Origin of the sequence: Paracoccus denitrificans, assembly GCF_900100045.1 — a bacterium.
Lineage (GTDB): Bacteria > Pseudomonadota > Alphaproteobacteria > Rhodobacterales > Rhodobacteraceae > Paracoccus > Paracoccus denitrificans.
This window is the reverse complement of record NZ_FNEA01000017.1, coordinates 1-112259: the sequence shown is the minus strand read 5'-3', so window position 1 is coordinate 112259 and position 112259 is coordinate 1. Positions and strand designations below refer to the sequence as shown.

109 protein-coding genes (1 of these 109 running past the window's edge) are annotated in these 112259 nt (G+C 67.8%); 70 read left to right on the top strand and 39 right to left on the bottom strand.

All coding sequences use genetic code 11. The features are described 5' to 3' along the window. Window positions 1-844, top strand: partial view of a UDP-galactopyranose/dTDP-fucopyranose mutase family protein gene (locus BLT64_RS16015; protein ID WP_011751261.1) — the 3' portion only. The gene continues 302 nt to the left of window position 1, outside the view; 844 of the gene's 1146 nt are visible here — the last part of the coding sequence; the start codon falls outside the window, past its left edge; the stop codon is at window positions 842-844. A gap of 48 nt (window positions 845-892) precedes the next feature. Here BLT64_RS16015 and BLT64_RS16010 read toward each other — a convergent pair whose 3' ends face one another. The 3 genes from BLT64_RS16010 to BLT64_RS16000 are packed head-to-tail and all read right to left on the bottom strand — an operon-like array spanning window position 893 to window position 3549. Beyond that, the gene (locus BLT64_RS16010; RefSeq protein WP_011751262.1) at window positions 893-1843 is read right to left on the bottom strand and encodes an aldo/keto reductase; all 951 of its coding nucleotides are present in this window, start codon (window positions 1841-1843) and stop codon (window positions 893-895) included. Beyond that, on the bottom strand, window positions 1843-3027 hold the full coding sequence (locus tag BLT64_RS16005; protein ID WP_011751263.1) for an alpha-hydroxy acid oxidase: 1185 nt from the start codon (window positions 3025-3027) through the stop codon (window positions 1843-1845). The genes BLT64_RS16010 and BLT64_RS16005 overlap by 1 nt, the downstream gene beginning before the upstream one ends. Window positions 3028-3030: 3 nt before the next feature. Beyond that, entirely contained in the window at window positions 3031-3549 is a 519-nt protein-coding gene (locus tag BLT64_RS16000; RefSeq protein WP_011751264.1) for a MarR family winged helix-turn-helix transcriptional regulator, read from the bottom strand. A gap of 207 nt (window positions 3550-3756) precedes the next feature. Here BLT64_RS16000 and BLT64_RS15995 point away from each other — a divergent pair, with 207 nt between their 5' ends. The 8 genes from BLT64_RS15995 (at window position 3757) to BLT64_RS15960 (ending at window position 11244) form a co-directional block, all read left to right on the top strand. Further along, complete coding sequence (locus BLT64_RS15995) at window positions 3757-4755, top strand: ABC transporter substrate-binding protein (protein WP_199766693.1); 999 nt, start codon at window positions 3757-3759, stop codon at window positions 4753-4755. Window positions 4756-4836: 81 nt separating this feature from the next. Further along, window positions 4837-5898, top strand: coding sequence for an ABC transporter ATP-binding protein (locus tag BLT64_RS15990; protein ID WP_011751266.1), 1062 nt, complete (start codon window positions 4837-4839; stop codon window positions 5896-5898). After that, the gene (locus BLT64_RS15985; protein ID WP_011751267.1) at window positions 5895-6746 is read left to right on the top strand and encodes an ABC transporter permease; all 852 of its coding nucleotides are present in this window, start codon (window positions 5895-5897) and stop codon (window positions 6744-6746) included. Before BLT64_RS15990 ends, BLT64_RS15985 begins: the two co-directional genes overlap by 4 nt. Continuing rightward, entirely contained in the window at window positions 6743-7531 is a 789-nt protein-coding gene (locus tag BLT64_RS15980; RefSeq protein WP_011751268.1) for an ABC transporter permease, read from the top strand. The genes BLT64_RS15985 and BLT64_RS15980 overlap by 4 nt, the downstream gene beginning before the upstream one ends. A gap of 11 nt (window positions 7532-7542) precedes the next feature. Then, on the top strand, window positions 7543-8364 hold the full coding sequence (locus BLT64_RS15975; protein WP_011751269.1) for a polysaccharide deacetylase family protein: 822 nt from the start codon (window positions 7543-7545) through the stop codon (window positions 8362-8364). Further along, complete coding sequence (locus tag BLT64_RS15970) at window positions 8361-9101, top strand: SDR family NAD(P)-dependent oxidoreductase (RefSeq protein ID WP_011751270.1); 741 nt, start codon at window positions 8361-8363, stop codon at window positions 9099-9101. The genes BLT64_RS15975 and BLT64_RS15970 overlap by 4 nt, the downstream gene beginning before the upstream one ends. Before the next feature lie 7 nt (window positions 9102-9108). Next, a complete protein-coding gene (locus BLT64_RS15965) occupies window positions 9109-9855 on the top strand; it encodes an SDR family NAD(P)-dependent oxidoreductase (RefSeq protein ID WP_083373455.1) in 747 nt (248 codons plus the stop codon). 12 nt (window positions 9856-9867) lie between these two features. After that, entirely contained in the window at window positions 9868-11244 is a 1377-nt protein-coding gene (locus BLT64_RS15960; RefSeq protein ID WP_011751272.1) for an amidase, read from the top strand. A gap of 9 nt (window positions 11245-11253) precedes the next feature. Here the strand turns inward: BLT64_RS15960 and BLT64_RS15955 are convergent, their stop codons facing one another. The 14 genes from BLT64_RS15955 to BLT64_RS15890 form a co-directional block, all read right to left on the bottom strand. Further along, window positions 11254-12369 carry an ABC transporter permease gene (locus BLT64_RS15955; protein WP_011751273.1) on the bottom strand — a complete coding sequence of 372 codons (1116 nt, stop codon included), beginning with the start codon at window positions 12367-12369 and terminating at the stop codon, window positions 11254-11256. Further along, complete coding sequence (locus BLT64_RS15950) at window positions 12366-13274, bottom strand: ABC transporter ATP-binding protein (RefSeq protein WP_011751274.1); 909 nt, start codon at window positions 13272-13274, stop codon at window positions 12366-12368. The genes BLT64_RS15955 and BLT64_RS15950 overlap by 4 nt, the downstream gene beginning before the upstream one ends. Next, a complete protein-coding gene (locus BLT64_RS15945; protein WP_011751275.1) occupies window positions 13271-14212 on the bottom strand; it encodes an HlyD family secretion protein in 942 nt (313 codons plus the stop codon). Before BLT64_RS15945 ends, BLT64_RS15950 begins: the two co-directional genes overlap by 4 nt. Beyond that, a complete protein-coding gene (locus BLT64_RS15940; RefSeq protein WP_011751276.1) occupies window positions 14205-14846 on the bottom strand; it encodes a CerR family C-terminal domain-containing protein in 642 nt (213 codons plus the stop codon). Before BLT64_RS15940 ends, BLT64_RS15945 begins: the two co-directional genes overlap by 8 nt. Before the next feature lie 113 nt (window positions 14847-14959). Then, window positions 14960-15877 (bottom strand): sugar kinase, encoded by a 918-nt coding sequence (locus BLT64_RS15935; protein ID WP_011751277.1) that lies wholly within the window; start codon window positions 15875-15877, stop codon window positions 14960-14962. Next, window positions 15874-17322, bottom strand: coding sequence for a mannitol dehydrogenase family protein (locus tag BLT64_RS15930; protein WP_041530744.1), 1449 nt, complete (start codon window positions 17320-17322; stop codon window positions 15874-15876). Before BLT64_RS15930 ends, BLT64_RS15935 begins: the two co-directional genes overlap by 4 nt. Continuing rightward, window positions 17322-18530 (bottom strand): mannonate dehydratase, encoded by a 1209-nt coding sequence (uxuA, locus tag BLT64_RS15925; RefSeq protein WP_011751279.1) that lies wholly within the window; start codon window positions 18528-18530, stop codon window positions 17322-17324. Before uxuA ends, BLT64_RS15930 begins: the two co-directional genes overlap by 1 nt. 18 nt (window positions 18531-18548) lie before the next feature. Further along, complete coding sequence (locus tag BLT64_RS15920; protein ID WP_011751280.1) at window positions 18549-19706, bottom strand: alpha-hydroxy acid oxidase; 1158 nt, start codon at window positions 19704-19706, stop codon at window positions 18549-18551. Between the two features lie 4 nt (window positions 19707-19710). Further along, window positions 19711-20754 (bottom strand): L-idonate 5-dehydrogenase, encoded by a 1044-nt coding sequence (locus tag BLT64_RS15915; protein ID WP_011751281.1) that lies wholly within the window; start codon window positions 20752-20754, stop codon window positions 19711-19713. Between the two features lies 1 nt (window position 20755). After that, window positions 20756-22036: a TRAP transporter large permease gene (locus BLT64_RS15910; RefSeq protein WP_011751282.1), complete on the bottom strand. Its 1281-nt coding sequence runs from the start codon at window positions 22034-22036 to the stop codon at window positions 20756-20758. Between the two features lie 4 nt (window positions 22037-22040). Continuing rightward, window positions 22041-22547 (bottom strand): TRAP transporter small permease, encoded by a 507-nt coding sequence (locus tag BLT64_RS15905; RefSeq protein ID WP_011751283.1) that lies wholly within the window; start codon window positions 22545-22547, stop codon window positions 22041-22043. Between the two features lie 67 nt (window positions 22548-22614). After that, on the bottom strand, window positions 22615-23595 hold the full coding sequence (locus BLT64_RS15900) for a TRAP transporter substrate-binding protein (RefSeq protein WP_011751284.1): 981 nt from the start codon (window positions 23593-23595) through the stop codon (window positions 22615-22617). A 24-nt stretch (window positions 23596-23619) separates the two neighbouring features. Further along, window positions 23620-24300 carry a GntR family transcriptional regulator gene (locus BLT64_RS15895; RefSeq protein WP_011751285.1) on the bottom strand — a complete coding sequence of 227 codons (681 nt, stop codon included), beginning with the start codon at window positions 24298-24300 and terminating at the stop codon, window positions 23620-23622. A 168-nt stretch (window positions 24301-24468) separates the two neighbouring features. After that, complete coding sequence (locus tag BLT64_RS15890) at window positions 24469-25347, bottom strand: LysR family transcriptional regulator (protein WP_041530745.1); 879 nt, start codon at window positions 25345-25347, stop codon at window positions 24469-24471. 252 nt (window positions 25348-25599) lie between these two features. Here BLT64_RS15890 and metB point away from each other — a divergent pair, with 252 nt between their 5' ends. Then, window positions 25600-26757, top strand: coding sequence for a cystathionine gamma-synthase (metB, locus tag BLT64_RS15885; RefSeq protein WP_011751287.1), 1158 nt, complete (start codon window positions 25600-25602; stop codon window positions 26755-26757). A gap of 3 nt (window positions 26758-26760) precedes the next feature. On the opposite strand, the gene BLT64_RS15880 is transcribed toward metB, so the two are convergent. Further along, window positions 26761-27714, bottom strand: a complete 954-nt coding sequence (locus BLT64_RS15880) for a GlxA family transcriptional regulator (protein ID WP_011751288.1) — start codon at window positions 27712-27714, stop codon at window positions 26761-26763. An 86-nt stretch (window positions 27715-27800) separates the two neighbouring features. Between BLT64_RS15880 and BLT64_RS15875 the strand changes: the two genes are divergently transcribed. From BLT64_RS15875 to BLT64_RS15805, 15 genes are all read left to right on the top strand, one after another. After that, window positions 27801-28688, top strand: a complete 888-nt coding sequence (locus tag BLT64_RS15875; RefSeq protein WP_011751289.1) for a beta-keto acid cleavage family enzyme — start codon at window positions 27801-27803, stop codon at window positions 28686-28688. A 59-nt stretch (window positions 28689-28747) separates the two neighbouring features. Further along, window positions 28748-30307, top strand: coding sequence for an ABC transporter substrate-binding protein (locus tag BLT64_RS15870; RefSeq protein ID WP_011751290.1), 1560 nt, complete (start codon window positions 28748-28750; stop codon window positions 30305-30307). Then, the gene (locus tag BLT64_RS15865; RefSeq protein WP_011751291.1) at window positions 30304-31758 is read left to right on the top strand and encodes a carnitine 3-dehydrogenase; all 1455 of its coding nucleotides are present in this window, start codon (window positions 30304-30306) and stop codon (window positions 31756-31758) included. Before BLT64_RS15870 ends, BLT64_RS15865 begins: the two co-directional genes overlap by 4 nt. Further along, window positions 31755-32732: an ABC transporter permease gene (locus tag BLT64_RS15860; protein ID WP_011751292.1), complete on the top strand. Its 978-nt coding sequence runs from the start codon at window positions 31755-31757 to the stop codon at window positions 32730-32732. The genes BLT64_RS15865 and BLT64_RS15860 overlap by 4 nt, the downstream gene beginning before the upstream one ends. A 4-nt stretch (window positions 32733-32736) precedes the next feature. Continuing rightward, complete coding sequence (locus tag BLT64_RS15855; protein ID WP_011751293.1) at window positions 32737-33555, top strand: ABC transporter permease; 819 nt, start codon at window positions 32737-32739, stop codon at window positions 33553-33555. A gap of 3 nt (window positions 33556-33558) precedes the next feature. Then, window positions 33559-35175: an ABC transporter ATP-binding protein gene (locus BLT64_RS15850; protein WP_011751294.1), complete on the top strand. Its 1617-nt coding sequence runs from the start codon at window positions 33559-33561 to the stop codon at window positions 35173-35175. Beyond that, window positions 35172-36050: an alpha/beta hydrolase gene (locus tag BLT64_RS15845; protein WP_011751295.1), complete on the top strand. Its 879-nt coding sequence runs from the start codon at window positions 35172-35174 to the stop codon at window positions 36048-36050. The genes BLT64_RS15850 and BLT64_RS15845 overlap by 4 nt, the downstream gene beginning before the upstream one ends. Before the next feature lie 75 nt (window positions 36051-36125). Continuing rightward, window positions 36126-37139 (top strand): LacI family DNA-binding transcriptional regulator, encoded by a 1014-nt coding sequence (locus BLT64_RS15840; RefSeq protein WP_011751296.1) that lies wholly within the window; start codon window positions 36126-36128, stop codon window positions 37137-37139. 67 nt (window positions 37140-37206) lie between these two features. Continuing rightward, window positions 37207-37875 carry an amino acid ABC transporter permease gene (locus BLT64_RS15835; protein ID WP_011751297.1) on the top strand — a complete coding sequence of 223 codons (669 nt, stop codon included), beginning with the start codon at window positions 37207-37209 and terminating at the stop codon, window positions 37873-37875. Between the two features lies 1 nt (window position 37876). Beyond that, complete coding sequence (locus tag BLT64_RS15830) at window positions 37877-38533, top strand: amino acid ABC transporter permease (RefSeq protein WP_011751298.1); 657 nt, start codon at window positions 37877-37879, stop codon at window positions 38531-38533. A 36-nt stretch (window positions 38534-38569) separates the two neighbouring features. Then, window positions 38570-39367 carry a transporter substrate-binding domain-containing protein gene (locus BLT64_RS15825; RefSeq protein ID WP_011751299.1) on the top strand — a complete coding sequence of 266 codons (798 nt, stop codon included), beginning with the start codon at window positions 38570-38572 and terminating at the stop codon, window positions 39365-39367. Window positions 39368-39419: 52 nt separating this feature from the next. Then, window positions 39420-40154 (top strand): amino acid ABC transporter ATP-binding protein, encoded by a 735-nt coding sequence (locus BLT64_RS15820; RefSeq protein ID WP_011751300.1) that lies wholly within the window; start codon window positions 39420-39422, stop codon window positions 40152-40154. Further along, entirely contained in the window at window positions 40151-41095 is a 945-nt protein-coding gene (locus BLT64_RS15815) for an NAD(P)-dependent oxidoreductase (RefSeq protein WP_011751301.1), read from the top strand. Before BLT64_RS15820 ends, BLT64_RS15815 begins: the two co-directional genes overlap by 4 nt. Beyond that, window positions 41073-42008: a sugar kinase gene (locus BLT64_RS15810; RefSeq protein ID WP_011751302.1), complete on the top strand. Its 936-nt coding sequence runs from the start codon at window positions 41073-41075 to the stop codon at window positions 42006-42008. Before BLT64_RS15815 ends, BLT64_RS15810 begins: the two co-directional genes overlap by 23 nt. After that, window positions 42005-42745, top strand: coding sequence for a fumarylacetoacetate hydrolase family protein (locus BLT64_RS15805; RefSeq protein ID WP_011751303.1), 741 nt, complete (start codon window positions 42005-42007; stop codon window positions 42743-42745). Before BLT64_RS15810 ends, BLT64_RS15805 begins: the two co-directional genes overlap by 4 nt. Before the next feature lies 1 nt (window position 42746). Here the strand turns inward: BLT64_RS15805 and BLT64_RS15800 are convergent, their stop codons facing one another. Beyond that, a complete protein-coding gene (locus tag BLT64_RS15800; protein WP_011751304.1) occupies window positions 42747-43862 on the bottom strand; it encodes a 3-hydroxyacyl-CoA dehydrogenase in 1116 nt (371 codons plus the stop codon). Between the two features lie 139 nt (window positions 43863-44001). Between BLT64_RS15800 and BLT64_RS15795 the strand changes: the two genes are divergently transcribed. The 14 genes from BLT64_RS15795 to BLT64_RS15730 all read left to right on the top strand — a co-directional run bounded on the left by BLT64_RS15795 (window position 44002) and on the right by BLT64_RS15730 (window position 57390). Next, a complete protein-coding gene (locus tag BLT64_RS15795) occupies window positions 44002-46287 on the top strand; it encodes a bifunctional salicylyl-CoA 5-hydroxylase/oxidoreductase (protein ID WP_011751305.1) in 2286 nt (761 codons plus the stop codon). Next, the gene (locus tag BLT64_RS15790) at window positions 46284-47021 is read left to right on the top strand and encodes an SDR family NAD(P)-dependent oxidoreductase (RefSeq protein WP_011751306.1); all 738 of its coding nucleotides are present in this window, start codon (window positions 46284-46286) and stop codon (window positions 47019-47021) included. Before BLT64_RS15795 ends, BLT64_RS15790 begins: the two co-directional genes overlap by 4 nt. Next, window positions 47018-47455, top strand: coding sequence for a MarR family winged helix-turn-helix transcriptional regulator (locus BLT64_RS15785; protein WP_011751307.1), 438 nt, complete (start codon window positions 47018-47020; stop codon window positions 47453-47455). Before BLT64_RS15790 ends, BLT64_RS15785 begins: the two co-directional genes overlap by 4 nt. Beyond that, the gene (locus BLT64_RS15780; protein WP_011751308.1) at window positions 47452-48264 is read left to right on the top strand and encodes an enoyl-CoA hydratase family protein; all 813 of its coding nucleotides are present in this window, start codon (window positions 47452-47454) and stop codon (window positions 48262-48264) included. The genes BLT64_RS15785 and BLT64_RS15780 overlap by 4 nt, the downstream gene beginning before the upstream one ends. 3 nt (window positions 48265-48267) lie before the next feature. After that, entirely contained in the window at window positions 48268-49404 is a 1137-nt protein-coding gene (locus BLT64_RS15775) for an acyl-CoA dehydrogenase family protein (protein ID WP_011751309.1), read from the top strand. Continuing rightward, the gene (locus BLT64_RS15770) at window positions 49401-49820 is read left to right on the top strand and encodes an acyl-CoA thioesterase (RefSeq protein WP_011751310.1); all 420 of its coding nucleotides are present in this window, start codon (window positions 49401-49403) and stop codon (window positions 49818-49820) included. The genes BLT64_RS15775 and BLT64_RS15770 overlap by 4 nt, the downstream gene beginning before the upstream one ends. Beyond that, window positions 49810-50208 (top strand): RidA family protein, encoded by a 399-nt coding sequence (locus BLT64_RS15765; protein WP_011751311.1) that lies wholly within the window; start codon window positions 49810-49812, stop codon window positions 50206-50208. Before BLT64_RS15770 ends, BLT64_RS15765 begins: the two co-directional genes overlap by 11 nt. Window positions 50209-50274: 66 nt before the next feature. Next, window positions 50275-51915, top strand: a complete 1641-nt coding sequence (locus BLT64_RS15760; RefSeq protein ID WP_011751312.1) for an AMP-binding protein — start codon at window positions 50275-50277, stop codon at window positions 51913-51915. 96 nt (window positions 51916-52011) lie between these two features. Further along, entirely contained in the window at window positions 52012-53157 is a 1146-nt protein-coding gene (locus tag BLT64_RS15755) for an ABC transporter substrate-binding protein (protein ID WP_011751313.1), read from the top strand. Window positions 53158-53220: 63 nt separating this feature from the next. Then, window positions 53221-54132, top strand: a complete 912-nt coding sequence (locus tag BLT64_RS15750; protein ID WP_011751314.1) for a branched-chain amino acid ABC transporter permease — start codon at window positions 53221-53223, stop codon at window positions 54130-54132. Window positions 54133-54135: 3 nt separating this feature from the next. After that, window positions 54136-55128 carry a branched-chain amino acid ABC transporter permease gene (locus BLT64_RS15745; RefSeq protein WP_011751315.1) on the top strand — a complete coding sequence of 331 codons (993 nt, stop codon included), beginning with the start codon at window positions 54136-54138 and terminating at the stop codon, window positions 55126-55128. Beyond that, window positions 55121-55885 (top strand): ABC transporter ATP-binding protein, encoded by a 765-nt coding sequence (locus tag BLT64_RS15740; protein ID WP_011751316.1) that lies wholly within the window; start codon window positions 55121-55123, stop codon window positions 55883-55885. Before BLT64_RS15745 ends, BLT64_RS15740 begins: the two co-directional genes overlap by 8 nt. Continuing rightward, entirely contained in the window at window positions 55882-56571 is a 690-nt protein-coding gene (locus tag BLT64_RS15735; protein ID WP_011751317.1) for an ABC transporter ATP-binding protein, read from the top strand. The genes BLT64_RS15740 and BLT64_RS15735 overlap by 4 nt, the downstream gene beginning before the upstream one ends. Continuing rightward, the gene (locus BLT64_RS15730; protein ID WP_011751318.1) at window positions 56572-57390 is read left to right on the top strand and encodes an alpha/beta hydrolase; all 819 of its coding nucleotides are present in this window, start codon (window positions 56572-56574) and stop codon (window positions 57388-57390) included. A 21-nt stretch (window positions 57391-57411) separates the two neighbouring features. On the opposite strand, the gene BLT64_RS15725 is transcribed toward BLT64_RS15730, so the two are convergent. From BLT64_RS15725 to cyoA, 8 genes are all read right to left on the bottom strand, one after another. Further along, window positions 57412-57699: a hypothetical protein gene (locus tag BLT64_RS15725; protein WP_011751319.1), complete on the bottom strand. Its 288-nt coding sequence runs from the start codon at window positions 57697-57699 to the stop codon at window positions 57412-57414. Window positions 57700-57779: 80 nt separating this feature from the next. Continuing rightward, window positions 57780-60479 carry a cation-transporting P-type ATPase gene (locus BLT64_RS15720; RefSeq protein ID WP_011751320.1) on the bottom strand — a complete coding sequence of 900 codons (2700 nt, stop codon included), beginning with the start codon at window positions 60477-60479 and terminating at the stop codon, window positions 57780-57782. A gap of 79 nt (window positions 60480-60558) precedes the next feature. Continuing rightward, complete coding sequence (locus BLT64_RS15715; RefSeq protein ID WP_011751321.1) at window positions 60559-62361, bottom strand: PHA/PHB synthase family protein; 1803 nt, start codon at window positions 62359-62361, stop codon at window positions 60559-60561. 194 nt (window positions 62362-62555) lie between these two features. After that, window positions 62556-63248, bottom strand: a complete 693-nt coding sequence (locus BLT64_RS15710; RefSeq protein ID WP_011751322.1) for an SURF1 family protein — start codon at window positions 63246-63248, stop codon at window positions 62556-62558. After that, entirely contained in the window at window positions 63245-63628 is a 384-nt protein-coding gene (cyoD, locus tag BLT64_RS15705; RefSeq protein WP_011751323.1) for a cytochrome o ubiquinol oxidase subunit IV, read from the bottom strand. Before cyoD ends, BLT64_RS15710 begins: the two co-directional genes overlap by 4 nt. Further along, window positions 63628-64245, bottom strand: coding sequence for a cytochrome o ubiquinol oxidase subunit III (gene cyoC / locus BLT64_RS15700; protein ID WP_011751324.1), 618 nt, complete (start codon window positions 64243-64245; stop codon window positions 63628-63630). The genes cyoD and cyoC overlap by 1 nt, the downstream gene beginning before the upstream one ends. A 3-nt stretch (window positions 64246-64248) precedes the next feature. Then, window positions 64249-66255 carry a cytochrome o ubiquinol oxidase subunit I gene (gene cyoB, locus BLT64_RS15695; RefSeq protein ID WP_011751325.1) on the bottom strand — a complete coding sequence of 669 codons (2007 nt, stop codon included), beginning with the start codon at window positions 66253-66255 and terminating at the stop codon, window positions 64249-64251. A 12-nt stretch (window positions 66256-66267) separates the two neighbouring features. Next, the gene (cyoA, locus tag BLT64_RS15690) at window positions 66268-67470 is read right to left on the bottom strand and encodes a ubiquinol oxidase subunit II (RefSeq protein WP_011751326.1); all 1203 of its coding nucleotides are present in this window, start codon (window positions 67468-67470) and stop codon (window positions 66268-66270) included. 221 nt (window positions 67471-67691) lie between these two features. On the opposite strand from cyoA, the gene BLT64_RS15685 reads away from it, so the two are divergent. The 6 genes from BLT64_RS15685 (at window position 67692) to BLT64_RS15660 (ending at window position 76127) form a co-directional block, all read left to right on the top strand. Continuing rightward, on the top strand, window positions 67692-69017 hold the full coding sequence (locus tag BLT64_RS15685) for an MFS transporter (protein WP_011751327.1): 1326 nt from the start codon (window positions 67692-67694) through the stop codon (window positions 69015-69017). 209 nt (window positions 69018-69226) lie between these two features. After that, entirely contained in the window at window positions 69227-70711 is a 1485-nt protein-coding gene (locus BLT64_RS15680; protein WP_232290643.1) for a putative nucleotidyltransferase substrate binding domain-containing protein, read from the top strand. After that, window positions 70708-70953, top strand: coding sequence for a hypothetical protein (locus tag BLT64_RS15675; RefSeq protein ID WP_011751329.1), 246 nt, complete (start codon window positions 70708-70710; stop codon window positions 70951-70953). The genes BLT64_RS15680 and BLT64_RS15675 overlap by 4 nt, the downstream gene beginning before the upstream one ends. Continuing rightward, window positions 70950-73655, top strand: a complete 2706-nt coding sequence (locus BLT64_RS15670; RefSeq protein ID WP_011751330.1) for an ATP-binding protein — start codon at window positions 70950-70952, stop codon at window positions 73653-73655. The genes BLT64_RS15675 and BLT64_RS15670 overlap by 4 nt, the downstream gene beginning before the upstream one ends. Then, window positions 73645-74010 (top strand): response regulator transcription factor, encoded by a 366-nt coding sequence (locus BLT64_RS15665; RefSeq protein WP_011751331.1) that lies wholly within the window; start codon window positions 73645-73647, stop codon window positions 74008-74010. Before BLT64_RS15670 ends, BLT64_RS15665 begins: the two co-directional genes overlap by 11 nt. Further along, window positions 74007-76127, top strand: a complete 2121-nt coding sequence (locus BLT64_RS15660) for a 3'-5' exonuclease (protein WP_011751332.1) — start codon at window positions 74007-74009, stop codon at window positions 76125-76127. The genes BLT64_RS15665 and BLT64_RS15660 overlap by 4 nt, the downstream gene beginning before the upstream one ends. A 33-nt stretch (window positions 76128-76160) precedes the next feature. Here BLT64_RS15660 and BLT64_RS15655 read toward each other — a convergent pair whose 3' ends face one another. Continuing rightward, the gene (locus BLT64_RS15655; RefSeq protein WP_011751333.1) at window positions 76161-78323 is read right to left on the bottom strand and encodes an esterase-like activity of phytase family protein; all 2163 of its coding nucleotides are present in this window, start codon (window positions 78321-78323) and stop codon (window positions 76161-76163) included. A 277-nt stretch (window positions 78324-78600) separates the two neighbouring features. Continuing rightward, window positions 78601-79569, bottom strand: a complete 969-nt coding sequence (gene speB, locus BLT64_RS15650; RefSeq protein ID WP_011751334.1) for an agmatinase — start codon at window positions 79567-79569, stop codon at window positions 78601-78603. 337 nt (window positions 79570-79906) lie between these two features. Here speB and BLT64_RS15645 point away from each other — a divergent pair, with 337 nt between their 5' ends. From BLT64_RS15645 to BLT64_RS15635, 4 genes are all read left to right on the top strand, one after another. After that, window positions 79907-80521: an RBBP9/YdeN family alpha/beta hydrolase gene (locus BLT64_RS15645; protein WP_011751335.1), complete on the top strand. Its 615-nt coding sequence runs from the start codon at window positions 79907-79909 to the stop codon at window positions 80519-80521. Window positions 80522-80581: 60 nt separating this feature from the next. Then, the gene (locus BLT64_RS26895; RefSeq protein WP_157137466.1) at window positions 80582-80728 is read left to right on the top strand and encodes a hypothetical protein; all 147 of its coding nucleotides are present in this window, start codon (window positions 80582-80584) and stop codon (window positions 80726-80728) included. Then, complete coding sequence (locus BLT64_RS15640; protein ID WP_011751336.1) at window positions 80728-82062, top strand: FAD/NAD(P)-binding protein; 1335 nt, start codon at window positions 80728-80730, stop codon at window positions 82060-82062. Before BLT64_RS26895 ends, BLT64_RS15640 begins: the two co-directional genes overlap by 1 nt. 253 nt (window positions 82063-82315) lie before the next feature. Continuing rightward, the gene (locus BLT64_RS15635; protein ID WP_011751337.1) at window positions 82316-82873 is read left to right on the top strand and encodes an NAD(P)H-dependent oxidoreductase; all 558 of its coding nucleotides are present in this window, start codon (window positions 82316-82318) and stop codon (window positions 82871-82873) included. Between the two features lie 95 nt (window positions 82874-82968). Here BLT64_RS15635 and BLT64_RS15630 read toward each other — a convergent pair whose 3' ends face one another. Both BLT64_RS15630 and BLT64_RS15625 read right to left on the bottom strand, forming a co-directional pair. After that, window positions 82969-83322, bottom strand: a complete 354-nt coding sequence (locus tag BLT64_RS15630; RefSeq protein ID WP_011751338.1) for a hypothetical protein — start codon at window positions 83320-83322, stop codon at window positions 82969-82971. Continuing rightward, window positions 83306-83557 (bottom strand): hypothetical protein, encoded by a 252-nt coding sequence (locus BLT64_RS15625; RefSeq protein ID WP_011751339.1) that lies wholly within the window; start codon window positions 83555-83557, stop codon window positions 83306-83308. Before BLT64_RS15625 ends, BLT64_RS15630 begins: the two co-directional genes overlap by 17 nt. A 132-nt stretch (window positions 83558-83689) precedes the next feature. On the opposite strand from BLT64_RS15625, the gene BLT64_RS15620 reads away from it, so the two are divergent. The 12 genes from BLT64_RS15620 to BLT64_RS15560 all read left to right on the top strand — a co-directional run bounded on the left by BLT64_RS15620 (window position 83690) and on the right by BLT64_RS15560 (window position 98132). Next, window positions 83690-84163, top strand: coding sequence for an Lrp/AsnC family transcriptional regulator (locus BLT64_RS15620; RefSeq protein ID WP_011751340.1), 474 nt, complete (start codon window positions 83690-83692; stop codon window positions 84161-84163). A 199-nt stretch (window positions 84164-84362) separates the two neighbouring features. Beyond that, window positions 84363-84539, top strand: coding sequence for a hypothetical protein (locus BLT64_RS26890; RefSeq protein WP_157137467.1), 177 nt, complete (start codon window positions 84363-84365; stop codon window positions 84537-84539). A 604-nt stretch (window positions 84540-85143) separates the two neighbouring features. Then, a complete protein-coding gene (locus tag BLT64_RS15605) occupies window positions 85144-86496 on the top strand; it encodes an LLM class flavin-dependent oxidoreductase (RefSeq protein WP_011751343.1) in 1353 nt (450 codons plus the stop codon). A gap of 4 nt (window positions 86497-86500) precedes the next feature. Continuing rightward, the gene (locus BLT64_RS15600) at window positions 86501-87343 is read left to right on the top strand and encodes an ABC transporter permease (RefSeq protein ID WP_011751344.1); all 843 of its coding nucleotides are present in this window, start codon (window positions 86501-86503) and stop codon (window positions 87341-87343) included. Window positions 87344-87367: 24 nt separating this feature from the next. Further along, window positions 87368-88345, top strand: coding sequence for an ABC transporter substrate-binding protein (locus BLT64_RS15595; RefSeq protein ID WP_011751345.1), 978 nt, complete (start codon window positions 87368-87370; stop codon window positions 88343-88345). Further along, window positions 88345-89115, top strand: coding sequence for an ABC transporter ATP-binding protein (locus tag BLT64_RS15590; RefSeq protein ID WP_011751346.1), 771 nt, complete (start codon window positions 88345-88347; stop codon window positions 89113-89115). The genes BLT64_RS15595 and BLT64_RS15590 overlap by 1 nt, the downstream gene beginning before the upstream one ends. 241 nt (window positions 89116-89356) lie before the next feature. Beyond that, the gene (locus BLT64_RS15585; RefSeq protein WP_011751347.1) at window positions 89357-89857 is read left to right on the top strand and encodes a sigma-70 family RNA polymerase sigma factor; all 501 of its coding nucleotides are present in this window, start codon (window positions 89357-89359) and stop codon (window positions 89855-89857) included. Between the two features lies 1 nt (window position 89858). Next, entirely contained in the window at window positions 89859-90815 is a 957-nt protein-coding gene (locus tag BLT64_RS15580; RefSeq protein ID WP_011751348.1) for a FecR domain-containing protein, read from the top strand. A 130-nt stretch (window positions 90816-90945) separates the two neighbouring features. Next, window positions 90946-93471: a TonB-dependent siderophore receptor gene (locus BLT64_RS15575; RefSeq protein WP_011751349.1), complete on the top strand. Its 2526-nt coding sequence runs from the start codon at window positions 90946-90948 to the stop codon at window positions 93469-93471. Between the two features lie 307 nt (window positions 93472-93778). Continuing rightward, window positions 93779-94972 (top strand): efflux RND transporter periplasmic adaptor subunit, encoded by a 1194-nt coding sequence (locus tag BLT64_RS15570; protein ID WP_128493108.1) that lies wholly within the window; start codon window positions 93779-93781, stop codon window positions 94970-94972. After that, entirely contained in the window at window positions 94969-96915 is a 1947-nt protein-coding gene (locus BLT64_RS15565) for an ABC transporter permease (RefSeq protein ID WP_232290646.1), read from the top strand. The genes BLT64_RS15570 and BLT64_RS15565 overlap by 4 nt, the downstream gene beginning before the upstream one ends. A 62-nt stretch (window positions 96916-96977) precedes the next feature. Further along, window positions 96978-98132: a YncE family protein gene (locus BLT64_RS15560; RefSeq protein WP_011751352.1), complete on the top strand. Its 1155-nt coding sequence runs from the start codon at window positions 96978-96980 to the stop codon at window positions 98130-98132. 90 nt (window positions 98133-98222) lie between these two features. Here the strand turns inward: BLT64_RS15560 and BLT64_RS15555 are convergent, their stop codons facing one another. After that, entirely contained in the window at window positions 98223-98669 is a 447-nt protein-coding gene (locus tag BLT64_RS15555; RefSeq protein WP_011750740.1) for a VOC family protein, read from the bottom strand. 24 nt (window positions 98670-98693) lie between these two features. Then, on the bottom strand, window positions 98694-99089 hold the full coding sequence (locus tag BLT64_RS15550; protein WP_011750741.1) for a VOC family protein: 396 nt from the start codon (window positions 99087-99089) through the stop codon (window positions 98694-98696). 104 nt (window positions 99090-99193) lie between these two features. Here BLT64_RS15550 and BLT64_RS15545 point away from each other — a divergent pair, with 104 nt between their 5' ends. Continuing rightward, a complete protein-coding gene (locus tag BLT64_RS15545; protein ID WP_041530749.1) occupies window positions 99194-99664 on the top strand; it encodes a MarR family winged helix-turn-helix transcriptional regulator in 471 nt (156 codons plus the stop codon). Between the two features lie 21 nt (window positions 99665-99685). Here the strand turns inward: BLT64_RS15545 and BLT64_RS15540 are convergent, their stop codons facing one another. Further along, window positions 99686-100045 (bottom strand): ArsR/SmtB family transcription factor, encoded by a 360-nt coding sequence (locus tag BLT64_RS15540; protein ID WP_011750743.1) that lies wholly within the window; start codon window positions 100043-100045, stop codon window positions 99686-99688. Window positions 100046-100093: 48 nt separating this feature from the next. Between BLT64_RS15540 and BLT64_RS15535 the strand changes: the two genes are divergently transcribed. From BLT64_RS15535 to BLT64_RS15525, 3 genes are all read left to right on the top strand, one after another. Continuing rightward, entirely contained in the window at window positions 100094-100540 is a 447-nt protein-coding gene (locus tag BLT64_RS15535; protein WP_011750744.1) for an SRPBCC family protein, read from the top strand. 141 nt (window positions 100541-100681) lie between these two features. Next, entirely contained in the window at window positions 100682-101095 is a 414-nt protein-coding gene (locus BLT64_RS15530) for a VOC family protein (protein ID WP_011750745.1), read from the top strand. 138 nt (window positions 101096-101233) lie between these two features. Beyond that, window positions 101234-102736: a hypothetical protein gene (locus BLT64_RS15525; RefSeq protein WP_011750746.1), complete on the top strand. Its 1503-nt coding sequence runs from the start codon at window positions 101234-101236 to the stop codon at window positions 102734-102736. A gap of 114 nt (window positions 102737-102850) precedes the next feature. On the opposite strand, the gene BLT64_RS15520 is transcribed toward BLT64_RS15525, so the two are convergent. Together BLT64_RS15520 and BLT64_RS15515 are read right to left on the bottom strand one after the other, a co-directional pair. Beyond that, window positions 102851-103276 carry a VOC family protein gene (locus BLT64_RS15520; RefSeq protein ID WP_011750747.1) on the bottom strand — a complete coding sequence of 142 codons (426 nt, stop codon included), beginning with the start codon at window positions 103274-103276 and terminating at the stop codon, window positions 102851-102853. Window positions 103277-103569: 293 nt separating this feature from the next. Then, the gene (locus BLT64_RS15515; RefSeq protein WP_217633916.1) at window positions 103570-104004 is read right to left on the bottom strand and encodes a MerR family transcriptional regulator; all 435 of its coding nucleotides are present in this window, start codon (window positions 104002-104004) and stop codon (window positions 103570-103572) included. 89 nt (window positions 104005-104093) lie between these two features. On the opposite strand from BLT64_RS15515, the gene BLT64_RS26885 reads away from it, so the two are divergent. Next, window positions 104094-104711: a hypothetical protein gene (locus BLT64_RS26885; protein ID WP_011750749.1), complete on the top strand. Its 618-nt coding sequence runs from the start codon at window positions 104094-104096 to the stop codon at window positions 104709-104711. 67 nt (window positions 104712-104778) lie between these two features. Then, on the top strand, window positions 104779-105726 hold the full coding sequence (locus BLT64_RS15505; RefSeq protein ID WP_011750750.1) for a bifunctional helix-turn-helix transcriptional regulator/GNAT family N-acetyltransferase: 948 nt from the start codon (window positions 104779-104781) through the stop codon (window positions 105724-105726). A 149-nt stretch (window positions 105727-105875) separates the two neighbouring features. On the opposite strand, the gene BLT64_RS15500 is transcribed toward BLT64_RS15505, so the two are convergent. The 3 genes from BLT64_RS15500 to BLT64_RS15490 all read right to left on the bottom strand — a co-directional run bounded on the left by BLT64_RS15500 (window position 105876) and on the right by BLT64_RS15490 (window position 108300). Then, window positions 105876-106637: a class I SAM-dependent methyltransferase gene (locus BLT64_RS15500; RefSeq protein ID WP_011750751.1), complete on the bottom strand. Its 762-nt coding sequence runs from the start codon at window positions 106635-106637 to the stop codon at window positions 105876-105878. Further along, on the bottom strand, window positions 106627-107118 hold the full coding sequence (locus BLT64_RS15495; protein ID WP_041530754.1) for a MarR family winged helix-turn-helix transcriptional regulator: 492 nt from the start codon (window positions 107116-107118) through the stop codon (window positions 106627-106629). The genes BLT64_RS15500 and BLT64_RS15495 overlap by 11 nt, the downstream gene beginning before the upstream one ends. Window positions 107119-107262: 144 nt before the next feature. Beyond that, the gene (locus BLT64_RS15490) at window positions 107263-108300 is read right to left on the bottom strand and encodes an AraC family transcriptional regulator (RefSeq protein ID WP_011750753.1); all 1038 of its coding nucleotides are present in this window, start codon (window positions 108298-108300) and stop codon (window positions 107263-107265) included. 391 nt (window positions 108301-108691) lie between these two features. Here BLT64_RS15490 and BLT64_RS15485 point away from each other — a divergent pair, with 391 nt between their 5' ends. From BLT64_RS15485 to kce, 3 genes are read left to right on the top strand one after another with little or no spacing between them, the layout of a single operon-like run. Next, the gene (locus tag BLT64_RS15485; protein WP_011750754.1) at window positions 108692-110269 is read left to right on the top strand and encodes a sodium:solute symporter family protein; all 1578 of its coding nucleotides are present in this window, start codon (window positions 108692-108694) and stop codon (window positions 110267-110269) included. Next, window positions 110266-111333 (top strand): ketopantoate reductase family protein, encoded by a 1068-nt coding sequence (locus tag BLT64_RS15480; protein WP_011750755.1) that lies wholly within the window; start codon window positions 110266-110268, stop codon window positions 111331-111333. The genes BLT64_RS15485 and BLT64_RS15480 overlap by 4 nt, the downstream gene beginning before the upstream one ends. After that, on the top strand, window positions 111326-112255 hold the full coding sequence (gene kce / locus BLT64_RS15475; RefSeq protein WP_011750756.1) for a 3,5-dioxohexanoate:acetyl-CoA acetone transferase: 930 nt from the start codon (window positions 111326-111328) through the stop codon (window positions 112253-112255). Before BLT64_RS15480 ends, kce begins: the two co-directional genes overlap by 8 nt. Window positions 112256-112259 lie beyond the last annotated feature (4 nt).

The following is a 112259-nucleotide window of genomic DNA, read 5'->3' as shown; positions in this document are numbered from 1 at the left end:
CAACCAGTTCTTCGGCAAGACCCTGCGCCCGGACGAGGCGCGCGCCTTCATCGAAGGCAAGGCCGACCGCTCGATCACCGACCCGCAGACCTTCGAGGAACAGGCGCTGCGCTTCGTCGGCCCCGAACTCTACGAGGCGTTCTTCAAGGGCTATACCGAAAAGCAATGGGGTTGCTCGCCGCGCGACCTGCCCGCCTCGATCCTCAAGCGGCTGCCATTGCGCTTCAACTATGACGACAATTACTTTTTCCACCGTTTCCAGGGCATGCCGCGCGCGGGTTATACGGCGATGGTTGCCGCGATCCTCGACCATCCGCGGATCTCGGTCGAGCTGGAGACCCCCTATCGGCCCGAGATGGCCGACCGGGCCGATCACCTGTTCTGGTCGGGGCCGCTGGACGGGTTCTTCGACTACAGACTGGGCCGGCTGGGCTATCGCACGCTGGATTTCGAGCGTTTCACCTATCGGGGCGATTACCAGGGCTGTGCGGTGATGAACTATGCCGACCGCGAGGTGCCCTGGACGCGCATCACCGAGCACAAGCACTTCTCGCCCTGGGAAAGCCATGAGGGCAGCACCTGCTATCGCGAATATTCCCGCGCCGCCGGGCCGGGGGACATTCCCTATTATCCGATCCGGCTGGTCCGGGAGAAATCCCTGCTGGCGCAATATGTCGAACTGGCTCGGGCGCAGGAAAAGGTGACCTTCATCGGCCGGCTGGGCACCTATCGCTATCTGGACATGGACGCGACCATCCGCGAGGCGCTGGATACGGCGGAGGCGTTCACGGCGACCGGGCAAAACGGGGCGCGAAGGCCGCAATTCTCCGTCCCGCCCCTGTGATCGGGCCTGATGACCGCGGGGCCGTCAAACCCGCGAGCCTGTCAGCCATCAGCCGTGAAGCGAGGCGGCATTCAGCCGGCCAAGCGATTCCGGCGACAGCCGGTGTCGCGCTGCAAGGATCAGCGCGTCCAGCTGCGCCAGGCTGGTGGCGCTGGCGATCGGGGCGGTGATGCCCGGCTGGGCGCGGACCCATGCGATCGCCGCCGCGGCGGGCGGGACGCCCTCGGCTTCGGCGACCTCCAGCAGGGTTTGCAGGATCCGCATGTTCCGCGGTGTCATGCAGGCGGCCACGCGCCCGGCCCGTGCGCCGGAAACATCCGCCTCGCTGCGGTATTTGCCGCTCAGGAAGCCCGCGGCCAGCGCGAAATAGCTGATGGCGCCGATCTCTTCGCGCCGGCACAGATCGGCAAGCGGGCCCTCGAAGCCCTCCCGTGCGATCAGGTTGAATTCGGGTTGCGTGCTTTCGAACCGGGGCAGGCCCAGATCGCGGCTGACGGCCAGGGCCGCCTCGGTCTGCGCGGCCGAGAAATTCGAGTTGCCCAGCACGCGGACCTTGCCGGCCTGAACCAGCCGGGCAAGGGCGGTCATGGTTTCCTCCAGCGGCACCTCGGGGTCGGGTTCATGCGCTTGGTAGAGGTCGATGTAATCGGTCCCCAGGCGCCGCAGTGAATGTTCGACCGCCTGCTCGATCCAGCGTGCCGACAGGCCGCGATTGCCGTCGCCCATGCGCATCCCGCATTTCGTGGCCAGGATCACCCGGTCGCGCCCGCCGCGGCTGGTCAGCCATGCGCCGATCAGCACCTCGGATTCGCCGCCCTTGTGACCCTCGACCCAGGCGGAATAGACATCGGCGGTGTCGATCATCGTCAGCCCCTGTTCGACCATGCGGTCGAGCAGGTCGAAGCCCGTCGCCCGATCCACGGTCCAGCCGAAGACGTTGCCGCCGAACACCACCGGCGGCACCAGCAGGTCAGAGCGTCCCAGTCGTCGTTTTTCCATCACGCGTCCCCCATTGTCAGATAATCAGGCCCCAGCTCCGCCGGCGAGGTGCAGCCGATTCCGGCCATGACCAGATCGGTTTCCTGCCGCAGGATGGACAGGGCCTTGCGGGCCCCCGCCTCGGCTCCGGCGGCGGTGCCGTAAAGCGTCGGCCGGCCGGCAAAGACGAAATCCGCGCCAAGGCACAGCGCGATGACGATATCCGACCCGCGCCGCACGCCGCTGTCAAGGAACAGTGGATAATCCGGTCCCACCGCGTGCCGGATCGCCGGCAGCATGTCCAGCGCTGCGGGTGCCGCATCCAGCGCCTTGCCGCCGTGGTTCGAGACCATGATCGCATCCGCGCCAAGCGAGGCCGCGCGTCGGGCATCCTCGGGGTGCAGGATGCCCTTGACGATCAGCGGCCCGGGCCAGAGGGCGCGGCAGGCTTCAAGGTCTTGCCAGCACAACGTGCCGCTTTCGCCCGGCGCGAAGGCCTGGTCAAAGAAAAAGGCCGCGATTTCCGAGGCGCCGGCCCCCTTGGGCGCATAGGGCGCCCAGTTGCCCATCGCCTCCATGCCGCCGCCCAGCAGAAAGCGCAGGAACCATTCCGGGTGCAGCAGCACCTCTTTCGCAAGGCGCGGCCACAGCGCCGGGCCGGGCCGGAACGGGACCGAGATCCGGTTGCGCAGGTGTCGTTCGCGCTTGGGTGTCACCGGCGTATCGACGGTCAGCACCAGGGCCGGGGTGCCGGCATCGGCGGCGCGGCGGATCTGGTCGCGGGTGATGGCCCGGTCGCGGGCGGGATAAAGCTGGAACCAGCCGTGTTCCGGCGCGATCCGGGTGATTTCCTCGAGCGAGGCACCGGCGGCGCCGGACAGGACGAAGGGAATGTCGGCCTCGCGTGCGGCGCGAGCCAGCATCCGGTCGGCATCGCGGCGGAACAGTTGCGCCGGGCCGGTCGGCGAGATGCCCAGGGGCATCGCGTAGTCACGGCCCAGAATGCGGGTACTCAGCGAGCGGCGCGAGACGTCGCGCAGATAGCGCGGCACCAGCCGGTGGCGGGCGAATGCCTGCCTGTTGCGCATGAGCCCCGCCTCGCCATCGACGCCGCCGGCGATGAAATCGAACAGGAAACCCGGCAGATAGCGCCGCGCCGCCCGTTCGATCTCGTCGATGTTGACGGCGTGGCGGGTGTGGTCCATCCGCTATCCCGCGCTGTTGGTGGCGATCAGCACGCTCAGCATCCGCGCCATGCTTTCGCAATCCTGCGGCGACAGCGCCGCGATCAGTTCGCGCTCCAGCGCCGCATGGGCGGCCATGCTCTCATCGGTCAGGGCGATGCCCTTTTCGGTCAGCTCGACGATGACGCCGCGGCCGTCGCGCTTGTCGGCGCTGCGCTGCACCAGCCCGTCCCTTTCCAGCTTGCGCAGCAGGTTGGACAGCCCGCCCGAGGAGATGACGATGGCGGACAGCAACTCGCTGGGCGTCATGCGATAGGGCGGGCCGCTGACGCGGATCGTGGCCAGGATGGCATAGGTCGGGAACTTCAGCCCGAATCGTGCAAGGTTGCGGTTCACCTTGTCGATGATGACCTCTTGCAGATGCAGGACGCGGCCGACGACTGCCTTGCCGCTGCTGTCGATCTGCGGCACCTCGCGCCGCCATTGCCGCATGCCGCGTCCGATCCGGTCGTTTTCCCAGTATCTTATCGGTTCCTCGTCCAAGCTTGGCCCTTGTCGCTGAATGATCCGCCCGCCCTTCGTCATTACCGCAATCGTGCGGGTATTGCGAATTATATCTTTCATATGGCTTTCTGGTATCTTTATCAAAAGACATATGCCAGACTGCCAGAGTCGGATACTGTCGAGCGCCTGCGGCGACCGACCAGAACAACCAGGCGGGGAGGTTTGCTTGTGTTCAGAAAATTCGCATTGACGACGACGGTCGCCCTTGGCGCGATCACGGCCGCATCCGCGCAGGAACTGGTCGTCGGCGCCTTCGGCGGCTCTTTCGCCGACAACGTCAAGACCTGCTATGTCCAGCCTTTTTCCGAGGCGACCGGGGCTTCGGTGCTGCTCAAGCCGGCAAGCTCGGCGCAGCACGCGGCTTCGGTCAGGGCGACCGCCGGGCAGTCGGACATGGACGTGGTCTTTGCCGACGACGCATTCGCGGTGCAGATGGCCAATGAGGGGCTGCTGGTTCCGCTTGACCGCGCGGCGCTGACGAATGCGCCCGACATCATCGAGGGCGCCTGGGGCAAGGGCGACGCCTATGTCGCCGCCATGCTGGGCGCCACCACCATCGTCTATAACAAGGAGACGGTGACAACGCCGCCGACCTCGTGGAACGACCTGTTCGATCCGAAATACGAAGGCCGGATCACCATCGGCGACGTTTCGGCCACGGCGGGCTGGCAATTCCTCGCCGCGCTGAACCAGATGGAGGGCGGGACGCAGCAAGACCCGGGCCCCGGCATCGCCAAGATCAAGCCGCTGGCGCAATCGGCGGTGCTCTTGCACACCCAGGCCGACCAGGTGGTCTCGCTGTTCGAGCGGGGCGAGATCGACATCGCGGTATGGTATCCCGACAGGGCCGGCGTGGCGATCAAGGGCGGGCTGCCGCTGGCCGTCGCCTATCCGCAGGAAGGCGCGGTGGGCATTCGCCCGACCATCTCGATCCCCAAGGGCACACAACAGCAGGACCTGGCGATGAAGTTCATCGACACCGTGCTGTCGGTCGAGGCGCAGAAATGCTTCTCGGAAGCGCAGGTGATCGGCCCGGTCAACAGCAAGGTGGTGCTGTCGGACGATCTGGCCACGATCCTGCCCACCGCCGAGCAGGCGGGCCAGATGCTGTTCCTGGACCCGGCCGAGATGGCGGTGGTCATGCCCGACTGGACCCGCCGCTGGCAGCGCGAAGTGCTGCGCTGAGCCGGCCCTTTCCGGTCCCGGCCGGTTTGCCGCCGGGACTGAACGCAACCCACGCCCCAGGCAAAGCCCAGACGAGGTGAAATGAGCAACCTTTCCCTGCGCAACATCGTCAAGCGCTACGGCAAGACCGAGGTGGTCAGGAACGCCTCGTTCCAGATCGCCGAGGGCGAGTTCGTCTCGCTGCTCGGCCCTTCGGGCTGCGGCAAGACCACGATCCTGCGCATGGTCGCCGGGCTTCTGGAGCCGACCGAGGGGCAGATCATGATCGGCGAGCGCGAGGTGACGCGCCTGCCGCCGAACAAGCGCAACATCGGGCTGGTGTTCCAGTCCTATGCGCTGTTTCCCCACATGACCGTGTTCGAGAACGTCGCCTTCGGCCTGCGCCGCAAGGGCGAATCCGGCAAGCCGCTGGAAGAGCGGGTGAATGCCGCGCTGGAAATGGTGCGGCTGGGCGGCTATGGCGCGCGATTCCCGCGCCAGCTTTCCGGCGGCCAGCAGCAGCGCGTCTCGATGGCCCGTGCCATCGCGCCGCGGCCCAGCATCCTGCTGTTCGACGAGCCGCTGTCGAACCTGGACGCCAAGCTGCGCGACGAGATGCAGATCGAGTTGAAGCGGCTGCAACAGGAACTGCGCATCACCACGCTGTTCGTCACGCATGACCAGGCCGAGGCGCTGAGCCTGTCGGATCGCGTCGGCGTCATGCATGGCGGCGTGATCCAGCAGCTGGACAGGCCCGAGGAGATCTATCACCGCCCCGCGAACGCCTTTGTCGCCAGCTTCATCGGCAAGCCGAACCGCCTGCAAGGCCGCATCGAGGCCGGAACCGTCGCGCTTGGCGCCGGGCTGGCGCTGCGCCCCGAGCGGCTGGACCTGCCCGAGGGCAGCGCCGCCGAGGTGTTTCTGCGGCAAGAGGCGATCCGCGTCCTGCGGGCGCCCGAGCCCGGCGCGCTGGCGGGGACCGTGGCGCTGCGCGCCTTTTCGGGGCCGCAGGTGCAACTGGTGGTGCGGCTGGCCCATGGCGCCGAGATCGTGGTCGAGGTGCCCTCGGCCGAGGACACCGCCAGCCTCGCGCCGGGCGAAGCGGTGTATCTGGCGATCCGGCCGCGCGACATCATCGTGCTGCCGCAGGGGGCCGCGTCATGATCGGGCAGCGCAGCGCATGGCTGCTGATCGCGCCGCTTCTGCTGGTGCTGCTTTTGTCCTTCGTGGTGCCGCTGGTCCTGCTGCTGCCGACCAGTTTCCAGGAATACCAGCCGGGGCAGGGCATGGTCGCGGGCAGCTTCACCTGGGAAAACTACCTGCGCATCGCGACGGACGGTTATTACCGCGAGGTGGTGCTGCGCACGCTGGGCCTGGGGCTGGGCGTCACGGTTCTGTGCCTGCTGACCGGCTATCCCGTCGCCTATCTGATCGTGCGCGGCCATCCGCGATGGCGGCTGCCGCTGACGCTTCTGGTGATCTTTCCGCTGATGCTGAACCTGGTGGTGCGCTCCTTCGGCTGGATCGTGCTGCTGACCAATCGCGGCGTGGTCAACAACCTGCTGCTCGACCTGGGCCTGATCGAACGGCCGCTGAAGCTGATGTTCAACATGACCGGCCTGCTGATCGGCCTGACCCATATCTATCTGCCCTTCATGGTGCTGATGCTGGTCGCGGCGCTGCAGAACGTGCCCCGCGATGTCGAGGCGGCGGCCGCGACGCTGGGTTCCAGCCGGACGCATGTGTTCTGGTCGGTCACCCTGCCGCTGACGGCGCCGGGCATCATCGGCGGTTCGATCCTGGTCTTCGTGCTGACCATCTCGGCCCTGGTCACGCCGCGCATGCTGGGCGGGCCGACCTATCAGGTGATGGCGACGCTGATCTATGACGAATACATGCAGCTTCTGGACTGGCCCAGCGGCTCGGCGCTGTCCTTTGCGCTGGCGGCCTCGACGCTGGTCATCATCTGGATCTCCAGCCGCATGACCAGAAGATGGGCGGGCATGGCATGAGCGACATGAAGCCCACCCTGCCCATTTCTATCGTCGCGCTGCTGGTCGTGGCCTTCCTGCAGGTGCCTGTGCTGGTGGTCGTGCTGACCTCGTTCAGCGAGACCTCGTATCTGACCATCCCGCCGCAGGGCTGGACGCTGAAATGGTTCGCCGAGGTGCTGAGCGATCCGGTCTATCTCCGGGCGATCTGGAACAGCGTGATCCTCGCGGTCAGTTCCACGCTCTTGTCGCTGGTCCTGGGCGTCGCCGCGGCCTATGCGCTGTTTCGCAAGGCCATCCCCGGCTCCGAGGCGATCACCGCGCTGCTGATGGCGCCGCTGATCGTGCCCTCGGTGGTGATCGGGGTCGCCATGCTGCAATACGTCACGCTGGTCGGCCTGCGCGGCAGCTTCCTGGTGCTGATCGTGGCGCATGTCGTCATCACCGTGCCCTATATCCTGCGCTCGGCGCTGGCGAGCCTATCGGGCCTCGACGTCTCGGTCGAAGAGGCGGCGCGGGTGCTGGGGGCGGACGGCTTCACCGCCTTCCGGCTGGTCACGCTGCCGCTGATCAAGCCCGGCCTGGTCGCCGGTGCGCTGTTTGCCTTCGTCACCTCGATGGAGAACGTGCCGGTCACCATCTTCCTGGCCAGTGCCAGGCAGACCACGCTGCCCATCCTGATCTTCAGCTCGGTCGAGATGGGGGTCAATCCGGGCGTCGCCGCCATCTCGACCCTGCTGATCATCGCCACCGTGATCGTGCTGCTGTTGGCCGAACGCTGGGCCGGCTTTCACAAATTCGTCTGAAAGGACCAGCCATGCATCTGACCAGCAAGGGCTTTCCGCTGTTTCTGACCTTCGACCTCGATGCCGAGACGATGTGGACGGCGCGCGACCCGGCCTATGCCAAGCGCCCGATCCTGATGTCGCAAGGCGCCTATGGCTGGAAGGTCGGCACCGACCGGGTGCTGGAACTGCTGCGCCGCTACGGCCTGCGCACCACGTTCTTCATTCCCGGCCTGATCGTGGAGCAGCGCCCGGCGCTGATCGAGCGCATCCTGCAAGGCGGGCACGAGATCGCGCATCACAGCTATTCGCATCGCTGGATCCTGAACCTCAGCCACGACGAGGAGCGCGAGGAGATGGAGCGCGGGTTTGAGGCGATCAAGCGCGCCACCGGCCAGGCGCCGCGCGGCTGGCGCTCGCCCGCCGCCGAACTCAGCGACATCTCCATGCAGCTGATGCTGGAATACGGCTTCGACTATTCCTCGAACTTCTTCGACGACGACTCGCCCTATCTGCACGAGGTCGAGGGGCGGCGGACGCGGCTGATCGAACTGCCGTTCCGCTGGGTTCTGGATGACGCGCCCTTCTTCCAATATTCCATCGTGCTGCCGGGCCGGACCATGCAGGCGCCTTCGGCGCTGCTGGAGGCCTGGACGCTGGAGCTGGACATGCTTCATGCCGAGCGGCGGATGATGATGGTCGGCATGCATCCGCAGATCATCGGCCAGCCCTCGCGCCTGTGGGTGCTGGAGCAGCTGATCCAGCGCGCGCTGGACAAGGGCGATGTCTGGATGGGCCGCTGCGACGAGATGGTCGCCGACATGCGCCCGCGTCTGGAGGGGGGCGGGGCATGAGCGGGGCGCTGACAGGCCGCCGCATCCTGATTGCCGGCGGTGCGCAGGGCATCGGCCGTGCCACCGTCGCGCGCTTTCTGGCCGAGGGCGCCCGCGTCGCCGTCATCGACCGCGATGCCGCGGCGCTGGATGGGCTGGTGGCGCCGGCTACGGTGGCCGACATTACCGACAGCGCTGCGCTTGGGGCGGCGGTGGCCGAGCTGGCCGGAACGCTGGGCGGGCTGGACGGTCTGGTCAATTGCGCCGGCCTCGACCTGGTCGCGGCGCTGGATGATATCACCGACGAGGACTGGGACCGGCTGATCGCGGTGAACCTGACCGGAGCGATGAAGCTGTGCCGGGCGGCGGTGCCGCATCTGCGGCAGGCGGGCGGCGGGACCATCGTCAACCTGTCCTCGGGTGCGGGTCTGGTGCCCTTGCGGCTGCGCAGCGGCTATGCGGCCTCCAAGGCGGGGTTGCAGATGTTCTCGAAATCGCTGGCGCTGGAACTGGCGGACAGCGGCATCCGCGTGAACGTGGTCTGCCCCGGTGCCGTCGATACGCCGCTGCTGCGCAGCTCGATCGACCCGGCGGGCGATGTCGAGGCGCAGTTGCAGGCGGTGCGCGACCGCTATGCCCTGCGCCGCATCGCCGATCCGGCCGAGATCGCGGCGGCGATCCTGTGGCTGACAAGCGGCGAGTCCTCCTATGTGACCGGCGTCGCCCTGGCGGTCGATGGCGGCCGCACCTTCCATTGAGGTCGTGATGACGGGATGCATGCGATTCAGCGGCAAGAACGTGCTGGTCACCGGCGGCGCCTCGGGCATCGGCGGCGGCATCACCCGCCGGATGCTGGCCGAGGGCGCGCGGGTGGGGGTCATGGACCTCGACATCGCGCCCTTGCGCGCCGAAGCGGGCGAGCGGCTGCTGCTAGCCCGGGGCGACTGCACGGATGCCGCCGCGCTTGGCGATTTCCACGACCGTTTCCTGTCCGAACTCGGTCCGGTCGACGTGCTGGTGAACAACCTGGGCCAAAGCGGACGCGAGCGCAGCGCGCCCTTTTGCGACTCGCGCGAGGAGGTCTGGCGCTTCGTGCTGGAAATCTCGCTCATCAGTGCCATGCGCATGGCGCGGCTGGTGGCGCCGGCGATGCGCGAACGCGGCACGGGGCGCATCGTCAACATGTCCAGCCTTGCCGCCTTTACCGGCGAGCCGGGGCTGGCCGATTACGCCGCCGCCAAGATGGGGGTGATCGGGCTGACGCGCGGACTGGCGCGCGAACTGGCATCCCATGGCGTGACGGTGAACGCGGTGGCGCCCGGCGCCATCCGCACCGCCGCGCATGACCGGGTGCCGGCGCAGGTGATCCAGACGATCATCGACAAGACCCCGGTCGGCTTCGTCGGCGCGGTCGAGGACGTGGCCGCCGCCGTCGCCTTCCTGGCCAGCGACGAGGCGCGTTTCGTCACCGGCCAGACGCTGCTGGTCGATGGCGGCCACTGGATGATCTGAAAGGAGCCCGCGATGACCGCAATCGCCGACCTGAGCGCCGTTGAGCTGGCCGATGCCATCCGCCGCCGCGCCGTTTCCCCCGTCGAGGCGACCGAGGCGGCGCTGGAGCGGATCGAGGCGCGCAGCGACCTCAACGCCTTCGTCACCGTCGCCGCCGGTGCGGCCCGGGCCGAGGCGCAGGCGGCCGAGGCCGCGGTGATGCGCGGCGATGCGCTGGGGCCGCTGCACGGCGTGCCCTATTCGGTCAAGGATCTGCTGGCCACCGCCGGGGTGCGCACCACCATGGGCTCGCGCCTGTTCGCGGACAACGTGCCGGCCGAGGATGCGGTCTCGGTTGCCCGCGCCCGCGTTGCCGGCGGCATCATGATCGGCAAGACCACGACGCCGGAATTCGGCCATGCCCAGACCGCCAGTTCGCCGCTGACCGGGCTGACGCTCAATCCCATCGACCCCGGCGTGACGGCGGGGGCGTCCAGTTCCGGTTCGGCCGTGGCGGTGGCGGCGGGCATGGGGCCGCTTTCCATCGGCACCGATGGCGGCGGCTCGATCCGCATCCCCGCGGCCTGCTGCGGCATCGTCGGCATGAAGCCGACGCTGGGCGTCATCCCGCATCTGGCGCTGCCCGACCTGTTCGCCGCCAATTCCTTTGCCGGGCCGATGGCGCGGACCGTGGCGGATGCGGCGCTGTTTTTCGAGGCCATGGCCAGCCCGGATCCCCGCGACCCCTATGGCCAGGCGGCCGTGCAATTGCATCCCGACGACGGGTGCGGCCTCAGGGGACTGCGCATCGGCTGGATCCCGACCGCTGGCGCCCGGGTCGAGCGCGAGACCGCCGAGATCACCCAGGCCGCCCTGCGCCGCATCGAGGCCGAGGGCGCCATCGTCGAAGAAGCCGACCTGGATTTCAAATCCTTCGAGCCGGTGTTCCTGACCCTGCTGCGCGTGGGCCTGGCCGCCCGCGCCGCCCCCGCCTTTGCCGGCCGCGAGGATCTGGTCGCGCCTTCGCTGGTCCAGACGGCGCGGTTGGGGCAGGGCTATTCGGCGGTGGACCTGGCCGAGGCCTCGGCGGCGCGGACGCGGCTTTTCCAGATGATGCAGGCGCATTTCACGCGGTTCGACCTCTTGGTCTCGCCGGTGCTGACCGCGCCGCCGCTGGCCCTGGGCTATGACCCGATGGGCGAGATCGAGATCGACGGCCAGCCCGCCGGCACCATCCGCGGCGCGTGGTATCCGTTCACCTATCCGCAGAACCTGACCGGCCATCCCGCGATCTCGCTGCCCTGGGGGCGGACCCGGGTCGGCTTGCCGGTCGCCTTGCAGCTTTGCGCGCCCTGGTATCGCGACCGGATGCTGCTGCGGCTGGCGGATGCGGTGATGCGGCTTGCCTGACAGGCGCGCTCAGTCCAGCGTCCGGCGGAATCGCAGCAGGGCCAGTGCGCCCAGCACCGCCACCATGACCGACAGTGCCGCGAATTGCGGGACGACATCTGCAAAGCCCGCGCCCTTCAGCATGACGGCGCGCACCAGTCGCAGCAGATGCGTTACCGGCAGCACCTCGCCGATGGCCTGCGCCCAGCCCGGCATGCCCCGGAACGGGAACATGAAGCCCGACAGCAGCACCGAGGGCAGAAAGACGAAGATCGCAATCTGCATCGCCTGCATCTGCGTGCGCGCCGCGGTCGAGATCAGATAGCCCAGCAGCACCAGCGCCAGCACGAAGACCATCACCCCCGCCAGCAGCAGCCCCAGCGAGCCGACGAAAGGCACGTCGAAGATCGCCCATGCCGCGCCCAGGATCACGAGGACCTGCACCGCCCCTACGGTCAGGAACGGGGTGATCTTGCCGATCATGATCTCGGCCGGGGTGGCGGGCATGGCCAGCAGGTTCTCCATGGTGCCGCGTTCGATCTCGCGGGTCAGGGCCATGGCGGTCATCATCACCATGGTCATTTGCAGGATCACCCCCAAAAGGCCGGGGACGATGTTGTATTGCGTGATGCCCTCGGGGTTGTAGCGGCGATGGGTGACGATCTCGGGCGTGCCGGATGCAGGCTCGGCCGGCAGGTCGCGGCGAAAGGCGCCCTCGGCGAGCCGGGCCAGCGCGGCGATGGCGCCGCTGGTCGCCGAGGGGTCCGAGCCGTCCGCCTCGACCAGGATCTGCGGCCGGTCGCCCTGCTGCATGCGCCGGCCGAAATCGGCGGGCACCGTCACGACAAAGGAGACCTCGCCCCGGGTGATCAGCCGCTCGGCCTCCGCGATGCCCGCCGCGGGATGGGTAATGCGATAATAGCCGCTGTTTTCCAGCGCTGCGGCAATGCTGCGGCTGAAACGGTCCTGCACCGGCGCGACCAGCGCCGTGGGCATGTCCCGAGGGTCGCTGTTGATCGCATAGCCGAACAGCAAAAGCTGCATGATCGGCACGCCCAGCATCATGGCGAAGGTCACGCGGTCGCGGCGCATCTGGATGAACTCCTTGCGCAACAGCGCCCGCAGCCGTGTCGGGGAAAAGCTCATCGCATGTTGTCCTCGGAAAGCTCCATCAACCGGATGAACACGTCCTCCAGGCTGGTCTCGACCGGGTGGCCGGTCACGCCCTCGGCCTCCAGCGCGGCCTCCAGCCGGGTGCGGTCGGTCCCGGTCACATGCAGCGCAGTGCCGAAGGGCTCGACCTGCCCGACGCCCGGCGCCTTGCGCAGGCGCTCGGCCAGCTCGCCCGGCCGCGCCGACTGCACGGTCAGCGTGACGAGCCGCGCGCCCGCGATCACCTCGGCCACGGTGCCCGAGACGACCAGCCGGCCATAGGCGATGTAGTTGATGCGGTGGCAGCGCTCGGCCTCGTCCATGTAATGGGTCGAGACCAGAACGGTCATGCCGCCCAATGCGCGGGCGTGGATCTCGTCCCAGAACTGGCGCCGGGCCATGGGATCTACGCCGGCCGTCGGCTCGTCCAGCAGCAGAAGGCGCGGCTGGTGCATGATGCAGGCCGCCAGCGCCAGCCGCTGCTTCCAGCCGCCCGACAGGCTGCCGGCAAGCTGGGTCTTGCGCGAGGTCAGGCCCAGATCCTCCAGCGTATCGCGCACGGCCTGCCGCGGCAGGCCATAGAGTCCGGCGACGAAGGCCAGGTTCTCCTCGATGGACAGATCCTCGTAGAACGAGAATTTCTGCGTCATGTAGCCGACCTGCCGCCGGATCTGGCGCTGCTGGCGGCGCACGTCGAGGCCCAGCACGGTGCCGCTGCCCGCATCGGGCGTCAGCAAGCCGCAGATCATGCGGATGCAGGTGGTCTTGCCCGATCCGTTCGGGCCAAGGAACCCGGCGATCTCGCCCCCGGCCACCCGCAGCGCGACGTCATCGACGACCGTCCTGCCGCCGAAGGATTTCGTCAGCCCGGACACGTCGATGGCCGTCGCCCCGGTCATGGTGCCTTCCAGACATCGACGATCTGGCCGGGCTTCAGCGTGCTGCCGGGTTCGGGGCGGGCCTCGACCAGATAGACCAGCTTTTGCCGCGCGTCGCGGGCATAGAGGACCGGCGGGGTGAACTCGGCCTCGTCAGCGATGAAGGAGACCGTGGCGCTGGTCGGTGCACAGCCGTCGCAGTCGACCGTCAGCCTGGTTCCCAGGGCAAGCGCGGCCAGATCGGCCTCGGCTATGAAGAAGCGCAGCTTGACCGCACCGTCCGGCAGATAGGTCAGGACCGGGGCCGAGGGGCCGGCAAGCTCGCCCCGATGCCGCAGGATGTCGGTGACGATGCCGGGCGCGGGGGCGGTCAGCCGGCGCTGCTGGAGCTGCCATTCCATCGCCTGCCGGTCGGCCTGGGCTTGCGCCAATGCAGCGCGGGCAGCGGCGATGGCATCGGGGCGGGCGGGCAGGCGGGCGACGGCCAGCCGCGCCTCGGCCTCGCGCACCGCCGCCTCGGCCATGTCGGCGGCGGCGCGGGCGTCGTCCAGTTGCGCGGGCGAGCTGACGCGCTGGGCCAGCAGCCGCTCCTGCCGCGCTGCCTCGCGCGCCGTGCGCTCGGCATTGGCGCGGGCCGAGGCAAGGGTCGCCTCGATGGCCGCGATCTCGGGCGCCCGCCCGCCTTTTTCCAGGTCGGCCAAGGTGCTGGCGGCGCGGGCATGGGCGGCCTCGGCCGCGGCCAGCGCCAGCTCGGCATCGCGGGTCTCCAGAATTGCCACCGCTTGGCCGGCCTCGACGCGGTCGCCTTGCCGCACGGCCAGCGCCTCGATCCGCGCCGTCGCCAGCGGGGCGATCTGGACATAATCGCCCTCGGCATAGCCGGTGCCCAGCGGCGCGGGCGGACCGCATTGCGGAAACAGCGCCGCAAGAAAGGCCAGCGAGCACAGGAAATCAGCCATCCCCGCCCCCGATCATCCGGTCCAGGTTGGTCAGCATCCGCCGCGTGATCGCCCGCGCCTCGGCCCGCGCATAATGCCGCCAGCCCATCCGGCGCCGGACGATGGGCGCGGCGACGCGAAAATAGACCGCCTGGCCGACCAGCGAAAAGACGGCCAGCTTCACATCCTCGGATTCCGCGGGCTCGCCGGTCGCAGCGGACCACAGCGCGCAAAGGGCGCGGTGTCGCGGCTCGACCAGCGTCGTGTAAAGCCGGTCCAGCACCGGGCTGTCCGGCTGGGCCAGCTCGCGCAGGACAAAGGCCACGGCATCGCTGGCTCCGGGGCTGACGATCATGAAGGTGACGATACGGCGCACCAGCCGCCGCAGGACCAGCCGGGCGTGGAGGAGGTCCGGTCGGTCCTGCAAGCCCGGCAGGGGCCGGGCGACCTGTGCGATCCGCTCGGCCACGGCATCGGCGCAGGCGATGCGCAGCCCGTCCTTGCCGCCGAAGTGATAGGCGATCGAAGAGATATTGGTCCCGGCCTGCGCGGCGATGGCCCGCGTCGAGGCAGCCTCGAACCCGCCGCGCCCGAACTGCTGCATGGCGGCCTGGATCAGGGAAATACGGGTCGGGTGTGGGTCCATGCCGATCATGCCAAGCAATCAATCAATCGATTGATATACAATTTTCGGCATGGAGTCGAGCCCGCAGGGGCGCGCGGCGGCGGCTTTGCCCGCCATAGCCCGGCCGGTAATGTGCGCGCGGGTCAGCCCCGCGCGACGGCCTCGCGCACCAATGCGCCGCGATGGCGGATCACCACGCGGCTGAGGTCATGCGCCCGGCGGATGGCGGCCGGGATGTCTGCCCCCGCCAGCCGCGCCGCCAGATAGCCTGCATTGAAGCTGTCGCCGGCCGATGTGGTGTCCACCGGCACCTCGCGCGTCAGCCCCTCGACCAGCCCCTCGCCTTCGCGCCCGCCATAACGGATCGCGTCGCCGCCCGCCTTGACCACGACCTGCCCGGCCCCGCGCGCCAGATAGCGCGCCACCGTCGCCTGCGGATCGGCATCGCCGAAAAAGCCGCGCTCGTCGTCGAAGCTGGGCAGGACCAGATCGGCGATGGCTGCCGCTGCCTCGATCTCGCGGCGCATGGTGGGGATGTCCGGCCACAGCTTGGGCCGCAGGTTGGGGTCGAAGACCACTTGCGTGCCCGCCGCACGGGCGGCTTTCAGCGCCCCGATCAGTGCGGCGCGGCCGGCCTGGGGCAGGATGCCCAGGGTGATGCCCGAGAAATAGGCGATGCCCACGCCCGCCAGCGCCGCGGCCAGCGCGGTCGGATCGTCGGCCAGCCCCTTGGCCGCCGAGGTGTCGCGCCAATAGCTGAAGCTGCGCTCGCCATCCTTCAGCGAGATGGCATAGATCGCGATCTCGCGGCTTGGGTCGCGGCCGACATGGGTGGCGTCGATCCCCTCGACGGTCAGGAAATCGACCATCTGCTGCGAGAACTCGCCGGTGCCCACGCGGCTGCAATAGGCGATGCGCCAATCGGCCGGCAGCAGGCGGCGCAGATACCAGGCGGTGTTCAGCGTGTCGCCGGCGATGCCCAGCCGCCACAGCCCGTCCTGGCCCGAGGGCGACAGCTCGACCATCGCCTCGCCGATAGAAAGGATCGCCTTGCCGGTCACGATGCAAGCTCCGTCGCCATGGCCGCGCGCAGCCCGTCGCGGCGGATATGGGTGAGGGTTCGGCGCACCGCCTGGGTGAAACCGGCATTGCCCGCCAGTTCCGGCGGCGCCAGTCCCGGCAGCGCCAGGACCGAGCGGGTCAGGGTATCGTCGTCCTCGCCTGCCTTGCGGGCCAGTTCCAGCAGGGCCGGGCCGCGCGGATCGTCCGGCGCCTGTTCCTGCGTCGTCAGCCAAGCCAGCCAGATCGCGGTGGCGAAGGCAAAAGGCCGGGCGTCGCCGTCGGCTTGCAGCGCTTCGGCTGCGGGGGCGAACCAGCGCTGCGGCAGCTTTTCGGTGCCGTCCATGGCGATCTGGCGGGTCTGGTGGGCGATGGCCGGGTTGGCAAAGCGCGCCAGCAGCGCCGCGGCATAGGCTTCGGGATCGAGCCCGGCGCCTCGCGGCAGGGTCGCGCCCGCCGCTTGCATGTGGCGGCGGACCAGCGCGGTCAGCGCCGGGTCGGCCATGGCGTCGCGGACATGGGGCAGGTCCAGCATCTGCCCGGCATAGGCGATCAGCGAATGGCTGCCGTTCAGCATGCGCAGCTTCATCGCCTCATGGGGGCGCACGTCCTGGACGAACAGCGCGCCGCCGGCCTCCCATGTCGGGCGGCCCTGCGGGAAATGATCCTCGATCACCCATTGGCTGAAGGGCTCGGTCTCGACGGCGGCCAGGTCGCGATGGCCGGTCAGTGCCTCGACATCGGTCAGGGTGCGCTCGGTCGTGGCCGGGGTGATGCGGTCCACCATGGTCGCCGGAAAGGCGACATGATCGGCGATCCAGCCGGCCAGACCGGGGTCGCGGCGGCGGGCAAAGCCCAGCACGCCCGCACGCAGCAACGCGCCGTTGTCGGGCAGGTTGTCGCAACTGAGCACGGCAAAGGGCGCGGTTCCGGCCTCGCGCCGCGCCGCCAGGGCGGCGACGATGATGCTCAGCACGCCCTGCGGCGCCTGCGGCTGCGCCAGATCGGCGGCCACCGCCGGATGGGCCGGATCGGCATCCATGGCGGTGCGGTCGATCCCGTAAGCCTTTTCCGAGACGGTCAGCGACAGGATGCGGATTGCCGGATCGCAGGCGGCGCGCAGGATCGCCGCCGCGTCGCCGCCGATGGCCGGGCCATGCGCGCCGATCACCCGCGCCCGGTCGCTGACCGAGCGTTCCAGCACGGTGAACAGCCCGTTTTGCGCGTTCAGCGCCTTGGGGATGTCGCGGCTGCGCAGGTTGGCGCCGAGGATGCGCCAGTCACCGCCCTCGGCCGCCAGCGCGTCGTCGGTATGGACTGCCTGATGCGCGCGGTGGAAGGCGCCCAGACCCAAGTGCAGGATGCCGATGCCAAGCGCCGCGTGGTCATAGCGCGGCCGCTCGACACCGGGCGGCAGGTCGGCCAGCCCGGTCAGGCGCGGGCTCATCATGGCCGCGCCCCGTGGCTCAGCGCCAGCTCTACCCCGCGCAGCTCGGCCAGACCCTTGAGCCGGCCGATGGCGGGATAGCCGGGCTGGCCGCCGCGGCCGATGTCGTCCAGAATGTCCTGCCCGTGGTCGGGGCGCATCGGAATCACCGCATCGGCGCGGCCGGCTTCGCGGCGGCGGGCCTCTTCGCGCAGGACGGCGGCGATCAGCGTCACCATGTCGGTCTGGCCGCCCAGATGCTCATCCTCGAAGAACGAGCCCCGGATGGCATCGGTGTCGCGGCGCACGTTGCGCAGGTGCAGGAAATGCACCCGGTCGCCCAGCCGCTCCATCATGCCCGGCAGGTCGTTGTCCGGCCGCGCCCCCAGCGAGCCCGAGCAAAGCGTGATGCCGTTCGCCGGCAGGTCCACGGCGGCCATGCGCTCGGCGTAATCCGCCTCGGTGGACATGACGCGCGGCAGGCCCAGCAGGCCGAAGGGCGGGTCGTCGGGATGGCAGCACAGCCGCACCCCGATCTCCTGCGCGACGGGGACGACCTGTTCCAGGAAGTCGTGGAAATGCCGGCGCAGCACCGCGTCCGTCACCGGAGCATAGCTTTCCAGCAGCGCCCGCACGTCCTCCAGGGTGAAGTGCTCGGCCGCGCCGGGCAGGCCGAAGACCACGTTGCCGGCCAGCTGCTCGCGCCGGGCCTCGTCCATCTGGGCAAAGCGGCGGGCGGCTTCCTCGCGGATCTCGTCTGGGAAATCCTCGGCCGCGCCCTTGCGCTGCAGGATATGGATGTCGAAGGCGGCGAAATCGGTGAAGTCGAAGCGCATGCAGCGCGCGCCGGTCGGCCTCCGCCAGGCCAGGTCGGTGCGGGTCCAGTCCAGCACCGGCATGAAGTTGTAGCAGATCACCTCGATCCCCGCGTCCTTCAGGTGCCGCATCGAGGTGATCCAGTTCGCGACATGCGTCCGCCAGTCGCCGGTCTGGGTCTTGATCGCCTCGCTGACCGGCAGGCTTTCGACCACTTCCCATTTCAGGCCCGAGGGCGCGCCGTCGGTCATCGCCGCCAGATCGGCCTGCCGGCGGGCGATCTCCGCGGGGGACCAGACGGTCCCGGTCGGGACGTGGTGCAGGGCGGTCACCACACCCTGGACCCCCGCTTGCAGCATGTCGTCGATCGAGACCCGATCCTTGGGGCCGAACCAGCGCCAGGTATGTCGCATTCACGTTTTCCTTGTTCTTCAGGCGGCATTGCCGCGGTCGTCCGGCCACAGGCAGCCGGGACCGAAATCCTTGATGTCGTTGACGCCGCACAGCGCCATGGTGATGTCCATTTCGCGGCGCAGGATGGCCAGCGCCGCCTCGACGCCTCTTTGCCCCATGGCGCCCAGCCCATAGGTGAAGGCGCGGCCGACAAAGACGCCGTTCGCGCCGCTGGCGATGGCCTTCAGCGCCTCCTGTCCCGACTGGATGCCGCTGTCGAGATAAAGCGGAAAGTCCGGCCCGACCGCCCGGCGGATCGCCGGCAGCGCGCGGATGGTCGAGGGCGCGCCGTCCAGCTGCCGCCCGCCATGGTTCGAGACCAGGATCGCGTCGCAGCCGGTATCCAGCGCGCGCTGCGCGTCCTCGGGGTCGTTGATGCCCTTCAGGATCACCGGCCCGCCCCATTTGCGGATGATCTGCTCGACCCGGCCCCAGTCCAGCTGCTGGTCGAACTGGCGCGCGGTCCAGTCCATCAGGTCACCCAGGCTTTCGACGCCGCGGGCATGGCCGACGATATTGCCGAAGCTGCGCCGGCGCGTGCCCAGCATTCCCAGCGCCCAGCGGGGATGCAGCGCGATGTCGATCAGGTTGGGCAGCGTCAGGCGCGGCGGCGCGGTCATGCGGTTCTTCAGATCCTTGTGGCGCTGGCCCTGGATGGTCAGGTCCAGCGTCAGCACCAGCGCCGTCACCCCGGCGCGGCGGGCGCGGTCCAGGATATCCTCCAGGAACTCCTCGTCCCGCAGGGTGTAGAGCTGGAACCAGAACGGTGCCCCCGTCGCCTGCGCGATATCCTCGAGCGAGCACATCGACATGGTCGACAGCGTGAAGGGAACGCCGGCGGCCTGCGCGGCGCGGGCGGCATAGATCTCGCCGTCCGGGTGCTGCATTCCCAAAAGGCCCACCGGAGCCAAGGCCAGGGGCATCGAGACCGGCTGGCCCAGCATGGTGGTGGCAAGGGTGCGGGCCTCGATGTTCCGGGCGACGCGCTGGCGGAACAGGATGCGCTCGAAATCGGCGCGGTTGGCGCGATAGGTGCCGCCGGTCCAGGCGCCGACATCGACGTAGTCATAGAACATGCGCGGGACACGCCGCCGGTGCAGGCGGCGCAGATCCTCGATCTCGGTGATCACCGGCATGGATTCAGGCTCCGAAGTCCAGCTGCACCTTGACCGCCTGCGCCCGGTCGCCGGCAAGGTCGAAGGCGCGCTGCGCCTCGGCCGCGGGCAGGACTTGCGTGACCATGGGCGACAGGTCGATCTCGCCCGCGCCGATCATGCGCACGGCCTGCGCGAACTCGCTGTCGAAGCGGTGGGTGCCGACAAGGCGCAGCTCCTTGGCGACGATCAGGTTCAGCGGCAGGGGCAGGGTGCCGCCGACGCCGATCTGCACCACGGTGCCTTGCGGTCGCGTCACGCCGATGGCCTGCGCGATGGCATGGGGATTGGCCGAGCATTCCAGGACCACGTCGATGCGGCCCTTGCCCTGGGCCAGATCGGCCAGGGCGTCGGGTTGCCCGGCCACGTTCACCGCCCGGTCGGCGCCCATGCGGCGGGCGATCTCCAGCGTGAAATCCTGCACATCCGTCACCACGACCTCGGCCGCGCCGCGCAGGCGGGCCAGCGCGGTGCAGATCGCGCCGATGGGACCGGCGCCGGTGATCAGCACCCGCTGGCCGGCAAGGTCGGGCGCCATGCTCAGCGCGTGCAGGCAGACCGCCAGCGGCTCGGCCCCGGCGGCGGCCTGGGCGCTTGCCCCCTCGGGCAGCGGCAGGCATTGCTCGACGGGGTGATACAGCCGATTGCGGAAGAAGCCGTTCTCATGCGGGAAGCGCATGGCCGAGCCGTTGAAGCGCATGGCCAGGCAATGCCGCTCCTGCCCCGCGCGGCAATATTCGCATTCGCCGCAGGGGCGCGAGGGCGACAGGGCGACCAGTTGGCCCGGAACCAGGCCGGACCCCTCCGGCGCAGCCTCGACCACGCCGGCGGCTTCGTGGCCCAGCACGATGGGCTCGCGTACCCGGACGGGACCGAAGCCGCCGTCGTGGTAGTAATGCAGGTCCGAGCCGCAGATGCCGCCCCGCAACACGCGGACCAGGGCGGCGCCCTCGGTGGGTTGCGGATCGAGCAGGGGCTCGATCCGCAGGTCGTGGGCCGCGTGCAGGCGGCAGGCGATGTCCTGTGTCATGTCAGTTCCCCATCAGCGTCGTCGGCAGCCAGGTGGCAAAGGGCGGGTAGTAGGATACCAGCAGCAGCACGACGATGTTCGAGATCAGGAAGGGGATGACCGCGCTGATCACCTTGGCCAGCGGTTCGCGTGCGATGTTGCAGGCGACGAACAGGCAGACCCCGACCGGCGGCGTGGTCAGGCCGATCATCAGGTTCAGGACCGCGAAGGTGGCGAAATGCAGCGGCTCGATGCCGACGCTGGTCGCCAGCCCCAGCAGCGGCACGAACAGGATGATCAGCGCGGCGATGGTTTCCATGAACATGCCGACGCACAACAGCAGCACGTTGATCAGCAGGATCACCAGGATCGGGTTGTCGGTGATCGCCAGCACGGTGCTGACCAGCATCTGCGGGATGCGCTCGGATGCCAGGATCGAGCCGAAGACGTTGGCGAAACCGACCAGCGCCAGGATGCCGGCCGAGGAGATCGCGCTGTTGACGACGATGCGCGGCACCGCGCGGATCGGCAGCTCGCGATAGACGAAGGCGCCGACGACAAAGGCGTAAAGGCAGGCGACGATGGCGGTCTCGGTCGGGGTGGCGATGCCGGTCAGCAGGCCGCCGATGATCAGCCCGGTCATGGCCAGCGCCCAGAAGGCGGCGAGGAAGGCCGCGATCAGCTCGCCGAAGCCCTGCCATTGCTGGCGCGGATAGTTGCGGCGCACGGCCAGGATATAGCAGGTGATCGCCATGCCGATGCCCATCAGCACGCCCGGCACCGCACCGGCCAGGAACAGCTGGCCGACCGAGATCCCCGACAGCGCGCCCACGATGATCATCGGCACGCTGGGCGGCAGCATCGGCCCCACGGTGGCCGAGGCGGCGGTGATCGCGGCGGCGAAATCGCCGGGATAGCCGGATTTCTTCATGCCGGGGATCATCACGCCGCCGGTCGCCGCGACATCGGCGACCGCCGTGCCCGAGACGCCGCCGAACATCATCGAATCCGCGACGTTCGCCATGGCCAGCCCGCCGCGCATCCAGCCCACCATGGCGTTGGCCAGGCGGATGATACGCTCGGTGATGCCGCCGAAATTCATCAGGTTGCCGGCCAGGATGAAGCCGGGGATGCACAGCAGGACAAAGACGTCCATGCCCGCATACATGCGCTGCGGGATGATGACGACCGGCAGCCCCGCCGACAGGATATAGGCCAGCGACGAAAGCCCAAGGCAGACCGCGACCGGCACGCCAAGCGCCAGGGTCACGAAAAAGGTGGTCAGAAGCAGGAAAAGATCCAAGGGCTCATTCCTCCTCGGCAAGATGGGGGCGCCCGTCGTCGGAGCCGGCGATCATGCCGATCACCCGCAGCAGGGCGAACAGGAAAAGCAGGACGGACAGCACCAGCACCGAGGCGTGGATGATGTCCATCGGCCAGCGCAGGCTGGGCGAACGCTGGAAGGCGCCGATCTGGGTGAATTTCCAGGCCGGCCAGATCATCACCGCGCCAAGCGCCGCCGTGCAGATCGCCGCGATCAGCCGCATCCACCAGGCGCGGGCTTCCGAGACGGTTTCCTGCACCAGGTCGACGTTCACCAACTCGCCCGTCATCAGCGACAGGCCGATGCCGAAGGCGGTCATGTAGAGCAGCAGATAGCGCGACAGTTCCTCGGTCCAGACCGGCGAGGGCAGGCCGAAGGTCCGGGTGGCGATCTGAAGCGTGACCACCGCGATCAGCGCGAAGAAGGCGACGCCCACCGCCAACCGGCTGGCTGCCGCGATGCCGCGTTGCAAGAGTGCCAGGTTTCTCATCCGTTTCAAACCCTTGGGGGCGAGCGCCGTGCGCGGAAAGGGCGCAGCGGCGATCGCCCGGTTCCGATCAATGGTTGAACAATTCCTCGACGACGGGCCGGATGCTGTCATCGACGCTTTTGATCACCGCATCGCGCGAGCCGTCGGCAAAGGCTTTCTGGTCGACCTCGACGAATGTCATGCCCTTGGCCTCCAGATCGGCGCGGATGGCGTCCTCGTCTTGCAGGAACTGCTCGCGCTCGAACTCCTGCGCGATGCGGGCGGCTTCCAGCACATGGGCCTGATCCTCCGGGGGCAGACGCTGCCAGACCTGCTCGGCGATGGTCAGGTAGATCCAGGAGCGCACATGCTCGGTCTGGTTCACATGGCTTTGCACCTCGTTCAGCGAGGCGGCCTGGATCAGCGCCAGCGGGTTTTCCTGCCCGCCGATGGTGCCGTTCTGCAGCGAGGTGAAGACTTCCGAGAAAGCCATCGGCGTCGGCTGGGCGCCAAGCGCGGTCCAGGTGTCGACGAACAGCGGCACGTTCGGCACCCGCAGCCGCATCCGGTTCAGTTCCGCCGGCGTGGTGATGGGGTGGTTCGCGGTCAGGTTGCGCGGGCCGCGGGCGAAATAGGCGATGGGGCGAACCTGCGCGCGTTCGACGATCTGCGCTTCGATTTCCTTGCCGATCTCGCCGCCGGCAACCTCGTCCATGTGCTCAAGCGACTGATAGGCATAGGGAATGGCCAGCAAAGCCGCCATCGGCGCCCAGTTCTGCAGGCTTTCGCCGGTGATGGTCATTTCGACCGTGCCCAGCTGCATGCCGTTGATCAGGTCCATCTCGCGGCCCAGCGAGTCGTTGGGAAAGACCTCGACGGCGATGCGGCCTTCGGTCAGGCGGTCAAGCTCTTCGGCGAATTTCAGCGACGCCTTGTGCCAGGAGTTCTGCTCGTTCGCGAGATGGCCCAGCTTCAGCGTCAGTTCGGCGGCCGAGGCGCCCATGGCGGAAGCGGCGGTCAGGCATGCCACGGCCAGCGCCGCAAAGCGGCGACGGTTCAGGGTGATCATCGTTCTCCTCCGGGATGATGCGGGTCAGGGTATGAAAAGTTCGGGACGGCTGCGCGAGATCTCGGGCAGGTCGTTGAGCAATTCGCGCAGGTGGCGGCGCATGGCCTGTTCGGCCAGGGCCGGGTCGTGGTTGCGCAGGCCCTCGACGATCTCGGCGTGCTGGCCGATCAGCTTCTGGATGTCGAAGGTGCGCGCGGTGATATAGCGCAGGCGGTTCATCTGCGACTTCAGCCCCTCCAGCACCTCCCAGACCGCCTCCTGCCCGGCGGCCACGGCCAGCAGGCGGTGGAAGCGGTCGTCCAGCCGCACGAAGGTTTCGGCATCGTTGCGTGCCACGGCGACGCTTTGTTCCTCGATCTCCTGGTCGAGGCGGGCAAGCAGCCTGTCGTCGGCCTGCTCGGCCAGCATACGGATCAGGTCGCTTTCGACCGCCTCGCGGATCAGCCGTGCCGACAGCACCGCCGAGACCGAGATGCGTCGGATATAGGTGCCGCGCTGGGGCCTGACCTCTGCCAGCCCGTCCGATGTCAGGCGGATGAATGCCTCGCGCACCGGCTGGCGGCTGACGCCGACCTGGTTGGCGATCTCGGTCTCGCTCAGGCGCGAGCCGGGCGGCAGTTCGCCGCGCAGGATCGCGTCCCGCAACCACTCATAGACCTGCGGCGCGGTCGAAAGCGTGAAGTCGATATTCGGTTGCATGGACATGATTCTTCTCCCTGCCTGTCCTGTATTGCATACTTGCATACTAGTAAATAAAAAAGATGCACCATGCGCGCAGCGAAGTCCTGATCGCTTCGAGACACCTCGATCATTGAATATGCCAAGGCCGCGGTTCGATCGACGGAAATCCCGGCTTCGCGGCCTGCCGCGCGCCTATCGCGGCGCGATTTCTGTGGCTTGCTGCAGGTTCAACGGCGCGGCTGCGACGCTTTTCAACCCGGTTCGCACTCGCTCCAGCACGTCGCCATCGCCATGATGGGCATAGACCATATGCGTGGAATGCGAGAATTCCGGCGCACCGGGCACCAGTGCCAGCCGCCCGTCGGCCAGGAAGGGCCGGACGATGCCCAGCCGGAAATAGCCGCAGCCGCCCACCGTCAGCAGATAGGTCAGCGCCAGAGGCCCCAGCGAGATCGAGACCGGCGGGCTGCCGAGTTCGGGAAAAGAAGCCTCGAAACTGGCGGCGAAATTCGGACCCCAATCGACAAGGACGAAATCCTCGGCCCGAAAACGCCGGTCGGGGGCGTTGGTCACCAGCACCAGCTTTTCCTCGGCCAGCAATTCGCTGACCAGATGGGGCGTGGGGGGCGGATTGTAGAGCACCGCCACGTCCATCGAGCCCTCCTGCACCCGCGCCATCAGGTTGGTGGGACCGTCCACCTCGGCCCGCAGCGCGATGTCGGGGCATTCGCGGCGCATCCAGACCAGCCAGTCGGCCAGCAAAGGATGCCACAGGCTCAGTTCCCCGCCCAGATGCACGCCCGCGCTGCGACCCGGCGGCAGGGCGACCTGCTGGCGCGCCCGCTCCCACACTTGCAGCATGGCGGTGGCGTGGCGCACCAGGCGCTCACCCGCTGGTGTCAGCCGCGCGCCGGCCTTGTTGCGGATGAACAGGCGCCGGCCCAGGCTTTCCTCAAGCGTGCGGATGCGTGCGCTGACCGCGGTCTGGGTGATGTTCAGTCGCTCGGCGGCAGCAACGAAGCTGCCGGAATGCACGATCTCAAGAAAGGTGCGGGCCTGATTGATGTCCATGAATGAATGCAGGATTATTGCTGGTAAGTGAAATATAATGAATTTGCCTGCCCTGTTCCAGAATGCCATCCTCATGCCGGAACAGGACCGATCCCCATCGCGCCCATCCGTGGTACGGCGGGGGTCGACGGGAAGCGCAGGACAACCCGATGAGCGAATGGCAGTTTCGGGATTTCGGCCTATCGGGCCACCGGCGACGGTGGGCCATTGCAGCTTTGGCCGGGTGGGGCCGGCCCGGAAAAAGAGGCTGCGATGGCAGGGGATGAACCGCGCGACCGCACCATCGCGGCGGCCAACGGCGTGGGCGGCCGCGATCCCTTTGGCGCCATCGTGCCACCGATCTATCTCAGCACCAGCTATGCCTTTGCCGGCTTCGACCGGACGCGCGGCTATGACTATACCCGCGCCGGCAATCCCAGCCGCGACCTGCTGGCCGAGACGCTGGCCGGGCTGGAGCATGGCGCGGGCGCCGTCGTCACCTCGTCGGGCATGGCGGCGCTGGACCTGCTGCTTGCGCAGGTGCTGCCGGGCGGGCTGATCGTCGCGCCGCATGACTGCTATGGCGGCACGCAAAGGCTGCTGACGGCGCGGCGCGACCGCGGCGCCTTTCGGCTGGCGCTGGTCGATCCTGGCGATCCGGCCGCCATGACCGCGGCGCTGGCCGAGCGCCCGGCGCTTCTGCTGATCGAGACGCCCAGCAACCCGCTGATGCGGGTGACGGACATCGCTGCGCTGGCAGTGCGGGCGCACGAGGCCGGGGCAAGGGTGGCGGTGGACAACACCTTCCTGTCGCCCGCCTTGCAGCAACCCTTGCTGCTTGGCGCGGATTTCGTGATCCATTCCACGACCAAATACCTCAACGGCCATTCCGACGTGCTGGGTGGCGCCGTGATTGCCGCGCGAGCCGAGGATGCCGAGGCGCTGGCGGAATGGGCCAACATCACCGGCAGCGTCGGCTCGCCCTTCGATGCCTTCCTGACCCTGCGCGGCATCCGCACGCTTTTCGCCCGTATCGAGCAACAGCAGGCCAGCGCCATGGTGGTGGCCGAGTTCCTGCGCGACCGGCCCGAGGTGACGGCGGTGCATTATCCCGGCCTGTCCGGGCATCCCGGCCATGCCCTTGCCGCGCGCCAGCAGCACGGCTTCGGCGCCATGCTGAGTTTCGAATTGCAAGGCGGCCTGCCCGCCGTGCGCCGCCTCGTCGAGGCGGTGCGGGTCTTCACCCTGGCGGATTCGCTGGGCGGGGTGGAAAGCCTGATCGCCCATCCAGCGACCATGACCCATGTCAGCATGGGCGCCGAGGCGCGGCACCGCGCCGGGATCGGCGATGGGCTGCTGCGCCTTTCGGTCGGGCTCGAGGATCGGCGCGACCTGCTTGATGGGCTCGGCGCCGGTCTGGCCGCCCTCTGACCGTTATCGCGCCGCGGTTTTCCGCACCGTCTCGCCAAAGGCACGGCGATAGGCGCGCGCCAGCGTCGCGGGCGAGGAAAAGCCGGTGCGCGAGGCGATCTCGCCCAGCGTCAGCTTGGTTTCCAGCGCCAGCGCCCGCGCATGGGACAGCCGGATCTGCCGATAATATCCGCCGGCCGACAGCCCCAGGTGGGCACGGAACAGCCGGTCCATGCTGCGCAGCGACAGTGCCGCACGCTCGGCGATGCGGGGCAGGGGCAAGGGCTGCTCGGCCGTTTCGCGCATGGCGACGATGGCGCGTTGCAGCGACGATGGCAGGGCGCTGTCGGTCATGCGGCTGGGCAATTGCCATTCCACCGGATCGGTGCTGCGCCCCATCACCCGGCCGAACATGTTCGCCACGTCGAAGCGCAGCGCCTCGCCCGCCTGCGCGCCGATCAGGTCCAGCGACCAGCTGAGCACGCTTTGCGCGCCGCCGCAGGTGACGATGTTGCCGTCGGTGACATAGGGGTCGGGCACCACGGTGATCTCGGGGAAAGCTTCGGCCAGCGCCTCGCGCTCCATCCAGTGGATCGCGGCGCGGCGCCCGGCCAGCAGGCCCATCTGCGCCAGCAGCCATGCCCCGGTATCAAGGCCGCCGACCACCGGCAGGCCGCGCGCTTTGCGCAGCACCGCCTGCACCGAAGCGCGCTGCAGATGGTCGCGCATGCCGTAGCCCGAGACGAGGATCAGCGCATCCGTCGCCCCCACCCGCTCCAGCGGCAGATCGACCGAGATCGCCAGCCGCGAGGAACTGGTCACCGCCCCGCCGTCAAGCGAGCCGACCTGCCAGGAAAATAGCCGCCGCCCCGACAGGTCGCGCGCCGCCCGCAGCGGCTCGATGGCGCTGGCCAGCACCATGTTCGAGAAACCGTCGAACAGCACGAAGGTCAGATGCAGTGGCGATTTTGGCGACATAGGAAAAGATTATGGCTGAAAATGCACATCATGCCAGCGGAATTGCTGTCAGGCTGCGATGAAATCACACATTGCCGGAGCCATGAATGAACCGTGACGTCTTCATCACCTGCGCGGTGACCGGATCGGGACAAAGCCACAAGAAATCCGACCTGGTGCCGGTCACGCCCAAGCAGATCGCCGAGGCCTGCATCGAGGCGGCGAATGCGGGCGCGGCCATCGCCCATGTGCATGTGCGCGACCCCCAGACCGGCGCGCCTTCACGCGATCCGGCGCTGTATCGCGAGGTGGTCGAGCGGGTGCGCTCGTCCGGCACCGACGTGGTGCTGAACCTGACGGCGGGCATGGGCGGCGACATCGTGCTGGGCTCGGCCGAGGCGCCGTTGCCGCTGTCGCCGCAATCCGACCTGATCGGCGCCAGCGAGCGGTTGGTCCATGTCGAGGAATTGCTGCCCGAGATCTGCACCCTTGATTGCGGGACGATGAATTTCGCCGAGGCCGATTACGTCATGACCAACACGCCCGGCACCCTGCGCGCCATGGCCGCGCGCATCCAGGCGGCGGGGGTCAGGCCCGAGATCGAGGTCTTCGACACCGGCCATCTGTGGCTGGCCAAGACGCTGGTGGACGAGGGGTTGATCGACGACCCGGTGATGATCCAGCTGTGCATGGGCATCCCCTATGGCGCGCCGGCCGATCCGAACAGCCTGATGGCGATGGTGAACAACATCCCGCCGGGCTGGGTCTATTCCATGTTCTCGATCGGGCGGATGCAGCTTCCCTATGTGGCGCAGGCGGCGCTGGCGGGCGGCAATGTGCGCGTCGGGCTGGAGGACAACATCTGGCTGGACAAGGGCGTGCTGGCCCGCAACGGCGATCTGGTCGAACGGGCGGCGACGATCCTGAATGCCATGGGCTGCCGCATCCTCGGCCCGCAGGAGGTGCGCGACAAGCTGAAGCTGACCCGGCGCTGAGCCGCAGGCCGAACCGATCCATAAACAGAACCAATCCAAAAACAGACAGGGGGTCCATCATGAGTTTCAATCCGACGGGGCAGGGGCTGACCAGGCGGGGCTTGCTGGCCGGCGCGGCAGGCATGGCGGCGGCGGGGCTGATCCTGCCGCGCGGCGCGCGCGCGCAGGAGGCGCGGCGCGGCGGCAGGCTGCGCATCGGCCATCTGGGCGGCGCGACCTCGGACACGCTGGACCCGGCGACCTATGCCGCGGGGCCGGTGGTGACGGCGATGCTGGCGGTCTGCAACAACCTGGTCGAGATCGACGCCAAGGGCCAGGCCGTGCCCGAACTGGCCGAGTTCGAGCCCGATGCCGAGGCCCGCGTCTGGACCTTCCGCCTGAAGGACGGCGTCACCTTCTCGGACGGGCGCAAGCTCACGGCCAGGGACGTGATCGCGTCCTTCGACCATCATCGCGGCGCCGATACCAAGTCCGGCGCCAAGGGCTCGCTTGAGCAGGTCAAGGAAATCCGCGCCGATGGCGACAATGTCGTGGTCTTCGAACTGACCTCGGGCAATGCCGATTTCGCCTATCTGACCTCGGACTATCACTTCGTCATCATGCCGGCGAACGAGGACGGCACGCTGGACTGGCAGTCGGGTCTGGGCACCGGCGGCTATGTGCTGGAGAACTTCGAGCCGGGCGTGCGCATCACGCTCAAGCGCCGCGACGACTACTGGAAGCCCGACCGCGCCTGGTTCGACGAGGCGGTGCTGCTGACCATCAACGATGCCACCGCCCGGCAGAATGCGCTGATGACCGGCGAGGTCGATGTCATCAACTCGCCCGACCTGGCTACCCTGCACCTGTTGCAGCGCCGGCCGGGCCTGCAACTGGTCGAGGTGACGGGGACCGCGCATTACACCATGCCGATGTTCTGCGACCAGGCGCCCTTTACCGATCCGAACCTGCGGTTGGCGCTGAAATACGCCATCGACCGGCAGGAGGTGCTGGACAAGGTGCTGCGCGGCCATGGCCAGATCGCCAATGACAGTCCCATCGCGCCGGCGAACCGCTTCTTTGCCGCCGACCTGCCGCAGCGGGCCTATGACCCGGACAAGGCGAAGCATTACCTGAAACAGGCCGGCATGGAGGGGCTGAAGGTCGAGATTTCCGCCTCGGACGCGGCGTCGGTCGGGGCGCTGGACATGGTGCAGCTGTTCCAGCAATCGGCCAAGGCCGCTGGAATCGACCTGACCGTCAAGCGCGAGCCGGACGACGGCTATTGGTCGAATGTCTGGCTGAAGAAGCCCTTTTGCGTCAGCTACTGGAACGGCCGCCCGACCGAGGACGACATGTTCAGCCTGGTCTATGCCCGGGGCGCCGAGTGGAACGAAAGCCACTGGGACAACGAGCGATTCAACGAACTGCTGCTGAAGGCGCGGGCCGAGCTGGACGAAGGCCTGCGCGCCGAGATGTATCGCGAGATGCAGGGGCTGGTTTCCGAGGACGGCGGCACCATCATCCCGATTTTCGTGAACTATATCGACGTGGCCAATGACAAGGTGGCGCATGGCGAGGTGGCGTCGAACCGCTTCCTCGACGGCTGGAAGATCGTGGAACGGTGGTGGCAGGCATGAAGATCGCGGCAATCGGCGGCGGGGTCATCGGCGGCGGCTGGATCGCCCGCTTCATCCTCTCGGGGCATGACGTGGCGGTCCACGATCCCCACCCCGAGGCGCAGCGCATCGTCGGCGAGGTGCTGGCGAACGCGACCCGCGCCTGGGAAAAGCTGTTCCAGGCGCCGCTGCCCCGGCCGGGGCGCATCCTCTGGGCCGGATCGGTGGCCGAGGCGGTCGCGGGTGCCGATTATATCCAGGAAAGCGTGCCCGAGCGGCTGGACCTGAAGCACCGCATCATCGCCGAGATCGAGGCCGCCGCGCCCGAGACGGCGCTGATCGGTTCCTCGACCTCGGGCTTCAAGCCGTCCGAATTGCGGCAGGGGGCGCGGCATCCCGGCCGCATCCTCGTCGCCCATCCGTTCAACCCGGTCTATCTCTTGCCGGTGGTCGAGGTCGTGGGCGGCGGCGAAGCGGCCGGGCGCGCCTGCGAGATCCTGACCGAAATCGGCATGAAGCCGGTGCGGATCGCACGCGAGATCGACGCCCATATCGGCGACCGCCTGCTGGAAGCCGTCTGGCGCGAGGCGCTGTGGCTGGTGCATGACGGCATCGCCACCACCGAAGAGATCGACGACATCATCCGCTTCGGCTTCGGCCTGCGCTGGGCGCAGATGGGCCTGTTCGAGACCTATCGCATCGCCGGCGGCGAGGCCGGGATGCGGCATTTCCTGGGCCAGTTCGGCCCGGCGCTGAAATGGCCCTGGACCAAGCTGATGGATGTGCCCGACCTTGACGATGCGCTGATCGACCGCATCGCCGGCCAGTCCGACGCGCAGTCGGGCCAGCACTCGATCCGCGAGCTGGAGCGGATCCGTGACGACAACCTGGTCGGCATCTTCCAGGCGCTCAAGGCGAACGATTGGGGCGTCGGCCAGACCGTGCGCGCGCAGGAGGACGGTTTCTATGCCCGCCAGCCCGCGCCGGCCAGCGGCTACCCGCTGCGCATCCATCAGGCCCGCGTCACCGGCGGCTGGGTCGATTACAACGGCCACATGACCGAATTCCGCTATCTCCAGGTGCTGGGGGATGCGACCGACGCCTTCCTGATCCATATCGGGCTGGATGCCGATTACCGGGCGCAGGGCCGCTCGGCCTATACGGTCGAGACCCATATCCGCCATCTGGCCGAGGTGAAGGCGGGCGAATTGCTGACGGTCGAGACCCGGCTGCTGGGCCATGATGCCAAACGCTTCCGCCTGCATCACGCCATCCTGCGCCAGGACGGGACCGAGGTCGCGACCGGCGAGCATATGCTTTTGCATGTCGATACCGGCGAGGGCCGCGCCATCCCGATGCCGCCGGCGCTGCTGGAGGCGCTGGACCGGGTGGCGGCGCAGGACCGCGCGCCGCATCCCGACCATGCCGGCGCCGGCATCCGCCCGATCCGCCAGAAGGAGGCCACCGCATGAGCGCCGCCGAGGCCCGGCGGCGGCCCATCCTGCGGATGATCGCGGGCCGGCTGGGCATCGGGGTATTCACGCTGTTCGTCATCTCGGTGCTGATCTTCCTGGCCGTCAGCCTGTTGCCCGGCGACATCGCCCAGCAGGTGCTGGGCCAGTCCGCCACGCCCGAGACCGTCGCGGCCTTCCGGCGCGAGCTTGGCCTCGACCAACCCCTGGCCTGGCGCTATCTCGACTGGGTCGGTGGCGTGCTTAGCGGCGATTTCGGCCGCTCGCTGGCCAACGGCCGGCCGGTGGCGGACCTGCTGGCCGCGCGGCTGGGCAACACCCTGTTCCTGGCCGCCTATGCCGCGGTGATCGCGGTGCCGCTGGCGGTGGGGCTGGGCCTGCTCGCCGCCCTGTGGCGCGGCAGCTGGTTCGACCGCATCGCCAATGTGGCGACGCTGTCGGCGATCTCGTTTCCCGAATTCTTCATCGCCTACATCCTGATGTTCTGGCTGTCGGTCAGGATGGGCTGGTTCCCCTCGATCGCCGATCCCGGCGCCTCGCCGCGTCTGGCCGAGATGCTGGGCCGCGCCTTCCTGCCCGCGATCACGCTGGTCCTGGTGGTGACCGCCCACATGATGCGGATGACGCGGGCGGCGGTCGTCAACGTGCTGGGCGCGCCCTATGTCACCATGGCGCGATTGAAGGGCGTGTCGCGCTGGCGCGTGGTCACCCGCCACGCCTTGCCGAATGCCCTGGCGCCCATCGTCAACGTGGTGGCGCTGAACGTGGCCTGGCTGATCACCGGCGTCGTCATCGTCGAGGTGGTCTTCGTCTATCCCGGCCTTGGCCAGTTGATGGTGGACAGCGTGACCAATCGCGACATTCCCGTGGTGCAGGCCTGCGCGCTGATCTTTGCCGCGGTCTATATCCTGCTGAACCTGCTGGCCGACGTTCTGGCGATCGCCACGAACCCGCGCCTGCTGCATCCGAGGTAAGGCCATGATACGGATGCTGAAAACCATGCCGCCGACCGCGATCCTGGGGGTGCTGGTCATCGCCGCCTATGCCGTGATCGCGCTGTTCGCGCCGCTGCTGGCCCCCCATGCCGAGGCGCAGATCGTCGGCGCCCAGTTCGAGCCGTGGAGCGCCGCCTATCCCCTTGGCACCGACACGCTGGGCCGGGACATGCTGTCGCGGCTGATCTGGGGTGCGCGCAACACCGTGGGCGTGGCGCTGGTGACCACGGCGCTGGCCTTCGGCATCGGCAGCGTGGCCGGCCTTCTGGCAGCCGCCCTGGGCGGCTGGGTCGATCTGGCGCTGTCGCGGCTGGTCGACGTGCTGATGGCGGTGCCGGCGCTGATCCTGACGCTGCTGGCCTTGTCGGCGCTGGGGCCGGGGGTGGCGAACCTGATCGTCGTGGTGGCGATCCTCGATTCCACGCGGGTCTTTCGCCTGGCCCGCGCCACGGCGATGAACGTCATGGTGATGGACTATGTCGAGGCGGCGCAGCTCCGCGGCGAGGGGACATGGTGGATCATCAGCCGCGAGGTGCTGCCGAACATCTCGGCGCCGCTGATCGCCGAGTTCGGGCTGCGTTTCTGCTTTGTGTTCCTGACCATCTCGGCGCTCAGCTTCCTGGGCCTCGGCCTGCCGCCGCCGATGGCGGACTGGGGCGCGATGGTGCGCGACAATGCGGCGCTGATCACCTTTGGCGACGTCACGCCGCTTCTGCCCGCCGCCTGCATCGCGGTGCTGACGGTCTCGGTCAATTTCGTGGTGGACTGGATGCTGCACCGCGCCTCGGGTCTGAAGGACTGAACCATGCTGCTGAACATCGAAAAGCTGAAGGTCGAGGCGCGGGGCGAGGAAGGCTGGACCCCGATCCTGCACGGCGCGGACCTGCAGGTGGCCAAGGGAGAGGTCGTCGGGCTGATCGGCGAATCCGGGGCCGGGAAGTCCACGCTGGGCCTTGCGGCGCTGGGTTTCGCGCAGGGCGGGCTGCGCTTTGCCGGTGGGCGGGTGATCTTCGACGGCACCGACCTGCTGCAATTGCCCGAGCGCCAGCGCCGCGCCTTTCGCGGCCGTCGCGTCGCCTATGTCGCGCAATCGGCGGCGGCAAGCTTCAACCCGGCATGGCGGCTTCTGGACCAGTTCTGCGAGGGGCCGGCGATCCACCACACGGCGGGCCGCGCCGAATCCGAGGATTTCGCGCGCCGGCTTTACGCCGCCATGCACCTGCCCGATCCGCAGAATTTCGGCCTGCGCTTTCCGCACCAGGTCTCGGGCGGGCAATTGCAGCGGGCGATGGTCGCGATGGCCATGGCCTGCAAGCCCGACCTGATCGTATTCGACGAGCCGACGACGGCGCTGGACGTGACCACGCAGATCGGCGTGCTGGCGGCGATCCGGCAGGCGGTCGAAACCACCGGCACGGCGGCGATCTACATCACCCACGACCTGGCCGTGGTCGCGCAGATGGCCGACCGCATCAAGGTCATGCGCCACGGCCGCGAGGTCGAGGATGCGCCGACCCGCCGGATGATCGAGGCGCCGGCGCAGGACTACACCCGCTCGCTCTGGGCGGTGCGCGAGTTCCGCCGGCCGCCGCGCACCCTGCCGCAGGCCAGCGCGCCGACGATCGGCATCCGCGAGGTGACGGCGGGCTATTCCTCGCTGGACGTGCTCAGCGAGGTCAGCTTCGACATCCCGCGCGGCGCGACCGTGGCGGTGGTGGGCGAATCCGGTTCGGGCAAATCCACCGCGGCGCGGGCGATCACCGGGCTTCTGCCGCCGCGCGCGGGCAGCATCGCGCTGAACGGCACGCCCCTGCCGCCGCGCCTGGCGCAGCGCACGCTGGAACAGAAGCGGGCGGTGCAGATGATCTACCAGATGGCCGACACGGCGCTGAACCCGCGCCAGACCATCCGGCAGATCCTGTCGCGGCCGCTGCAATTCTACCTGGGCCTGACCGGCCGCGCACGCGAGACGCGGCTGCATGAACTGATGGAACAGATCGAGCTGGAACCGGCGCGCTTTCTCGACCGCCTGCCGGCCGAGCTTTCGGGCGGGCAGAAGCAGCGCATCGGCATTGCCCGCGCGCTGGCCGCCGACCCCGAATTCATCATCTGCGACGAGGTGACCAGCGCGCTGGACCAGCTGGTGGCCGAGGGTATCCTGCGGCTGCTCAGCAAGGTGCAGGACGAAACCGGCGTCAGCTACATGTTCATCACCCATGACATCGCCACCGTCCGCGCCATCGCCGACGAGGTGGTGGTGATGAAGGGCGGGCGGGTCATGGACAAGGGCCTGAGGTCCGAGGTGCTGGACCCGCCGCGCCATGCCTATACGCGTGAATTGCTGGCCTCGGTGCCGCAGATGGACCCGGACTGGCTGACGCGCCGGATTGCCGAGGGTCGCATCGCCGAGGGCGCGGCATGATCACGGACCCGCAGGTGCTGGACTTCATCGCCCGGACCGAGGCCGCCTATCCGCCCGAGGCGAACGGCGCCAGCGCCGCCGACAACCGGCGCTTCTACGATGCGATGTGCGCCGTCTTTCGCGCCCCGCGCCCGCCCGGCCTGCCGGTCCAGGATCGCCGGATCGGCGGCGTGCCCTGCCGCATCTACGGTGCGGATATCCCGGTGGCGGTCGTCTATGTGCATGGCGGCGGTTTCGTGGTCGGCGGGCTCGACAGCCATGACGATGTCTGCGCCGAGATCGCCGACGCCACCGGCTTGCAGGTCGTCGCGGTCGATTATCGGCTGGCGCCCGAGCATCGCTGGCCGGCGCAGATTGCGGATGTGCAGGCGGTCTGGGATGCGCTGGACCGCCCCGCCGTGATCGCGGGCGACAGCGCGGGCGGGCTGCTGGCCGCCGCGCTTTGCCTGTCGCGGCGCGGCGCGCGGCAGCCGCTGGGGCAGGTGCTGGTCTATCCCGGCCTTGGCGGCGACGGCAGCGCGCCCTCGTATCGCGAGAATGCCGAGGCGCCCTTGCTGCGGACCGAGGATCTGGCCGGCTATCACGCCGCGCTGCATGGCGAAGGCCCCGTCGATCCGCTGGCGCATCCCTTGCAGGCTGACAGCCTTGCCGGGCTGGCGCCGGCATTCGTCGTCACCGCCGATGTCGATCCGCTGCGCGACGACGGGCGCGACTATGTGCGGCGGCTGCGGGCCGAGGGCGTCGCGGCGCATTGGCGCAACGAACCGGAGCTGCCTCACGGCTATCTGCGCGCCCGCCGCCACAGCGACCGCGCACGGCGCAGTTTCCAGGCGATCCTGGCAGCGATCCAGCGGTTCGCCGGCCCGCCGCGTTGAAGGGCGATCCGCTGCGGGCTTGACATCCCGCCTCCCGGCACGAATCCCATGAGAGAGCCATGAAGGGGGATCGCCATGCAGCGCAAACGGGTCACGCTGGACGAGGTCGCACGGATCGCCGGCGTGTCGCGCGCCACCGTGTCGCTGGTCGTGCGCAAATCGCCCCTGGTCGCCGATCACACCCGCGAAAAGGTCGAGCAGGTGATGGCCGACCTGGACTATGTCCGCGACATCGGCGCCGCGCGGCTGCGCAACAACAGCAGCCGCACCGTGGGGGTGATCGTGCCGAATCTGGTGAACTCGTTCTTCACCGAGTTCCTGGCCGGCGTCGAGCGGGTGATGGGCGAGGACGACCGGGTCGTGCTGCTGGCCAACAGCCAGGACGACCCACGGCGGCAGGAGGAGATCCTGCAACGCTTTCGCGGCCATGGCGTCGATGGCGTGATCCTGTGCCCGGCGGCGGGAACAGACCCGGACCTGCCCGCGCGCATGCGCCGCTGGGGCCTGCCGGTCGTGCAATCGCTGCGCGAGATCGGCCGCGACGCCACCGATTATGCCGGCGCGGATTATATCGAGGGCGTGCGGCTGGCCGTGCAGCATCTGGTCGGCCTCGGTCGCCGCCGCATCGCCTTCCTGTCGGTCAGCGCCCGCACCTCGGCGCGCGAAGAGCGGCTGGCCGGCTTTGCCCGCGCCCTGGCCGAGACCGGCGCCACGGATGCCGGCATCGTCGAGGCCGACCTGACCTGGGAAGGCGCGGCGCATTCGGCGGCCGAGGTGCTGGCGCTGCGAAGCCGGCCCGAGGCGGTGCTGTGCTTCAACGACGTGCTTGCCGCCGGGTTGATGCTGGGCTTGCGCCGCGCGGGGCTGGAACCGGGGCGCGACATGGGGGTGGTCGGCCTGGACGACCTGCCGCTGGCCGAGCTGACCTATCCGCCGCTGACCAGCGTCGCCATGGACCCGGCGGGGATCGGCGTTGCCGCCGCGCGCCTGCTGGCCCGGCGGCTGGCCGATGCCGGGGCGCCGGTCGAGCGCTCGATCCTGGCGCCGCGCCTGGTGGTCCGGGAGAGCAGCGGCTCGGATGCGGGTTGACTTTTGCATTTGCTGGATTTAGATCGTTCTAAATCACAGGAATCGACACATCCGCAGGGGAGGGCAGATGTATCAGTTCAACTTCCAGCCAGTTTTCGGCAACCTCGACCTGCTGCTTTACGGCGCCTGGCTGACGGTGCGGCTGTCGCTGATGGCCATGGTGCTGGGGCTGATCGTCTCGGTCCTGGGCGCGGTCGCCAAGACCTCGGGCATCCGGCCGCTGCGCTGGCTGACCGATGTCTATGTCGAGGTGATCCGCAACACGCCGTTCCTGGTGCAGATCTTCTTCATCTTCTTCGGCCTGCCCGCCGCCGGCATCAGCATGTCGCCGAACACCGCCGCGCTGGTCGCGCTGGTGGTCAATGTCGGCGCCTATGGCACCGAAATCATCCGCACCGGCATCGAATCGATCCCCCGCGGCCAGATCGAGGCGGGACGGGCGCTTGGCCTCAGCCCCGTGCAGATCTTTCGCCATGTCGTGATGATCCCGGCGCTGCGCAACATCTATCCCTCGCTGACCAGCCAGTTCATCTATCTGATGCTGACCTCCAGCGTGGTCTCGATCATCTCGGCCAACGACCTTGCCTCGGCGGGGGCGGACCTGAACGCCCGCACCTTTGCCAGCTTCGAGATCTATCTGGTGCTGACCATCCTGTATTTCCTGCTGGCGCTGGGCTTCTCGACCATGTTCGGCGCCATCCGCCGCGTCTTCTTCACCTATCCCGCGAGCCGCTGAGATGATCCGCGAATTTTCCTCTGCCGACCTGATGTTCATCGTCTCGGCCGTCCGCTGGACGCTGATCCTGTCCGCCATCGCCTTTCTGGGCGGCGCCCTGGGCGGGCTGGCGGTCGCCCTGGCGCGGACCGCGCAGGGCAGGCTGCGTCGCCGCATCGCCGCCGGTTTCATCCAGGTCTTTCAGGGTACGCCGCTGCTGATGCAGCTGTTCCTGGTCTATTTCGGCCTGGCCGTCGTCGGCCTGCCCATCGACCCGCTGCTGGCCGCGGCCGTGGCGCTGACGCTGCATGCCAGCGCCTATCTGGGCGAGATCTGGCGCGGCGCGATCGAGGCGGTGCCGCCGGGCCAGACCGAGGCGGCCACGGCGCTGTCGCTGTCCTACAAGGACCGGATGCGCCATGTCGTCCTGCCGCAGGCGATGCGGCTGGCGACCGCGCCGACCGTGGGCTTCCTGGTGCAGCTGATCAAGGGCACCTCGCTGGCCTCGATCATCGGCTTCACCGAACTGACCCGTGCCGGTCAGATCATCAACAACGCGACCTTCAAGCCGTTCCTGGTCTTCGGCACGGTGGCCGCGCTCTATTTCGTCCTGTGCTGGCCCCTGTCGCTTCTGGCCCGGCGCATGGAGGCGCGCATGCGGCTGGCGGTCACCCGCTAAAGCCCCGCAGGCAATGAGTTCACGGAGGAGGAAACCATGAAACTGAACCGTCGCATCTTTACCGCCCTGGCCGCCGGCGTGCTGGCCATGGGGCTTGTCCCGCCCGCAAGCGCCGCCGATCTGGACGCGATCAAGAATGCCGGCACCCTCAGGGTGGGCATGCTGGTCGATTTCCCGCCCTTCGGCATCCAGGACGCCTCGGGCAAGGCCGACGGCTATGATGCCGACGTGGCCAATGCGCTTGGCGAGTTCCTGGGCGTGCAGGCGCAGATCGTGCCGGTCACCGGGCCGAACCGCATCCCCTATCTGCTTTCGGGCCAGGTCGATGTGCTGGTCGCTTCGCTGGGCATCACCGAGGAGCGGGCGGAGAAGGTCGATTTCTCCAAGCCCTATGCCGGGATCAGCATCGCCGTCTATGGCGACGGCGGGCTGGAGGTGACGGATGCCGAGGGGCTGGCGGGCCAGTCCCTTGCCGTCGCCCGCGCCTCGACCCAGGACACCGGCGTCACCGCCGTCGCGCCGCAGGGCACCGACATCCGCCGTTTCGACGACGACGCCAGCGCGGTGCAGGCGTTGATGTCGGGGCAGGTCAGGCTGATCGGGCTGTCGAACGTGGTGTTCTCGCAGGTCTCGACCGTGGCGGGCGACCGTTTCGACAAGAAGTTCGACCTGTCGAGCCAGGTGCAGGGCATCGCCGTCGCGCCGGGGTCGGATGCGCTGCTGGAACAGGTCAACGCCTTCGTCGACCAGGCGAAATCCGACGGCACGCTGGACCAGATCCATCAGAAATGGCTGGGCGAGCCACTGCCCGATTTCGTCAAGAACGCCCAGTGACGCGCGCCGCGCGGCCGTGTCCCGGCCGCGTGCCATCCCAGGGGAAACCGACATGACCGAACATGCCATCATCATGCGTGCCGTGAACAAGTATTACGGCGCCTATCATGCGCTGGTCGATATCGACCTGACCGTGACGCGGGGCGAGCGCATCGTCATCTGCGGGCCCTCGGGCTCGGGCAAGTCGACGCTGATCCGCACCATCAACCAGCTGGAGCCCATCGAATCCGGCACCATCATCGTCGATGGGGTGGAACTGACCGCCGGCGGCGACAATGTCGCCAAGGTGCGGCAGGATGTCGGCATGGTCTTCCAGTCCTTCAACCTGTTCCCGCACATGACCGTGCTGGAGAACTGCATCCTCGCGCCGATGAAGACCCGCAAGACCCCGCGCGCCGAGGCCGAGGCGACGGCCCGCAAATACCTGGAGCGGGTGCGCATTCCCGAACAGGCCGACAAATATCCGGCCCAGCTTTCCGGCGGCCAGCAGCAGCGCGTCGCCATCGCCCGCGCGCTGTGCATGAAGCCGCGCATCATGCTGTTCGACGAGCCGACCTCGGCGCTGGACCCGGAAATGGTCAAGGAGGTGCTGGACACCATGATCGACCTCGCGCGCGAGGGGATGACCATGCTTTGCGTCACGCATGAGATGGATTTCGCCCGTGCCGTCGCCGACCGGGTGATCTTCATGGACAAGGGCGTGATCGTCGAGGAGAACGCGCCGGACGAGTTCTTCGGCAATCCCAGGAACGAGCGGCTGCAGAACTTCCTGGGCCAGATCGCATGACCCGCCCGCGTATCCTGGCCCTGGCCGAGCTGAAGCCGCAGGACATGGCCGACCGGCTTGCCGCCGACTATCGGGTGATCCGCGACATCGGCGATGCGGCGGATGTCGAGGCGGTGCTGACCGCCGGCAATATCGGGCTGTCGGGTGCGCAGATGGCGCGGCTGCCGGCGCTGCGGCTGATCGCGGTGAACGGCGTCGGCGTCGATGCCGTCGATCTGGCCGAGGCGCGGCGTCGCGGCATCGCCGTCACCACCACCCCCGACGTGCTGTCCCTGGCGGTGGCCGAGATGGCGCTTGGCCTGGCCCTGGCGGCGGGGCGCCGCATCGCCGAGGGCGACCGTTTCGTGCGCGCGGGACAGTGGTCCTCGGGCGGCAAGCTGGGCCTTGGCCTCTCGCTGCTGGAGCGGCGGGCCGGCATCCTGGGCTATGGCCGTATCGGGCGCCGGCTGGCCGACCTGCTGCGCGGCATGGGGATGGAAGTGCTCTACACCGCCCGGCATGAAAAGCCGGACACCCCGGACGGTTTCCGACCCGACGCGCTGGCCCTGGCGCGGGATTGCGCGCTGCTTTTCGTCACCGCGGCGGGGGGCGAGGATACGCGCGGTCTGGTCGATGCCGATGTGCTGGCGGCGCTCGGCTCCGCTGGCATTCTGGTCAATGTCGCGCGCGGCCCGGTGGTCGATGCCGGGGCGCTGGCCGCGGCGCTCGATGCGGGCGCCATCGCCGGGGCCGGGCTCGACGTGTTCGACGACGAGCCGAACGTGCCGCAGGCGCTGCTGGATGCCCCGAATTGCGTGCTGACCCCGCATATCGGCTCGGCCACGGCCGAGGCGCGGCGCGCGATGGCGCAGCTGGTGCTGGACAATATCGCCGCCTATTTCGCCGGCCGGCCGCTGCCCACCCCTTACGAGGCCTGGCATGCGCTACCTTTGCATCGGTGAGCCGCTGGTCGAGTTCACCGCGCGCCGCGATGCGCCTTCGACCTTCGACCGGCGCGCGGGCGGCGACACGCTGAACAGTGCCATCTATCTGGCGCGGCTCATGCCGGCCGGCTCGGTCGGCTATCTGTCGCAACTCGGCGACGACGCGATGAGCCGCTGGTTGCGCGGCGTCATGGCCGAGGAGGGCGTGGCCGATCTTTGCGCCACCGAACCGGGCGGCCGCCCCGGGCTCAGCTTCATCTCGACCGACATGCGGGGCGAGCGCAGCTTTCTTTACTGGCGCGAACAGGCGCCGGCGCGGCGCATGTTCCAGAATGGCGACGAGGCGCTGCATGCCGTGGCCGAGGCCGGGACGGTGCTGTTGTCCGGCGTCACGCTGGCGATCCTGCTGCCAGAAAGCCGCGAACGGCTGTTCGCGGCGCTGGAACGGCGGTTGGCGGCGGGGGGCCGGATCGTGCTGGACACGAATTACCGCCCCGCCCTTTGGCCCGATGCCGCTGTTGCGCGCCAGGTGATCGCCCGCGCGGCGGCGCTGGCGACACTGATCCTGCCCTCGCTGGACGATCTGGCCGGCTGCTTTGGGGTCGCGGACCCGGCCGGGGCGATGGCGCTGCTGGCCGGGCTGGGCGGAGCCGAGATCGTGCTGACCACCGGAGGGGACGAGGTGCTGCACCGCGCGCCCGGCCGCACCCGGATCGAGACCCATCCGCTGCCGCCGAAGATCGCCGCGCTCGATACCACCGGCGCCGGCGACAGCTTCAATGCCGGCTGGCTGGTCGCGTCCGAGGCAGGGTTGTCGCCGGTCGAGGCCGTGGCCCTTGCTGCCCGCCTGGCCTCGGTCGTCGTGGCCCATCCCGGCGCGGTCATCCCGCGCAGCGCCATGCCCGACCTGGGCCTGAAGGTGGCGACGTGAGCGCCGCATTCGATCCCGAGGCCGCCGCCCGCGCCCTGCTGGCGGTCCATCGGGGCGCGCCGCGCCTGCCCGGCCTGACCCCGCCGCCGCCCGATCCCGACGCGGCCTATGCGGTGCAAGGGGCGGTGATCCGGGCGCTTGGCGGCGGTGCCTGGAAAATGGCGCTGCTGGCCGGCCGGGACCGCCATGCCGGCGCTCTGCCGGGGCAGGGGGTCGTCCGCTCGGGCGCCCTTTTGCGGCCCTTGCCGGCCGATGCCTGTATCGAGGTCGAGACCGCCCTGATCCTTGGCGCGGACCTGCCCGCCGGTGCGACAGCCGCCGCTGCGACGGATGCCATTGCCGAGGTGCGGCTGGCTTTTGAATTGGTCGCCCCGCGCCTTGCCGACCGCAGGATGGCGAGCCCGCTGGAACTGATGGCCGACGGCTTCGGCTCGGCCGGGATCGTGCTGGGCGATGTGTTGCCCGGCTGGCGCGACGGCATGACCGGCCGGCTGGGGATCGAACTTCGGCTGAACGACCAACCCGTCGCCGCCCCCGAGGCCGCGGCGAGTCTGGCCGAGGCGGTGGGTTTCCTGTCCTGGCTGGCCGGTCACGCGGCGGCGCAGGGCCTGCCGCTGCGCCGGGGCAATGTCGTCATCACCGGCGCCCGGATCGGCCCCTTGCCGCTGGATGGCGCCCGCAGCGCCCATGCCCGGGTCGGTCCTGCCGAGGTCTCGGCCCGTTTCGCGCAGCCGTGAATCAGCGCGTCAGCACCGGAGCGGGCTGGTAGCGTCCGTCCAAATGGGCCGGCGCGGCGGCGGCAAGGTGGTCCAGCCGGGCCAACACCCGCTCATGCCCCTGCGCGGCCAGCACCTCGAACGGGCCGCGCGGGAAGTTCAGGCCCAGTTTCAGCGCCGTGTCGATGCCTTGCTGCGTCGTGCCGCCTTCGGCCAGCAGCCAGCCGGCCTCGTTGACCAGCGCCGCCTCGATGCGCCGGGCGATGGCCTTGGCATCCTTGGGGGCGGGGCCGGGCTCGTCCGGGTAAAGGAAGCCCCGGCCGGTCTTGCGCCCCAGATCGCCCGAGGCGACCTGCCGCCGCAGCGCGTCGAAGACGTGATAGCGCGGATGGCCCTCCATGGCGGCGGCAAGGCTTTCTGTGGCCGCCAGGTTGATGTCGGCCCCCACCAGGTCGATCAGGCCAAAGGGGCCCAGGGGGTAGCCCGCCGCCTGCATCGCCGCGTCGATCTCGGCCGCGCTGCGGCCTTCCTCCAGCATCGCCAGCGCCTCGCCGTAAAACGGCCGGGCGCAGCGGTTGACGATGAAGCCGGGCCGGTCGGGGCATGGGATCACGGTCTTGCCGGCGGCCTCGGTCAGTCGGCGGGCGCGGTCCAGCGCTGCTGCGCCGGTCCCGGGATGGGCCACCAGCTCGACCAGTTTCATCACCGGCGCCGGGTTGAAGAAATGCAGGCCCAGCAGGCGCTCGGGGCGGGCCAGCCCCTCGGCCATGGCAGCCATCGACAGCGAGGACGTATTGCTCGCCAGCACCGCATCGGGCGCCACCACCGCCTCCAATGCGGCGAAAAGGCTCTGCTTGACCGGCATCCGCTCGACCACCGCCTCGATGGCCAGATCGGTGGCGCCCATGGCCTTGGGGCCGTCGACGACGGTGATGCGGGCCAGGATCGCGTCCAGATCGGCTTGCGCCAGCTTGCCGGCCCGGACCCGAGGCGCAAGGCCGGCGCGCAGCCGGCCCAGCGCAGTCTCGCGCGCCTCTGGCACGGCATCGGTCGCCAGAACGGCAAAACCCGCGGCGGCATAGGTCTGGGCGATGCCCAAGCCCATGGTGCCCAGGCCGATGACGGCAATGGTTGTCATGTCGCAAACTCCGCACTGCATCCCATGCGCATCATGCCACCGGCAAAAATCATTTCAAGCTTGAAATTTTAAACTTGAAACGAATCCGATTCGCTGGCAGGTTTTCCTCAGGGGGCGGAAAGGCGCAGGGAGGTGAGCGATGAAGATTTTGTGCATGGGCGGTGGACCGGCTGGGCTGTATTTCGCCATTTCGATGAAGCTGCGCGACCCGTCGCACCAGATCACCGTGCTGGAACGCAACAAGGCCAACGACACTTTCGGCTGGGGCGTGGTTCTGTCGGACGACGCGCTGGGGCGGATGCAGCAGAACGACCCCGCCAGCACCGAGGCGATCCGCAGCCATTTCGCCTATTGGGACGACATCGCCGTGGTGCATGACGGCGTGCGCACCGTCTCGGGCGGGCATGGCTTCGCGGGCATCGGCCGCAAGCAGATGCTGGTCCTGCTGCAAGCCCGTGCGCGCGAACTGGGCATCGACCTGCGCTTCGAGACCGAGTTCCGCTCGGCCGAGGAATACCGCAAGGATTACGACCTGGTGGTGGGCTGCGACGGCATCAACAGCCTGGTGCGCGCCGAATATGCCGAGGTGTTCAAGCCCGACATCGACACGAGGCGCTGCAAGTTCGTCTGGCTGGGCACGCATCAGAAATTCGACGACGCCTTCACCTTCATCTTCGAGCGCACCGAGCATGGCTGGATCTGGGCGCATGTCTACCAGTTCGACGACAACACCGCGACCTTCATCGTCGAGACCCTGCCCGAGACCTGGGAGAAGCTGGGCTTTCCCGACATGTCCAAGGAGGAAACGGTCGAAACCTGCCGCAAGATCTTCGAGCGCCACCTTGGTGGCCACGAGTTGATGTCCAATGCGGCGCATCTGCGCGGCTCGGCGGTCTGGATCCAGTTCCCGCGGGTGATCTGCGAGCGTTGGTATCACGAGAATGTCGTGCTGATGGGCGATGCGGCGGCGACCGGGCATTTCTCGATCGGCTCGGGTTCGCGGCTGGCCTTCGACAGCGCCATCGCGCTGGCCGAATACCTGCACTCGGAACCGACGATGCCGGCCGCCTTCGAACGCTATCAGGAAGAGCGCCGCATCGAGGTGCTGCGCCTGCAATCGGCCGCGCGCAACAGCCTGGAATGGTTCGAGCAGGTCGAGCGTTACCTGGACATGGAACCCCTGCAATTCGCCTATTCGCTGCTGACCCGTTCGCAGCGCATCAGCCACGAGAACCTGCGCCTGCGCGATCCCGAATGGCTGGGGCAGGCCGAGGACTGGTTCCAGGAACGCGCAGGCGGGCGCAAGGGCCGGCGCCCGATGTTCGCGCCCTTCCGGCTGCGCGACATGGAGCTGGAAAACCGCATCGTCGTCTCGCCCATGGCGCAATACAAGGCCGTGGACGGCTGCCCGACCGACTGGCATTTCGCCCATTACGCCGAACGCGCCAAGGGCGGTGCCGGGCTGGTCTATACCGAGATGACCTGCGTCTCGCCCGAGGGGCGGATCAGCCTTGGCTGTCCGGGTCTTTACGCACCCGAACACGAGGCGGCCTGGAAGCGGATCGTCGATTTCACCCATGCCGAGACGCGGGCGAAGATCTGCATGCAGATCGGCCATTCCGGCCGCAAGGGCTCGACCCAGCTGGGCTGGCAGGATGCCGACCGGCCGCTGGCCCAGGGCAACTGGCCGCTGATCTCGGCCAGCGCGATCCCGTGGCAGGACGGCAATGCCGTGCCCAAGGCGATGGACCGCGCCGACATGGACATGGTGCGCGACCAGTTCGTCGCCGCGACCGGCATGGCGGCGCGGGCGGGCTTCGACATGGTCGAGCTGCATGCGGCGCATGGCTATCTGATCTCCAGCTTCATCTCGCCGTTGTCGAACCGGCGCGAGGACGAATACGGCGGCAGCCTGGAAAACCGCATGCGCTATCCGCTGGAGGTGTTCGCGGCGATGCGGGACGCATGGCCGGCGGAAAAGCCGATGTCGGTGCGCATCTCGGCCAATGACTGGGTGGGGGACGAGGGCGTGACGCCCGAGGAGGCGGTCGAGATCGCCCGGATGTTCGCCGATGCCGGCGCCGACATCGTCGACGTCTCGGCCGGCCAGACCAGCACCGGGGCGCGGCCGATCTATGGCCGGATGTTCCAGACCCCGTTCAGCGACCGCATCCGCAACGAGGCGGGGCTGGCGACGATGGCGGTGGGCAATATCACCGAGGCCGATCAGGTGAACGGCATCCTGCTGGCCGGCCGGGCCGATCTGGTCTGCCTGGCGCGGCCGCATCTGGCCGATCCCTATTGGACCTTGCACGCCGCCGTCGAGGCCGGGGACGAGGCCGCGGCCTGGCCCTTGCCCTATCTGGCCGGCCGCGACCAGGCGCTGCGGTTGCGCAGCCGCGCGCAGGAGGCGATCCGGGCATGACCATCGCGGGCAAGCGGGTGCTGATCACCGGGGGCGGCACGGGCGTCGGCGCCGATCTGGCGCGCGCCTTTGCCCGGGCCGGGGCCGAGGTGGTGATCTGCGGCCGCCGCAAGGCGCCGCTGGAGGCCGTGGCCGAACAGACCGGCGCCCGCGCCCTGACCGCCGACGTGACCAGTGAGCCCAGCGTCAAGGCGATGTTCGCCGATGCCGGCCCCTGCGATATCGTCATCGCCAACGCCGGCGCTGCGGAAAGTGCGCCCTTGGGCCGCACCACGCTGGAGCAGTGGAACGCCATGCTGGCGGTGAACCTGACCGGCACCTTCCTGACCTTTCGCGAGGGGCTGGCGCAATTGCCCGGCTGGGGCCGGCTGATCGCCGTGGCCTCGACCGCCGGCCTTCGCGGCTATGCCTACGTCGCGCCCTATGCGGCGGCCAAGCATGGCGTGGTCGGGCTGGTCCGCAGCCTGGCGCTGGAGGTGGCGCGGCGGCCGGTGACGGTCAACGCGCTGTGCCCCGGCTTCCTGGACACCGAGATGACGGCGCGTTCCATCGCCACCATCATGGACAAGACCGGCAAGAGCCGGGAGCAGGCGCTGGCCGCGCTGACCGCGACCAATCCGCAGGGCCGGCTGATCCAGCCCGCCGAGGTCAGTGCCGCGGCGCTGTGGCTGTGCGGTCCGGGCTCCGAGGGGATCAACGGCCAGGCCATCGCCATCGCGGGGGGCGAGGCATGAGCGATCCCCTGTCCAAGCGCCGGCTGAAGCTGTGGATCCGCCTGCTGGGCGTCACCCGCGCGGCCGAGGGGCAGTTGCGCGAATTCCTGCGGGTCCGGCACGACACCACGCTGCCGCGCTTCGACGTGATGGCGGCGCTGTATCGCCGGCGCGAGGGCGTCACCATGAGCGAGCTGTCGCGGATGCTGCTGGTCTCGAACGGCAATGCCACGGCGGTCGTGGACCGGCTGGAAAAGGACGGGCTGGCGCGGCGCACGCCCTCGGAAACCGACCGGCGCACGGTCTTCGTCAGCCTGACGCCCGAGGGGCTGGCGGCCTTCGAGAGCTTTGCCGCCGATCACGAGGCCGAGGTGAACCGCATTTTCGCCGGGCTGACCGAGCAGGACATCGACCTGCTGACCGAAATCCTGAAACGCATGGGGGGGCCGAAATGACCGAGCTGGCCGGGCTGAAGCCGCAGCATTTCATCTGGGAGATGCGGGGCCGCGTCGCCACCATCCGCCTGAACCGCCCCGAGCGGAAGAACCCGCTGACCTTCGACAGCTATGCCGAATTGCGCGACACCTTCCGCGCGCTGGTTTATGCCAGCGACGTGGATGTGGTGGTGCTGGCCCCGAACGGCGGCAATTTCTGCTCGGGCGGGGATGTGCATGACATCATCGGCCCGCTGGTCGGCATGGACATGAAGGGGCTTCTGGCCTTTACCCGCATGACCGGGGATCTGGTCAAGGCGATGATCGGCTGCGGCAAGCCGGTGATCGCGGCGGTGGACGGGATCTGCGTCGGCGCCGGCGCGATCCTGGCCATGGCCTCGGACCTGCGGCTGGCGACGGCGCAGGCGAAATGCGCCTTCCTGTTCACCCGCGTCGGACTGGCCGGTTGCGACATGGGCGCCTGCGCCATGCTGCCGCGCATCATCGGCCAGGGGCGTGCGGCGGAACTGCTTTACACCGGCCGGGTGATGGGCGCCGAAGAGGGCCATGCCTGGGGTTTCTGGAACGCGCTGCATGACGCGGACGCGCTGGAGGATGAGGCGCAGGCGCTGGCGCAGCGGCTGGCGGCCGGGCCGGTCTTTGCCCATGGCATCACCAAGACCCAGCTGAACCAGGAATGGAACATGGGGCTGGAACAGGCGATCGAGGCCGAGGCGCAGGCCCAGGCCATCTGCATGCAGACCCGCGATTTCGAGCGCGCCTATCGCGCCTTTGTCGCCAGGGAGAAACCCGTCTTTCAGGGGGATTGAGACATGGCGGATCGCAGCTTTCTGGACTGGCCCTTTTTCGAGACCCGCCACCGCGAACTTTCGGCGGCGCTCGAGGACTGGTGCGCGGCGCATCTGCCGGTGGATCACGGTGACGTGGATGCGGCTTGCCGCGGGCTGGTCGCGGCGCTGGGGCAGGCGGGCTTTCTGCGCCATAGCGGCGCGGCCGAGGGCGAGGCGCTGGACGTGCGCAGCCTGTGCCTGATCCGCGAGACGCTGGCGCGGCACGACCCGCTGGCCGATTTCGCCTTTGCCATGCAGGGGCTGGGCATGGGGGCGGTGTCGCTGTTCGGCACTCCCGGCCAGCGCGAATGGCTGGATCGGACGCGCACGGGCCGGGCGATTTCGGCCTTTGCGCTGACCGAGCCGGGCGCCGGCTCGGACGTGGCCAGCACGGCGACACTGGCCGAGCGCACGCCGGGCGGCTGGCGGCTGACGGGCGAAAAGACCTATATCTCGAACGGCGGCATCGCGGATATTTACGTGATCTTCGCCCGCACGGGCGAGGCGCCCGGCGCGCGCGGCCTTTCGGCCTTCCTGATGCCGGCCGACTGCGCCGGGCTGTCCGTCGCCGAGCGGATCGAGGTCATCGCGCCGCATCCGCTGGCGCGGCTGAAGCTGGACGGGGTGGTGCTGCCGGATGCGGCGCTGATCGGCCGGCCGGGCGAGGGCTTCAAGATCGCCATGTCGGTGCTGGACGTGTTCCGCCCCACCGTCGGCGCGGCGGCGCTTGGCATGGCGCGGCGCGCGCTGGACGAAGCCCTGGCGCGGGTGCACAGGCCGCGGGCCGGCGGCGGCGCGCTGGCCGATCATCAGATCGTGCAGGGCCACCTGGCCGACATGGCCGTCAGGGTCGATGCGGCGGCGCTGCTGGTCTATCGCGCCGCCTGGACCAAGGACATGGGCGCCCCCCGTGTCACCCGCGAGGCGGCGATGGCCAAGCTTTACGCCACCGAGGCCGCGCAGGAGGTGATCGACGCCGCGCTGCAGCTGCATGGCGGCGACGGCGTGCGCCACGGCACCGCGGTCGAGGCGCTTTACCGCGACATCCGCGCCCTGCGCATCTATGAGGGCGCCAGCGACGTGCAGCGCGTGGTGATCGCCCGGAGCGTGTTGGGATGAGCTATCTGCGTCGCATCCAGGTCGAGTTCAACCATTGCGACCCGGCGGGGATCGTCTTTTACCCCCGCTATTTCGAGATGCTGAACTCGGTGATCGAGAACTTCTTCGCCGAGGTGCTGGCCTATCCCTTCACCCGCATCCACATCGAGGAGGATTGCGCCGTCCCGACCGTGCAGATCGAGGCCGGCTTCCAGGCCCCCTCGCGTCTGGGCGAGGTGCTGGAATTCACGCTGGAGCTCCAGCATGTCGGCCGCTCCAGCGCGCGGCTGGTGCAGCGGGCCAGTGCCGGCGGGCAGGTCAGGCTGCAATGCGTCTCGACCCTGGTCTGGGTCACGCCGGACGGGCGCGCCGCACCCTGGCCCGAGGTGATCCGCCGCAAGATGATCGCATTCATGGAGGCAAGCGATGGTGCATGAGGTTCTGCATCCCAGGAACTGGAAGGCGACGCCGGGCTATTCGAACGGCATCGCCGCGACCGGGCGGATGGTGTTCACCGGCGGCATGATCGGCTGGAACGACCAGCAGGAGTTCGAAACCGACGATTTCGTCGAACAGGTGCGCGTGACGCTGAAATCCATCGTCGCCGTGCTGGCCGAGGCCGGCGCGCGGCCCGAACATCTGGTGCGCCTGACCTGGTATGTCACCGACAAGCGCGAATATCTGGGTGCGCTCAAGGGGATCGGACAGGCCTACAAGGACATCATCGGCCGGCACTATCCGGCCATGGCGCTGGTGCAGGTCGTCGCATTGGTCGAGGACCGCGCCAAGGTCGAGATCGAGGCAACCGCCGTGATCCCCGCCTGACGGGGGCGGGGCGCCCGCGGGCCACGGCACGACAAGATGCCGGCCCGCCCAACAGGGAGACTGAAGATGACAGGCAATCCGCCGCTTGGACCCTCGGCGCATGTCGATACCTTCTCGCGCGACAACCTTCCGCCGGCCGAGCTTTGGCCCGTGCTGAAGCTGGACGGCTTCGACTACCCCGAATATCTGAACGCCGCGGTCGAGCTGACCGACCGCATGGTCGAGCGGGGCTTCGGCGACCATATCGCGCTGATCGGCAACGGCCGCATCCGCAGCTACAAGGAACTGACCGACTGGACCAACCGCATCGCCCATGCGCTGGTCGAGGATTACGGCGTGCGGCCCGGCAACCGGGTGCTGATCCGCTCGGCCAACAACCCGGCGATGGTGGCCTGCTGGCTGGCCGCGACCAAGGCTGGCGCGGTGGTGGTCAACACCATGCCGATGCTGCGGGCGGGCGAGCTGGCCAAGATCATCGACAAGGCCCAGGTCAGCCACGCGCTTTGCGACACGCGGCTGATGGACGAACTGGCGCTGGCCGCCAAGGACAGCCGCTATCTGAAGACCGTGGTGGGTTTCGACGGCACGGCGAACCACGATGCCGAACTGGACCGCGCCGCCCTGTCCCAGCCGGTGCGGTTTCAGGCGGTGCAAACCGGCCGCGACGACGTGGCGCTCTTGGGTTTTACCTCGGGCACCACGGGCGAGCCCAAGGCGACCATGCATTTCCACCGCGACATCCTGATCATCGCCGACGGCTATGCGCGCGAGGTGCTGGAGGTGCGGCCCGAGGATGTCTTCGTCGGCTCGCCGCCCCTGGCCTTTACCTTCGGGCTGGGCGGGCTGGCGGTGTTTCCGCTGCGCTTCGGCGCCTCGGCCGCGCTGCTGGAAAACGCCTCGCCGCCGAACATGATCGAGATCATCCAGAAATACCGCGCCACCATCTGCTTTACCGCGCCGACCGCCTATCGGGTGATGATGCGCGCCATGGACGAGGGGGCGGACCTGTCCAGCCTGCGCGCCGCCGTCTCGGCCGGTGAGACGCTGCCCGGCCCGGTCTATGAGGAATGGATGGCCAAGACCGGCAAGCCGATGCTGGACGGCATCGGTTCGACCGAGATGCTGCACATCTTCCTGACCAATCGCTTCGGCGACAGCCGCCCGGCCTGCACCGGCCGCCCGGTCGCGGGCTACGAGGCCCGGATCATCGGCCCCGACGGCTGCGAACTGCCGCCGGGCGAGACGGGCCGGCTGGCGGTGCGCGGGCCGGTGGGCTGCCGCTATCTGGCCGACCCGGACAAGCAGCGCGCCTATGTGCAGGACGGCTGGAACCTGACCGGCGACAGCTTCTGGCAGGACGAGCAGGGCTATTTCCACTTTGCCGCCCGCACCGACGGCATCATCGTCTCGGCCGGCTACAACATCGCCGGCCCCGAGGTCGAGGCCGCGCTTCTGTCCCATCCCGACGTGCTGGAATGCGCGGTCGTGGGCGCCCCTTCGGCCGAGCGCGGGCAGATCGTCGAGGCGCATGTGGTGCTGCGCCCCGGTGCCCGGGCTGGCGAGGTGATGGCCAAGTGTTTGCAGGATCACGTCAAATCCGTCATCGCGCCCTTCAAATACCCGCGCCGCGTGGTCTTTGCCGAGGCGCTGCCCAAGACCGAAAGCGGCAAGATCCAGCGTTTCCGCCTGCTGGAAGGGCGGGCGTGACCAGGGCCGCGGGCTGATGCGCGAAATCCGTTGCAGCCCGCGACCGCATCATAAAAACATGCGACGAACAATCGCGCTTCACACAGGGAGTTTGTCATGGAACTGAAAAGGCTGCTGATCTGCGGCACCGCCGCTCTGGCCCTGGCCGGAATGGCACAGGCCGAACCCGTCAAGGTCGGCATGATCACCACGCTGTCGGGCGGCGGCGCCGGCCTGGGCGTCGATACGCGCGACGGTTTCCTGCTGGCGCTGAAGAACGCGGGCGACGCGGGCAAGGAGGTCGAGCTGGTGATCGAGGACGACCAGCAGAAACCCGATGTCGCCGTGCAGATCGCCGACAAGATGATCCAGTCCGAACAGGTGGACGTGCTGACCGGCATCGTCTGGTCGAACCTCGCCATGGCGGTGGTGCCGGCGGCGGTGGCGCAGGACAAGTTCTATCTTTCGACCAATGCCGCGCCCTCGCAACTGGCCGGGGCGGGTTGCAATCCGAAATATTTCTCGGTCTCCTACCAGAACGACAACCTGCACGAGGCGGCGGGCGCCCATGCCACGGATGCGGGCATCGGCAAGGTCTTCATCATGGCGCCGAACTATCCCGCCGGGCAGGATTCGCTGGCGGGCTTCAAGCGCTATTACAAGGGCGAGGTGGTCAGCGAGGTCTATACCCAGGTCGGCCAGACCGACTATGCCGGCGAGATCGCACAGATCCGCAACAGCGACGCGGATGCGGTGTTCTTCTTCCTGCCGGGCGGCATGGGCATCGCCTTCATGAAGCAATATGCCGAATCCGGCGTCGGCAAGCCGGTGATCGGCCCGGCCTTCAGCTTCAGCCAGGACATCCTGCCCGCCGTGGGCGATGCCGCGCTGGGGGTCAAGAACACCGCGCAATGGGCCAAGGACCTGGACAACCCGGCCAACAAGGCCTTCGTTGAAACCTTCCAGGCCGAATACGGTCGCCTGCCCTCGCTTTACGCCGCGCAGGCCTATGACACGGCGAACCTGCTGCTTTCCGCCATCGCCAAGGCCGATGTGGGCGATGCCGACGCCTTCCGCGCCGCGCTGGCCGAGGCGGATTTCCCCAGCGTGCGCGGCAAGTTCAGCTTTGGCCCGAACCAGCACCCGATCCAGGACTATTACGTCCGCGAGGTGGTCAAGGAAGGCGACGTGCTGACCAACAAGATCATCGGCCCGGCCATGACCGACCACGGCGACGCCTATGCCGAGCAGTGCAGCATGTAACCCATGCCGGACCGGGCCCGACGGGTCCGGTCCCACCCTGGCAATTCGGGAGATAACGCGGTGATGCTTCTGGCCGAGCAGGCGCTGAACGGCCTGCAATACGGGATGATGCTGTTTCTGATGGCGGCCGGGCTGACGCTGGTCTTTGGCGTCATGGGGCTGATCAACCTTGCGCATGGCTCGCTTTACATGACCGGGGCATTCGCCTGCGCGGCGGTGGCGGCGGCCACCGGCTCGTTCTGGCTGGGGCTGGTCGCCAGCCTGGCGGCGGCCGCCGCGGCGGGCGCGCTGGTCGAGATCGCGGTGATCCGGCGGCTTTACGCCCGCGACCACCTGGACCAGGTGCTGGCGACATTCGCGCTGATCCTGGTGTTCTCCGAGGGCACGCGCTGGCTGTTCGGCTCGTTCCCGCTTTACCTCAAGCTGCCGGCCGCGCTTTCCGGCGCGGTGGTGCTGCCGGGCGGGCTGCATTACCCGCTGTTCCGGCTGGTCATCATCGGCTTTGGCGCGGCGGTGGCCGTGGGGCTGTGGTGGCTCATCACCCGCACGCGGCTGGGCATCCGCATCCGCGCCGGCGAGGCGGATCGCGAGATGATCGGCGCGCTGGGCGTCGACATCGCGCGGCTCTACACCATCGTCTTCGCGCTTGGCGCGGCGCTGGCGGGGCTTGCCGGGGCGCTGGTCGGCACCATCCAGTCGGTGCAGGTCGGCATGGGCGAGCCGGTGCTGATCCTGGCCTTCGTGGTGGTGGTGATCGGCGGCATCGGCTCGATCAAGGGCGCGCTTGTCGGTGCGCTGCTGGTCGGCATGACCGATACGCTGGGCAAGGCGCTGCTGCCGGGGCTGCTGTCGCGGGTGTGGGATGCGTCCAGCGCCAACACCATCGGCGCCTCGCTGGCCTCGGTGCTGATCTATGTGCTGATGGCCGTGGTGCTGATCCTGCGGCCGCAGGGGTTGTTCGGGGCAAGGGGCTGAGCGATGCGAGAGACATTGAACCGCGATACGGCGATCAACCTGGCGATCCTTGCCCTGCTGGTCGCCACCGCCATCGGTGCGCATCTGGCCGGCAACGGCTTTACGGTGACGCTGGCGACCAAGGCCGCGATCTTCGGCCTTGCCGGGGTGGGGCTGAACCTGGCGCTGGGCTATGGCGGGCTGATCTCGTTCGGCCATGCCGCCTTTTTCGGCATCGGCGGCTACGTCACCGGGATCCTTGCCAGCCATGCCAGCACCGGCATGCCGGTCACCAGCCTGCCCTTTACCATCATGGGCAGCAACGAGATGCTGGGCATCTGGCCGATGGCGATGCTGGCGGCGGGGCTGGCCGCGCTGGTCATCGGGGCGCTCAGCCTGCGCACCTCGGGCGTCTATTTCATCATGGTGACGCTGGCCTTCGCGCAGATGCTTTACTATTTCGCCATGAGCTGGCCGCGCTATGGCGGCGAGGACGGGCTGAGCTTCTATGTCCGCAACACCTTTCCCGGCCTGAACACCTTTGCCCCGATCCAGTATTTCGCCATCTGCGCCACGCTGCTGGCCGTCGCGCTGGTCTTTACCGCCGTGGTCACGCAGTCGCGTTTCGGCCTGGCCTTGCAGGCGGCGCGGCAAAACAGCCAGCGCACGGTCGCCGTCGGCATCCGGCCCTATGCGATCCGGCTGACGGCCTTTGTCCTGTCGGGCATGATCGTCGGGCTGGCGGGGTCGCTTTACGCCGACCTCAACCGTTTCGTCAGCCCGGCCATGATGTCCTGGCACATGTCGGGCGAAATCATGGTCTTCGTCATCCTGGGGGGTGTGGGGCGGCTTTGCGGCCCGGTCGCCGGCGCCGCGCTTTTCATCCTGCTGGAGCATGTCCTGGGCGGCATCAGCGAATACTGGCAGGCGCTGCTGGGCCTTCTGCTGCTGGCCATCGTGCTGTTCGCGCCGGGCGGGCTGATCGGCATCGTCACGCGGAGGGGCCGCCATGCCTGAGCCGAAACTCAACGAACCCATCCTGGAGATCCGGGGCCTGCGCAAGTCCTTTGGCGCGCTGGTGGCGACCGACGATGTCAGCCTGGACCTGCGCCCGGGCGAGATCCACGCCCTGATCGGCCCGAACGGCGCCGGCAAGTCCACGCTGATCAAGCAGATCGTCGGCGAGATCCGGCCCGACGCCGGCACCATCCGCTTCGAGGGGCAGGTGATCGATACGCTGGACGCGGCGGCGCGGGCGCGGCTGGGGCTGGCGCGCAGCTTCCAGGTGTCCTCGGTGATCCCGGATTTCACCGTGCTGCAAAACGTCATGCTGGCGGTGGCCGGGGCCAGCGGCGCGGTGTTCCGCTTTCACCTGCCGGCGCTGGCCGACCGCAAGCTGACCGAACCCGCCCTGTTCCATATCGAGCAGGCGGGCCTTGCCGGGCGGCATCTGGTCCCCGCCGCGACGCTTTCGCATGGCGAGCGCCGCAAGCTGGAGATCGCCATGGCGCTGGCCCTGCGCCCGCGCGCCTTCCTGCTGGACGAGCCCATGGCCGGCATGGGGCTGGAGGGCGGGCGGCAGCTGACCGGCATCCTGGCCGAACTGCGCAACGAGGCGCCGATCCTGCTGGTCGAGCACGACATGGACGCGGTCTTTGCGCTGGCCGACCGCATCTCGGTGCTGGTCTATGGCCGCATCATCGCCACCGGCAGCGTGGCCGAGATCCGCGCCAATCCCGAGGTGCGGCGTTCCTATCTGGGAGAGGACGCATGACCCATCTTCTGGAATTGCGCGACGTGACCGCATCCTACGGCCCGGTGCAGGCGCTGTTCGGCATCACGCTGGACCTGGGCGAAGGCGAGGTCGTGGCGCTGATGGGCCGCAACGGCATGGGCAAGACCACGACGATCCGCTGCATCAGCCGCCTGATGCCGCATTCCGCCGGCAGCCTGCGCTTTGCGGGCCGGGATGTCGCCGGCCTCTCGGCGCCCAAGGTGGCGCGGCTGGGCGTCGGGTTGGTGCCCGAGGGGCGGCGCTGCTTCGCGCCGCTGACCGTGGCCGAGAACCTGACCGTTGCCGCCCGTCCCGGCCCCTGGGACATGGCGCGCGTCTGCGCTCTGTTTCCCCGCCTGCAGGAACGCATGGGCCAGATCGCGCGCACGCTGTCGGGGGGCGAGCAGCAGATGCTGGCCATCGGCCGGGCGCTGATGACCAATCCGCGCCTGCTGGTGCTGGACGAGGCGACCGAGGGCCTTGCCCCGGTCGTCCGGCAGGAGATCTGGGCCGGCGTGCGGCGGCTCAAGGCCGAGGGGCTGTCGATCCTGCTGGTGGACAAATCGCTCACCGAGATCGCCTCGGTCGCCGACCGCGCGGTGATCGTCGAGCGCGGTGCGACGGTCTGGCAGGGCGGCATCGCCGATCTGACCTCGGACCTGACCGACCGCTATCTGGGGGTGTGAATGGCGACGGCGATCTATCGGGGGATGACCCGGCAGGAACTGGACACGGCCTACAGCAATACCGGCAGGATCGCGGATTTCCCGGCCTTGATGCGGGATTTCCGCGCCCGCAGCGATGCGTTCCATGCCGCGCATGACTGCCGGCGGGATCTGCGCTATGGCCCCGGCGCGCGCCAGACCTTCGACTGGTTAGCCAGCGGCCGGCCGGATGCGCCGGTCTTCGTCTTCATCCACGGCGGCTATTGGCAGAGCTGCGTCAAGGAGGATTTCGCCTTCTGCGCCGCCGGTCCCCTGGCGCGCGGCCATGACGTGATCCTGGCCGAATACACGCTGGCGCCCGAGGCTTCGATGACGCAGATCGTGGCCGAGATCGGGCATCTGCTCGACCATCTCGCGCCCCGGCTTGCCGGGCGGCGGCTTTGCCTTGCCGGGCATTCCGCCGGCGGGCATCTGGCGGCCATGCATCGGGGCCACCCCGCCGTAGGCTCGGTGCTGGCGATCAGCGGGCTTTTCGACCTGGAGCCGATCGGCCTTGGCCAGCTGAACGACAAGCTGCAACTGACCGAGGCCGAGATCGCCGCTTGCAGCCCGCAGCGGATCATCGCCCCCGGTGCGCCCATGCTGGTGGCTGTCGGTGCCGGGGAACTGCCGGAACTGATCCGGCAATCCGACGACTATGCCGAAGCCTGCCGACAGGCGGGTGAGCGCGCGGTGCTGTTGCACGTTCCGGGCTGCGACCATTTCCAGGTGCTGGACGATCTGGCGGAACCGGCCGGGGCGCAGTTGACCGCGTTGGCCGCGCTGGACATGCGGCCCTGATCGGGCCGCATGGCGCGGGGTTCAGCGATTGCTGTCGATCCAGCGCGACAGCAGTTGGCGGTCGCGGAAGCATTCGTCGGGCACGGCGCGCCGCTTGAGCCGGGCGATGCGCTCGGCAAAGGCGACCTGCTTCGAGGTGGGCAGCCCCGTCGCCGGCCGCATCCGCGCCTGCGCCTCGATCCAGGCGCTGAGCGTGCGGCGATCCTGCTGCACCTCCCACGGCAGGAGCGTCTGGTTCCTCAGGGCAAGCGAGCGGGCATAGGCGATCTGGCGCGGCGTGGCCGGCAGGGCAAAGGTGGTGGCGTCCATGGCGGATCTCCCTTGCGGATCATGGTCCCAATATAGAACATACAGGGAACAAAATCAATCCGGGCCGGATGCCGCCGCCTTTACAGGGCAAATCTGCGCGTCAGCGTCTTTTCGATCTCGAGGATGGCCATGAGCGCCACGCCGACCACCACGATCACCAGCCCGTCGGCAAGGCCGATGGGCGCGCTGTCGAACAGGTCGTGCATGAAGGGCGCATAGGTGAACAGCACCTGCGCCGCGACCACCACCGCGATCGCCCCCAGCACGGCGGGCGTGCCCATGGCGCCGATCAGGCTGAACGAGCTGCGGTGCAGGTAGCGCACGTTGAACAGATAGAAGATCTCCATCACCACCAGCGTGTTGACGACCATGGTGCGGGCCCCTTCGATCCCATAGCCGCGCATGCCGGCATAGGCGAAGACGCCAAAGACCCCCAGCATGAACAGCACCGAGACGAAGCCGATGCGCCAGACCAGGAAACGCGACAGGATCGGCGCATCGCGCGGGCGCGGCGGGCGGTTCATCACGTCGGGCTCGGGCGGCTCGAAGGCCAGGACCAGCCCCAGCGTGACGGTCAGGATCATGTTGATCCACAGGATCTGCACCGGCGTCATCGGCAGGGTCACGCCCAGGATGATCGCCAGGATCACGCAAAGCACCTCGCCGCCGTTCGAGGGCAGCGTCCAGCCGATCACCTTGCGGATGTTGTCGTAGACGGTGCGGCCCTCATGCACGGCGGCGACGATCGAGGCGAAGTTGTCGTCCAGCAGCACCATCTGCGCCGCCTCCTTGGCGGCCTCGGTGCCCTTGCGGCCCATGGCGACGCCGACATCGGCCTGCTTGACGGCGGGCGCGTCGTTCACCCCGTCGCCGGTCATCGCGACGATATGGCCGTTGGCTTGCAGCGCGTTGACGATGCGCAGCTTGTGTTCGGGCGTGGCGCGGGCAAAGACGCTGACCTCCTCGACCACGCGGCGCAGCGTTTCGTCCGGCATGCCGTCCAGCGCCGCACCCTCCAGCACCTTGGGATCGTCGGCGATGTCGAGCTGGCGGGCGATGGCCGCCGCCGTGCCCTTGTGGTCGCCGGTGATCATCTTGATGGCGATCCCGGCCGAGCGGCATTCCGCCACCGCGGCGATGGCCTCGTCGCGGGGCGGATCGATGAAGCCGGCAAGGCCCAGGAAGGTCAGCCCGCCCTCGACCATGTCGAAATCCAGCCGCTCGACCCCGGGGCCGACGGCCATGCCGGCAAAGCCCAGCACGCGCTCGCCCCCGGCGGCGCAGGCGTCGATGCATTCCTGCCAATAGCCGGGGTCCAGGGGCAGGGCGGTCCCGCCCGCCGCCTGGGTTCCGCACATGGCCAGCACCCGTTCGGGGGCGCCCTTGACGAAGATGCGCCTTTCGCCTTGGGGGTCGTCATGCAGGGTCGCCATGAAGCGGTGCTGTGCGTCGAAGGGGATCTCGTCCAGCCGGTTCCACGAGGTGCGCTCGGTTTCGGGGTGCAGGCCGGCCTTGGCGGCGGCGGCGACCAGCGCGCCCTCCATCGGATCGCCCAGCACGGCCCAATGCCCTTCGTGCTCGACCAGCAGGGCGTCGTTGCACAGAAGCCCGGCGCGGATCAGCGCCTCGCGTTCCGCCTCGGGGGCGGGCTCGGTGCCGTCGGGGCCGGAAAACTCCCCCTCGGGAGCGTAGCCGGTGCCGGAAATCGCGGTGACGCTGGCCGCGGTCACCAGATGGCGCACGGTCATTTCGTTGCGGGTCAGCGTGCCGGTCTTGTCCGAGCAGATCACCGAGGTTGCGCCCAGCGTCTCGACCGCGGGCAGGCGCCGCACCACGGCATTGCGTGCGGCCATGCGGCGCACGCCGATGGCAAGGGTGATGGTGATGACGGCGGGCAGCCCCTCGGGCACCACGCCGACCGCCAGCGCCACCACCACCATCAACGCGTCGAGCGGGGCATAGCCCCGGATCAGCGTGGCAAAGACGAAAAGCAGCGCGGCGGTGGCGATGGCGAGCCAGGTGAAGCGCGTGCCGAAGGCGTTGATCTGGCGCAGAAGCGGCGTGGTCAGGGTCTGCACGGCGCCGATCATGCCGGAAATGCGGCCGATCTCGGTCCGCGGGCCGGTCGCCACCGCGACGCCGATGCCCTGGCCGGTGGTGACCAGCGTGCCGGAATGCAGGATCGGCGCGCGGTCGCCCAGCACGGCATCCGGCGCGACCGGGCCTTCGGTCTTTTCCGCGGGCACCGATTCGCCGGTCAGGATCGCCTCGTCGGCGCTGAGCCCGCGCGCGCGCACCAGGCGCAGGTCGGCGGGCACCTTGTCGCCGGCCTCGATCACCACGATGTCGCCGGGCACGATCTCGCGTGTGTCGAGCGTGTGCCGCTCGCCTTCGCGCACCACGACGGCATGGGGGGCGATCATGTCGCGGATGGCGTCCAGCGCGCGTTCGGCCTTGCCTTCCTGGATGAAGCCGACGACGGCGTTCACCAGCACGACGACGACGATCACCACGCCGTCGATGACATGCCCCAGCGCGATGGCCGCCACCGCCGCCGAAAGCAGGAAATAGATCAGCGCGTTGTTGAACTGGGCAAGGAAGCGCAGCACCGGATGGGTGCGGGCGGCGGGGGGCAGCTCGTTCGGGCCGAACCGCTCCAGCCGCCGCGCGGCCTCGTCATGGCCAAGCCCGTCAAGGCTGGTCGCCAGCGCGGAACAGGTCTCCTCGCCGCTGCGGGCGTGCCATGCGACCTCGTCCGGGGCGATCTCGGCTGGCTTCATGGGGCTCTCCTTCGGCAGTCACCTGTCCCTGACCTGTTTGGCGATATTCGCCGGGCTGTTCAATGCGCGGGGTCTTGGCCTAGCGTTGCAGCACATAGGTGCCGGGCGCGTCGGCCAGCGGCGCATGGCCGGCCTTGCGCGCGCCCATGGCCGGCGGCGGGGTGCGCTTGGCCGAGGAATGCGCGGCCAGCCATTTGGTCCAGGCGTCCCACCACGATCCCGGCCGTGCCTCGGCGGTCTCGGCCCAGATGTCGGGGCCGGGGCAGCGCCCGCCGGCCTCGCGCAGCGCGATGCGATAGCGCCGGTGCGGCCGGCCCGGCTCGCTGACGATGCCGGCATTGTGGCCGCCGCTGGTCAGCACGAAGGTCAGTTCGGTATTGCTGAGGTAATGGATCTTGAAGACCGAGCGCCAGGGCGCAACATGGTCGCGTTCTGTGCCGACGACGAACATCGGCACGCGGATGTTCTGGATCGCGGCGGGCCGCCCCTCGACCATGAAGCGCCCGGCGGCCAGTTCGTTGTCCAGGTAAAGCCGCTCCAGGTATTCCGCATGCATCCGGTAGGGCATGCGCGTCGAATCGGCGTTCCAGGCCATCAGGTCGATCATCGGCCGCCGCTCGCCCATCAGATAGTCATGCACCATGCGCGACCAGATCAGGTCGTTCGAGCGCAAAAGCTGGAAGGCCCCGGCCATCTGGTCGGCGGACAGGTAGCCCCGGTTCCACATCATGCTTTCCAGAAGGTTCACCTGGCTGTGGTCGATGAACAGCGCCAGTTCCCCCGGTTCGCTGAAATCGGTCTGCGCCGCCAGCAAGGTCAGGCTGGCCAGCCGGTCGTCGTCGCCATGCGCCATGTCGGCGGCGGCGATGGACAGCAGCGTGCCGCCCAGGCAATAGCCCACGGCATGGACCTTGCGCTGCGGCAGGATGGCGTTGATCGCCTCCAGCGCCGCCATCACCCCGCGCCGGCGATAGTCGTCCAGCGTCAGGTCGCGATCCTCGGCCGTGGGATTGCGCCAGGAGATGCAGAAGACCGTATGGCCCTGCGCCACCAGATGCCGGATCAGCGAGTTCTGCGGCGAGAGGTCCAGGATGTAGTATTTCATGATCCAGGCCGGCACGATCAGGATCGGCTCGGCCATGACCGTCCTGGTGGCGGGGGCGTATTGGATCAGCTCTATCAGGTGGTTGCGGTAGACGACCTTGCCCGGCGTCACCGCCACGTCCTTGCCGACCACGAAATCCTCGGTTCCGACCGGGGGCTGGCCGGTCGCCTGGCGGATCATGTCCTCGGTCCAGTTGCGCATGCCTTGCACCAGGTTCATGCCGCCGGTTTCCATGGTGCGGGCGATCACCTCGGGGTTGGTGAAGGGCAGGTTCGATGGCGAGAACACGTCCAGGATCTGCCGCGCGGTGAACGAGACGATCTCCTGGTGATGCGGGTTCATCCCCGGCACTTCGTGCGTGGCGTTGTGCCACCATTGCTGTTGCAGCAGGAAGGCCTGCGCCCATATGCTGAAGGGCGGCTTCTTCCAGCCCTCGGCGGCAAAGCGATAGTCGCCGGGCAGCGGGTCGATGCAGGCCGGCGCCTCGCGATTCACGCAAAGCGCGGCCAGGTGGCACAACAGCCGCGCGGCCTTGCGGTTGGCCTTGTCGAGCAGCTCCATCCGCTTGCCCGGCGCGGCGGCCAGATGCATGGTCCAATCCTGCAAGGCCAGCGTCAGCGCCGCCGGCGACAGCCCGCCGGTGAACTGGGCCGTCATCGCCTCGCGCATGCGGTCGAAGGTGCGGAACGCCTCTCTGCCCAAGGGTTCGGGGCAGGGCACGGGCGGCAACTCGGCGGATGCGACAGCGGGCTTCGGTGCGCTGGTCGGGGTCTTCATGGGCATCTCCTTGGCGGACGCGGGGCGCGCGGGCACGCAGGGACCGGATGACGATGGGGCGGGGCTGGGCCATTCCGACCGGGCGGCGCCAGCATCTTGCCCACCCTTGCGAATATCAAGCCGCCAGGACGTTGATTCAAGTCAAGCCGCGTGGGTTTTCCCGATCCCCTGGGCCTTTGGGCCCTTTGCGCCCGTCAGTCCCGCGCGCCCCGGCGCCTGGCCCACAGCAGCCAGCCCGCCCAAAGCGCCGCCAGCGAAAACCAGGTCGCCGCATAGCCCAGATGGCTGTTGCGAAAACGGACCACGGTCAGCCCGCCGACGGGCTGCGCCCCGTCGCCGTGGGCATCGGCATCCAGAAACCAGGGCGCGACCGGGCCAAGGCCCCGCGCGGCGGCGATGGCGGCCGTGTCGCGGGAATACCAGCGCCCGGCCTGGGGGTCGTTGCCGCGCAGGAAGGCGCCGCCGGGCTGGCTCATGCGCAGCAGGCCCGTCACCGTGACCTCGCCGCCGGGCAGGGGGCGGTCGTCGCGCGCGGCATCCGCCACGAAGCCGCGATTGACCAGCACGGTCCAGCCCTCGGGCGTTTGCAGCGGCGTCATCACCCAGAAGCCCGGCCCGCGTTCCGTCACCGCCTTGACCAGCGTGTCGCCGTCCGCGCGATAGGTTCCGGTCACTGAGACCCGGCGATATTCCGCGTCGCGCGCGTCCATCCCGGCCCATTCGGCAGGTCCGGGGGCGGGTGCCGGGGCCTCGGCCAGACGCGCCTCGACCCGGGCGATCAGGTCGGTCTTCCAGGCCAGCCGCTGCACCTGCCAGACCCCCAGCGCCATCAGCGCCACGAAGACCGCCAGCGCCCCGGCCAGCGCCGCCAGCCGGCGCAGGGTCACGAACCGAAGCCCTGCATCAGTTCATGGTCCATCTGCGGCATCATGTTGGTGTTCATGTGATACATGACCCACAGCGAGCCGGCCAGCAGGATGACCACCACCACCACGGTGAAGATGGTGGAGAGCATGGTCCAGCCCTCTTCCTGCTTGCCGTTCATGTGCAGGAAATAGACCATGTGGACCAGGATCTGCACCACGGCAAAGCCGATCACCGTGACGGCGGTCAGGGCGCGGCTTTCGAAGCCGCCGGCCATGACCAGGCCAAAGGGGATCGCGGTCAGGATCACCGACAGCAGGAAGCCCTTGATATAAGAGGCATGGCTGCCGTGGTCATGGCCGTGATCGTCGTGATGTGCGGCATGTGCGTGTTCGGCGGACATCAGATCATCCCCAGCAGATAGACGAAGGTAAAGACGCCGATCCAGATGACGTCGAGGAAGTGCCAGAACATCGACAGGCAGACCATGCGGCGCTGGTTTGCGGGGATCAGCCCGGTCCGGGTGATCTGCACCATCAGCGTCACCAGCCAGATCGAGCCGAAGGTGACATGCAGCCCATGCGTGCCGACCAGCGTGAAGAAGGCCGACAGGAACCCGGATCGCTGCGGGCCGGCGCCGATATGGATCAGGTGGTGGAACTCGTAAAGCTCGATGGCCAGGAAGCATAGGCCGAAGAACAGCGTGACCGCCAGCCAGCGCAGCGTGCCGCGCTGGTCGCCCTTGCCCATGGCCAGCATGGCGAAGCCGAAGGTGATCGACGACAGCAGCAGCATGGCGGTGTTGACCGCCACCAGTTCCAGGTCGAACAGGTCTTTCGGCCCCGGCCCGGCGGCGAAGCTGGTGCCCAGCACGCCATAGACCGCGAAGAGCACCGCGAACATCAGGCAGTCGCTCATCAGGTAGACCCAGAAGCCCAGGCTGGTCGAGGCGCCCTCGGGGTGGTGGTGGGGCTCAAGCTCCCAGTATTGGCGCATGGTGTCGGTCGTCGCGTGGCTCATGTCTCAAACCCCCTGCGCAAGCTGGCGCGTCCGGGCATCCTCGGTCGCCTCGATTTCCGAGACGGGGATGTAATAGTCGCGGTTGTAGTTGAAGGTATGCGCGATCGAGACCGCGATGATGCCGAGGAAGCTCAGGGCCGCCAGCCACCAGACATACCAGACCAGCGCCATGCCGCAGACCGTGGCCAGCGCCGCCAGGATCACGCCCGTGCCGGTGTTCTTCGGCATGTGGATCGGCATATAGCCGCCGGTCGGGCGGGTGGCGCCCTGCTGCTTCATCTCCCACCAGGTATCCAGCCCGTGCGAGATCGGGTTGAAGGCGAAGTTATAGGCCGGCGGCGGCGACGAGGTCGCCCATTCCAGCGTCCGCCCGTCCCAGGGATCGCCGCTGACGTCGCGGTACTCCGGCCGGTCGCGGCGCAGGATCGAGACGCCAAACTGCACGAACATGGCCGCGATGCCGCAGGCGATCAGCACCGCGCCGAAGGCCGCGATGGCGAACCAGATCCGCAGGTCGGGATCGTCGAAGACGCGCAGCCGCCGGGTCACGCCCATCAGCCCCAGGATATACAGCGGCATGAAGGCGGCCCAGAAGCCGACGACCCAGAACCAGAACGAGACCTTGCCCCAGAACACGTCCAGCTTGAACCCGAATGCCTTGGGCCACCAGAAGTTGATGGCGGCGAACAGGCCGAACAGCACGCCGCCGATGATGACGTTGTGGAAATGCGCGATCAGGAACAGCGAATTGTGCAGCACGAAATCCGCCGGCGGCACGGCCAGCAGCACGCCCGTCATGCCGCCGATCACGAAGGTCAGCATGAAGGCGATGGTCCACATCATCGGCAGCTCATAGCGGATGCGACCGCGATACATGGTGAAGAGCCAGTTGAAGAGCTTGGCCCCGGTCGGGATCGAGATGATCATCGTGGTGATCCCGAAGAACGAGTTCACCGATGCGCCCGAGCCCATGGTGAAGAAGTGATGCAGCCAGACCAGGTAGCTGAGCACCGTGATGCAGACCGTGGCATAGACCATCGAGGAATAGCCGAACAGCCGCTTGCCCGAGAAGGTCGAGGTGACTTCGGAAAACACGCCGAACAGCGGCAGGATCAGGATATAGACCTCGGGGTGGCCCCAGATCCAGATGAGGTTGATATACATCATCGGATTGCCGCCAAGGTCGTTGGTGAAGAAGTTGGTGCCCACATAGCGATCCAGCGTCAGCAGGATCAGCGTCATGGTCAGCACCGGGAACGAGGCGACGATCAGGATGTTGGCGCAGAACGAGGTCCAGGTGAAGATCGGCATCCGCATCATCGTCATGCCCGGCGCACGCATCTTCAGGATCGTCACCAGCAGGTTGATCCCCGACAGCGTGGTGCCGACGCCCGCGACCTGCAAGCCCCAGATGTAATAGTCCACCCCGACCCAGGGGCTGTAGCCGATGCCCGAAAGCGGCGGAAAGGCCAGCCAGCCGGTCTGTGCGAACTCGCCCAGGAACAGCGAGGCCATGGTGATCACCGCGCCGCCCACCGTCATCCAGAACGAAAAGTTGTTGAGGAAAGGAAAGGACACGTCGCGCGCGCCGATCTGCAGCGGCACGACATAGTTCATCAGCCCGGTGATGAAGGGCATAGCCACGAAGAAGATCATGATGACGCCATGCGCCGTGAAGATCTGGTCGTAGTGGTGGCTGTTCAGGTAGCCCTCGGAGCCGCCGAAGGCCCAGACCTGCTGCAGCCGCATCATGATCGCATCGGCAAAGCCGCGCACGAACATGATCAGCGCCAGCACGATATACATGATGCCGATCTTCTTGTGGTCGACCGAGGTGAACCACTCGCGCCAGAGCCAGCCCCAAAGCCGGTATTTCGTCAGCGCCGCCAGGGCCGCGATGCCGCCGATGGCGACGACGACGAAGGTCGCCCAGACGATCGGCTCCTTGGGGATCGCGTCCCAGTTCAGCCGGCCAAGAAGAAAGGTGGTTTCGTTGGAAAACGTAGCCATGCTTGCGTCCGATCAGAAGTTCCGCGCCCGATCCGCAGCCGGATCGAGCAAGGTGACGGCATTGTCTTGCGAGGGGGTGAAGGGCCCTTTCGGAGGGGTCAACGCGTGGCCGCGCATCGGCGTCATGTCCACCGGCGCGCGCGCCAGTTCGGGCGATTTGCCGAACATCAGCGCCGAATCCTCGGGCGTGCAGAACGAGGCGACCTGGAAGGGCTCCCATCCCAGCACCGGCGCGCGGGTGCCGCGGCGCTGGTCCTTGTCATAGGTCAACCGGGTCATGTTCATGGTGCCGGCAAGCCCGGTGCCGCCCTGCGCGTCCAGCGCCATCATCTCGGCCATGCAGATCTTGCCCGGCTCCACGCACATGTTCACGATGCGCTGGAACAGATGCGGATCGACCTCGGCAAAGGACATCGGCGGCACGTTCTCGCTGGGTGCCTCCAGCTCCAGATAGCGCGGGCGGTCCAGCGTGCCGCCCGAGGCGCGGGCCTTTTCGATCCAGGCGTCGAAGCCTGCCTCGTCGGTGGCATGGGCCTTGAAATGCATCCCCGAAAAGCCGTGGCCCGAATAATGCGAGGCGATGCCCTTGTATTCGCCGGGATGGTTGAAGACGCCGTTCAGCTTGGTCTCCATCCCCGGCATGGCATAGATCATGCCGGCCATCGCGGGAATGTAGAAGGCGTTCATCACCGAGGTCGAGGTCAGCGTGAACTCGACCGGGCGATCCACCGGCACGGCCATCTCGTTGACCGAGGCGATGCCCTGCTCGGGATAGATGAACAGCCATTTCCAGTCCATCGCCACCACCTGCACCGGCAAGGGCCTGTGCTCTTCGGTCAGCGGCCGGTCGGCGCTGATGCGGTCCAGCGGCCGATAGGGGTCCAGCAGATGCGTGCCCACCCAGGTCAGCGCGCCCAGCGTGATGATGATGAGAAGCGGTGCCCCCCAGATCACGAATTCCAGCTTGGTCGAGTGGTCCCAGTCCGGCCGGTAGTCGGCGTCCTTGTTCCTCTCGCGGTAGCGGCGGGCAAAAACCACCGTCAGCACCATCACCGGCACGATGATCAGCAGCATCAGCAGCGTCGAGATCACCAGGAGGTCGCGCTGTCGCGCCGCCACGTCCCCGGCGGGCGCCAGGACCTCGGCCTTGCAGGCGGCAAGGGGAATCAGCAAGGCAAGCCAGGGCAGGCGGGCGAATTTTCGTATGTAGGTCATTGGACTACCCGATGTCGGTGAGCGACAGGTGCGGACGGCTGAGTCGCAGGGCTGCAACATGGCACGGGGTGAATTACCTTGATCTAGGTCAAGCTCGCCATGCGACGTTTTGTCCTATACAGTTCAGTTCTCGCTTCCGGCACCAATAGGGATGGAAACGCCGCGGCGGGTTGGCCCGTGCCCGGCACGAATCTGGATCGCATCGGATTCCTCGGAAAAACATGAGCACATCCTCCTCCACGCCCGCCGTGCAATCGGCCGTCCCGTCAGCGCATGGCCACCACAGGGTTTCGCCCTCGGATGTCGCCGTGGGCGTCATCATCGGGCGCGCTTCGGAATTCTTCGATTTCTTCGTCTTTGCCATCGCTTCGGTGATCGTCTTTCCGCAGCGGATCTTTCCCTTCACCGATCCGCTGACCGGGACGCTCTTGTCATTCGCGCTGCTGGCGCTGGCCTTCGTTGCCCGGCCGCTGGGCAGTGCGCTGTTCATGAGCATCGACCGCCGCCACGGGCGCGTCACCAAGCTGACGGCGGCGCTGTTCCTGATGGGGACCGCGACCGTCGCCATGGGCCTGATCCCCAGCTATGAGAACGTGGGCGGCTGGGCCGTCGTCATCCTGGCCGTGCTGCGAATCGCGCAGGGGCTGGCGCTGGGGGGTGCCTGGGACGGCATGCCCTCGCTTCTGGCGCTGACGGCGCCGCGCAGCCGCCGCGGCTTTTACGCCATGGTGCCACAGCTTGGCGCGCCCATCGGGCTGATCGTCGCCAGCCTGCTTTTCGCCTATCTGGCGGCCAACCTGACCGCGCAGGACTTCCTGGACTGGGGCTGGCGCTATCCGTTCTTCGTCGCCTTCTCGGTCAACGTGGTGGCGCTGTTCGCGCGGCTGCGCATCGTCGCGACCGAGGAATTCGCCGAGCTTTTCGAATCGCGCGAACTCCAGCCGACCCGCATCGGCAAGACCCTGCGCGAGGATGGCGGCGCGATCCTCATCGGCATCTTCGTGCCGCTGGCCAGTTTCGCCATGTTCCATATGGTCACGGTCTATCCGCTGTCCTGGATCTATCTCTACACAGACGAGACGCTGCTCAGCTTCCTGATCATCGAGGCGGTGGCGGCGACCGGCGGCATCCTGGCCATCCTGCTGTCGGGCTGGCTGGCCGACCGCATCGGGCGGCGCAACCTGCTGCTGGTGGGGGCATTGCTGATCGGCTGCTTTGCCGCGCTGGCGCCGCTGCTTCTGTCGGCGGGCAAGACCGGCGAACTGGTCTACATGATCGTCGGGTTCTTCATCCTCGGCCTCAGCTTCGGGCAAAGTTCCGGCGCGGTCGCCTCGCTGTTCGAGGCGCGCAACCGCTATACCGGCTCGGCCATCGTCTCGGATCTGGCCTGGATGTTCGGCGCCGGCTTCGCGCCGCTGACCGCGCTTTTGCTGTCGACCTGGCTGGGATTGTCGGCGGCGGGGCTTTACCTGCTTTCGGGTGCGATCTGTTCGACCGTGGCCATCCTGCTGTCGGGCAAGCTGGAGTTCCGCGCCGCCGAACGCTAGGCCCGATTTACCCCTTCGTCCCCCTTTCGCATGAGACGCCGTGCAGCAAGGATGTTGTGAAACGCCCTCGCTTAGGCTTATCAAGGTATTGCGAGCAGGAGGAGTGCCGAATTGGCGCCCGGTGCAGCCCCGCGAGGGTTGTGCCGGTCGCTGTTAAAGGGTCGGGAGGGGGCAGAGAGATCCATGGGTGATTCCTCTGGGGTTATGGTTTGGCTCGCGCGGACGATGCGGCGGGGATGCCGGCGGTGACGGCCGGCGATCAGGCGCTGCGCCACGAGCAGCGCGAGATGGTGACGCTGGTCACCGCGCGGGTGCGCGATGCCATCCTGCGCAAGCCGCATTTCGTCGATGCCGAAACCGACCTGGTGACGCTGTGCGGCGAGCTTGCGGCGCGCGGCATCGCCGATGCGCTGGTGCGCGACGGCGACAGGCTGGGCATCTTCACCACGACCAATCTGGTGCAGGCCATCCTGCGCGATGCGCCGCCCGCGTCGCTGAAGGTGCGCGACTTCACCAGCTTCACGCCCTGGTCGGTCTCGGTCGAGGACGATCTTTACGACGCGATGATGCTGATGCTGCGGCACCGCATCCATCGCGTGCTGGTGCGCGACGGAGACGAGGTGGTCGGCATCCTCAGCCAGATGGACCTGATGGGCTTTCTGGCCAACCAGTCGCACCTGATCTCGGCCGAGATCGCGCGGGCGACAAGCCCGGCCGAACTGGCCCGGCCCGCCGCCCAGGTCGAGGCGCTGATCCGCGTGCTGCACGAGGACGGCGTTCGCATCGAGGTCATCGCCGGGCTGGTCGGGGCGCTGAACCGGCAGATCTTTCGCAGGCTGTGGCAGATGCTGGCGCCGCAGGCCCTGCGCGATAACAGCTGCCTGATCGTCATGGGCAGCGAGGGCCGGTCCGAACAGATCATCCGCACCGATCAGGACAATGCACTGATCCTGCGCGACGGCTTTGCCTTCGACGGGCTCGACCGCGTGACGCAGGCCTTTACCGAGGCACTGATCTCTTTCGGCTATCCGCCCTGTCCCGGCGGCATCATGCTGAGCCGGCCCCTGTGGTGCCAGAGCGTGCAGGCCTTTGGCGACACGCTGCGCGACTGGATCCATGGCGACGATCCCGAGGGGCCGATGAACCTGGCCATTTTCCTCGATGCCGCCGCCGTCGCCGGGGACGAAAGCCTGCTGGCCGCCTTGCGGGATCGGTTGCAGCGCATGCTGACCGGCAGCGACAGCTTTTACGCCCGTTTCGCCGCCGCGATCCGGCAGTTCGACAGCGGGGCCGAGGGCGGCTGGTGGCGCCGCCTGCCGGGCATGCGCGGCCCCGAGGCGGCCGAGATCGATCTCAAGAAGCTGGGCATCTTCCCGGTCGTGCACGGCACCCGCGCCCTGGCGCTGGAATATGGCATTGCCGCGTCCGGAACCCGCGCCCGCCTGCAGGCGCTGGCCGGGGCGGGGCGTATCGATGCCGGACTGGCGCGCGACCTGGCCGATGCGCTGCATTGCATGATGGCGCTGAAGCTGGACAGCAACCTTGCGCAGATCGCGCGCGGGCAGGCGCCCGACAACAGTATCCGCCCGACCGAACTGGGCCGGCTGGACCGGCAGGCGCTGCGCGATTCGCTGAACATCGTGCGCGACTTCAAGCAATGGCTGGGCCAGCATTACCGGCTGGACCTGCTATGAGGCGGCGCGACGGACCATCGGCGCAGGTGCTGCTGGCGCTGTGCGGCGCCGGTTTCCTGCTGTTCAACTTTCCCTTGCTGCTGATCTGGGACCAGCCGTTGACGGTGCTTGGCCTGCCGCTTCTGCCGGTGGCGCTGTTCGTGATCTGGGTGGGGCTGATCGCGGCGCTGGCCTGGGTCAGCGCGTCGCGCGGCGGACGGGGCGGCAAGGAGCCGGAGAAGCACGAGGAGAGGGACGGATGATCCAGCCCGGCCTCGTCCTTGCCGTCTCCTTCGGCTATCTGCTGCTGTTGGTGGCGGTGGCGGCGCATGGCGACCGCCGCGCCGATCAGGGGCGCTCGCTGATCGACAGCAGCTTTGTCTATGCGCTGTCCTGGGCGGTCTATTGTTCGGCCTGGACCTATTTCGGCAGCGTCGGGCGTGCCGCCTCGGGCGGGGTGTGGTTCCTGCCGATCTATCTGGGGCCGATGCTGGCCATGCTGCTGGCCTGGCTGGTGCTGCGCAAGATGGTGCGGATCGCGCGCAGCTACCGCATCACCTCGATCGCGGATTTCATCGCCAGCCGCTATGGCAAAAGCCCGCTGCTGGCGGCGCTGGTGACGCTGATCACCGTGGTCGGCATCCTGCCCTATATCGCCTTGCAGCTGAAGGCGGTCTCGGCCGGCTATGAGGCGCTGACCGGCGGCCTGGGCCAGTCCGATGCGGCCTGGTGGCGCGACGGCACGCTTTACATGGCGCTGTCGCTGGCCGGTTTCGCAGTGGTCTTCGGCACCCGGCACCTCGACCTGTCCGAGCGGCACGAGGGCATGGTCGCCGCCATCGCCTTTGAATCCGCGGTCAAGCTTGCGGCCTTTCTGGCGGTCGGCGTCTTTGTCACCTACGGGCTTTTCGGCGGCATGGGCGACATCTGGGCGCGTGCGCAGGCCCAGCCCGACATCGCCGGCCTCTTGCGGCTTGGCGGGCAGGGGTTCGAGGGCTTTCAGGGCGCGCAATGGTTCGCGCTGACGCTGCTGTCCATGCTTTCGGTGCTGATGCTGCCGCGCCAGTTCCAGGTGATGGTGGTCGAATGCGTGAACGAACGGCATATCCTGCGCGCCTCGTGGCTGTTTCCGGCCTATCTGCTGCTGATCAACATCTTCGTGCTGCCCATCGCCATCGGCGGCATGCTGATCTTTGGCGATGGCGGGGCGGGGGCGGAAAGTTATGTGCTGACGCTGCCCCTGTCGCAGGGGGCGGAGTGGCTGGCGCTGCTGGCCTATCTGGGCGGGCTTTCGGCGGCGACCGGCATGATCATCGTCGAGACGGTCGCGGTCTCGACCATGGTCTGCAACGACCTGGTGATGCCGGCGCTGCTCAGCAGCGGCCGCTTCGCCCGCACCGGGGGCGATCTGACGCGGGTCTTGCTGAACATCCGCCGTGCCGCGATCCTTCTGGTGCTGCTGCTCGGCTATCTTTATTTCCGCATCGCGGGCGAGGCTTATGCGCTGGTCTCGATCGGGCTGATCAGCTTTGCCGCGGTGGCGCAATTCGCCCCGGCGCTGCTGGGCGGCATGTATTGGCGCGGCGCGACGCGGGCCGGCGCGCTTGGTGGGCTGCTCGGCGGGTCGCTGGTCTGGGCCTATACCCTGATGCTGCCGTCGCTGGCGCGTTCGGGCTGGATCGGGGCCGGGTTCCTCGACGGCCCCTTCGGCCTGGCGTTCCTGGCACCGCAGCACCTGTTCGGCCTGACCGGCTTTGACGAACTGACCCATTCGCTGTTCTGGAGCCTGATGGTCAATATCGGGCTTTACGTCGGCCTGTCGCTCAGGGGTCGCGTCTCGGCGCGCGAGGCCAGCCAGGCGCTACTGTTCGTCGAGGTGTTCCAGCGGGGGCAGGCGCAGCCGGTCTTCTGGCGCGGTAGGGCGCGGCTTGAGGATCTGCGCCGGCTGGCGGGCCGCTTCCTGGGCGCGGCGCGGGCCGAGGCGCTGTTTCGCGACCACGCGCGCGAGACCGGGACCGCGCTGGACAGCCTGACCGCCGATGCCCGGCTGGTGGACCGGGTCGAGCGCCAGATCGCCGGCGCCATCGGCACCGCCTCGGCCCGCGTCATGGTCGAATCGGCGGCGCAGGAGGAATCGCTGAGCCTGGGCGACGTGCTGGAGATCATCGACGAGGCGTCGCAGGTGCGCACCTATGCCCGTGAACTGGAAGAGGCCACGGTCGAGCTGCGCGCCGCCAATGAAAAGCTGAAAAGCCTCGACCAGCTCAAGGACGACTTCATGTCCTCGGTCACGCATGAGCTGCGCACGCCGCTGACCTCGATCCGGGCGCTGACCGAGTTGATGCTGGACACGCCCGACATCCAGCCCCAGGAGCGCGAGGAGTTCCTGAACATCATCCTGTCGGAAAGCGAAAGGCTGAGCCGGCTGGTCAACCAGGTGCTGGACCTTGCCAAGATCGAATCCGGCATGGCGGAATGGCACAATACCGACGTGGACATGAAGGCGCTGATCGTGGCGGCCCTGCGGTCCACCGCCGAACTGTTCCGCGAGCGCGGGGCCGAGGTGCTGGCCGACCTGCCCGAGCAGGTGCCGATGGTGCTGGCCGATCCCGACCGGCTGACGCAGGTGCTGGTCAACCTGCTGTCGAATGCCGCGAAATTCGTCCCCGAGGGCCGCGGCCGGGTCGAGGTGGCGCTGCGCCATCGGGGTGACGAACTGGTGGTCACGGTGCGCGACAACGGCCCCGGCGTCGCGCCCGAGGACCAGGCCGCCGTCTTCGACAAGTTCCGGCAGGGCGGCGAGGCCGGCAACCGCCCGCCCGGCACCGGGCTCGGGCTTCCGATCAGCCGGCAGATCGTGGTTAATCTGGGGGGCAGGATGTGGCTCGACAGCCAGCCGGGGCAGGGCGCGTGCTTCGCCTTCAGCCTGCCGCTTCGCAGCAAGGGAGGGTCCGATGACGGATAGGGTGCTGATTGCGGATGACGAGCCGAACATCGTCGTCTCGTTGTCCTTCATGCTGAAACGCGAGGGCTACGAGGTGCTGGTCGCCCCGGACGGCACGCAGGCGCTGGCGATGATCCGCGGCGAACGGCCGCGGCTGGTGCTTCTGGATGCGGCCATGCCGGGCATGAGCGGCTTCGAGGTCTGCGAAGCGGTGCGCGCCGATCCCGAGCTTTCCGGCATCCGCATCCTGATGCTGACCGCCAAGGGCCGCGACACCGACATCGCCCGCGGCATGGGGGCGGGTGCCGACGCCTATGTGACGAAACCTTTTTCGACCCGCGACCTGATCGTGCGCATCCGCGAGATGCTGGCATGAGGCCCGGCCTGCGCCGCCTGTTGCCTGTCGCCGCACCGGGGCTGGCGCTGATGCTCTGGGCGCTTGGCGGTGCGGTGCTGTTCCATGCCTCGCTGCCGGCGGGGCAGGGTGCCGGGCTGGTCTCGGCGCTTGGTCCCGCGCTGCAGGCCAACGGCGCGATCCTGTTCGGCTGGTGGCTGGCCGGGGCGGCGCTGGCGGGCTGGTGGGCGGCACGGCTTCATGCCCGCCATGTCGAGGGTCCGGCGCGGCTGGCCGATGCGGCGCGGCTGCTGACCGACAATGCCGATGCGCCGCGGCTGGAGGCGGCTTCGCCTCCTGCGCTGGCCGCGCTGGCCGATGCGGTGAACCGGCTGGCCGATCAGCGCCAGGCCCTGCGCACCGACATGGCCCGGCTGGTGGCCGAGGCGCAGCAGAAGGTGGCGCAGGAACGCGACCAGCTTGGCGCGCTGATGGCCGAGTTGCGCCAAAGCGTCGTGGTCTGCAATCTCGACGGCCGCATCCTGCTTTACAACGACCATGCGCGCGGCCTGTTCCATCGCGTCTCGGGCGGGCAGCTTGCCGGCGGGGCCGAGGCGATCGGGCTGGGCCGCTCGATCCACGGCGTGATCGACCGCGCCCTGATCGAACATGCGCGCGAGACGGTGGACCGCCATATCGCGCGGGGCGATACGGCGGTTTCGGCGCAATTCGTCACCACCACGGCCACGGGCAGCCTGCTTCATGTCGTGCTGGCGCCGGTGCGGTCGCAGGGCGGCGCGATCAGCGGCTATGTCCTGCTTCTGGACGACATCACCCAGGATTATGCCGCCCAATCCCGTCGCGACCGCCGCCTGACCGAGCTGACCGAGGCCAGCCGCGCCTCGCTGGCCAATATGGGCGCGGCGCTGGACATGCTGGACTATCCCGACCTGGAGCCGGCCGAGCGCGACGGCTTCCATGCCATCGTCCGCGACGAGGTGGCGGCCATGGGCCAGCGGCTGGCGGCGATGACGGCGGATGCCTCGCAAGAGATCCTGACCCGCTGGCCCCTGCAAGAGATGCTGGGCGACGACCTTCTGGCGGCCGCGGCGCAGCATGTGCTGGCGCAGACCGGGCGGGTGGCCAAGGTCGAAAGCGCCGAAGAGGGGCTGTGGCTGCGGCTGGACAGCTTTTCGCTGATCCAGGCGCTGGGCGCGCTGGCGGGGCAGTTGAAGGGGCCGCAGGGCATGCCGTCGCTGACCCTGCGCCTGGCGCCGGCCGCGACGCCGGGCTGGGCGCATCTGGATCTGGTCTGGCCGCTTGATCCGGCCGCCCCGGCCGCGGGTGGCGATACCGGCGTGCAAAGCGCCGCCCGCGACATCGCCGAGCGGCATGGCGGCGAATTGTGGCTGGAACAGGACCGCCCGGCCGGCCTGTCCTTCTTTCGCTTCCTGTTGCCCACCGCGGCGGCCGGACCCGAGGCCGAGGCGCTGGAGGCGCGGCCGGAATTCTATGATTTCGACCTGTTCGCGGCCAGCGATTCCAGTCGCTCGCTGGACGACCAGCCGCTGGAGCGGCTGAGCTATACCGTCTTCGATACCGAGACGACCGGCCTGAACCCCGCGCAGGGCGACGAGATCATCCAGATCGGCGCACTGCGCATCCTGAACGGCAAGCTCTTGCGCGGCGAACGCTTCGACCAGCTTGTCGATCCCGGCCGCGAGATCCCGCCCGAATCCATCCCCTATCACGGCATCCATCCCGAGATGGTGCAGGGCCAGCCCCGCATCGCCGAGGTGCTGCCGGCATTCCACGCCTATGCCTCGGACACGGTTCTGGTCGGCCACAACGTCGCCTTCGACATGCGCTTCCTGCAACTGAAAGAGGCGGCGACCGGGCTGCGCTTCGACCAGCCGGTGCTGGACACGCTGCTTCTGGCCAGCATCGCCCAGCCGCACGAGCCCTCGCATTCGCTGGAGGCCATCGCTGCGCGGCTGGGGGTCGAGATCACCCAGCGCCACAACGCGCTGAGCGATGCGCTGGTGACGGCCGAGGTGTTCTTGCGCCTTCTGCCGCTGCTCAAGGCCCGCGGCGTCGTCACGTTGGGCCAGGCACGCGAGGCAGCCGAGCATTCCTATTACGCCCGGCTGCGGTATTAGCGGGCAGGGCCGGCGACGGCCCCGCCCCTGGCATCACAGCGCGCCAAGGTTCCAGAACAGCGTCTCGCCCGAGCTGTCGTCCACGCCGTCATTGTCGGTCACCACCCAGGCGTCGCCCCGGGCGTCGAAGGCCAGCCCCTCGACCTTGTCCACCACATAGCCGTTGGTCAGCCCGCGCAGTTCGGGGATCAGGTCGCGCACCTCTTGCTTGGCGACGACCGGCAACTCGCCCCCCAAGGCCGCCGGTTGCAGGTCGGCCAGCGCCACGCGAAAGATCTTTTTCACCGCCGCCCTGTCGCCGATCAGGTTGTCGCGTTCGATGACATAGGCGTGTTCGCCCTTCACCGCGATCTCCGACAGGCCCATCCAGCCCTCGCCCTTCGGCTCCAGCGGATAGCGCACCGCGCCCCATTCCCCGGCGTCGAGGTCATAGGCCAGCAGCTTGACCTGCCCCTGCGGATCGTCGCCCCATTCCCGCTGCATCGCGACCCAAAGCGTGTTGCCGACCTTGGCGATGCCTTCGGCGCCGAAGCGGGTCTGATGCGCCAGCAATTCGGCGGGCATCGCGATTTCCTGCGTGATCTCGCCCGCCTCGTTCACATGCAGGATGGCATGGGGCACCAGCTTGGCCGCATCGCCCTCGTTCGCCAGCCAGAAGCCGCCCTCGCCGTCCGAGGCCAGCCCCTCGATGTCGAGCTTTTGTGCCGCATTGCCGCCGCGGGTGACGATGGTCTGCTTTACGATCCGGGCCGGCTTGGCGCTGATGTCGATCTCGTAGATCGAGGGCATGGCCGAATAGACGCTGTCCGAGGCGGCGAAAAGCCGGTCGTCGCGCCCGGGGGCCGAGGCCAGCGCGCCAAGCGCGCCCCAGCCGATCGGCGCGTCCGCCCCGGCCGAGGTCAGCATCGGATAGGCCGGCTCGGCATCCGAGCGCTCGAAGATCATCACATGCGCCCGTGCTGCGCCGTCCTCGCCCAGATCGGCCTCGTTTGCGGTGACGAACAGGTTGCGCGCGGGAATGGCGACCGCCCCTTCGGGCGAGATGCCCGAGGGCAGGATCTGGGTCGGTTTCGGCGCTGCCGGGTCGGTCAGGTCATAGACCGCCACGACCGAGGCGCGCTCGGACAGCACGAACAGATAGGGCGTCTCGCCGAAGCGGGCGAATTCGACGCTTTCGATCTCGACGCCCTTGGATTTCGAGCGTTTCTCGGGATAGTGGCCGATCTCGGCGATGGCATGTTCCAGCGTGGCGCCGGATTCGTAAACGACCGTGCCGTCCTTGTTCCAGATGGTGAAGCCGCGCGAGCCGCCCTTCCAGTCGCCTTCGTTGGCGGTGACGAAATGATCGGTGTCGATCCATTTCACCCCGTCGGGTTCGCGCGGGATCGGGTCGGTCTTGCCGGAAAAGTCCAGCCTGCCGTCGGTCCTGGTATCGACATTCTCCAGCACGACCGCGCCGGCCGAAAAATGCGTGGCGAGTTTGCCATCGGCGCCGATGACGGCGATGTGGTTGTTTTCCTGAAGCGTGACGACGATCTCGCCCGCCTCGTTGATGTCCACGAATTCGGGTTCGGGATCCTCGGGTGCGATCTCGGCCAGGCCGGTCAGTTCGATCCGCTCAAGCGCCGCGCAATCGGCCGTGCCGTCCCGAACGGGCAGCTTGACCAGGAATCCCGCCGGCATCTGCGGCAGCCCGCCGTCGCCCGCTTCCTCGTCGCGCTCGTTCTCGATCGCCACGGCCAGGAAGCTGCCGTCATGCGCCACCGCCACCGAATCCGGCTGGCCGCCAAGGTCGCAGGATGCCACCTCGGCCGCGCTGTCCAGATCGATCACGGCAAGCCGGCCCGAGGGGTTGGCGTGGCTTTCCGAGGTGTTCACCCCGACGAAGGCGCGCGACCCGATGATATGGGCGGTGGTCGGTTCGCCGTTCAGCGCGACATTGCCCAGCGGCTTCGGCGCCCGGGGGTCGGAGATGTCGATCAGCCCGACCACGCCCAGGGGGCTGTCGGTATAGATCAGGGTCATGCCGTCCGGCGAAGCCGAGATGATCTCGGCCGACGAGGTGCGGTCCCTGTCCTCGCCCTCGGCCATGTTGGCGGTGACTGGGAACGAGGCGATGCGGTTGAAGCTTTCGGACAATGCGGGGCCGGCAAGAAGCGCAAGCATCGAGGCGGCGGAAAGCAGGCGGGCGGTCATGGCAACTCCTGGGATGCGGATCGTGCGCAAGCTACGGCCGGCATGAAACGGTCCGGTAACGCAGGGCCGACAGTTTCATGTCATCTTTTCGCGGGCCCTGCAGCCCGGCCGTCCCGACAAGAGAAAGCCCCGCTCCGGCGAGGGAGCGGGGCAGGCGCCAATGCAGAAAACAGGGTAACAGGATACTCGATGACCTTGAAAGGTGCCGCCGGTCTATCGCCTGTCCGGCCGGCCGTATGTGCGCTGCCGCACAGTCGGGCGAAAAAACGCGCCGGGGTCAGCCCTGCCCGGCCCGGCCGGCGGCCAGCACGCAGAGCAGTTCGAAAAGCACCGTCGCGCCGGTCAGCGCGGTGATGCCGCCGATGTCGAAGGGCGGCGAGACCTCGACCACATCGGCGCCGACGATGTTCAGCCCGGCAAGGCCGCGCAGCATCGCCTGCGCCTCGCGCGTGGTGAAGCCGCCGATCTCGGGCGTGCCGGTGCCCGGTGCCATCGAAGGGTCGATGCCGTCGATGTCGAAGGTGACATAGGCGGGTGCATCGCCCATCAGGGCGCGGACCTCGGCCATCACGTCGTCGGGGCCGCGTCGAGCGAATTCCTCGATATGGATGATGCGGACGCCCTGATCCCTGGCCCATTGGTGCTCGTCGGCCGCATAGACCGAACCGCGGATGCCGATCTGCACCATGCGCCTGGGGTCCAGGATGCCCTCTTCGATGGCGCGTCGGAAGGGCGTGCCATGGGTATAGGGATTGTCGCCGAAATAGCTGTCGTTGGTATCGGAATGGGCATCGAACTGCACCAGGCCCAGCGGACCGTGCCCGGGGTCCGCCTTGTGGATCGCCCGCAGCACCGGCAGCGTCGTCAGGTGGTCGCCGCCCACGCTCAGCGGCAGGGCGCCCTTGGCGCAGACCTGGGCGATGCCGTCCTCGATCTGGCGCAGCGCGGCCATCAGGTCGATGGGCTGGACGACCAGGTCGCCGATATCGGCGACGGCCAGCCGTTCATAGGGGGCGATGCCGGTGACGTGATGGACGCGGCGCATCAGGCTGGACTGGTTGCGCACCTCGCGCGGGCCGTGGCGGGCACCGGCGCGGTTGGTGGTGCCGCCGTCCCAGGGGATGCCGAGGATGGCGACATCCAGCCCCTCGGCGCTGGCGACCGCCGGCAGGCGCATGAAGGTCGAATGCCCGGCAAAGCGCGGGATCAGGGCGGCGTCGACGGGTTCGTGCAGGGGTCGGGGCATGATGGCTTTCGCTGGAGGGGTTGCGAGACGGCGTCTTGTCCAGCGCATGATGCCTTGCGCCGGCCGGGATTGGCAAACCGGATCGGCATCGCACCCGTTTTCCGGCCAAGGCCCCGTCATGGCGACACCGTCGGTCCCGACCCGCACCGGCCCGTCCGCTTGCCGGGCAAGGCGAGGAAGCAATCAACCCATCGGGAACATTAGGTTTTTCTGCCGGGCTGGCATGGCGGTCATTCAGGCACGGCGCCCCGGTGGAATTTCCTTCTCCATTTCCAGCGAATTTTGGAACGAAAAAACTCGACTAACATGATAGATATTTACCGGAAGGAGAGACGCCATGATTCGCACCCTACTTCTCCCCGGTCTCGACGGATCGCCTGCGCCGCATTGGCAGCATTGGTGGGCAATGTCGGATCCGAGTTCGGCCATCGTCGAGCAGGCCTCGTGGTCGCGGCCCTGCCCGGACCAGTGGCTGACCGAGATTGCCGGCGCCTTGCTGCTGCATCCGGGCGCGGTTCTGGTGGGGCATTCGCTTGGTGCGATCGCGGCGGTAAAGCTCTTGCTGCAATGGCCGCAACTCAAGGTGGGCGGGGCGCTGCTGGTGGCCCCCGCCGAACCAGGCCGCGATCCGCGCACGGCGGTCTTCGGACGGATTCCCGAAGCCCCGCTGCCGGTGCCGACCATCGTGGTGGCCAGCCGGAACGACAGCTGGATGGACTATGAGCGGGCGCGCGAACTGTCCGCCCGCTGGCGCGCATCCTTCGTCGATCTGGGCGAGGCGGGGCATATCAACGTGGCCGCAGGCTTCGGGCCCTGGCCGCAGGGGCGCCTGTTGCGCGCCCTGCTGCCCGATGTCGCCATCGAACCCGCGGCCTTGCGCCTGCCGCCCCGACCCGCCGCGCCCGCGCTGCGGTCGGTGCCACGCGCCCGGCTGGAGCGGCCTGCGCTGTAACGCGGCCCCGGCAGGCATGGCCGGGACCGGATGGGAAACCATATGCGAAAGGATGAACCGATGTATTACGCCACCTACGACCCGGGTTTCAGCGCCTTTCTTTCGCAAGGCGACCAGGAGATCCTGCCCGATCAAGAGGAAAACCGTCTGGGCCAGGCGCTGGCGATCTTCTGGGCGCTGGCCTTCGTCTGTCTGATGGTGATGTGATGGACGGCCAGTTTCCTCAGGACGGTCATCGTCACATCATCATCGTCGGCGGCGGTGCAAGCGGGGTGCTTGCCGCCGCCCATCTGCTTAGGAACGATCCCTTCCTGCGCATCAGCATGATCGAGAAATCGCACAGCCTGGGATGCGGCATCGCCTATTCGACGGATGATCCGGGTCACTTGCTGAACACGCGCGTCCATAACATGAGTGCCTTTCCAGACGATCCCGAGCATTTCCTGCGCTGGCTGCACAGCTCGGGCGAGGCGCCGGAGGCCACGCCCGATTGCTTTGCCGGCCGGACGGCCTATGGCCGCTATCTGGAAAACCTGCTTACCGCCTGGGGCGGGGACCGGCTGACCTGCCACCGCCAGGAATGCCTGCGCATCGAGGAAAAACCCGGTTGCGTGCGGGCCTGCCTGGAGGATGGCAGCGCGATCATGGGCCACCTGGCCATCCTTGCCACCGGCCATGCGGTTCCGCAGCATCCCCCCAAGGGCATGCGCGGTGGTTGGGACTTTGCGCCCCCGGCCGATTCCGGGGCCGATGTGGTCATCATCGGCACCGGCCTGTCGATGGTGGACCATGTGGTTACGCTGCTTGGGCGGGGGCATCGCGGCAGCATCACCTGCCTGTCGCGGCGCGGGTTGCTGCCGCGCGCCCATGCCGCCAGCCGTGCCATGGCGATCGCGCGCGACGAGATTCCGCTTGGCGCCCCGGTCAGCCGGGTGCTGCACTGGCTGCGGGCGCGCATCCGCCAGGCCGAGGCCGAAGGGCTTGGCTGGCGCGATGTCCTGGACGGGCTGCGTCCCCATGTCAGCGCGATCTGGCAGGGTTGGGACGAGGACAGCCGGCGCCGCTTTCTGCGCCACGCCGCCTCGTGGTGGGAAGTGCATCGCCACCGCATGCCGCCGCAATCGGCCGCACTGATCGCCGATGCCCAGGCGCGGGGCCAGTTGCATGTGCTCAGGGCCCGGTTCGAACGCCTGGCGGATGACGGCGTGCATGTGCTGACACCCGAAGGCCCGCACCTGCTGCCGGCCGGTCATGTCATCGACTGTCGCGGCATCCGGCGCGATCCCGAAACCGACAGCTCGCCGGTGGTGCTGGACCTGATCGCGACGGGGCAGGGGCGGCTGGACCCGCTGCGGCTTGGCCTCGACACGACCAGGGAGGCCCGGCTGATCGCGCGCGACGGCAGGGTGTCGTCCCGGCTGTTCGCCATCGGTCCCTGCGCCCGTGCTGCGCTTTGGGAGATCACGGCGATCCCCGATATTCGCGTGCAATGCGCCCGTCTGGCCGAATTGCTGGACCGCTTGCCGGAGCCGGTAGGCTGACATCCGGGGCCGCTTCATTTGCGCGGGGGTGTCCGGGGAAAGGACGATGACGCCTCGATCCGGTTCCCGGCGGGAACATCCCCGCGATCCCCTTGCGCGGCCTGCCGGTGCGGTGCCGGGGATGCCCGTTCTCCGATCCGGCGGCTTGGCGGTGGTTTTCATCCTCTGGGCCGCCCGGCTTTGGAATGGCCGCTCGGGCAGCCGCGGCCTAAGTATTTCACCATGAATCAAGTCGTCTTTTCGGGAGAATATAGTGCCTGGACCTCGCATCGTCGCTTTTGCCGGCTCGTGGAGCCGACCCTCGAAAACCCGCAGCCTGGTCGAAGAGGCCGCGCGCCGCGCCGTCGCGCGCTTCGGCGGCAGCGCGCATGTCTTTGACATTGCCGATCTCGGTCCCGATTTCGGTTCGCTGCGGCAACCGCAGGACGGACCCCACACTCGGCATCTGGATGCCTTTCTGGCCGCCGATGCGCTGATCGTCGCCAGCCCCGTCTACAAGGGCAGCTATACCGGGCTGTTCAAGCATTTCATCGACCTGATCGAGCCCGTTGCCCTGGTCGGCAAGCCTGTGCTGCTGGCCGCCACCGGGGGCGGGGACCGTCATGCGCTGGTGATCGAGCATCAGCTTCGCCCGGTCTTCGGGTTCTTCGAGGCCCATACGCTGGCCACGGGGCTTTACGTTTCCGCATCGGATTTCGGCCCCGATGGCCTGGCTTCCGAGGCTGCCTCGACGCGGCTGGACCGGGCGGTGGCGCAATTCGCCGCGCATCTTTCCCGACATGATGCGGCACCCCTGCTTGCGGTCGGCTGAACGCCGCCGCAGGGGCCGGCCCTGCCGTCAAGCGCGTCCCCGATGGTTGCGGCCCGCCTGACCGGAACTGCCGTGCCCTTGCGCCGGCCGCCTTGTCACGGCAGGCGCGACTGGATGCGGCGCAGCTTTGCCCGCGCCTCGTGCAGGGGCGTGCTGAACGGCGCCGGGATCTTTTCGGCCGGCCGCAACTGCTCCAGCGCCAGCGCCGTTTCCTGGGCCGCGCTGAGCCCCAGCCAGTCCTCCGGCAGCAGCAGGATGCGCAACCGCCGCAGCCTTTGCCGGTCCCTGTCCCAGAGCGCGAACCAGCGCGGACCGGCCCGCCGGACCGTCCATGCCGGGTCCGGCAGGATCGCATCCCAGCCCTTTCTGCGGCCGGGCGGCATCGCCCGGGCCTTGCTGGTGGTCAGGAGCAGCAGCCGGTCAAGCAGTCCTTCACGATACCGCACCATGGCTGGAGCCTCCGTCGCGGGCGTTGACCGGCTCGACCTCGGCCCGCCACAGCAGCCGGTCGCGGCCGCGCATGAAGGCCGCGATGGCGGCGCGCGGCGAGTGGGTCAACATGCTCAGCGGGATGCCGTTCAGGCTGGGAACCTCACCCGTCCTGCGATCGATCAGCCGGACCGAGAACAACTGGCCTTCCTCGGCATTGGCGCCCGTCCCGTTCGTCACGATGAACTGGTTCATGTCGCTATGGCCTCCATTGGCAGAATCGCCTGTTGCGTCAGGCTTTATAATACACGATTGAACACATAGACAATATCGTTAATTGTAGCCCGGTCACCGCACCCGAATCCCTGACGTGAAGAAGGCAGAGAAATGCAGGATCTGGACCTGATCGACCGCAAGATCGTGGCGGAGCTGATGCGCGATGCGACCTTGCCCATCGCGCAGATCGCCGAGAAAGTGGGCTTGTCGCAGACGCCTTGCTGGAAACGGATACAAAAGCTCGAGGCGCTGGGCGTGCTGACCGGGAGGGTGGCGCTGGCCGATCCCGCCAAGCTGGGATTCGGCATCCTGGTCTTCGTCGAGATCGAGGCGCCGAATCATTCGCTGGAATGGCGCGAGGAATTCACCCGCGCCGTTGCCCAGCTGCCCGAGATCATGGAGGTCTACCGCATGGCGGGGCGGATGGATTACATGCTGCGCGTGGCGGTGCCGGACATGGCCGCCTTCGATCTGTTCTACAAGCGGCTGACGGATGCCGTGCCGATCAAGAACGTCACCTCGCATTTCTCGATGGAGCGCATCCACTTCAGCACCGCCTATCCCGTCGATACCCGCAACCGCTGACGCGCAGGGCGGAAAAGCCGGCCGCCGTGCGGTATCGCCGCCCTGCGGTTCATCCTCGGGAATCGACGGCATGCCTCGCAAATGGTGAGGATCTGCTAATTCATGGTAAAGACGATATACTTTATCGTGTAAAATGATGCCGGATGTGCTATGCTGACCAGGTGGCGCAACCCTGTGCAGCCCGTTTGGAGGACTTAAAATGACCAACGAACCGAGCAAAAGCGAAGTGAAGCAGGCCATTTTCAAGGAGCGTCAGACGCTCAAGGCGGCTGCGGATATCCTGGACGACCGCGATGCGGTCGATGCGAGGCATCTGGAGAGCCTTCCTGCACCAAAGACGACATGGGAACAGGGCTACGACGCCCTCGGCAGATGATCGAAGCAGATGACTGAAGACGGAGCGGCGGGAACTTCCCGCCGTTTTCATATGCGCTGCGGACATTCATGCGACCCGCGCGTCAGCCATGCAAAAATCCAGTGTGACGCATCGCGCCCGACAAGGAAGGCAAGCCGCCTCATGCGACCGGTGCAAGGAGTTCCGAAAAGCCGGGCACATGGATCGGCAGGGGAAGGACCGGCCCCGACAGCGATGACCGGGTTTCCAGCATCTTCTTCTCCCAGGATGGAAATGAACGATGAAAGGCTTCCCCCAGAGGGTGAGTCTTTGGAATGGCCCGGGCCGGATGTCTGGGGAATATTAGACGACAAGATAGATCGTCATTGGGAGAGGGCCATGACACTCCGCATTGCCGACCTCCGGCAACAGGTCGAAATTCCAGGCCGCCGGTCCATCGGGTGGTCCATGTCGCCTGTGCGCGATGGCCCATCGGCTGGCCCGGCCCCGTTGACCGGCTGACGCGCGGCCGAGCGGCAGCCGCCCCGGTCGGCAAGGCCAAGCCCGACCAGCAGCATTTCCAATCCAGACCGGCCCCGACCTGCCACGGGCGGACCGATCCCCCTTTGCCTGAAGGACAAGAGACATGACACGCAAGATTCGCCTTGGCGCCTTTCTTCCCGGCGGCGGCCAGCATATCGCCGCCTGGCGCCACCCCGACCAGCCCGTCGACGGGGCGACCAGCCTGGAGTTCCACGTCGCGCTTGCGCAGGAAGCCGAGCGCGGGCTGTTCGATGCCTATTTCCTGGCCGACGGCCTGGCCATCGCCTTTGGCGGCGGCATCGAGGGCGGCAACGCCAAGGTCGCGGGCTTCGAGCCGGTGACGCTGTTTGCGGCGCTCGCACCCCTCACGAAGCATCTCGGCTTCATCGCCACGGCCTCGACCACCTATGAAGAGCCCTATAACCTTGCCCGCAAGTTCGCCTCGCTCGACCTGATCTCGGGCGGGCGCGCGGGTTGGAACGTGGTGACGACAGCCACGGAAAGCGCGGCGCGGAACTTCAACCTCGACCAGCAGCATCCCCATGCCTGGCGCTATCGCCGTGCGGCCGAGCATGTCGATGTGGTCGGGAAGCTGTGGGACAGCTTCGAGGACGACGCCTTCATCCGCGACAAGGAAACGGGCGTGTTCTTCGACACCGAGAAGGTGCATTTCACCGATCACCAGGGCGAGCATTTCAAGGTCAAGGGGCCGCTCAATGTCTCGCGCTCGCCGCAGGGCCATCCGGTCATCGTGCAGGCCGGCCAGTCCGAGGACGGTCGCGGTCTTGCCGCCGCCACGGCCGAGGTGATCTTCACCGCGCATCAGCGCCTTGATACCGCGCAGGAATTCTATCGCGATATCAAGGCCCGCGCCCGTGGCCTTGGCCGCAACCCCGACCATGTGCTGGTCATGCCCGGCGTCTCGCCCTTCGTCGGCCGGACCGAGGCCGAGGCGCGCGAGAAATACGAACGCCTTACCGACCTGATCCTGGAAGAGGACGGCATCGCCCTGATCAAGGGGCTGACCGGCGGCACGCTGGACCTGACCGGGGCGGACCTCGACGGCCCGCTGCCGCCGCTGGACCCGACCGAGGGGATGAAATCGCGCCAGGTGCTGATCCGCCAGATCGCCGACGAGAACGGCTTTACCATCCGCCAGCTTTACCAGTGGATCGCCTCGGCGCGGGGCCATTTCACCATCGTCGGCAGCGCAGAGCAGATCGCCGACACCTTGCAGGAATGGTTCGAGAACGAGGGCGCGGACGGCTTCAACATCCTGCCGCCCTGGCTGCCCACCGGCCTGAGCGATTTCGTGGACCTGGTGGTTCCCGAATTGCAGCGCCGCGGCCTGTTCCGCACCGAATACGAAGGCCGCACGCTGCGCGAGAACCTGGGCCTGCCCTTCCCCGAGAACCGCTGGGCGGTCGAGCGCCGGTCGACCCATGCGGCGGAGTGACGCCATGACCTTGCAGCATCTGGATACCCCGCCCATTCCGCTTTCGCGCGATTCCGCCCCGGGCGGGTCGCTGCTGCGCCGGGGCGCCGCCGTCGCCCGCCATGGCCTGTCGCGCTATGGCCTGCTGGCGGGCTTCCTGGTCCTGTGGCAGGTGGCCAGCACCATGGGCTGGGTCAGCCCTGCCGTGCTGCCGCCGCTGGACAAGATCGCCGCGGCGCTGTGGAACGGCATCGCTTCGGGCGCGCTGGTGGACGACATCGCCATCAGCCTGCAACGCTCGGGCATCGCCTTCGCCGGTGCCGTGGTTCTGGGCATCCCGCTGGGCCTGCTGATGGGCCAGATCCCGGCGGTGGAGCGGGCGCTGGATCCGATCCTGCAACTGTTCCGCCAGACTTCGGCGCTGGCGCTCTATCCGGTGTTCATCCTGCTTTTGGGCCTGGGCGAGACATCGAAGGTCTTCGTCATCTTCTGGGCGACGCTGTTTCCCGTCCTTTTGGCCACCATCGGCGGCGTGAAGGAGGTGGACGGCAAGCTGATCGAGATGGCCCGGACCTATGGCGCGTCCCGGTTGGCGGTGTTTCGCCGGGTGATCCTGCCGGCCTCGGTGCCATCCATCTTCGTCGGACTGCGGCTTTCGGCCACCACGGCGCTGCTGCTGCTGATCGCGGCCGAGATGATCGGTGCGAACAAGGGGCTCGGCTTCCAGGTGATGAACGCCCAATACAACTTCCAGATTCCGCTGATGTTCGCGGCCATCTTCCTGCTGGCGGCGCTTGGCCTGGCCGCGAACTTTGTCCTCGTCTCCCTGCAAAACCGTCTGTGCCGCTGGGCCGCGCCGGCCCGCTGATCCTTGAAACAGAAAGTTGATGCCATGACCCTTACCCTTCGCAGCCTCGCGCTGACCACCGCCCTGGGCCTTTCCTTCGGCACCGCCGCCCAGGCCGAGGTGACGATCCGCTACCTTGCCAGCCATGGTGGCCTTGCCCCGCACGAACTGGCCGACGAACTCGGCTATTACGACGAGGCGGGGATCAAGCTGGAGAACCTCGGCTATGCCTCGGGCGGCCCCGAGACGCTGATCGGCCTTGCCGGCGGCAGCCTCGACCTTGGCAGTGCCGCGACCTCGGCTGTGCTGAACTCGATCATCGGCGGCAACGATTTCGTGGCTGCCTATCCGACGCAGGGCATCAACGACGACGTGCAGTCGATCTTCTACGTGCTGGAGGACAGCCCGATCCGCTCGGTCGAGGATATCGCCGGCAAGACCATCGCGGTGAACACCCTTGGCGCCCATCTGGACTACACCATCCGCGAGGCGCTGCATCAGAAGGATCTGCCGCAGAATGCCGCGAACCTGATCGTCGTGCCCGGGCCGCAACTGGAACAGGTGCTGCGCTCGGGGCAGGTGGATGTCTCGGCCTTCGGCTACTGGCAGACCACCTTCGAGGGGGCGGCGCGCCAGACCGGCGGCCTTCGCGCGGTCTTCGACGATACCGACGTGTTGGGCGAGATCGCCGGCGGCTTTGCCGTCCTGCGCCGGGACTGGACCGAGGCCCATCCCAAGGAGGCTGCGGCCTTTGTCGAAGGCGCGGCACGGGCGCTCGACTGGGCGCGCGAAAACCCCGAGGAAGCCAAGGAGGTTCTTGCCAAGGCGCTGGCCGAACGCGGCGAGAACCCCGAGGTGGCGCAGCATTTCGCCGGCTACGGCGTGCGCGAGGGCGGGCTGCCGGTCGAGCGCGACATCCAGTTCTGGATCGACGTGCTGGAACGCGAGGGCAAGGTCGAGAAGGGCAGGCTCAAGGCCGCCGACATCCTGCTGGTCAGCAGCCGATCCGTGGCGGTGAAGTGATGGGTATCCACCAGTCCCTTCTGCGCGGAGAGGTCAGGGTGCGCGGCCTTTCCAAGTCCTATTCGCTGAATCGCAACGCGCTTTCGGTCCTGCGCGATCTGGATCTGGACGTGAACGGCGGCGAGATCCTGGCCATCGTCGGTCCTTCGGGCTGCGGCAAGACCACGCTGCTGCGGATTCTGGCGGGGCTCGAAACCCCCGATCGCGGCAAGGTGCTGATCGACGGTCGTCCCGTCGCCGGGGTGGGGCGCGAGCGCGCGGTGATCTTTCAGGAACCGCGCCTGCTGCCCTGGCTGACCGTGCTGGACAACGTCGCCTTCGGGCTGGAGGTGCGCGGCATCCCGGCCGCCGAGGGTCGCGAAAGGGCGCGGCACTATCTTCGCCTTGTCGGCCTGGCCAGGTTCGAGGCGGCCTGGCCGCGCCAGCTTTCCGGCGGCATGGCGCAGCGCGTGGGCATTGCGCGCGCTCTGACGGTGCGACCGGGGATCCTGCTTCTGGACGAGCCCTTCGGTGCGCTGGACGCCATGACCAAGATGACGATGCAGGAGGAACTGGCCCGCATCTGGCGCGAGGAACGGGTGACGATGATCCTTGTCACCCACGACCTCGAAGAGGCGATCTTCCTTGCCGACCGGGTTCTGGTGCTGTCGAAGGACAGCACTGATCCGGCACGGCTGATCGATGTCGACCTGGCGCGTCCGCGCGACCGCAGCGAGCCGGGCTTCGTCGCCATGCGCCGCCGCCTGATGGCGGAGTTCGGCCTGCATTGACCGCCGGGCCTTCGTCTTGCGGCGATGCCGCGATGGTGAATCGCCCGGCTGTCGCCCGGATGGCATGGAATGGCCATCCGGGCGCAGATTGCGGCTCGGTTGTGGCATGAAATCGACAAATGCGGCGGATTTCGCAGATTCTCCGTCGCTGCGGATGCCGCGGACTGGAAATACCTTTGCAATATAGTAAGGATTTTTCACCCGGAACCGTTCCGGCAGCGAGACGAGGTGCGGAGGCAGGGTGTCGGCCGGCGGGAATCCCAGATGCGAGCTTCACGCGCTTTATGCCGACCATCACGGCTGGCTGCATGGTTGGCTGCGCCGTAAGCTGGGCGACAGCGGCGATGCGGCCGACCTGGCCCACGACACGTTCCTGCGGCTGCTTGCATCGCGGCGTTCGCGACTGGGCGAACGGCCCCGCGCGCTTCTGACCCATATCGCCAAGGGCCTGCTGGCCGATCACTGGCGCCGCCAGAGGGTCGAGCGGGCCTATCTGGACACCATCGCGCATCTGCCGGCCGTCCAGGTTCCGCCGGCCGAGGAGCGGTTGCTGGTCATCGAGGCGCTGACGCGGATCGACGCGATGCTCGGGCGGCTGCCCGCCTTTACCCGCGAGGTCTTTCTGCTCGCCCAGTTCGACGGGCTGACCCTGCAACAGATTTCCGAACGGACGCAGGCTCCGGTCATCACGGTCAGGCGGCATATCCGCAAGGCGCTGCTGGCCTGCATGGAGGCCGCCTGACATGTCGGGACCGCCCAGGGCCGAATTGCTGGAGGAAGCCGCCGACTGGGCGATGGCCATGCGATACGGCGCCCCCGGCGAGGTCGACGGTGCAGCCTTCGAGCGCTGGCTTGCCCAAAGCCCGCAGCACGCCGCGGCTTGGCAGCGGGCGCAGGCGGTGTTCCAGACCTTCGAGCGGGTGCCGCGCGGGCTGGGCAAGGACGTGTTGCGGGCCATGGAGCCGTTACCCGGCCGGCGCCGCGCGCTGGGTGTGCTGGGCGGGGCCCTGCTTGTCCCTTCGGCCGGGGTCATGGCCTGGCAGCAGCCCTGGCAGAAATGGGGCGCCGACGTGGCCACCGCGGTCGGCGAGCGTAGGGCGCTGGCCTTGCCGGACGCCTCGCAGCTTGTGCTGAACACCGACAGCGCGGCGGATATCGCCTTTACCACCGCCGAACGGCGTATCCACCTGCGCGCCGGCGAGATTCTTCTGACCACGCATCCCGATCCCGCTCCGGTGCCGCGCCCGCTGCTGGTCGAGACGGCTTTCGGCGAGGTCCGGGCGCTGGGAACCCGCTTCAGCGTCCGGCAACTGGACGGCGATCTGGTGCGTGTCTCGGTCTTTCGCCATGCGGTCGAGATCAGGCCGCGGAACGCCGCGCCCCATGTCCTGCATCAGGGCGAACAGGCGGATTTCGACAGCAACGGCGTCAGGCCGCCGGCAACGGTCGATGAAAGCGCGGCCATCTGGGAACAGGGCATGCTGCTGGCGCAGGACATGCGCCTTGGCGACGTGATCGCCGAAATGGCGCGCCATCGCCGTGGCGTCCTGCGCTGCGATCCCGCCGTGGCGGCGATTCTGGTGTCGGGGGCGATATCGCTTTCGGACACGGATGGCGGGCTGGCGCTGCTGGAGCGGACCCTGCCGGTGCGCATCCAGCGCCGAACGCCTTGGTGGGTGGTGGTCGCGCCGCGCAGCTGAAGGCCCGGCGCTTTTTTTCGCCGCCGAGGTGATCACTTTTCCGATCTCGTCCGGTGAACGGGGAAAGGGTGCCAGCCAGAGGTGATTTCAGCACGCTGCCCTTCCTCCATTCCAGACAGGACGAAGCAGCATGAACTCTCTTACCTGCGTGCCGGTGGCGGCTGCCCGCGCCCTCGCGTTCTCGACCGGCCTGGCCGTGCCGCGCAATGCCCTGCGGGCGCTGCTGATCGGCACGACCCTTGGCGCCGCGATCACCGCGCCCGCCTTCGCCCAGGCGCGCGACTATGCCATCGGCCCCGGCCGGCTCAGCGACGTGCTGGCGCGCTATGCCGCCGCCTCGGGCGTGCAACTGGTCTATGAACCCTCGGATCTGGCCGGAATACGCAGCGCCGGGCTGCAGGGCAGCTATACGGTCGAGCAGGGCTTTTCGGTGCTGCTGGCCGGCAGCGGCTATCGCCTGCAGCAGGCGGGACCGGGAAGCTATGTGCTGGTGCGGCCGCCGGTGCAGGGTGCTGCGGTGCCGGCCGGCGAGGGCGCGGTGGTGCTGGATACGGTCACGCTGCGGGGCGGCGGCGCCACGACCGAGGGCAGCGGTTCCTATGCCAGCGGCGCGGCCAGCATCGCGCGCGGGGCGGATTCGCTGAAAGAGGTGCCGCAATCGGTGACCGTGGTGACCAAGCAGGCGCTGGACGACCAGAACCTGACCACCATGTCCGAGGCGATGGCCAAGGCGCCCGGCATCGTCGCGACCACGGACGGCATGGGCCAGCCGGTGTTCTATTCGCGCGGCTTCGTCATCGACAACTACCAGATCGATAATCTGGGCACGTCCTACGATTCGACCTTCAAGCCGGATTTCGACATGGCGATCTATGATCGGCTGGAGATCCTGCGCGGCGCCGAGGGGCTGTTCTCGGCAGCGGGCGAGCCGGGCGGCACGATCAACCTGGCGCGCAAGCGCCCCACGGACGAGCTGCGCTCGGCTGTGTCCTTGGCCTATGGAAGCTGGAACAACCGTCGGCTCGAGGCCGATATCGGCGGCCCGCTGGGGTTTGACGGCAAGCTGCGCGGCCGCCTGGTCGGCGTCTGGCAGGACCGCGAATATTTCTACAAGCCCGCGGATGAGGAAAAGCGGGTCCTCTACGGCATCCTAGAATACGATCTGACGCCTTCGACCACGCTCAGCGCCGGCGTGAGCTACCAGCGCCAATACGGCACCATGTGGCAGCGAGGCTTGCCGACCTATGCCGACGGCAGCCAGCTTGGCCTGCCGCGCGACGTGGCGCTGACGGTGGACTGGGCCAAGCGCGAGCAGACCATCCGCGAGCTTTTCGCCTCGGTCGAGCATCGGTTCGATTCGGACTGGACGCTCAAGTTCAGCGCCGCGCGGCAACGCTTTGATTTCGATTACCTCAACCTCAGCCTCGGCGGTCCGATCGATCCGTTGACGGGTTCCTTCGGCGCCCCGGACGCATTTTCCGAAGACGACGGTAACCACTCGGACGGGGTGGACCTGAGCCTTTCGGGCCGCTTCGATGCCTGGGGCCGGGAATACAAACTGACGATGGGTGCCGACTGGCGGCGCAGCTACGGCAAGCAGATGCGCAACCGCGTTGGCACGGCGTTTCCCGATGGCGAAATCGGGGTGGACGACTTCCCCGGCCTGGATCTGCCCGCGCCGGTGCGGGGCAGGGCCGGATCCGGTTGGCCAACATTCGGCAGCAAGCAGCAGGGCATTTATGCCCGGCTGGACATGCAGGCGACCGACAGGATGCATGTCATCGTCGGCGGCCGTTATGGCAGCTACAGGCATTCCGAGATTGAGGAGAGGTATGACGAGGATGGCAACGTCACCTATCGCGACACCAGCTGGCGCTGGAGCGAAAACGGTATCTTCACGCCCTATGCCGCCGTCACCTATGATCTGACGCCCGACTGGACCGCCTATGCCAGCCTGACCGAGATCTATAAGCCGCAGGGCAACACCTTTGCCGGCCCGCCCGATAACCCGACCCAGTTGGACCCGATCACCGGCCGCAACTACGAACTGGGCGCCAAGGGGGCCATCATGGGCGGTGCGCTGAACGTCTCGGCGGCGCTCTATCGCATCGAGCGCAAGGGCGAGAAGGTGGTGGACCCCCGCTATGAGGATGAGCCCCGCGACTATTACCTGCCGCTTGGCGAGATCGTCAGCCAGGGCATCGACCTCGAGGTCTCGGGCGAGGTCGCGCCGGGCTGGCAGGTCTTTGCGGGCTATACCTACAACCATAACGAGAACAAAAGTGAGAATGACGTCTATCACGCGTTGACGCCCAAGCACATGTTCAAGCTGTGGACGGACTACACCCTGCCGGGTGACTATTCCAAATGGACCGTCGGCGGCGGCGTGACGGTGAAAAGCCGGCACGCGAACAGCGGCACCTATTGGTTCATGACCCCGGACGGCTGGACCCAGCCGGAATTCGAGATCAGGCAGGGCGGATACTCGGTCTGGGATGCGCATGTGCAATACCAGATCGCCGAGCAATGGGCGCTGGCGCTGAACGTGAACAACGTCTTCGACAAGACCTATTATGCCACCATCGGCACCCCGGGCGGCGGCAATTGGTATGGCGAGCCGAGGAATGCCACGCTGACCCTGCGGGGGCGGTTCTGACCGTGCCGCGAGCCGTTGGCCGGGCCAGTTGCGGCCCGGCCCAACGCGCCGGGACCGAAGCGCCCGGTCGGGCCGGTTGCGCTTTGGCCGTCGCGGTCCTAGACAGCGGGGATGCCATGCACAGGCCGCCCGACCCCGGTTGGCGGCCGCCTGCGTTCGGGAAATGCGGCGCGCTCCCGGACCCTTGCAAAGCCAGATCACGGTATTCTTTGCGGGGAGTTCCCAGGCTTGCATCATTGCCGTCGACGCGCTTCCGCCGGATCGCATCTCCTTGTCTTCAAATCCGGGCATCGAATGGACCTCGTGCATGAACGCGCTCTTGCAGTCCGAGACTGACCTGCCGCCGCCGCTGGCGATGCCCGTGCAGGGGCCGGCCCGCCAGGGGCGCCGTGCCCTGCTTGCAGGGCTGGTGCTGGCTGCCCTGGCGGGGGGCGCGGGCTGGTGGCTCTGGTCCTCGCCGCCTGCCGTTCACTACGACACCGCGCCGGTGATCCGCCGCGACCTGGAGAACGCCGTGACTGCCAGCGGCCGGATCGAGCCGGGCGCCTATGTCGATGTCGGTGCGCAGGTTTCGGGTCAGTTGCGCCGGCTGCATGTGGCCGCCGGAGACCGGGTCGAGGCCGGGCAGTTGCTGGCCGAGATCGACGCCGAGGTGCAGGCGGCGCAGGTCGAGGGATTGCAGGCCGAACTGGCCCGGCTGGCCGCCGAGCGCAGCGAATTGCAGGCCCAGCTTGCCTTTGCCGAACGGCAGGCGGGGCGGCATTCCTCGCTGGCCGGGCGCGCCAGCAGCCGCGTCACGCTGGAAGAGGCCGAGCGCGACCGCGACGTGCTGCGCGCGCGGATCGAGGCGCTCGACGCCACCATCCGCCGCAGCCGCGCCGCGCTGCGCGCCGAGGAAGCGACGCTGGCGCGCTCGCGCATCACCTCGCCCATGGCCGGCACCGTGGTCGCCGTAGAAGCCCGCGAGGGCCAGACGCTGAATGCCAATTACGACACCCCGGTGATCCTGCGCATCGCCGACCTCGCCACCATGACCGTGCGCAGCGACGTCTCCGAGGCCGACGTGGTCCATCTGCGGCCCGGAATGCCGGTCTGGTTCACCACGCTGGGCTTTCCCGACCGCCGGCATCGCGCGACGCTGCGGCAGGTGTTGCCCGCCCCGCCGGTCAAGGAGGAGGAAGGCGCCAGTTCGGTCGTCACTTATGTCGCGCTGTTCGACATTGCCAATGCGGGGGGCGAGTTGCTTTCGGGCATGACCGCGCAGGTGTTCTTCGTCACCGAAAGCGCGGCCGACGTGCTGGCCGTTCCCGTTTCCGCGCTGGACGACGACGGCAGCCTGCGCGTCCAGACCCCCGGCGGCGCGCTGGAAACCCGCCATCCCGCAACCGGGATGCGCACCCGAGCCCATGCCGCGATCCTTTCGGGATTGGCTGAGGGCGAACATGTCGTCACCGGCGAGCGCCCCGCCGAAGGCGAGCCGCTGCTGAGGATCGCGCCGTGACGGATGATCTGACGGCTGACATGCCGCTGATCCGCATCCGGGGCCTGCACCGGGTCTTTGGCGAGGGCGCGGCCCGCGCCCATGTGCTGCGCGGCATCGACCTTGACATCCATGCCGGCGAGTTCGTGGCCATCGTCGGCACTTCGGGCTCGGGCAAGTCGACGCTGATGAACATCCTCGGCCTGCTCGACCGTCCCTCGGCCGGCAGCTATCACCTTGCCGGGAAGGACGTGGCGCGGCTGTCGCGCGATGCGCGGGCGGGGCTGCGCAATCGGCTCTTCGGCTTCGTCTTCCAGCAATACAACCTGATCCCGACGCTGACGGCGCTGGAGAACGTGGAACTGCCCGCCAGCCATGCCGGCGCCGCGCGCGAGGCCCGGCGGGCGCGGGCGGCGGCGTTGCTGCGCAGCCTGGGCCTTGGCCACCGACTGACCGCGCGTCCCTTGCAGATGTCCGGCGGCCAGCAGCAGCGGGTCTCCATCGCGCGGGCGCTGATGAACGGCGGTGCGGTGATCCTTGCGGATGAGCCGACCGGCGCGCTGGATGCCGAGAGCGGGCGGCAGGTGATGCGGCTGCTGTCGGATCTGGCGGGCAGGGGCCATACGGTGATCCTGATCACCCATGACACCGACATCGCCGCCCGTGCCGGACGGGTGATCCGGGTCGGCGAGGGGCGCATCGCCGGCGACAGCGGCACCCGCGCGGCCGGGCCCGCGGTCCCGGTGCTGCCGGAAACGACCGGCAGCCGGTCAGCCTTCCTGCATGCCCTGCGCGAGGCCGCGCGCTCGGCCTTGGCGGCCATCGGCGCCAGCCCGGTGCGCACGGCGCTGACGTTGTCGGGCATCGTCATCGGCGTGGCCTCGGTCGTCGCCATGCTGGCCATCGGCCGCGGCGCGCAGGAAGAGTTCGTCAAGCGCGCCTCGGCCATCGGCACGAACTGGGTGGTGGTCGGCTCGGACCAGGATACGCGGATGCCGCGCCGGCCGCTGACCCTTGACGATGCCATGGCGCTGAAGGGCCTGCCCAATGTCGCGGGCGTGATGCCGGGCCGCTGGGAACAGGCGACGGTTCGCGCCGGCGCCTTTTCGATCGATACCGACATCATCGGCACCGACCGCGATTTCCGCGGCGTGCATGGCTGGGACGTGGTGCGAGGCAGCTTCTTTTCCGAAGCGGACGAGCGCGGCGGCAGTCCGGTTCTGCTGCTGGGCTCGACCGTCGCCGGGACGCTGTTTCCCGATGGGCGCGACCCGACGGGCGAGTTCGTGTTTGTCAACATGTCGCCGTTCCTGGTCGGCGGCGTGCTGGAATCCAAGGGGCTGAGCGAGAACGGCAGCGACCGCGACAAGGTGGTGGCCATGCCGCTGCGCAGCCTGGAAAGCCGGGTCTATGGCCCGGGCGAGCTGTCGGTGATCGTCGTCGCGTTGCAGGACATGGCGCGGCTGGACGAGAGCAATGCGCTCTTGCGCGAGGCGATGATCCGGCGCCACGGGACCGAGGATTTCTGGCTGGCCGATGCGGCCGGCGCCTTTGCCGCCGCCGAAGCCGACCGCGCCTCGCAGAACCTTCTTCTGGGCGCCGTTGCCACAATCTCGATCTTCGTGGGCGGCATCGGGGTGATGAACATCATGTTCATCACCGTGCGCGAGCGCACGCGCGAGATCGGCATCCGTTCCGCCACCGGCGCTGCGATGCGCGACATCCTGGTCCAGTTCCTGACCGAGGCCACCGTGCTTTCCGCCCTTGGCGGGCTTGCCGGGCTGGCGCTGGCGGTCGGCATCGGCGCCGTCGCGGCCCTGGGTCTTGGCATGCCGGTGGTGTTTTCCGTGACCGTCGCACTGGGTGCGCTTGCCGGCGCGACGGCGATGGGCGCCGCATTCGGCCTGGTGCCGGCGATCCGCGCCGCGAGGCTCAGCCCGGTGGAGGCGCTGGCAAGCCCTTGATGTTCCCGCCCACCTTTCCGTTGATCTGCCGCTGCCTGCGGCCCACGAACAGGAGAATGACGATGACCCCCAAGACCCGGACGAGATGGCGCATGGCGCTGCCCGCTTTGATGGCACTGGCCCTGGCCATGCCCGCCGCCGCGCAGGATGCGCCGACCGAACCCGCGGCCCTGACGGCGGCCCAGTTCGCCCCCGCGGTGATCCGCACCGACAGCATCGCCGGCGCCTATGAGGTGGTGCATTGGGCCGAGGCGGGGCTGGTCTTCGTCGCCTCGGTGCCCTCCTTCGACAAGGGCTCGGCGGGCTTCATCCATGTGCTGGACGCGAACGACCTGCGCCCGATCCGCCGGATCCAGCTGCCGCGCCGGCCCTTCGCGCTGGCGCTGGATCGCAGCGCGGGGCGGCTCTATGCCGGCAATACGCTGGACGGCTCGCTGACCGTGATCGATGCGCGGGGCGGGCAGATCCTCGACACCATCCAGCTCGGCCAGCCCGAGGGCGAGGGCTTCGAGCATACCCGCATGATCGTGCTGGACGAGGAAAAGGGCCTCGCCTTCGTGACCAGCCCCGGCCGCAAGGGCGTGACCTGGATCGTCGACACCAGGGCGGGCGAGTTGCTGCACCGGATCGAGGGCGGGCTCTGGACCGCCGGGGCGGCCTATGACGCCGGGGCAGGGCGCTTCTATGCCGGCGGCGGCGGCATCGAGGAGATCGCGGTGATCGACGCCGCCAGTGGCGAGCGGGTCGGTGCGATCTCGACCGGCGACACGACCGAAGAGGGCGAGGACGCCTCGCAGCATTTCTTCGTCAATCTGGCGATCGATGCCGAAGGCCAGCGCCTGTTCGCGGCCGATGCCGACAAGGGCGCGCTCTACGTCTTCGACATCGCCAGCGGCAAGGTTGCCGCGCAGGTTCCGGTCGGCCCCGGTACGCTGGATGTGGCCTACAACCCGGCGCGGTCCGAGATCTATGCCACCTGGCGCGGGGAAAAGGCCGGCACCGGCGGGTTGGCGGTAATCGATGCGGGGGACTATGCGGTCAAGCAGCGCCTGTCCCTGCCGACGAATCCCAACAGCCTTGAGGTCGGCGAGGACGGCCGGACGCTGTTCGTGACGGTGAAGGCGCCGCATGACAAGGAGCATCCCGATTATCGCGAGGGCGCGATGGATTCGGTGATCCGGGTTGACCTGGAGCGGTTGGGCGAGGGCGGAGAATAGCCCCGCCTGATGTCGAGAGCGACCCGCCGGCAATCCTATCGCCGGCGGGATCGTCCGGGCTCGGCCCTGGCGGAGCTTCAGGTCACGGGATCAGCCCTGCGAAGGCTGCCAGCCGGCCGAGGGTATGGTGTTGATCATCCACGGGACGCCGAAACGGTCGATCAGCGAGCCGAAGCCGGGTGACCAGAAGGTCTCGCCGAAGGGCATCACCGCCTTGCCGCCTTCGGACAGGCGGTCGAACCAGCGCCGGCCCTCGTCCCCGTCCTCGGTATGCAGGGTGACGTCGAAGCCGTTCTTGGGCTTGTCGATATTGGGAGCCCAGGCCGCGTCCATATCGGCGCCCATCAGCGCCTGGTCGCCGACCTCAAGCCAGCAATGCATCAGCCAGGTCTTGTATTTCTCGTCGGTGATCGGCATGCCGGGCGGGCCGTCGCCATAGGGCATGGCTGCGGTGATCTTGCCGCCCAGCACCTCGGCGTAGAACTCGAACGCCTCGCGGCACTGGCCCTGGAAGCTCAGGCTGGTCACGATCTTCATTGTCGTCTCCTTTCTTTCGCCGCGTCATGCGAGATTGAGTTGCCAGGACACGCCGAAACGGTCGGCGACCCAGGCGAAACGCTTGCTGAAGCCGTAGTCGCCGGGCGGCATCAACACCTCGCCGCCCTCCGAAAGCGCGGCGAAGAGCCGTTCCTGTTCCTCGCCGGACGCGCAATCGACGAAGAAGGACCAGGAGGGCGTGAAATCGAAGGCGTGCTTGACCGGGCTGTCGCTGGCCAGAACGCTCTGCCCGGCGGCGGTGAAGCGGGCCAGCTTGATGCTGCCCTCTGCCCCCGGCTCGTCCTTTTGCCAGCGCGTGACATCCAGCACCTCGCCATCGTCGAAGAGCGAGACATAAAGCGCCATCGCCTGTTCGGCATGGCCGCCCTGGAACATCAGGAATGGCTGCATCGCGGTCATGGCGACCTGGCTCCTTTCGCATCGGGTCCCCTGGCGGCGCCGATTGACGCGGCCTCATGCAGGTTGATATCAACGTATGGAACCCGCCGCTGTCAACCTTTCAGATGCCCGCTGCTGTCGACCTTGCCTTCGAGACCACGCTCATGGTGCGCGACACCTGCCTGTGCCTGCATGCGCAGCGGGCGGCGCGTGCGCTGGCGCGACGCTTCGATATCGCGCTGAAACCGGCGGGCATTTCCAGCGGACAGTTCTCTTTGCTGATGTCGCTGAACCGGCCGGAGCCGCCGACCCTTGGCAGCGTGGCGGCGCTGCTGGCGATGGACAGGACCACCCTGACGGCCAATCTCAAGCCGTTAGAACGTCGAAGTCTTGTCGAAACGGCGCCCGATCCGGCGGACAGGCGCGCGCGCCGGCTGCGGCTGACGCCGGCCGGCCGGGCGGTCCTGGGCGGGGCGGTGCCGATCTGGCGGCGACTCCATGCCGAGATCGAGGCGGCGCTGTCAGACCCGGACCAGTTGCGCGCTGATCTGAACCGGCTTTCGGAGTTCGGGCGTCAGGACGGGTTGGCTGGCTGATGCCTCCGCGGGCGGCATGGGCTAGCCCGGCAGGGATTCGTCGCGATTCTGCGGTTGCCTGCCTTCGACCTCTTGCCTCAAGCCGTTGAGCATCTGGGCTGCATATGCGGCATAGGGGCCGATCCAACGTTCGTGCAGGGCATGGATGGGCAGCGCGTCGAGGTGATTCCACCTTTCGCGCCCCCGCCGCTCGACCACGACCAGCCCGGCCGTCTCCAGCACCCGCAGATGCTGCATGACCGTGCAGCGATCCAGTTGCGGCAGCGCCTCGCACAGCCCGCCGGTGGTTTTCGGCCCGTTCTTCAGCAGGTCCAGCAATTGCCGGCGCGCCCGGTGCCCCAGCGCCTTGAACAGCGCATCGTCCTGATCTTCGGTTGACATGTTATAAATTTATAACATAATTGAGCAGAGGACAAGGAGGAATGTCGCATGGAACTGAAATTCACCGTCGGCGGCCGGATCGCGAAGCCGGTCGCGGAAGTGTTCGAGGCCGTCGTGAATCCCGACAGGCTGTCGAAGTTCTTTACCACGGGCGGGGCGAAGGGGCGCCTGGTCGCCGGCGCCGAGGTGACTTGGGATTTCCACGATTTCCCCGGCGCCTTCCCGGTGCTGGTGCAGGAGGTCGTGCCGAACGAGCGGATCGTCCTGCAATGGGAGGCCGAGGGCGAGCCACGGATCTGGACCACCGTGACCATGACCTTCCAGCCGCTGGAGGACGGGCGCACACTGGTGCGGATCAGCGAATACGGCTGGCCGGACAGCGAGGCTGGGCTCAAGAGCTGCCTGGGCAATTGCGAGGGCTGGACCGGGATGATCTGCGCCATGAAGGCCTGGCTTGAACACGGCATCAACCTGCGCGAGGGCTTCTATAAATAGCCGCTGCCTGCAGGTGCCTGCCCTGTTCCGTCGTCGGGTCCCGGGCGGTCCGGCGCCGGACCCGCTTGCCCGGCGACATTTTCTTCAAGACGGTGACGGTGGCAGCATGTCATTCTGGATCATCCATCAAAGGAGGAACGCATGATGCCTGAGGCTCCGCGCATCTATCCGACCTTCCGCTTTCGCAATGCGGCCATGATGATCGAATGGCTGGAACGGGCCTTCGGCTTCACCACCCATGCGAAATACATGGAGGGCGACAAGGTCGCCCATGCCGAGCTGGCCTTCGGCTCGTCCATGATCATGTGCGGCGGCGACAGGGACGACGCCTATGGCGAGATGGTGGGCCGGCCGTCGGGGCAGGGCGGCAGGTCGCTTTATATCGCCGTGGACGACGTTGACGCGATGTTCGCCCGCGCCCAGGCCGCCGGCGCGGTGATCGAGGAGGGGCTGACCGACCGCGATTATGGCAGCCGCGAATTCATCTGCCGCGACCCCGAGGGCAATCTGTGGTGCTTTGGCACCTGGTGGCCGAAGGTGGACGAAAAGGCCTGAGAGGCGACGAGGAGCCGGGTATTCAGCCGCGCGGATGGGGTCAAGAACGCGGTTGCCCTTCAAGACGTCCTTCTGTCATCTTCCTGTCCTGGAAGTTCTGCGAAAAGACGACGAACGATTGCGAAGGAATATTAGAACATGTTTTTGAGACAAGGCCTTGTTGCATTTCTGGCGATCTGCCCGGTCTCGGCTGCCTGGGCGGTGCCCGCCACCGAGGAAGGCGCCCTGCGGCTGAGAGGCGTTTTTCAGACCTATTTCGGCGGCACCGAGGGCGTGGTCAGCGTCACCCCCCAGGGCGAAAGCTATGAGCTGAGGATCGACCCGGCGCCGCTGCTGGCGCAGGTCCCCGCCGAGCAGGCCCAGGTCAGCGTTTCGGCCCTGACCTATCAACTGACCGACAATGGCGACGGCAGTTGGGGCGTCAGCGAGGATCAGACGTTCAGTTGGTCGGTGGTGGTGCCCAAGATGTTCGAGCAGAAGGGTTCGACCAAGGTCGAATCCACCGGCATCTGGGACGAGGCGCTGATGAGCTTTCGCGAGCAGACATCGGTGATGACGGATTACGTCATCGACTCGGTGCAATATGCGCCGCCGCTGGCACCCGATCCCGAGGCGGAGGCGCAGGAACCGCCGGCCGAACCGCAGGTCATATCGCGCGATCACCAGCGCACCGCACGGATGGAGATGTCCCTGACCGGCGCGCCCGGCAAGGCCGGCGGGGTCGACCAGGCCATGAGCTTCACGGCCGAGGGGCTGGAGCAGTCGCAGGAAATCCTGATGGGTCCGGGCGGCCAGCCGATGCAGATCCAGATAACCGCGCCCAGCTATGACGGCAGCGGCCAGATCACCGGCGCGCGCACCGAAGGCATGCTCTCGCTGCTGGCCTGGTTCGTCGCCCATCCCTCCGGCGAGTTGATCAAGGGCTCGCAGGACGCGCTGCGCGACAAGCTCAGCGCTGCCATGCCGCTGTGGGACGATCTGTCGATGGATGCGACGGTGCGCGACCTGAAGATCGGCTCTCCGCTGGGCGAGTTCGGCCTTGCCTCGACCAAGGTGACGATCGGCATGTCCGGGGCCACCCCCGACGGCCGCCTGCAAGAGCAGGTCGCGCTGTCGGGCGTGACCGTGCCGGAAGGCGTGCTGCCGCCGTGGGTGGCGCCGATCCTGCCGCAAGAGGTGACGCTGGACTTCACCGCCTCGGACTTCGATCTTGCTGCGCCGGCCAGGATGCTGATCGAGGGCTTCGACCTGACCGCCGAGGAGCCCTTCGCCAAGCTGGTCCCCGAGCAGTTGCAGGCGGCCTTGCTGCCCCGCGGCTCGTTCGATCTGAAACTTGCGCCGTCGCAGATCAAGGGCGACGGCTATCAGATCGACTATCGCGCCGATGTCGCGGCGGGGCCGGCCGCGCCGCCCTCCGGTTCGGCGCTGATCACGGCGACGGGGCTCGACAAGGTCGAGGAGGCGCTGGCCGCAGCCCCGCCCGAACAGGCCGGCCAGCCGCTGATGATGCTGCGCATGGCCCGCGCCATGGCCAAGCCCGGCGCCAGCGGCGAGAATGTCTGGGACATCCAGATGCCCGAGGGCGGCGGCCCCTTCACCGTCAACGGCCAGCCCATGGGTCCGGCCACCTCGCAACCCTGATCCAGACGGCCCCGCCGGATGCGGCGGGGCTGCGCAACCTCGTGCAGAAACGGGGCGGACCTTCCCTTGCCCGACATGCCGGGCAAGGGTCCAGGAGCATTGCGCCGCCGATGGTCAGGCATCCGCAGGGGGCAATTGCGGGTTCCAGACGATTTCCCACAAATGCCCGTCGGGGTCGCGGAAATACCCGGCATAGCCGCCATAGAACGTCTCTTGCGCGGTCTTGACGATATCGGCGCCGGCGTGCTGCGCCGCCCGCATGATCTCGTCGACCTCTTCCCTGCGCAGGACGTTGTGGCCGATGGTAAAGGCGGTCGGACTGACCGGACGCTTCGGCAGGCCGCTGTCGTGGGCAATATCGTCTTGCGCCCAGATCGCGAGCTTGAGCCCGCCCGACAGGTCGAAGAACGCAACCGCGCCATGCTCGAACTCGCGACCGACGATGCCTTCGGTCGGCAGCCCAAGGCCGTCGCGATAAAAGGCAAGGGATCGTTCAAGATCGGCGACGCCCAGCGTCAGGACGGAAATTCGTGGCTTCATGTCGACACCCCGCTATCGGCGCCTGCACCACGCACGCGCCTTGATAGTCTTGGGCCGCTACCCTTGCAGCGGAAGGACCCGCATGGCGGGGGCCGGGCCAACCTTCCCGAGCCTGACCTGTTTCAGACCGTGACAGGATGACCCCCGGAAAGGGTTCTGTCACGCCTTTTCCTGGGGGACGCGGAACTCCCTCGCCATCCTGCCCTTCGCGCTGGCGGTGCTGCCGGCCGAGCTGGTCCATATCCGCCAACTGTCGCTGCTTGGGCGGCGAGGTAAGGCAATCCGGCCGAGGGTCAGCAGGCACCGTCCTGTCGCTGTGTCGCAAGATCGCCCAGGATCACGCATTCGGCTGCAGGTCCGCCGGCGCATTCGACATCGCAGCGCCGGACGAATGCCTTGAGGCTCCTTTCCAGTTCGCGCATCTCGGCGATCTTGTCGCGCAGGCTGCCAAGATGGAATTGCGCCAGGTTTCGCGCCTCGAAGCAATCGCGGTCGCGGCTGGTCGAAAGGGCGACCAGATCGCGCACCTGCCCGACCGAAAAGCCGAAGTCGCGACAGCGGCGGATAAAGTTCAGCAGCCCGACATCCTGCCGGGAATAGACCCGCCGGCCGCCCGCGCTGCGCGCGGCCTTGGGGATAAGGCCGATCTGCTCATAGAACCTGATCGTCGGCACGGTGCACCCGGACCTTTCGGCCAGTTCGCCGATCGTCAGGTCATGAATCTTCACCGCTTCGTGTTCCATGACCCGCTTGCTCCTCAAGTTACTTGAGGAGGTAGCCTTCGGATATCCACCGATCAAGACCGGAAGGTCCGCAGATGAAACCCATGACGACCGCACTGGCTATCGGAGGTGCCTGCGCAGCCTGTTGCGCTGTGTCGCTGCTTGCCGGGGCAGGACTTTTTGCGGCCGCCGGAGGCGTGGCCTATCTTGGCGGCGCAGCGGGCATCGCCTTGGCCACCGCTGGTGCTCTGGTCTGGCATGCGATGAAGCGCCGGACCTTGTCGAGAGGGAACGGTTGCGCCGCCCCTGCCTGCGGCTGTTCCGTCAGTCCCGATGCGCCTGATGACAAGGCAATCGCCTGCACGCTGGGCGGCGATGATTTCAAGAACCGCGCCGCATGGATTCGCGGTATCGCCGAGCGTCACCTGAAGCGCTCGCTGCGCTCGCCGCTGACCCTCTTGCTGGTCTATGGCAAGGCGGCTGCGGCCGATCTGCGCGAAATGGTGCGCAGAGAGCGAGAATGCTGCGCCTTTCTGAGATTCGAGCTTGCAGAGGACGAAGATGAGGTGTGCCTGCTGATCACCGCCCCGGAAGCCGCGCGCGAGGCCGCCGGCTTTCTGTTCGATCACTTCGCGCCGCAGCTTGCTGGCCTTGAAGCACGATCCGACAGAGGTGCGGCCGATCCGATCTCCGATCAGCCGGCAGGACCGTGAAATATCTTGCTCGGTGCGTCAGGCATCTTTATGTTGCCAATGGCAATACATTGGATCCTCTCGCAACATGGGCACATCTTCAACCCTGGCGGTCGAACCCGGCGACATCGCCGAGGTCCGGCGCTTCAACCGTTTCCACACGCGGCTTGTCGGGGCGCTGAACGAGCACCTTCTGGCCTCCTCCTATTCGCTGCCGCAGATGCGCGTCCTTTACGAGATCGCCACCGCCGCCCCGGATGCCGCGCCATCGGCGCGTGAGCTGGGCGATGTTCTGCGGGTCGATACCGGCTATCTCAGCAGGATCATCGCCGGGCTGGAAAGCGAGGACCTGCTGGAGCGCCGGTCCAGCCCGACCAATGCCAAGCGGCTGGAACTGCGACTGACCGATCACGGCATGGCGGAATTCGCCAAGCTGAACGCCGCCTCGGCCGAGGAGGTCAGGACGCTGCTGGAGCCCTTGTCGGCGACCGGGCGCCGGCAGTTGGTGGGCGCGATGGCGCGCATCCGCCGGCTTCTGGGCGACGGCCCGCAGAACCGGACCTTCATCCTGCGCGACCCCGAGCCCGGCGATCTGGGCTGGATCACCCATATGAACGGCCGCATCTATGCCGAGGAATATGGCTGGGACTGGACCTTCGAGGCGCTGGTCGCCGAGATCGTCGGCAGGTTCGCCAGGGAGTTCGATCCCCAAGGCGAGAAATGCTGGGTGGCCGAACTGGAGGGGCAGGTGGTCGGTTCGGTCATGGTGGTGCGCGAGGACGAGGAGACCGCGAAACTGCGGCTACTCTGGGTGGACGAGGCGGCGCGCGGCCTCGGGCTTGGCCGGCGGCTGGTCGAGGAATGCCTGCGTTTCGCCCGTGCGCGGGGCTATCGGCGCATGATCCTGTGGACCAACGACGTCCTGGTCTCGGCCCGCCGGATCTATCAGGCGGCAGGGTTCGAGTTGATCGAGGAGGAAAGGCATCGCAGCTTCGGCAAGGATCTCGTCGGTCAGGTCTGGGCGCGCGTGTTGTGAAGCGTGCGATGGCTGCCGCCCGAGGGCGCGAGAGGCCGGCCGGCTGAAGCGCTTGCGCGGCGAAACCGATGCACCCCTTGGATGAAGCGCAAGGCGATGGCCTATACCGCCGCTTTCATTACTGTGGCGCAGGCCGGCGGCAACGGCGTTCACAGGCGTCCGATCCTCATGTTGATGGGCCAGCTCACCCGGCGTGCCTGGCCCGGGTCCGCCCAGATCCGCGAAAAATCCCGCACGAAGGCATCCAGGATCTCTGTCCTCCCGGCCTCGCCGACCCGGCGGACCGCCGACCAGGTCGAGACATAGCCGAGAAACTCGCCCAAGCTCCAGTCCCGCTCGATGGACAGCGCCGGCGCCGGCAGTTCGTCGAAGGGAAAGTCCATATCGGCATAGCCGCGATCCACCAGCTTGCGCTCCGGCGGCCAGAACGGGCCGATCTCGTCGTGATAGAAGCGGGCGAAGCGCTCGTTCAGCGGCTGGTCGTCAAGGCGCAGGACGCCATAGCTGATCAGCGCGATCACCGCATCCGGGGCCGCGAGGCGGCGGGCCTCGGCATAGAATGCCGGGCGGTCGAACCAATGGGCGGCCTGGGCGGCTGCGATGAGATCGGCGCAGCCGTCGTTCAGCGGGATATCCTCGGCCGGGGCGCAAAGATAGGTCACGCGCTCATGCGCCGCGGCATTCTCGACCTGCTCGCGGCTGGGGTCCAGGCCGATCACCTCGCCGAAATGACCGGCCAGTTGCACGGTCAGCTGGCCGGTGCCGCAACCCACGTCCAGCGCCCGCCCGGTCCCGGGCGCGATGGCCGCAAGATGCGCCGCGAGCGCCAGTGGATATTCGGGGCGGAACAGGGCGTAGTTGCGCCCGTCCCGATCGAACCAGTTGGTCCGGGCTGTCGCGTCAATCGGCATGATCTGCTGGGCTTTCCTGTTCAATGGCGGCCCGCTCCAGCCGGGCCGCGAATCCCTTGCGCTCAAGCGCGTCGGCGGCTTTCGCGAGGATCTGCCGCAGCGGGTGGCCGATCTCGGTCTCAAGCGCCTCGATCGCCGCGAATGTCGCCTGCCAATGCGGGCGCAGCGAGGCAAGCAGGGCCTGGCCCCTTTCGGTCAGGCGCAGGCTGCTCTTGCGCCCGTCCCCCGTCCCTTCGCGGGCGAGAATGCCGTCCGCGACCATCAGCGCCACGGTCTGGCTGACCGCCCCCTGGGTCAGGCGGCTATGGCTGACGATCTCGGTAACGGTGGTTTTCCCCGCCAGGATCGCCCGCAGGATCGGGGTGTAGCGGGGCCGGTAGGAAAGGCCGAGGTCGCGATAGCGCCGCGACGCCCCGACATCGACCAGTTCGCCGACATATCGCAGCAGTTCGCCAAGACCGGGAGGGCGTTCCGTGTTCATGGTCATCCAGTTACATTAGTGCTAATGTAACTGCAACTCGAAAAGCCACGCAAAGCCTGATCGGCCCCAGCGATGCAGTCAGGCAAGAGGTTTATGTCATCAATCCCGCTCACGGCCCGCAAAAATGCCGCCGGATTGCGCAGATCACCGCCGAAGCTGTCCCGGTCCCTTGCCGGTCCAGCGCTTCAGGGCTTTCCGAAAGCTGGCGGCATCGCTGAACCCCAGGAGTATGGCGATGTCGATGGTGCTCATCCTGGTGGTTTTCAGATATTCGATGGCCAGCGAGCATCGAACGTCATCCATGATAAGCCGATACGTCGTTCCCTCTGCTTCCAGATGCCGCCGCAATGTTCGGGTGGTCATGTTCAACCTGTCCGCGACGGCTTCCATGGTCAGGAATTCACCCGGATGATCCATCAGGGTTCGATAGACATAGCCGGAGGTTCCGGCAGAGGTCTTGGCGCTTCCGATCAGCCGGTCGCATGTTTCCTGCACCAGCGCGGCGGTCAGCCGGTGCGCCATCTGAGGCTTCTGGTCGAGCAGGGCCGAGTCGTAGGCGAGCTCGAATTCTGGCTGATCGAAAAAACAGGGGCATTTGAGGTATCTGGAATAGATCTCGGCATGTTTCGGTGCCGGATAGGTGAAGCATGCCTTCAACGGCGGGCAACTGCGCCCTGCCACGTCCTCAAGATGCGTGACGTGCAGGCTGAACTGCTGTTCGATCAGGAATTGCCGCACGCTTTCCGACGGATTTCCGACGAATATGTTGGGAAAGGTCCAGACGACCGTATCGGGATTTTCGGTCCACTCGATCGAAAGAGGTGGGGTCGCCAATCGACGGTATTGCACGGCGAGCCTGAAATAATCGCGCAGCGTCAGGCAGGAAAGAAGGGCATAGCCATACATGCCGTAAGCCGACACATGCAATCGGGTCCCGACCTCGAAGGGCGTGGCGGCGTTGCAACCCAGCGAGACCGCGTTCATGCACACGATCATATATTGCCGCACCGATGTCAGCGCATAAGGGTCGTCGAGTTCGTCGGCGCCGATGCCGCTGCCTTTCAGGCTGTCCTCGGCTGGGATGCCCTGTTCCGCCAACACCTCGACCAGCGCGGCGATCTTGTAGGGGGCATACATGCGTTCATCGGGCGAGGGCAGCATGGATTGCGCGGAAATCCTCATAATGTCCTCTTGAGACACGTTCATGTCCGAACATGAACTTATGCGGTTGACCCTAACCCGTTAACCTACCGACTGCAATCGCACCTGCCGGGCGGGGTTCCCGGCGGAGATCGCAGGAGGATGAGGGAGGCTATGGCGCAGAAATGCGCCGGGGTCCGGTTTGCCGTGGGGCACCGCCCCAGCGTCCCAAAAGCATTGGTTCCGGGCCGGCGGGCCATGGCGCCGTTTCGAATGGAGGACGCATCGAATGTTGATCGCATTGAGTTTCTGGGGGGCGAGCATCGCTGTCTGCATAGTGGTTTCCTTATACCTGTGCAGCAGGATCGAGGTCTCCGGCGTTCGCCGTTGGGGCGCCACCGGCAAACTGTTCCGTTACGAATAAGAGGGCGCCATGAGCATCTCTTATTTCGTCGTTTTCGGCGGCTATCTGGCCTTTCTGACCTGGACCTGCCTCAAGAGCATGAAAGAGGTCGAGTCCCTGTCCGACTTCACCACCGGCGGCCACCGCATGGGGCTGCTGCTGGGCATCGGCACCTCGGTCGCGACCTGGGTCAGCGTGGCCTCGGTGATGGGCGTGCCGGGCCAGCTTTATCGCACCGGCGTCGCCGCGATCATCGGTTGGGTCGCGGGCTGGTTCCTGGCCACGGCGGTCATGCCGATCCTAGCCTACAAGGTGCGCCGGCCCGAATTGCCGGCCCGGACCTTTCCCGAATTCATCCGCATGCGCTTCGAGCCGTTCGAGCGCATCAGCGGGTTGCAGCTGATCGTCGCGGCGCTGATGCTGGTGGGCTATTTCATCTTCTGCCATCTGCAGGTCGTCGGTTTCGGCATCGTCTTCAACACGATCACCGGCATCCAGTATGAATATGCCATCTTCGCCTTCCTGGTCCTGCTGGCATTGACCTCGCTTGGCGGTTTCTGGTCGGTGGCGGCCACGGATACGCTGAACGCGGTGCTGATCCTGATCGGCCTTGCCTTCGGGACGGGCGCGATCCTTTACGCCTCCGGCGGGCTTGGCCCGATCCTCGATGCCGTGGCGACGACCACCGCGCCGACCAATGTCGGCGGCGAGCCGCTGGAGCCGGGCATCCTGCTGTCGCCCGCGGGCACATTCGGCTGGTCGGTGCTGATGGGGATCTTCATGTCGAACGCCCTGGGCGCCTCGGTCGCGCCGCACTGGATCAACCGCTTCATGGCACCCCGGAACAGCAAGGCCGCCGTGCTGCAGATGATGTGGACCGTGATCGCCCTGATCCCGATCTTCCTGTGCCTGATCGTGATCGGCCTTGGCGCCAAGGCGCTTTTGCCCAGCCTGCCCGCCGACAAGACCACCGATTACATCATGCCGCTGATCGTGCAGAACTACGCTCCGCCCTTCGTCGGCGCCCTGACGCTGATCGCGTTGCTGGCGGCGGCGGTCTCGACGGCGAACTCGATGCTGCTGAACTGCGGCACGTCGCTATACTACGACCTCTACCGCTCGCTCTATCCCGACCGCCAGTTCGACGACGAGCGTGCCACGCGCCATCTGCGCTACTCCGTTCTGGTTCTCGGCCTGCTCTCGGTGATCAGCGCGATCAAGCCGCCGGTGCTGCTGGCGATGGGGTTCACCTATGTCTATGGCGCGTTTGGCGCGGCCTTCATGTGGCCGGTCTGGTTCGGGCTGTTCTGGAAGCGGATGAACCGTGCGGGCGCCTATGCGGGCATCATCGTGGGTGTGGCGGCCTTCATCGCCGCCAAGGCGATGGGTGCGGACAATCCTTTCGTGGTCGGTGCCGGCCTGTCGCTGCTTGCCACGCTGGCCGGTGTCTTTCTCAGCCCGGCGCCTCCGAGGGAAGCCTACGAGGCCTATTTCGACGCCGAGGTCAGCCCCTCGACCCGCGCCGTCGCGCTGCGCATCCGCCGCGAAAGCGACCATGCGCATGAAACCCACGGCGCTGCACCGCTTGCGGGAGAGGCCAAGGCATGAGAGCCGCAATCATCGGTGCCGGATCGCTTGGCACCATCATCGGCGCATTGATGGCGAAAGGGGGGCGGCCGGTCGATCTGGTCGACACCAACCGCGAGCATGTCGATGCGCTCGATCGCGATGGCGCCCGCGTCACGGGCGAGATGGACCTGCTGGTGCCGGTCCACGCCCTGACCCCGGACGCGATGAGCGGGCAATACGATCTGGTGTTCCTGCTCAGCAAGCAGACCGCCAACAAGGCCGTGCTGTCGCATCTGCTGCCGTTCCTGCATGGCGAAAGCGTCGTCTGCACCTTGCAGAACGGCATCCCCGAGCCCTCCGTGGCCGCGGTCGTCGGGCAGGGGCGCACCATCGGCGGCGCGGTGGGCTTTGGCGCGACCTGGCTGGGGCCCGGAGTGTCCAGCCTGACCACGACCGCCGAGGCCGTGCGCAAGTTCGCCTTCGAGATCGGCGAGATGGACGGGGTGATCAGGCCGCGCCTGACCGGGGTGCAGGATTACCTGTCCTGCGTCGGGCGGACCGAACTGCTGGACGACCTGATGGGCATCCGCTGGTCCAAGGTGCTGATGAACGCGACCTTCAGCGGCATGTCCGCAGCGCTCGGCTGCACCTTCGGCGAGGTCATGGACGACCCGCGCGCGCTGCTTTGCGTGGCCTTCATCGCCGATGAGACGGTGCGCGCCGCCCATGCGGCGGGCCATCGCATGGCCCCCATGCAGGGCGAGGATTTCGAGCGTTTCGCACTCGCCTCCCCCGCCTCGGTCCTCGGGGTGCTGCCGCTGATCCGCAAGATATGGAGCCAGCATCGCCAGTTGCGCGCCTCGATGCTGCAGGATCTGGAGAAGGGCCGCGATACCGAGATCGATTTCATCAACGGCATCGTCTGCCGGACCGGGCGCGAGCATGGCCTGGCGACGCCCTTCAACGACCGCGTGGTCGAGCTGGTCAGCGGCGCGCAGGCCGCCCGCAGCGTCCCCGGCTTCTCGAACATCGACCGCTTCGACGATCTGCTGCGCCCTCACAGGGCGTTGCTCGATTCAATCTCGCGAGGAAACCATGGCTAAACCCCCCGTCGTCATCACCTGCGCCATCACCGGTGCGATCCACACGCCGACCATGTCGGATGCGTTGCCCTATACGCCCGAGGACATCGCGGCGCAGGCCATCGCGGCCTCCGAGGCGGGCGCCGCGATCCTGCATCTGCACGCCCGCCGCCCCCAGGACGGCGGCGTGACCATCGACCCCGAGGCCTTCGCCGCCTTCCTGCCGCGCATCAGGCAATCGACCGATGCGGTGGTCAACATCTCGACCGGCGGCAGCCTGACCAACAGCATCGACGAGCGCATCGCCCCGGCGCTGCGCTTCTCGCCCGAGATGTGCTCGCTGAACATGGGCAGCATGAATTTCAGCTTCCACCCGCTGGCCCGGCGCTACGACACCTGGAAATTCGACTGGGAGCGCGACTACGTCGCCAGGTCCGACGGCAACATCTTCCGCAACACCTTCGCGGATATCGAGAACGCGGCGAACCAGCTTGCCCCCCACGCCATCAAGTTCGAGCATGAATGCTACGATGTCGGCCATCTCTACAACCTGCGCTTCTGCATGGATATCGGGCTCTTCAAGGCGCCGGTCTTCATCCAGTTCATCTTCGGCATCCTGGGCGGCATCGGTCCCGAGGTGGACAACCTGGTCTTCATGAAGCGCACCGCCGACCGGCTGTTCGGCGACGACTATCGCTGGTCGGTGCTGGGCGCGGGGGGCGCGCAGATGCCCCTGGCCACCACCGCCAGCCAGATGGGCGGCAACGTCCGGGTGGGGCTGGAGGATTCGCTGCTGATCGCGCGCGGCAAGCTGGCGGAATCGAACGCCCAGCAGGTCGCCAAGATCCGCCGCATCATCGAAGATTTGGGCAGCGAGGTCGCGACCCCCGGCCAGGCGCGCGAGATCCTTGGCCTCAAGGGCGCCGATCGGGTCGGCTTCTGAGGCG

Excerpts from the sequence above, each read along its gene's own strand:
- BLT64_RS16010 (WP_011751262.1), bottom strand. The coding sequence starts at position 1,843 with ATGGAAAAACGACGACTGGGACGCTCTGACCTGCTGGTGCCGCCGGTG.
- BLT64_RS16005 (WP_011751263.1), bottom strand. The coding sequence starts at position 3,027 with ATGGACCACACCCGCCACGCCGTCAACATCGACGAGATCGAACGGGCG.
- BLT64_RS15990 (WP_011751266.1), top strand. The coding sequence starts at position 4,837 with ATGAGCAACCTTTCCCTGCGCAACATCGTCAAGCGCTACGGCAAGACC.
- BLT64_RS15985 (WP_011751267.1), top strand. The coding sequence starts at position 5,895 with ATGATCGGGCAGCGCAGCGCATGGCTGCTGATCGCGCCGCTTCTGCTG.
- BLT64_RS15980 (WP_011751268.1), top strand. The coding sequence starts at position 6,743 with ATGAGCGACATGAAGCCCACCCTGCCCATTTCTATCGTCGCGCTGCTG.
- BLT64_RS15975 (WP_011751269.1), top strand. The coding sequence starts at position 7,543 with ATGCATCTGACCAGCAAGGGCTTTCCGCTGTTTCTGACCTTCGACCTC.
- BLT64_RS15970 (WP_011751270.1), top strand. The coding sequence starts at position 8,361 with ATGAGCGGGGCGCTGACAGGCCGCCGCATCCTGATTGCCGGCGGTGCG.
- BLT64_RS15965 (WP_083373455.1), top strand. The coding sequence starts at position 9,109 with ATGACGGGATGCATGCGATTCAGCGGCAAGAACGTGCTGGTCACCGGC.
- BLT64_RS15960 (WP_011751272.1), top strand. The coding sequence starts at position 9,868 with ATGACCGCAATCGCCGACCTGAGCGCCGTTGAGCTGGCCGATGCCATC.
- BLT64_RS15955 (WP_011751273.1), bottom strand. The coding sequence starts at position 12,369 with ATGAGCTTTTCCCCGACACGGCTGCGGGCGCTGTTGCGCAAGGAGTTC.
- BLT64_RS15950 (WP_011751274.1), bottom strand. The coding sequence starts at position 13,274 with ATGACCGGGGCGACGGCCATCGACGTGTCCGGGCTGACGAAATCCTTC.
- BLT64_RS15945 (WP_011751275.1), bottom strand. The coding sequence starts at position 14,212 with ATGGCTGATTTCCTGTGCTCGCTGGCCTTTCTTGCGGCGCTGTTTCCG.
- BLT64_RS15940 (WP_011751276.1), bottom strand. The coding sequence starts at position 14,846 with ATGATCGGCATGGACCCACACCCGACCCGTATTTCCCTGATCCAGGCC.
- BLT64_RS15930 (WP_041530744.1), bottom strand. The coding sequence starts at position 17,322 with ATGAGCCCGCGCCTGACCGGGCTGGCCGACCTGCCGCCCGGTGTCGAG.
- uxuA (WP_011751279.1), bottom strand. The coding sequence starts at position 18,530 with ATGCGACATACCTGGCGCTGGTTCGGCCCCAAGGATCGGGTCTCGATC.
- BLT64_RS15920 (WP_011751280.1), bottom strand. The coding sequence starts at position 19,706 with ATGCCGGTGATCACCGAGATCGAGGATCTGCGCCGCCTGCACCGGCGG.
- BLT64_RS15915 (WP_011751281.1), bottom strand. The coding sequence starts at position 20,754 with ATGACACAGGACATCGCCTGCCGCCTGCACGCGGCCCACGACCTGCGG.
- BLT64_RS15905 (WP_011751283.1), bottom strand. The coding sequence starts at position 22,547 with ATGAGAAACCTGGCACTCTTGCAACGCGGCATCGCGGCAGCCAGCCGG.
- BLT64_RS15900 (WP_011751284.1), bottom strand. The coding sequence starts at position 23,595 with ATGATCACCCTGAACCGTCGCCGCTTTGCGGCGCTGGCCGTGGCATGC.
- BLT64_RS15895 (WP_011751285.1), bottom strand. The coding sequence starts at position 24,300 with ATGTCCATGCAACCGAATATCGACTTCACGCTTTCGACCGCGCCGCAG.
- BLT64_RS15890 (WP_041530745.1), bottom strand. The coding sequence starts at position 25,347 with ATGGACATCAATCAGGCCCGCACCTTTCTTGAGATCGTGCATTCCGGC.
- metB (WP_011751287.1), top strand. The coding sequence starts at position 25,600 with ATGGCAGGGGATGAACCGCGCGACCGCACCATCGCGGCGGCCAACGGC.
- BLT64_RS15880 (WP_011751288.1), bottom strand. The coding sequence starts at position 27,714 with ATGTCGCCAAAATCGCCACTGCATCTGACCTTCGTGCTGTTCGACGGT.
- BLT64_RS15875 (WP_011751289.1), top strand. The coding sequence starts at position 27,801 with ATGAACCGTGACGTCTTCATCACCTGCGCGGTGACCGGATCGGGACAA.
- BLT64_RS15870 (WP_011751290.1), top strand. The coding sequence starts at position 28,748 with ATGAGTTTCAATCCGACGGGGCAGGGGCTGACCAGGCGGGGCTTGCTG.
- BLT64_RS15865 (WP_011751291.1), top strand. The coding sequence starts at position 30,304 with ATGAAGATCGCGGCAATCGGCGGCGGGGTCATCGGCGGCGGCTGGATC.
- BLT64_RS15860 (WP_011751292.1), top strand. The coding sequence starts at position 31,755 with ATGAGCGCCGCCGAGGCCCGGCGGCGGCCCATCCTGCGGATGATCGCG.
- BLT64_RS15855 (WP_011751293.1), top strand. The coding sequence starts at position 32,737 with ATGATACGGATGCTGAAAACCATGCCGCCGACCGCGATCCTGGGGGTG.
- BLT64_RS15850 (WP_011751294.1), top strand. The coding sequence starts at position 33,559 with ATGCTGCTGAACATCGAAAAGCTGAAGGTCGAGGCGCGGGGCGAGGAA.
- BLT64_RS15845 (WP_011751295.1), top strand. The coding sequence starts at position 35,172 with ATGATCACGGACCCGCAGGTGCTGGACTTCATCGCCCGGACCGAGGCC.
- BLT64_RS15840 (WP_011751296.1), top strand. The coding sequence starts at position 36,126 with ATGCAGCGCAAACGGGTCACGCTGGACGAGGTCGCACGGATCGCCGGC.
- BLT64_RS15835 (WP_011751297.1), top strand. The coding sequence starts at position 37,207 with ATGTATCAGTTCAACTTCCAGCCAGTTTTCGGCAACCTCGACCTGCTG.
- BLT64_RS15830 (WP_011751298.1), top strand. The coding sequence starts at position 37,877 with ATGATCCGCGAATTTTCCTCTGCCGACCTGATGTTCATCGTCTCGGCC.
- BLT64_RS15825 (WP_011751299.1), top strand. The coding sequence starts at position 38,570 with ATGAAACTGAACCGTCGCATCTTTACCGCCCTGGCCGCCGGCGTGCTG.
- BLT64_RS15820 (WP_011751300.1), top strand. The coding sequence starts at position 39,420 with ATGACCGAACATGCCATCATCATGCGTGCCGTGAACAAGTATTACGGC.
- BLT64_RS15815 (WP_011751301.1), top strand. The coding sequence starts at position 40,151 with ATGACCCGCCCGCGTATCCTGGCCCTGGCCGAGCTGAAGCCGCAGGAC.
- BLT64_RS15810 (WP_011751302.1), top strand. The coding sequence starts at position 41,073 with ATGCGCTACCTTTGCATCGGTGAGCCGCTGGTCGAGTTCACCGCGCGC.
- BLT64_RS15800 (WP_011751304.1), bottom strand. The coding sequence starts at position 43,862 with ATGACAACCATTGCCGTCATCGGCCTGGGCACCATGGGCTTGGGCATC.
- BLT64_RS15795 (WP_011751305.1), top strand. The coding sequence starts at position 44,002 with ATGAAGATTTTGTGCATGGGCGGTGGACCGGCTGGGCTGTATTTCGCC.
- BLT64_RS15790 (WP_011751306.1), top strand. The coding sequence starts at position 46,284 with ATGACCATCGCGGGCAAGCGGGTGCTGATCACCGGGGGCGGCACGGGC.
- BLT64_RS15785 (WP_011751307.1), top strand. The coding sequence starts at position 47,018 with ATGAGCGATCCCCTGTCCAAGCGCCGGCTGAAGCTGTGGATCCGCCTG.
- BLT64_RS15780 (WP_011751308.1), top strand. The coding sequence starts at position 47,452 with ATGACCGAGCTGGCCGGGCTGAAGCCGCAGCATTTCATCTGGGAGATG.
- BLT64_RS15775 (WP_011751309.1), top strand. The coding sequence starts at position 48,268 with ATGGCGGATCGCAGCTTTCTGGACTGGCCCTTTTTCGAGACCCGCCAC.
- BLT64_RS15770 (WP_011751310.1), top strand. The coding sequence starts at position 49,401 with ATGAGCTATCTGCGTCGCATCCAGGTCGAGTTCAACCATTGCGACCCG.
- BLT64_RS15765 (WP_011751311.1), top strand. The coding sequence starts at position 49,810 with ATGGTGCATGAGGTTCTGCATCCCAGGAACTGGAAGGCGACGCCGGGC.
- BLT64_RS15760 (WP_011751312.1), top strand. The coding sequence starts at position 50,275 with ATGACAGGCAATCCGCCGCTTGGACCCTCGGCGCATGTCGATACCTTC.
- BLT64_RS15755 (WP_011751313.1), top strand. The coding sequence starts at position 52,012 with ATGGAACTGAAAAGGCTGCTGATCTGCGGCACCGCCGCTCTGGCCCTG.
- BLT64_RS15750 (WP_011751314.1), top strand. The coding sequence starts at position 53,221 with ATGCTTCTGGCCGAGCAGGCGCTGAACGGCCTGCAATACGGGATGATG.
- BLT64_RS15745 (WP_011751315.1), top strand. The coding sequence starts at position 54,136 with ATGCGAGAGACATTGAACCGCGATACGGCGATCAACCTGGCGATCCTT.
- BLT64_RS15740 (WP_011751316.1), top strand. The coding sequence starts at position 55,121 with ATGCCTGAGCCGAAACTCAACGAACCCATCCTGGAGATCCGGGGCCTG.
- BLT64_RS15735 (WP_011751317.1), top strand. The coding sequence starts at position 55,882 with ATGACCCATCTTCTGGAATTGCGCGACGTGACCGCATCCTACGGCCCG.
- BLT64_RS15730 (WP_011751318.1), top strand. The coding sequence starts at position 56,572 with ATGGCGACGGCGATCTATCGGGGGATGACCCGGCAGGAACTGGACACG.
- BLT64_RS15725 (WP_011751319.1), bottom strand. The coding sequence starts at position 57,699 with ATGGACGCCACCACCTTTGCCCTGCCGGCCACGCCGCGCCAGATCGCC.
- BLT64_RS15720 (WP_011751320.1), bottom strand. The coding sequence starts at position 60,479 with ATGAAGCCAGCCGAGATCGCCCCGGACGAGGTCGCATGGCACGCCCGC.
- BLT64_RS15715 (WP_011751321.1), bottom strand. The coding sequence starts at position 62,361 with ATGAAGACCCCGACCAGCGCACCGAAGCCCGCTGTCGCATCCGCCGAG.
- cyoD (WP_011751323.1), bottom strand. The coding sequence starts at position 63,628 with ATGTCCGCCGAACACGCACATGCCGCACATCACGACGATCACGGCCAT.
- cyoC (WP_011751324.1), bottom strand. The coding sequence starts at position 64,245 with ATGAGCCACGCGACGACCGACACCATGCGCCAATACTGGGAGCTTGAG.
- cyoB (WP_011751325.1), bottom strand. The coding sequence starts at position 66,255 with ATGGCTACGTTTTCCAACGAAACCACCTTTCTTCTTGGCCGGCTGAAC.
- cyoA (WP_011751326.1), bottom strand. The coding sequence starts at position 67,470 with ATGACCTACATACGAAAATTCGCCCGCCTGCCCTGGCTTGCCTTGCTG.
- BLT64_RS15685 (WP_011751327.1), top strand. The coding sequence starts at position 67,692 with ATGAGCACATCCTCCTCCACGCCCGCCGTGCAATCGGCCGTCCCGTCA.
- BLT64_RS15675 (WP_011751329.1), top strand. The coding sequence starts at position 70,708 with ATGAGGCGGCGCGACGGACCATCGGCGCAGGTGCTGCTGGCGCTGTGC.
- BLT64_RS15670 (WP_011751330.1), top strand. The coding sequence starts at position 70,950 with ATGATCCAGCCCGGCCTCGTCCTTGCCGTCTCCTTCGGCTATCTGCTG.
- BLT64_RS15665 (WP_011751331.1), top strand. The coding sequence starts at position 73,645 with ATGACGGATAGGGTGCTGATTGCGGATGACGAGCCGAACATCGTCGTC.
- BLT64_RS15660 (WP_011751332.1), top strand. The coding sequence starts at position 74,007 with ATGAGGCCCGGCCTGCGCCGCCTGTTGCCTGTCGCCGCACCGGGGCTG.
- BLT64_RS15655 (WP_011751333.1), bottom strand. The coding sequence starts at position 78,323 with ATGACCGCCCGCCTGCTTTCCGCCGCCTCGATGCTTGCGCTTCTTGCC.
- speB (WP_011751334.1), bottom strand. The coding sequence starts at position 79,569 with ATGCCCCGACCCCTGCACGAACCCGTCGACGCCGCCCTGATCCCGCGC.
- BLT64_RS15645 (WP_011751335.1), top strand. The coding sequence starts at position 79,907 with ATGATTCGCACCCTACTTCTCCCCGGTCTCGACGGATCGCCTGCGCCG.
- BLT64_RS26895 (WP_157137466.1), top strand. The coding sequence starts at position 80,582 with ATGTATTACGCCACCTACGACCCGGGTTTCAGCGCCTTTCTTTCGCAA.
- BLT64_RS15640 (WP_011751336.1), top strand. The coding sequence starts at position 80,728 with ATGGACGGCCAGTTTCCTCAGGACGGTCATCGTCACATCATCATCGTC.
- BLT64_RS15630 (WP_011751338.1), bottom strand. The coding sequence starts at position 83,322 with ATGGTGCGGTATCGTGAAGGACTGCTTGACCGGCTGCTGCTCCTGACC.
- BLT64_RS15625 (WP_011751339.1), bottom strand. The coding sequence starts at position 83,557 with ATGAACCAGTTCATCGTGACGAACGGGACGGGCGCCAATGCCGAGGAA.
- BLT64_RS15620 (WP_011751340.1), top strand. The coding sequence starts at position 83,690 with ATGCAGGATCTGGACCTGATCGACCGCAAGATCGTGGCGGAGCTGATG.
- BLT64_RS26890 (WP_157137467.1), top strand. The coding sequence starts at position 84,363 with ATGACCAACGAACCGAGCAAAAGCGAAGTGAAGCAGGCCATTTTCAAG.
- BLT64_RS15605 (WP_011751343.1), top strand. The coding sequence starts at position 85,144 with ATGACACGCAAGATTCGCCTTGGCGCCTTTCTTCCCGGCGGCGGCCAG.
- BLT64_RS15600 (WP_011751344.1), top strand. The coding sequence starts at position 86,501 with ATGACCTTGCAGCATCTGGATACCCCGCCCATTCCGCTTTCGCGCGAT.
- BLT64_RS15595 (WP_011751345.1), top strand. The coding sequence starts at position 87,368 with ATGACCCTTACCCTTCGCAGCCTCGCGCTGACCACCGCCCTGGGCCTT.
- BLT64_RS15590 (WP_011751346.1), top strand. The coding sequence starts at position 88,345 with ATGGGTATCCACCAGTCCCTTCTGCGCGGAGAGGTCAGGGTGCGCGGC.
- BLT64_RS15580 (WP_011751348.1), top strand. The coding sequence starts at position 89,859 with ATGTCGGGACCGCCCAGGGCCGAATTGCTGGAGGAAGCCGCCGACTGG.
- BLT64_RS15575 (WP_011751349.1), top strand. The coding sequence starts at position 90,946 with ATGAACTCTCTTACCTGCGTGCCGGTGGCGGCTGCCCGCGCCCTCGCG.
- BLT64_RS15570 (WP_128493108.1), top strand. The coding sequence starts at position 93,779 with ATGAACGCGCTCTTGCAGTCCGAGACTGACCTGCCGCCGCCGCTGGCG.
- BLT64_RS15560 (WP_011751352.1), top strand. The coding sequence starts at position 96,978 with ATGACCCCCAAGACCCGGACGAGATGGCGCATGGCGCTGCCCGCTTTG.
- BLT64_RS15555 (WP_011750740.1), bottom strand. The coding sequence starts at position 98,669 with ATGAAGATCGTGACCAGCCTGAGCTTCCAGGGCCAGTGCCGCGAGGCG.
- BLT64_RS15550 (WP_011750741.1), bottom strand. The coding sequence starts at position 99,089 with ATGACCGCGATGCAGCCATTCCTGATGTTCCAGGGCGGCCATGCCGAA.
- BLT64_RS15545 (WP_041530749.1), top strand. The coding sequence starts at position 99,194 with ATGCCCGCTGCTGTCGACCTTGCCTTCGAGACCACGCTCATGGTGCGC.
- BLT64_RS15540 (WP_011750743.1), bottom strand. The coding sequence starts at position 100,045 with ATGTCAACCGAAGATCAGGACGATGCGCTGTTCAAGGCGCTGGGGCAC.
- BLT64_RS15535 (WP_011750744.1), top strand. The coding sequence starts at position 100,094 with ATGGAACTGAAATTCACCGTCGGCGGCCGGATCGCGAAGCCGGTCGCG.
- BLT64_RS15530 (WP_011750745.1), top strand. The coding sequence starts at position 100,682 with ATGATGCCTGAGGCTCCGCGCATCTATCCGACCTTCCGCTTTCGCAAT.
- BLT64_RS15525 (WP_011750746.1), top strand. The coding sequence starts at position 101,234 with ATGTTTTTGAGACAAGGCCTTGTTGCATTTCTGGCGATCTGCCCGGTC.
- BLT64_RS15520 (WP_011750747.1), bottom strand. The coding sequence starts at position 103,276 with ATGAAGCCACGAATTTCCGTCCTGACGCTGGGCGTCGCCGATCTTGAA.
- BLT64_RS26885 (WP_011750749.1), top strand. The coding sequence starts at position 104,094 with ATGAAACCCATGACGACCGCACTGGCTATCGGAGGTGCCTGCGCAGCC.
- BLT64_RS15505 (WP_011750750.1), top strand. The coding sequence starts at position 104,779 with ATGGGCACATCTTCAACCCTGGCGGTCGAACCCGGCGACATCGCCGAG.
- BLT64_RS15500 (WP_011750751.1), bottom strand. The coding sequence starts at position 106,637 with ATGCCGATTGACGCGACAGCCCGGACCAACTGGTTCGATCGGGACGGG.
- BLT64_RS15495 (WP_041530754.1), bottom strand. The coding sequence starts at position 107,118 with ATGAACACGGAACGCCCTCCCGGTCTTGGCGAACTGCTGCGATATGTC.
- BLT64_RS15490 (WP_011750753.1), bottom strand. The coding sequence starts at position 108,300 with ATGAGGATTTCCGCGCAATCCATGCTGCCCTCGCCCGATGAACGCATG.
- BLT64_RS15485 (WP_011750754.1), top strand. The coding sequence starts at position 108,692 with ATGAGCATCTCTTATTTCGTCGTTTTCGGCGGCTATCTGGCCTTTCTG.
- BLT64_RS15480 (WP_011750755.1), top strand. The coding sequence starts at position 110,266 with ATGAGAGCCGCAATCATCGGTGCCGGATCGCTTGGCACCATCATCGGC.
- kce (WP_011750756.1), top strand. The coding sequence starts at position 111,326 with ATGGCTAAACCCCCCGTCGTCATCACCTGCGCCATCACCGGTGCGATC.